This is a genomic window from Rhizobium sp. SL86 (genome assembly GCF_026672545.1).
In the GTDB taxonomy this organism is placed as follows: Bacteria; Pseudomonadota; Alphaproteobacteria; order Rhizobiales; family Rhizobiaceae; genus Neorhizobium.
Genome location: NZ_JAPPRJ010000001.1, coordinates 1,288,747 through 1,401,169, shown reverse-complemented (window position 1 = coordinate 1,401,169; position 112,423 = coordinate 1,288,747). Strand labels below are relative to the sequence as shown.

Here is a 112,423-nt window from a genome sequence, read left to right as displayed (position 1 = left end):
GCGGCACCTCGTCAAAGAACAGCCAGCCGAAGAACACCGCCCACAGAAGAAGCGTATATTGCAGGGGCGCGACGCTCGCGGCATCGGAGATCTTCAGCGCCCGGTTGACCAGCATGTGTGCGCCCATGGCGACGACGCCAAGCAGCCCGAGAAGCATCAGCTGCGGCGTCGACTGGATGGGCAACCAGTCGAAGGGCGCGATGAAGAGCCCGGCAACCGCCGCGCCTGTCAGCTGAAACAGCACGAGCGCCTTGTCCGGCGTCTGGCGAAGGCTGCGACCGGAGAGCAGCATGAAGGCAAAGGCGCCGGTGCCGAGAATCGAAATCAAAGCCGGCAGGGTGAACATGGCCTTCGACGGTTCGAGCGTGATGATGACACCGACGAAACCGATGCCGATCGCCGTCCAGCGCCGCCAGCCGACCTTTTCGCCGAGCAGCAGCGGCGAGGCTGCCGCGACATAGATGGGGGCAGCCAGCCAATAGGTCATCACATCGGCGAGCGGCATGTACATGACGGCATAATAAAAACAGAAGATTTCCGCCGTGGAGAACACGACGCGGGCAAACTGCAGGCGCGGCCGCTCCACCTGCAGGAGCGGCTTGATGCCGCCCGCCCAGAGAAACGGCGTCAGGATGAGCAGGGCCGCCACGCTGCGGATGAGAATGACCTGGCCGAGCCCGTAACTGGCCACCAGCCATTTGCCGATCGCATCGTTCATGGCAAACATCAGCATGCCGAGCAGCATCAGCGCGGGCCCGGGGGCAAGCCCGAGAACAGTGAGTTTCCGTCGCACCAGGTGCTCTCCTATGTCAGTGCTGTCGCGCGCCTTCGAGAACGGCCCTCATCGCCGATCCGCAAACCATCCCGGGCTTGAAGCCGAAGCGCCAAGGGAACCTATAAAATCTTTGGCCGTTGATCAGCAAGATGCGCATAAAGCGGAGTGCAATCATGCTCAAGGCGGCCCTGGTTTTCTTTATTATTTCTCTCGTTGCCGGTTTTCTCGGTTTTTCCGGCGTCTCCGCGGCAACCGCAGGCATTGCGCGGATCCTGTTTTTCCTGGCAATCGCGCTGTTCCTGATCTTCCTCATCCTCGCCTTCATGGCCGGAAGCGTTCTGCTCTGACAGCAGTCTGATACGGGAAGAAAAGAAAAAAAGCCCCGCCGAAGGACGGGGCAATCTGGGGGAAAAGCTCACGTACGGCTGCGCGTGAGCCTCTGTATTCAGCCAGATCGCAAAGTGGCCGGCGAGGGCAGTTTGCCTGAAAACGGTACGATCCGCATAAAAAAGGACAGCCAGTCTGCCCAATTCGCGAGCGTCAACGCTCCTTGACGGATTGCATTGCGACGGAGGTTGAGGTGCTTGCCACATGCGGCAGGCTCGAGATCTTTTCTCCCAGCACTTCACGGTAGCGGCGGATGTTCTGCGTCCGGACCTTCAGAAGATAATCGAAACGCCCGGCAATCATGTGGCATTCTTCGATTTCCCTGACCTTGCGGACAGCCTGGTTGAATTCGCTCAGAGCCTTTTCGCGCGTGTCCGACAGTTTGACCTCGGTGAAGGCGACATGATCGAGCCCGAGCTTTTGCGGGTTGATGACGGCGCGGAAGCCTTGAATATAACCCTCGTCGATCAGCCGTTTCAGCCGCGCATTGCACGGAGTTTTTGAAAGGCCGATCTTGGAAGCAAGTTCGGTGACGGAGATGCGTCCATTGTCGGCGATCTCGTCGAGGATCTTGAGGTCGAACAAGTCCAGATGTCCTGTTTTTGCAGCCTCCATGGCCAAATCCCCCAAGAAACAAGAAATATGTGGTCTTTTAGCGCATGGTGACCCACAAATAAAGTCTGATGAAAGACCCGGGATGCGGTAGAATTCGAGCAGCATACACACTCTCTCTTCGAGGCTTGTCTCATGACCCCGCAAGGCGCGCCGTCTCCCATTGAAACACAGAGCCCCATCTTGCCTTTCCGGGACTTCGCCGCAGCGGCGGGCGAGCCTTCCGCGCTGAGGCAGGCGATCACCGCGGCCTATCGGCGGCCCGAGCCGGAGTGTCTTTCTCCCCTCTTGGAAGCGGCGACGGTCACGGGCGCTGAGAAGGAGGCGATCCGCGAGACCGCCCGGCAGCTGGTTCTTGCCCTGCGCGCCAAACCGAAGGGGGCGGGCGTCGAGGGGCTGGTGCACGAATATTCGCTCTCCAGCCAGGAAGGCGTGGCGCTGATGTGTCTTGCCGAAGCGCTGCTGCGCATTCCGGATACCGCCACCCGCGATGCGCTCATTCGCGACAAGATCTCGACCGGAGACTGGAAATCGCATCTGGGCGGCGGGCGTTCCCTCTTCGTCAACGCAGCCACCTGGGGCCTTGTTGTCACCGGCAGACTGACGGCGACGGTCAACGACCGCAGCCTTGCCTCTGCGCTCACCCGCCTGATTGCCCGTTGCGGCGAACCCGTCGTGCGTCGCGGCGTGGACATGGCGATGCGCATGATGGGGGAGCAGTTCGTCACCGGTGAGACCATCGACGAGGCGCTCTCCCGTGCCCGCGAGATGGAAGAAAAGGGTTTTCGTTATTCCTACGACATGCTGGGCGAGGCGGCGACGACGGCAGCCGATGCCGAACGCTATTTTCGCGACTACGAGAATGCCATCCATGCAATCGGCCAAGCCGCCGCCGGACGGGGTGTTTATGCGGGGCCGGGCATTTCGATCAAGCTTTCGGCGCTGCATCCGCGTTATGCACGCGCGCAGCGCAAGCGTGTGATGGACGAGCTTCTGCCGCGCGTGACCGCGCTGGCGAAGCTTGCAAAGACCTATGACATCGGCCTCAACATCGATGCGGAAGAGGCTGACCGCCTCGAACTTTCCCTCGATCTCCTGGAGGCGCTCTGCCTCAATCCGGATCTAGCCGGCTGGAATGGCATGGGCTTCGTGGTGCAGGCCTATGGCAAGCGCTGCCCCTTCGCGCTCGATTACATCATCGATCTCGCGGAACGCTCCGGCCATCGCATCATGGTACGGCTGGTGAAGGGTGCCTATTGGGATGCCGAAATCAAGCGCGCCCAGCTCGATGGCCTGGAGGATTTTCCGGTCTTCACCCGCAAGGTCCACACCGACGTTTCCTACATCGCCTGTGCCCGAAAACTTCTGGCGCGGCGCGACGTCATTTTCCCGCAGTTCGCCACGCACAATGCTCAGACACTGGCAGCGATCTACCGCCTTGCGGGCCCGGCGTTCGAACTCGGCGCCTACGAATTCCAGTGCCTGCATGGCATGGGCGAGCCGCTGTACGAGGAGGTGGTGGGCGAAGCAAAGCTCGGGCGGCCGTGCCGCATTTATGCACCGGTCGGTACGCATGAGACGCTGCTCGCCTATCTCGTTCGCCGGCTTCTTGAAAACGGCGCCAACTCCTCCTTCGTCAACCGCATCGGCGATGCAACGGTGCCGGTCGACGATCTGACAGCCGATCCGGTCGATGTGGTGCGCGCCATGGCGCAGCCTGGATCGAAGCACGAGAGAATTGCGCGCCCGGGCGATCTGTTCGGACCGGCGCGTCGCAACTCCAGGGGGCTTGACCTGAGCAACGAGGCGGTGCTGGCGGATCTTTCCGTTCGCCTGCTTGAAAGTGCCGGGAAGGACTGGCGCGCCGAACCCCTGCTGGCCTTTGCCGCGCCGATGGCCGGTGGGCAGATGGTGACCAACCCCGCGGATCATCGCGACGTGGTGGGGCGGGTGGTCGATGCCACGGCAGAAGTTGCCGTACAGGCCGTGCATGTGGCGGCGCAGACCATGTCCGACTGGGCCGGCGTTTCGGCACCCGAGCGGGCCGCCTGCCTGGATCGGGCGGCAGACGGGATGGAGGCCCGCATCGGCATATTGATGGGCCTCATCATGCGCGAGGCCGGAAAATCCGCACAGAATGCGATTGCCGAAGTGCGCGAGGCGGTCGATTTCCTGCGGTATTATGCGGAGCAGGCGAGGCGCAGCCTTGGGCCTGCGCACAGGCCGCTTGGGCCGATCGTCTGCATCAGTCCGTGGAATTTCCCCCTCGCCATCTTCACCGGACAGGTGGCGGCGGCGCTCGTCGCGGGCAATCCGGTGCTGGCGAAACCCGCGGAAGAGACGCCGCTGATTGCAGCCGAGGCCGTGCGTATCCTGCACGAGGCCGGCGTGCCGCAGACGGCGCTGCAGCTTCTGCCAGGCGATGGTCGCATCGGTGCTGCCCTGGTGGGGGCGGGCGAGACCGCCGGGGTGATGTTCACCGGCTCGACGGAGGTGGCACGCCTGATCCAGAAGCAGCTTGCCGGCCGCCTGTCCGCTTCGGGCAAACCGCTTCCGCTGATTGCCGAAACCGGCGGCCAGAACGCGATGATCGTCGATTCCTCGGCGCTTGCAGAACAGGTTGTCGCCGATGTGATTGCCTCTGCCTTCGACAGTGCCGGCCAGCGGTGTTCGGCGCTGCGGGTCCTCTGCCTGCAGGAGGAGGTGGCCGATCGGGTTCTGACCATGCTGAAGGGTGCGCTGGCGGAACTCTCCGTCGGCCGAACCGACCGGCTGAGCACCGATATCGGGCCGGTGATCACCAGGGAGGCGCAAGGCACGATCGAGGCGCATATCGCGCGGATGCGGGATCTCGCACGACCGATCCACCAGGCGCCCCTGCCGGCGGATTGCGTGTTCGGCACCTTCGTCGCCCCCACCATCATCGAGCTGACATCGCTGAAGGATCTCGAGCGCGAAGTATTCGGGCCGGTGCTGCATGTCATCCGCTATCGGCGGAAGGACCTCGACCGGTTGATCGAGGACATCAATGCCACCGGTTATGGCCTGACCTTCGGCCTGCACACGCGGCTGGATGAAACGATCGCCCATGTTCTAAGCCGGATAAGGGTCGGCAATCGGTATGTGAACCGCAATGTCATCGGTGCCGTCGTCGGTGTGCAGCCGTTCGGCGGGCGCGGTCTCTCCGGAACCGGCCCGAAGGCCGGCGGCCCCTTGTATCTTGGTCGTCTGGTGGAGACACCGCCGGAGCCGCCGCAGCTGAGTTCCGTTCACCTCGATCCAGTCCTGGCCCGCTTTGCCCGTGTCCTTGACGACCGCCAGCAGGTTGAGATGGCGGAGTTTGCCCGCGTGATCGGCAGCCACTCCGCGCTTGGCCTGGAGCTGGAACTGCCGGGGCCGGTGGGCGAGAGAAATCTCTATGCCCTGCATCCGCGGGGCAAGATCCTGCTTGTGCCGCAGACCGAAAAAGGCCTGCTGACGCAGCTGGCCTGCGTGTTCGCCACCGGCAATACGGCCTTTGTTGACGCACCGCCCGCCCTTCGCCCGCTTCTCGACACTCTGCCGGCCGATCTTCTCGCCCGTATCCGGCTGATCCGCGACTGGGAAAACGACGCTCCGTTTGCCGGCGCGCTGATCGAAGGCGAGGGCGATGCGGTCACCCATGCCCTGCAGCGGCTTGCCGATCTGCCGGGGCCGCTTGTGCTTCCCCAGTCGGCGCCGTCCGATGCCATGGGGCGGGCGGATGCCTATGGCCTGCACTGGCTGCTGGAAGAGGTCTCGACCTCCATCAACACAGCGGCGGCCGGCGGAAATGCCAGCCTGATGACCATCGGCTGACCTCTTGCCAGCCGGCTTCGGCCCCCTATGATGCGCCGCCGGCAGTGGGCCGGCGGAATCGGACGGGAACAGGATGACGCAGGGCTTGGGCGGTAAAGTGGTGCGGTTCGCGATGAGAATGGCGCCGGTTCTGGCGTTTGCCGTGCCCGGCGTTGCGAACGCACGCGACTGGCAGCCGGTCGAGCAGATCAAGACCTATGCCATCACCGGCAACACCGGCGCGGAACTTTACGAGGCGATCGGCGCCCGCGCACCACAGGCCGGCGGCGGGCTGGCCATTGCCCATACCAGTTTCAAGCTCACCTGGACGCGCACCTATACGCCGCAGGGCAGTGCCTGTGCCATCACCGTGGCCAAACCGAAGGTCATCATCACCTACACCCTGCCGAAGCCGGCGAACAAGTTGAGCCCGGATGTCGCGGCAAGCTGGGGGCGCTTCATCGCTGGTGTCGAGAAACACGAGCGTGTGCACGGCCTGTTCATCCAGGAACTCGTGCAGCAGATCCAGGACTTCAGCCTTGGCCTTAAGGTGGAGAACGATCCTTCCTGCCAGAAGATCCGGCAGGTGTTGACGGCACGCCTCGGCGAACTGTCCAAGGCGGAGCGGGCGAAGAATGTCGAGTTCGACCGGGTGGAACTCAGCCCCGGCGGCAATGTCCACCAGCTCATCCTGGCTCTGGTGAACGGTCCCTGATCGAAGACCATCCTTTGGCTCGTCGTCCGGACCGGAAAGCCTAACGGAACCGCCGGCTGAGATAGGCAGAGCCCTTCAGGCCGAATCGCCAGGGCAGCTCGATCGCCTTGGTGATGCCGATGCGCGGGCCGCAGACGGTTTCCGGTACGCTGTGCCGCAGGGTCAGGGCAAACGGCGGCGCGGTCAGGCCAGCGCCGTCATGGGAGAGGGTGATGCCGAGTGCCTGTGCCACCCGGCCGGGACCTGCACACAGCAGCAGCGGGTTTTCCATGCGGCGGCGGGCCTGCATCGCCTCGATCCCCGTCACCGGCTCCAATGCGCGAATGAGAACCGCGCTTCCCGGGCGGCAAACGAAGTTCAGGCACCAGTGGATGCCATAGGAGCGGTAGACATAGGCATGCGCAGGGGGGCCGAACATCGCGCGGTTGCGCGGGCTTTCGCCACGAAAGCTGTGCGAGGCAGGGTCATCCGGCCGATAGGCCTCCGTCTCGACGATGAGGCCGCCGACGCCCTCCACCGTCAGGGTTGCGCCGATCAGCCCTTCTGCCACGGCAACGGCATCGCGATCGAAGAAACGCGACAGATCGGGGGACTGGTCGAACGCTGTGCTCATGGCCTTCTATCTCGACCGCGTCCGCACCCTTGGCAAGGGGTCGTCCACCATCAATGACAAGGTCAAGGCAGAGAGGACCTTGCCAGCCGGACGCCAAGTCTCTACCTCTCCCGCCATGGCAGCACGCGACCGATATTCCCGAAAACTCGAATGCCCCCAATGTGGACACTCCGGCTTTGCCGAGGTCTCCGAGGACGACGACCCGCGCCGCAAGGACCCGGGTTTCCAGATCGACGAGATGCCGAGGGGTTTTGCCACCGAATTCGCCGCCCGCGATCCGAAAAAATACATGCTGCGCTGCCAATGCGGCCACAAGTTCCGCTTCGAGAGCAAAAGCGTGTATGCGCCGGGCGGGGAGCCGAGGCGGTAAGGGCACGGTTGACGGGGGATCCCGCGTTTCCGGCATAGGCTGCTCAAGCTGCCTTGTGAGGCGCTATCTTGAGATCAAACCCCATGGCCTTGATGACCTTGATGACAGTGCCGAACTCCGGATTTCCGTCCCCGCTGAGGGCGCGATAAAGGTTCTCTCTGGATAATCCCGCATCCTTGGCGATCTGGCTCATGCCGCGGGCTCTGGCGACCTCGCCAATCGCTGCCGCGATGGTCGCCGGATCGCCCTCCTCGAAGACCGCTTCCAGAAACAGAGCCATCTTTTCGTCCGTATCGAGATGTTGTGTGACATCCCATCTGGTCGTTCTGATCGCCATGCTCGTTATCCTTTCACGTCTTTTGCCATCTGCTTCGCCGCTGCAATGTCGGCCACTTGCGTGTCCTTGTCGCCGCCACACAACAGTATGATCACCACTTTGCCCTGCTTGATAAAGTAGACCCGATAGCCCGGGCCGTCATCAATCCGGAGCTCGCTGATGCCTCCGCCAACCGGCTTGACGTCTCCAGGATTTCCCAGCGACAGGCGAAATATCCGGGCATTGATACGCGCCTTGGCACGTTCATCCCTCAGACGGGAAAACCACGCGGCATAGGTTTCGGTTTCCCGTATCTCGAACATGAAGAAAATGTAGCGCATAAGCTACAAATGAGCAAGTTAGTCCGGATCAAACCGCAATTCGCGCTGATGGGCGGCGGCAGGGTGAAATCCCAAATCGTCCAAAACCGAGATCATCAAGATTGCCCTAGCTGACGCGAAAGATATCGACATCAGCTCAATCTTTGATTTTTCTGCGTGTTATCAAAGGGAAGTTTGGTGGAGCTAAGCGGGATCGAACCGCTGACCTCTTGCATGCCATGCAAGCGCTCTCCCAGCTGAGCTATAGCCCCATCAGGGTACCGGGCATTTTCCGGTTCCGGGAACCCCGTCTGAAGCAGTGCTTCCGTCGGGGTGGCGGCTTAATACGTCCGGTCGTTTCGGAGTGCAAGCCTAAAAATGACAGGCCCGGCGATTTTTTCGTCCGGGCCCGAATTTGCGAGGAAAATCAAACCTCGTCTTCGTCGCCGCCGACGCCGATGATGCCGGTGACGTCGTCATCGTCATCGTCTTCGTCCGCTTCCAGGAAGGTGTCGTCGTCGTCGCCGTCGATTTCGACGTCGTCATCGCCGATATCCGGAATGTCGTCGCCGGCGGCCGCATCGTCACCCTCTTCGAGCGAGACGAGTTCGACATCCGGGTTTTCGGTGTCGACTTCCGCGACTTCCTCTTCCTCGGCCTGTTCCATCTTCATCTGTGCCGTGTTCTCCTCGAAGAAGGAGAGAGGCCAGGACTTGCCCGTGTAGGGCGACACAACCGGGTCACGGTTGAGGTCGTAGAATTTCTTGCCCGTATCCGGGTCGGTGCGCTTGGTACCAAGTTCCGCTTTTGCCACTGTCGATGCCCCGTGCAAATGGCCGATTCTCTCGGCGTTGCCGCGTGCGCGGCGCTCACAAAATTATTAGCCGGTCCCCTTAATCCTTGTGGATTGGCATGTCAAAGGCAAACTTGGGCGGGAAAGCCTTGCATTTCCAGAGTTTCCCGTCGATGACCGCGAAGGCGGTCCTGAAGCAGGGAGCCGCAAGCGCGGATCAGGTGGCGGTTAGAGTGTCGATGTCACAACAGGCAAAGCCGGGAAACGGAGCCGCAATGCGGGGCGGTGCATCGCGCGCGCCGGGCAACGGGACGGCGGATGATCTCCTGGCCGCTGCGGCTCTGTTCTTGATGACCGTTGCGGCCGGGAAAAGCCGGCTCTGCGGCGTCGCGCTGTCGCAGGAAATGACGGTCGCGATCGCCGCTGCAAGAGCGTTTGGTGCAACGATCGAAACCGCACCGGATGGATTTATTGTCTCCGGTCTCGGCACAGGCGTCCTTCTGGAACCGGCCCTGCCCATCAATGTGACGGGTGCGCCGTTGACGGCGGCGCTCTTGATCGGTCTTGTCTCATCCCATGATGTCCCCGTGACCCTCGTGGGGGAGGGGTTGGAGGTTTTGGCTACACCGTTCCTGCCGATCGGCCTGCAGATGAAGGACGAGGGCGACGGGCGCGTCTTGCTGTGCGGATCGAAAACGCCGCCGCCGGCACGATGGCGCGTCGGGGCAGGAGATTCCGTCGAGACGCTTGCCATTCTTCTCTCCGCGTTGAACACGCCCGGTCTGACCGTGATCGACCTGGAGGACGCTTCCTCCTTTCTCAGTCTCTTTCAAAGCTTCGGTGCCGGCTTCGAAATGAAAGGCGGCGAGCAGGGCAAATTCACGCTCGCCATGATCGGGCGGCGGCCTCTGGCGGCGGCCTCGTTCGATATCTCCGCATTGGCTGCCGACTGAGCGACGGCAAGCTTGCCTGGTCGCCCTCCCGGTAGCCAGGCTGTCGCTTTTCCGCTAAAGCGCCCACGAACCTTCAAGCGGGAGTGCTTCATGGGCTTTATCATCGCCATCGACGGACCGGCAGCTGCGGGCAAGGGCACCCTGTCGCGAAAGATCGCCGAGACCTACGGTTTCCAGCATCTCGATACGGGCCTGACCTACCGCGCGACCGCCAAGGCATTGCTTGACGCCGGTCTTCCGCTCGATGACGAAGCCGTGGCGGAAAAGACGGCGCTGGAGGTCAATCTCGCGGGGCTTGAACGTGCGGTTCTGGCAAAGCATGACATCGGCGAGGCCGCCTCGAAGATAGCCGTCATGCCGGCCGTCCGCCGGGCATTGGTCGAGGCGCAGCGCGCCTTCTCGCGCCGCGAACCCGGCGTGGTGATGGACGGCCGCGATATCGGCACCGTGGTCTGCCCCGACGCACCGGTCAAACTCTATGTCACGGCCTCGTCGGAGGTGCGGGCGAGACGGCGTTATGACGAGATCATCGGCGCTGGCGGTTCGGCTGATTTTGCGGCCATTTTCGAGGACGTGAAAAAGCGTGACGAGCGCGACATGGGCCGGGCCGACAGCCCCCTCAAACCGGCGGCCGATGCGCACTTGCTAGATACGTCGGAAATGAGTATAGAGGCCGCATTTCAAGCGGCGAAGACCATCATCGACGCGGCCTTGAACAGGAATTGACGATCCGCCGGCACGCCCGGCAGATCATCGTCAGACGAATAACTTGAAGACCTGGTCCCCGCGCCGGATTGCCCTCGAAGTGTGTAGGGCGGGCTTGATCTTTGGGTATGAGCAACACCAACCCCCCGGCGCGTTACGTGCCCTGACTGGGCACGATCAGGAGATTTCATGTCAGTAGCAAACCCCACGCGGGAAGATTTCGCGGCCCTCCTCGAAGAATCTTTTGCCTCTCACGATCTTGCCGAAGGCTATGTTGCCAAGGGCACGGTCACGGCGATCGAAAAGGACGTTGCCGTCATCGACGTAGGCCTCAAGGTTGAAGGTCGCGTTCCGCTGAAGGAATTCGGCGCCAAGGGCAAGGACGGCTCGCTGAAGGTCGGCGACGAAGTTGAAGTTTACGTCGAGCGCATCGAAAACGCGCTTGGCGAAGCTGTTCTGTCGCGCGAAAAGGCTCGCCGCGAAGAAAGCTGGATCAAGCTGGAAGCCAAGTTCGAAGCTGGCGAGCGCGTTGAAGGCGTCATCTTCAACCAGGTCAAGGGCGGCTTCACGGTTGACCTCGACGGCGCCGTTGCCTTCCTGCCGCGTTCGCAGGTCGACATCCGTCCGATCCGCGACGTGACCCCGCTGATGCACAACCCGCAGCCCTTCGAAATCCTCAAGATGGACAAGCGTCGCGGCAACATCGTTGTTTCGCGCCGTACGGTTCTCGAAGAGTCGCGTGCCGAGCAGCGTTCTGAAATCGTTCAGAACCTCGAAGAAGGCCAGGTTGTTGACGGCGTCGTCAAGAACATCACCGATTACGGTGCGTTCGTTGACCTCGGCGGCATCGACGGCCTGCTGCACGTCACCGACATGGCATGGCGCCGCGTGAACCATCCGTCGGAAATCCTGAACATCGGCCAGCAGGTCAAGGTTCAGATCATCCGCATCAACCAGGAAACCCACCGCATCTCGCTCGGCATGAAGCAGCTCGAGTCGGATCCGTGGGATGGCATCTCTGCCAAGTACCCGGTTGGCAAGAAGATCTCCGGTACCGTCACCAACATCACCGACTACGGTGCATTCGTTGAGCTGGAGCCGGGCATCGAAGGCCTCATCCACATCTCCGAAATGTCCTGGACGAAGAAGAACGTTCACCCCGGCAAGATCCTGTCCACGAGCCAGGAAGTTGACGTGGTCGTTCTCGAAGTCGATCCGTCCAAGCGCCGCATCTCGCTCGGCCTCAAGCAGACGCTTGAAAACCCGTGGCAGGCATTCGCTTACAGCCACCCGGCTGGCACGGAAGTCGAAGGCGAAGTCAAGAACAAGACTGAATTCGGTCTGTTCATCGGCCTCGAAGGCGATGTCGACGGCATGGTTCACCTGTCGGATCTCGACTGGAACCGTCCGGGCGAACAGGTCATCGAAGAATTCAACAAGGGCGACGTCGTTCGCGCTGTTGTTCTCGATGTGGACGTCGAGAAGGAGCGTATCTCGCTCGGCATCAAGCAGCTCGGCCGTGACACGGTCGGTGAAGCTGCAACCTCCGGCGACCTGCGCAAGAACGCTGTCGTGTCGTGCGAAGTCATCGCCGTCAACGACGGTGGCATCGAAGTCCGTCTCGTCAGCCACGAAGACATCACCTCGTTCATCCGCCGCGGCGATCTGTCCCGCGACCGCGACGAGCAGCGTCCGGAGCGTTTCTCGGTCGGTCAGACCGTCGACGCCCGCGTCGTCAACTTCTCCAAGAAGGACCGCAAGGTCATGCTGTCGATCAAGGCTCTCGAGATCGCAGAAGAGAAGGAAGCCGTGGCTCAGTTCGGTTCGTCCGACTCGGGTGCATCGCTCGGCGACATCCTGGGTGCCGCACTCAAGAACCGCAGCAACGACTAATCCTCGTCGCTTCGGCTGAAACAAAAGAAACCCGCCTGGCATCGCCCGGCGGGTTTTCTGTTTTGACTGTCTTGCTGAAAATCCTACCAGGCCGCTAAGCGCTGATAGAAATCCTGGGCTTCGCCGTGGCGATCGGCGGCCAGATGCGCCGTCGGCGCCGTTTTGCCGGTCTCCGTGTCCGCGCTCATTTCCGTTTCCGCTTCCGCTGCGTCGGATGCAGAGAACTCGTCATCGCTCTGCTTTTCGCTGCCCGCCTCGTCTTCTCCCCCCTGGCCGCGGCCATGCCGACGACGTCCGGAACGGTCATCCTCATCGACGGCCTCCACCGGGCGCACCAGATCGCCACTGCCCTGTGTGGCAAGGGCGCTGACCGGATAGGGTACGAAAGCCGGAACGAAGGCCGTGGTCGAGGCCGTGCGGGTTGGCGCAAAAGAAAGACCGTCCTGCCGGTGGGAAGCCGGATCGACCGGAATATCATCTGTCTGTGCTGCCACCTGCGACGACGGTTCGTTCATCATCGCGGCATCTGCGGCCTCTGCCTGTGCCGAGGCCGGCGTGGAGGCGGTTTGCATCTCATCAACGACCGCTCCAGCATTTGCTCCTTCGTTTTGCGCGGCCTGAACGGCGGCTTCGGCTGGTGAAACGGCATTCGCCGTCAGCGCTGCCGGCTGTGCTGTCCCGGCAGAGGCTATCGCTGGAAGCGGGCTGACGGATGCCGAGGAAACCTGCCCCTGAGCTTTCGGTCCGAAGGAGAACTCGTCGCCGAAACTGTCGCCGGCAAAGACCGCCGCATAACGGTCGGATGTCCCAGCTGAGGTTTCCACGACCGCAATGACCGGCCTGCCTGTTGGCGACACAAGAGCGGCATTCGCCGCCATGCGGGTCGCCCCGGCGCTCGCCAGTTCGACCGACACTTGTTGCAAGCGCAGTGCGGCGGCAGAGGTGAAGGATTGCGCTCGCTGCGAGCCCTGACGTGCAAGAGCCGGTCCGTCATAGGTCACCTCGTCGCGAACCGGCGGTGCCAGATCGGTGGCCGGTGTCTTCGCTGCGTCTGCCCGCCCGGAGGATGTCAATCCAGTCTCCGGCAGGTCAACGAACTCCAGGCTTTCCGGCCCCTTGTCGGTGAGCGCCTGAGCGATGCGTGCGCCGGTCGGGCCGCTCACGTCCTCCGCCTTGTCCTGTGCCGCCGGGAGCGCGCCGAGTGCCGCAGCCGCGTCCGGATGATAGGTCGTCTGGCCATTCTCCAGGACAACGGCAAGTGCGCCCGGCTGTCCGCCCTTCTGCGCGAATGTCTGCTGAGCTACGTCCGCATCGGGCGAGACCGTGGCGACGGTCGATTCGGACAAATCGGTCGGGACCAGGCCGCCTGCCTCCGATGCAGTCGCCAGAGCTGAGGCCTGGGGGAGCGCCTGGGCCTGAGCCTGGGCCGTGGGCTGGCCGGGCACCTTCTGCGCGGCGGCGGCGAGCAGTGCTGCGCCGTTCGTGGTAAAGACCGGCCGAGCCTGCGGCCCGATGGCTGCTCCGGATCCATCGTTCTGGCGATAGGAGGTGACGACGAGCTTGGTCACGGGATCACGCTCGGTCGCGGCCTCCGTCTCCAGCTGCAGGGACAGCCTCGTTGCCTCCGGTCCGAACGGGTTTTTCAGAATGTCGACGAGAAGCCGCAGTGTCACGCCCTTGATGAGCTGCATGAGGACGCGCTGCAGCGCCACCCGCTCGGCAGGCGGCAGGGCGGCGATCGTCTCGGCCAGGCGATCGGCATAATCGGTAAGCGTTTCCCCCTCATGGCGTGCCAGTTTCAGCACGCCACCAACAGCCTCGGCCACGGAGGAGAGACCCTGCGCCAGCTGCAGCTGGCCGGACAGGGAAAGAACGTCACGCCGATCGCTGGCAAAGGCTGCCGGAGAGGTCAGCGGACCGACAACGCTATCACCACGCGGATTACCGATCTGCACGCGACTGGAGGCCGGCAGATATTGCGACTGGTTGAACTGACTGAGCGCAGTGTCCGAAAGGGCAGCGACAGGCGGCAACATGGCTATGCTCCACACGGTGTCGGTTGAAAGGACAGGCCGGCTACGGGCAGAAAGCTTGTTGCGACCGTGTTATGGGCCGCTGCCGCGGCGCCTCATGGCGTCTTGAATGCCGTTTATTCAGCAACTATTGGCAACAACCGTAAATTTTTCTTTAACTTATTCTATAATCAGAAATGTACTATTTAGTACTCTATTAATTTTAATGGCGGGCCTTTGGAGGGGAGGGGCCGCCCTTGGGATTTTGGCATTCCGATCGGCGTCTCCATCCCGCAACGGCCTGGAACCTCTCACCCCGCACATGCCGCAATGCTGCCGAATCGCCTGCCCCACATGCCGCAGGACAGGCTCATCCGGTCGTCCGGCTTCGGCAGGTTTTCGCCAATCGAAACTGCCGATCCCGTCTCGGGGAGCCAGCATCAGCTATGGGCGAAGATGTCGGTCTCTTCCCAACCGAGAAGGTCGAGCTTTGCCCGGGTCGGCAGAAAGGCGAAGCAGGCCTGTGCCATTTCCAGACGGTTGTCGCGGACCAGTCGCTGCGTCAGCTTTTCCTTCAGGGCGTGCAGGTGCAGAACGTCCGAGGCGGCATATTCCAGCTGTGCGGGCGAGAGCTTTTCCGCTGCCCAGTCGGATTGTTGCTGCGCCTTCGACACGTCTATATCCAGCAGTTCCTTCAGATTGTCCTTCAAGCCGTGGCGGTCGGTATAGGTGCGGCAGAGGCGCGAGGCGATCTTGGTACAGAAGATCGAGGCCGTGGTGACACCGAAGGTATGATAGAGAACGGCAATGTCGAAACGGCCGTAATGGAAGATCTTTTCGCGGGTCTCGTCCGCCATCATCGCCACGAGGTTCGGCGCCGTCGTTTGGCCGGCGGAGATGCGAATCACGTCGGCGCTGCCATCTCCCGGCGAAAGCTGCACCACACAGAGCCGATCGCGGCGCGGCACAAGGCCGAGCGTTTCGGTATCGATGGCAATGGCGCCGGTGTAGCGGGCGGCGTCTTCCGCGGAGATATCCCCTTCGTGATAACGGATGGTGCTCATGTCTTCCCTTTCCTGTGCTGGAAACCGCTATAGCTTATGGTGCGCGGGCTGAATATGCCCAACTTGACGGCGCCCTTTTTCTCTCAGAACGCCGAGCCTTGCGCTGGGCGCATTGCTGCAATGCAGCAGTGGCGTTGTCTCGGCAATTCGTATTCGCTATATACAAATCATCGAAGCGACGCACTCCTCCTCCCAGCGTCGCGAGATAGAGATCGGCAACCTCCTCCTCCTCCCAATTGCCGATCGAGTTTAAAAGCCTGCCGCACCTCCTCCCGCGGCAGGCTTTTTCATTTCTGCGTTGCGTAATGCTATAACGTACCAAAAGTTGTTTTAGAAACTCCTGTTCACGTAAATGTCATGGCCCATGGTTATAGCGGGGCATCCGCCAACCATCCTCCCGAGGCCACCATGCGCACCATTATCGCCGCCCTCATTGCAACCACGGCACTCGTGTCCGGCGCCCATGCCGCGACCGTTTACCCGCTGGATCGTGCAACGATCCTGATGGGCTCGCCGTTCGACTTCAAGGTCGAGTTCAAGGCGGTCGTCAAGCCGGAAGACGTCAAGATCACCGTCAACGGCCAGGATTACAAAACTGTCCTCGGCGCTGAAGCACAGTTCGTTGCCGAAGAAAAAGGCAAGGAAGACAAGGTCTTGGGTTCTTCCATCCTGCTGCGTGGCGTCAAGCTCGCAAGCGCTGGCGATTACAAGGTTGAAGTTTCTGCCGGTGACGAGAAGAAGACCGTCACCTGGAATGTCTACGGCACGCAGGCCACCCCGAAGGCCAAGAACATCATCTTCTTCCTTGGGGACGGTCTCTCGGTTGCTCACCGCACCGGCGCCCGCATCATGTCCAAGGGCATGACCGAGGGCAAGGCGAACGGCCTGCTGAACATGGATGTGCTGGACCGGATGGCCTTTGTCGGCACCTCTTCCACCAATGCCATTGCAACCGACAGTGCTAACACCATGTCGGCCTACATGACCGGTCACAAGACGGCCGTGAACGCTCTCGGTGTTTATGCCGACCGCACACCGAGCACGCTCGATGACCCCAAGGTCGAGACCATTGCGGAAGCGCTGCGCCGGACGACGAAGAAGTCGGTTGGCGTGGTCTCCAACTCCGAAATCGAAGATGCAACGCCGGCTGCCGTTGTCGCCCACACCCGCGCGCGCGCCGACAAGGCCGACATCGTCGGCATGTTCTACGACGTTAAGCCGGAAGTCATGCTGGGTGGCGGTTCCGCCTATTTCCTGCCCAAGTCCGTTGCCGGTTCCAAGCGCAAGGACGACAAGGACTTCATCGCTCTCTTCAAGGAAGCCGGTTACACGCTGGCAACCACCAAGGACGAACTGGCCAAGGCTGACGGCGACAAGGTTCTCGGCCTTTTCCACACCGGTAACATGGACACTGTCCTTGATCGCCAGCAGCTGAAGAAGGGCACCGTCGAAAAGTTCCCGAACCAGCCGGGTCTCGTTGACATGACCAAGGCTGCCCTCGACAAGCTCTCGAAGAATCCGGAAGGGTTCTTCCTGATGGTGGAAGGCGCCTCGATCGACAAGATGTCCCACCCGATGGACTGGGATCGCGCCCTTTATGACACCATCGAATTCGACCAGGCCATCGGCCTTGGCCTCGAGTTCCTGAAAAAGAATCCGGATACGCTGATCGTCGTCACCGGCGACCACACCCACGGCGTTTCGATCATCGGCACGATCGATGACAACAAGCCGGGTACCGAGATGCGCGAAAAGGTCGGCACCTATGCCGATGCCGGCTTCCCGAACTACGAGGACAAGGACGGCGACGGTTATCCGGACAAGGTCGACGTATCGCGTCGCCTGGCCGTCTTCTCCTCGAACTACCCGGACTACTACGAAACCTGGCGTCCGAAGATGGACGGCCCGTTCGAGCCGTCCGTCCAGAACGAGAAGAAGCAGTACGTTGCCAACGAAGCCTACAAGAACGTTCCGGGCGCTGTCTTCCGCGAAGGCAACCTGCCGCGTTCCGCTGACACGGCAGTCCATGCCGTTGATGACGTCGTCCTGCAGGCGACGGGTCCGGGTTCCGAAGGCTTCAAGGGCTACATGGAAGAAAGCGACATCTACAAGGTGCTTGTGGATACCTTCGCGCTCGGCGCCAAATAAGCCGATCCAATGCCTGTGCCGGGTCTGGTGACCCGGCCTCCGGCCTGCCGATAGTCCACCCGCCGTTCGGACGGGTGGACCTGCTTTAGGAAGGATATGCCGTTCATGATGACGGTCGCAAAACGTCCCTTGTCGCGCCGCCTGTTTCTTTCCGGGATGGCGGCGGCTGCGCCGTCCCTGCTGACCTTCAAGGTGGCCGCGGCCGCGGCGAGCACGCTCAGCTTCGACGACCTTTATGGCAAGATCACACCGCTTGGCCTTGAGTTTTCCGACAAGACCAAGGCGCTGAACGGCAAGTCAGTGACCATGCGCGGTTTCATGGCCCCACCGCTGAAGGCCGAGGCGGCCTTTTTCGTGCTGACCGAGATTCCCATGTCATTGTGCCCCTTCTGCTCGTCCGATGCCGATTGGCCGGACAATATTGTTGTCGTTTATCTCTCTACCCGTCAGACCTTCACCCAGCCGAACCAGACGATCGAAGTGACCGGCCGGCTGGAGACTGGCTCGTGGACCGATCCGGAAACCGGCTTCGTGAGCCTCCTGCGTCTGCGCGACGCGCGTTATTCTGCGGTGTGACATGCTGACACTGTGTGTGGAAGATCTGGTCGTACGCGTCTCCGATCTGGAGCAGCCCGTGCTGTCGATTGAACGGCTCACGGTGCCTGCGGGCCAGCATCTCGCCGTCACCGGCGGCTCCGGTTCTGGCAAGAGCACACTTCTCCATGTCCTCAGCGGGCTTGAGCGCGCACGCCGCGGCCGCATTCTGTGGAATGCCTCGGATATCGCGCCGCTTCCCGAAGGCGAAAGGGACCGCTGGCGCGCCCGCAATGTCGGACTTGTCATGCAGGATTTTCATTTGTTCCCCGGCCTGACCGCGCTCGCCAACGTGCTGCTGCCGGCCCGACTGGCGGGCGCTGCCGATGCCGCGGTCGTGGCGCGTGGGCAGGAATTGCTGGCGCGGGTCGGGCTTGCCCGTCCCGGTCAGCGCATTGAAACCATGTCGCGCGGGGAAATGCAGCGCGTGGCCATCGCCCGGGCGCTTCTGCGCCGGCCGGGCGTGATCGTTGCCGACGAGCCGACGGCGAGCCTGGATGTGGAAAGCGGTGCGGCAGTCGGCGATCTCCTGCTGGAGGTAGCGGCCGAGACCGGCTGCACGCTGATCGTTGCCTCGCATGATGCGCGGCTCATCGAACGCCTCGACCGGCGCCTGACGCTGACGGCGGGACGCATCGTTGCAGACAATGCGCAAGCAGAGGTGGCGGCATGATTTCCTTCGTTCTTGCGGATCTGCGTCGTCTCTGGCTCGGCGCCTTCGTTCTTGTGCTGCTGGTTGCGTTGGCAACGGCGCTTGGCGTGGCGGTAACCCTGCAGGAGCGGGCACTGCGGCTCGGCAGCGCACGCGCGGCGGATCGGTTCGATTTGGTGGTGGGCGCTGCCGGCAGCGAGACCCAACTGGTGCTGTCCTCCGTCTTTCTGCAACCTTCGCCACTGCCTTTGATGCCGGGCACTGTTCTGGCTCGCCTGGCCGCCGATCCGCGGGTTGCCTGGGCAGCGCCGGTCGGCTTCGGTGACAGCTTCAAGGGTTATCCGATCATCGGTACAACGACGGCGCTGGTGAAGGGCACCACGGCGGGTTTTGCCGAAGGCGACATGTTTGCGCATGAGGGGGAGGCGATTGTCGGCGCAGCCGTCAATCTGTCGCTCGGCGCCGAGATCAAGCCCATGCACGGCACTGCGGAAACCGGCGGCGAGACCCATACGGAGATCGCCTATCGTGTGGTCGGCCGCATCAAGCCGACCGGAACGCCCTGGGACCGTGCAATCCTGGTGCCCGTCCAGGCCGTCTGGCACATTCATGGCCTCGGCCACGACGATCACGAAGAAGATCACCATGAGGACCATGATAGCGATCATGACGGCGATCATGAGGGTGATCATCACGCCGCAGAAGCCCATGGCCACGATCATCATGCTCATGGGGCTGGCTCTGTCGAGGCGGTTCAACACGTTACCGAAGTCCGGGCGCAGGGTGATGCCACGGCTCTGCCAACCGCTCCAGCGGACCACGATCATCATGCCGAGGTGGCGCATGCCGAGGACGGCGACGAGCATCACGCCCATGGCCATATCGATCCCGGTGCGCCCCTGAACGAAGCCTTTACCGAGGAGGCGCCGGGCCTACCCGCCATTCTCGTCAAGCCGAAGTCGATTGCCGATGCTTATCGTCTGCGCCAGGAATACCGCTCGGCCGGCACCTTGGCCGTGTTTCCGGGAGAGGTGCTGACGCGGCTCTACGGCACGCTTGGCGACGCAAAAATGGTACTGGCTTCGGTTGCCGCCGGGTCGCAGGCGCTCGTGGCAGCCGCCCTGTTGCTGGTCAGCGTCATCCACGTCACGCAAAGGCGCCGGCAGATCGGCGCGCTGCGCGCCTTTGGTGCGCCGCGTCTGGCGGTCTTCGGCATTGTCTGGAGCGAATTGTTCGTTCTGGTGCTGATCGGCATCGCGCTGGGTTTCGCCGGCGGCCTTCTTGCCGCGCGGCTGATTGGCGATGTCTTTACTCGCCAGACAGGCGTGATCCTGCCGGTGGAGTTTACCATCGACGATGCCGGCATGGCACTTATCTTGCTGGCAATCGGAACGGTCTTTGCCGCCATTCCGGCCGTCATGGCCTATCGTCAGTCGCCGGCAGAGGCTCTGCGCGGCTGATCGAAGGGTGGGGGCGGTCGCTCAAGGCGCGATGCCCCCTTTGCCGTCACAGCGCGGCGATGGCCTCCAGAACGCTGTCTTCGATCTCAATCCCCTCCCGTGCCGCCTCGGCGCGGAGTGACCGGCCGCGCCGTCCGGGGATGCGCACGCCGTCCTCGCGCGCCATCTCGTCGGCAAGTGCTGCAAGCCGCTCGCCAAAGCCGGCGCCGGCCGTGGCCTGCGGGTCGATGGCGATGATGAACTGGCCAAGTGCCGGCGGCGCTCCCTTGTCATCGAAGAGCGAGGTCGCCTCGTAGGAAAACAGCGCGCCAGTGATGCCGGCGGAAAGCGCTTCGACCATGAAGGCAAGCGCAGCGCCCTTGGCGCCACCGGTAGGCGCCATCGTCCCCTTGATCGCTTCGTCCGGATCGGTGGTCGGGTTGCCGTTTACATCAAGCGCCCAGTCATCGGGGATCGCGACACGCCTTTGCTGCGCTTCCATCACCTTGCCGCGGGCGACCTTCGACAAAGCGAGGTCGATGACGATGGGTTCCTGCCCGGCAACCGGAACGGCAAAGGCGATCGGGTTCGTTCCGTAGAGCGGTTTCTTGCCGCCCCAGGGCGCCATCGAGGCGGGCGCATTGGCAAACATCATCGCGACCAGCCCCTGATCAGCGAACCGCTCCACCGTCAGCGCCATCACGCCAGCGTGGTGAGAACGATGCAGGCTGGCGCAGGCGATGCCTTGCGCGCGGGCCATGGGAGCGAGCTCTTCAACGGCAATATCGAGCGCCGGGTAGGCGAAGCCGAACTGCACATCCACCGCGAGAACACCGGGGCGTGGTGTTTGCGTGCTGGCAATGGCCTTGCCGTCCACCTTGCCGGTCCGTACCTGCTTCACGTAGGCGGGAACACGGCGCAGCCCATGGCCGCTCTGGCCGGCCGCTTCGGCGGCAACCAGCGCCTTTGCGACGGAAAGGGACGAATGCGGCAGAACGCCGTTCGTTTCGAAAACGGAAGCGACCTGCCGTTCGAGGTCAGCGAGGGAATGACGCATGTGCAAGATCCTGGAACGCGCGGAAGATGGCGCAACGCGCCATCTTGGGGGGAGGCGGCAGGATTAGCAGTTTCGGTAGCCGAGAGGAACCGTGACCTTGCCCGGAATTCCCGGAGGCGGTGGCGGGACCGGCGATGCACGCCGCACAAGATCGACCATGTACTGGTCGAAATCGCCATAACCGGACGAGCGGGCCAGCGAGACGCCGCTCAGATTGCCACCCCCATCGATCCGGAAGGTCACATAGGCGGTGCTGCCGCGGCCTGCTGCCGGGCACTTGCCGCGCTGCCGGCCGAGATGGGCGGCAAGCTTGGACTGCCAGCGTGCCGGAGAGAGGGACGAACCTGCCGGGCTGTTGGAATTGGCTGCAGCCGCGGTTCTCTCGGCCTGGCGAACTTCGGCCTTGGCCTGTTCCGCGGCCTTGGCAGCCGGCGCCGGCGGTTTCGGCTTCGGGCGCTCGGCAACCTTCTTCTTGACCGGCTTCGGCTCTTCCTTCTCGACCTCCTTCGGTTCCTCGATCTCCTCGGGACGGATCACGGGAAGCGGCACTTCGACATTGTCGAGAAGCGCCAGTTGTTCCACTGGCTCTTCGACGGGTTCCGGCACCTCTTCAGGAATCGTCTGGGTCGTCTCCTGCACCGGCTCCTCCGGTTCAGCTTCCTCGATCACCGGCTCCTCGGGCGGGATCTCCGCGACTTCCTTGGGCGGATCAGGCACGGGTTCGACCACCGGTTCGGGTGTCGGCACGGGGTCAGGCGGCGGTTCCTCCACCGGTTCGACCGTTTCGCTCTTCACCTCCTGCGAATCCTGCATTTCGTCGCTGACCACCGTCTCTTCGGTGACAGCGGCCTCCGGTTCGGGCGCAAGTTCGATCATGATGGCGGCAGGCGGCGAGGCATCGGCGTCGTCGACGGGGTCCTGGCGCAGCATCACGGCGGCGGCCGCCAGATGCGCGGTCAGAACCACAAGGCAGGCGCTGGTCCAGAGAGCTGCTTCTCCCAGCCGCGCCCGGCGGCTCTTCTGCATCGGCATCATGGCGTCGCTCCGGCGGCTCCCGGAGCTGCGGCGCCGGCACCCGGAAGCGTTTCCAGGCCCACAAGGCCGATCTTCAGGTAGCCGGCATCGCGCAGCAGGTTCATCACCTGCATGAACTCGCCATAACCGACGGATTTGTCGGCCCGCAGGAAGATGCGCGCATCCTTGTTGCCTTCCGTCTTCTGGTCCAGCCGGGCCGAAAGCTCTTCACGCGGCAGCGTGTCATTGCCGAGACTGAGGCTCAGATCCTGCTTGATCGTCAGGTAGACCGGTTCGTCCGGCCGGGGCGAGGGTTTGGCGGTGGAGGCCGGCAGATCGACATTCACATCCACCGTGGCAAGCGGTGCCGCAACCATGAAGATGATCAGCAGCACCAGCATGACGTCGATGAAGGGCGTGACGTTGATCTCGTGGTTTTCCGGCAGGTCGTCGCCGTGGTTTTCGCGAATGCCTCCGGCCATCTTACTCTCCTGCGACGAGCGAGACGGGCGCCTTGCGCTGGCCGGGCGGCACCTTGCGGAAATCGAGGTCACGGCTGACCAGACGCTCCACACCGGCGGCTGCATCGGCCAGAAGCTGGCGGTAGCCGGTGATCGAGCGGGAGAACATGTTGTAGATCACCACGGCCGGAATGGCGGCGACGAGGCCGATCGCGGTCGCAAGCAGGGCCTCGGCGATGCCGGGAGCAACGACGGCAAGGTTCGTCGTCTGCGACTTCGAAATGCCGATGAATGAGTTCATGATGCCCCAGACCGTGCCGAACAGTCCGACGAAGGGACCGACGGAACCGATGGTGGCGAGCGCCCCGGTGCCGCGCATCATGCGACGTCCGGCATAAGCTTCGATGCGGCCGAGGATCGAGGAGACACGTTCCTTGACACCTGCATTTTCGGCGTGATCCAGCGCACCTTCGGACAGTTCAAGTTCGCGCGCGGCTTCGCGCAGCATCGAGGCCGCCGGGCCGCCGCGCCGTGCGGTCGCGGTAACGGCTTCCGTCAGGTTCTTCGAGCGCCGGATGACCTTGATCACGCTCTTGGCCCGGCGCCGGGCACCGGCAAGTTCCAGCGTCTTGGCGAGCCAGACCGTCCAGGTGATGAGCGAGGCGAGCGCAAGCCCGATCATGACGCTCTTCACGACCCAGTCTGCGGCCAAGAACATGCCGACCGGCGAAAGATCGTGGGGAATGTCGCTGCGCGGCTGCGGTGTCAGGAACTGCGTCAGAAGATCAGCCGGTTCGCCCGCGGCCGGCTGGGCTTCGTCCGGAACTGCCGTTTCCTGTGCTAAAGGCTGAACTGCGGCACCGCCGTCCCCGGTCGTCAACGGCTGGGCAGGTGTCGCGGGTTCGCCGGACGCGGTCGGCGCCGGCGGAGTTACGGCCGGTTGGGTTTCCACTTGTGCCGGTGCCGGTGCTTGGCCTTGGAGCTGACTCTGGGGTTGCGCCTGCGGTGCTGCGGCCGGCTCAGGGGCGTTTGGTGCCGGCGGCAGTACCCGCGGCTGCGTGGTCGTTACCGCACTCGGAGCCGGGGCTGTGGTGGTGTCCTGGGCAGATGCCGGCGGAGCCGACAGAACGGCGGCAGCAAAGGCGAACGCAATCCCTGCGGTGGTCGATCGGAGCATCGGCCTGTGTGTTGCGAGGGCGGACGGGGCTTTGATCGGCATGGGCGAACTCCAGAATATGACTCTGTGCAGGCGCTTGGCCGCAAGGCCCTTCTCCGGCAAGCGCAATATCCATCGCCCGGACAACTTGGTCCGGCCGCTGGCCTCGAATGGATACGGGATAATAAACTTGACTGCTGTTGGCAACTATATTGTGCCGCAAATCAGAAAGAAGTGCGTGAGGGTTGCGCGTATCGGCCAGCAGCCCGAAGGGGGAACCGCAAACAAAAACGCCGGACCCAGGGGCCCGGCGTTGATCGTATCTGAACTGACAGGCAGCCGTCAGAGCGTACGGGTGACGTGTTCCACGCGGAAGCACTCGATCGTATCGCCGGCGCGGATGTCTTCGTAGTTCTCGAAGGCCATGCCGCATTCCTGGCCGACCGGCACTTCGGAGACTTCGTCCTTGAAGCGCTTGAGGGTCTTGAGCTTGCCTTCGTGGATAACGACGTTGTCGCGCACCAGGCGAACGCCTGCGCCACGCTCGACCTTGCCTTCGACAACACGGCAACCGGCAACCTTGCCGACCTTGGTGATGTTGAAGACTTCGAGGATCTCGGCATTGCCGAGGAAGGTTTCGCGGCGCTCCGGCGAGAGCAGGCCCGACATCGCCGCCTTCACGTCATCCACCAGATCGTAGATGATGTTGTAGTAGCGGATTTCGGTGCCGGTGCGCTCGGCAGCAGCGCGAGCCTGGGTGTTGGCGCGGACGTTGAAGCCGATGATCGCGGCATTCGAGGCTTCGGCGAGAACGATATCGGATTCCGTTACGCCGCCAACGCCCGAGTGGACGATGCGGGCGCGGACTTCGTCCGTACCGAGCTTGTCGAGCGCGCCGATGATGGCTTCGATCGAACCCTGCACGTCGCCCTTGATGACGAGCGGGAACTCCTTGAGACCGGAGGTCTGCAGCTGGCTCATCATCTGTTCCAGCGAACCGCGCGAACCGGACTGGCGGGCAGCCGCCTTGTCACGGGCCAGACGCTGACGGTACTCGGAGATTTCGCGAGCACGCGCCTCGTTCTCGACGACGGCGAACTTGTCGCCGGCAGCGGGCGTTCCGGAGAGACCGAGAACCTCGACGGGGAGAGCCGGACCGGCTTCCTTGACGTGTTCGCCCTTGTCGTTGACGAGCGCACGCACGCGGCCCCACTGATCGCCGGCCACGATGATCTGGCCGGGCTTCAGCGTACCCTTCTGGATCAGCACGGTGGCAACCGCACCGCGACCACGGTCGAGCTGCGCTTCCACAACGGTGCCTTCGGCTGTCCGGTTCGGATTGGCCTTGAGGTCCAGAACTTCCGCCTGCAGCAGGATGGCTTCCAAAAGCTTGTCGAGGTTCGTGCCGTTCTTGGCCGAAACCTGCACTTCCAGAACGTCGCCGCCCATGGATTCCACGAAGACTTCGTGCTGCAAGAGGGCCGTGCGGACACGCTGCGGATCAGCCGAAGGCTTGTCGATCTTGTTGATCGCCACGATGATCGGAACACCGGCCGCCTTGGCGTGATTGATCGACTCAATCGTCTGCGGCATGACGCTGTCGTCAGCGGCAACCACCAGGATCGCGATGTCCGTCACCTGCGCACCACGGGCACGCATGGCGGTGAACGCGGCGTGGCCGGGGGTGTCGATGAAGGTGATCTTCTGGCCGTTCTGTTCGACCTGATAGGCACCGATATGCTGGGTGATGCCGCCGGCTTCGCCAGCCACGACGTTCGCCTTGCGGATCGCGTCGAGCAGCGAGGTCTTGCCGTGGTCGACGTGACCCATGATGGTGACGACCGGCGGACGCGGCAGGCGTTCACCTTCTTCATCCACCACGTTGAAGATGCCTTCTTCAACGTCGGATTCCGAAACGCGCTTGACGGTATGGCCGAATTCGGTCGCGATGAGTTCGGCAAGGTCGGCGTCGATGACGTCGCCCGGCTTCATCATCTGGCCTTCCTTCATCAGGTACTTGATGACGTCGACGGCGCGTTCGGACATACGCTGCGACAGTTCCTGAATGGTGATGGTTTCCGGCAGGATGACTTCGCGCATGACCTTTTCGCGCGTTTCCTGCATCTGGCTGCGGCGGAATTTCTCCTGGCGGCGGCGCATGGCGGCCATCGAGCGGCCGCGCGACGAACCATCGTCGTCCACATCGGCGGTCGTGACTGTCAGCTTGCCGCGGCGGCGATCGTCTTCCTTCGGACGGGCCGGAACCTTGGCCGGAGCCGGTGCGGCGACCTTGCCGCGACCCGGTGCACCGCGTGCGGGACCGCGATCATCATCATCCTCGTCGCTGGCCTTGCGGCCACGAACCGCGCCTGCCGGCAGCGGAAGTGTTGTTGCCGGAGCCGGACGGTTGACCGGCGGGCGGCCTTCCGGCGCACGGGCGGCGGGGGCCGGCGCGGCAGGACGAGCCTGGGCGGCCGGTGCCGTTTCCGTGCGTGCGGCCGGTGCTTCAACGGCCGGGGCCGCTTCCGCGGTGGTTTCCGCTGCTGTTTCGGTGGTCGTGGCTTCTGCGGCGCGGCGCTCGGCTTCGAGCTTGGCTTCGGCGGCGCGACGTTCGTCCTCGGCCCGGCGACGGGCCTCTTCCTCGGCCCGCTGCTTGGCTTCGATCACTTCGCGGGCCTGGGCCTCTGCGAGTGCGCGACGGCGTGCATCCATTTCGCTCGCGGACAGATCGTGCAGCACGGCACCGCGCGGACGATCATTGTTACGCTGCTGGGACTGCTGCGGCCGGTTGCCCTGCTGCTGCGGCGGGCGATTGACCTGCTGCTGCGGACGGTGCGACTGCTGGTTCGGCTGGTGAACGCGCTGCGGCGGCGTCTGCTGGACAGGACGCTGCGGTGCCGGCTGGGCTGCGGCTGCCGGTGCAGCGGCTTCGGGCGCGCGCTGCGGCTGAGGCGCCACCGGTGCTGCTGCTGCAGGTGTAATCGGCTTTTCGTCTTCCGGTCGCAGCGGGCGACGCTTGCGCGTCTCGACCACGACCGCCTTGGTGCGACCGCGACCCATATCCTGGCGCACGGTACCCTGAGACATCCCCGAAGGCTTCAGGGTGAGGGTCTTTTTTCCCGTAACGCTGAGTGTCTTGTCGTCTTTACTGTCGGTCATCCGTTCCTGTTCCTTCCGACAGGAACGGATGGCAACCATCACATCCTGTCGTTCAATACATGTCGTCCAATACGGCAGCCGGCATACGCCGGTGACCGCGTCATGTCCTTGACCGGCCAGCGCCGCCATTTGCTCCGGAGTGACCGCCCGTGCGGTACGTTTCGAGCTTGGTTGCGCGTTTCACTACACCTTCACCCGCCTGTCCGGCAAGCGCCGCGGCATGGATAAAAGCATTCTGGCCCATCAGTTCTTCCATTTCGGCCACGGTGAAGAGCTTGAAGGAGGGAATGTCCTCCTCGGCATCCGTACCGAGCCTCCAGGCCTTGCGGGCCTGGTCGATCTTTCTGACGCCATCCGCAGCGGCATCCACGGCGTGGAACACGCCAAGTGCCTCGCCGCTGCGAACGGCATTGTCCACCTTCGTTGCCCCGGAGATGAACTGGCTCGCCTTGCGCGCCAGGTTCATCATGCCGGCAAGATCCGCCGCCAGCAGCCGGTCAACGAGGTCGCCCAGATCCCCGGGCGCCGTGACATCCGTCTTCAGGGCACGGGCAAACAGCTTGCGCTGAATTGCCCGTTCCACCAGAGCCCGCTCGGCCCGGATCCAGCAGCCACGACCCGGAAGCTGACGCTTCAGGTCCGGAACCACCTGGCCATCCGGCCCGGCCACGAAACGGATCAAATCGGCCGGATCGGTCGCCTCGCGCGTGACGATGCAGGTGCGATCGTTCACCACCAGCTCCCCGTCATCGGCGTCACCATCACCGGTCTGCGCCGCCGCAATCATTCCTGAACTGCGGCGTCCGCCTCCTCATCCGCTTCGACAACCTCTTCTTCCTCGCGCGCCAGATCCGCTTCGGTGATCCAGCCGGCGAGCAGGCGTGCCTGCACGATCATGTTTTCCGCTTCGACGCGCGACACGTCGAACTTCGAGAAGATGCCTTCGAACTTCTTCGTTTCGCCGTCCTTGCGCTCCGACCAGCCAATCAGATCGTCGGCCGCACAGCCTGCGAAGTCTTCCACCGTCTTGATGCCGTCTTCGCCGAGCGCCACCAGCATCTTGCCGGTCAGGCCATCGATCTGGCGCAGTTCGTCGGTCACGCCGAGTTCGCGACGCTTGGCATCCATTTCCGCTTCCAGACGGTCGAGATATTCGCGGGCGCGGGTCTGGATCTCGTTGGCGGTGTCTTCATCGAAACCGTCGATGGAGGCAATTTCGTCGAGATCGACGTAAGCCAGCTCTTCCACCTGGGCAAAACCTTCGGAGGCGAGAACCTGGCCGACCATCTCGTCCACGTCGAGGGCATCCATGAACAGGTTGGTGCGCTCGTTGAATTCCTTCTGACGGCGTTCCGATTCCTCGGCCTCCGTCATGATGTCGATGTCCCAGCCCGTCAGCTGCGAGGCAAGACGGACGTTCTGGCCACGACGACCGATGGCGAGCGACAGCTGCTCGTCCGGAACCACCACTTCGATACGTTCTGCATCCTCATCGAGAACGACCTTGGCGACTTCCGCCGGCTGCAGGGCGTTGACGATGAAGGATGCCGGATCGGCCGACCACGGGATGATGTCGATCTTCTCGCCCTGCAACTCGCCGACAACCGCCTGGACGCGGGAACCGCGCATACCGACGCAGGCGCCGACCGGATCGATGGACGAGTCGTTCGAGATGACGGCGATCTTGGCGCGCGAACCCGGATCACGGGCCACCGACTTGATCTGGATGATGCCGTCGTAGATTTCCGGCACTTCCATGGTGAAGAGCTTCACCATGAACTGCGGATGGGTACGTGACAGGAAGATCTGCGGGCCACGCTGTTCGCGGCGCACGTCGTAGACATAGGCGCGGACGCGGTCGCCGTAACGCATGTTCTCGCGCGGGATCATTTCGTCGCGACGGATGATGCCTTCGCCACGGCCGAGGTCGACGATGACGTTGCCATATTCGACGCGCTTGACGGTGCCGTTGACGATTTCGCCAACGCGGTCCTTGAACTCGTCGTACTGGCGATCACGTTCGGCTTCGCGCACCTTCTGCACGATCACCTGCTTGGCCGACTGGGCGGCGATACGGCCGAAATCCATCGGCGGCAGCGGATCGGCAATATAGTCGCCGATCTTGGCATCGACGTTGCGATCACGGGCAAGCGCCAGCGGGATCTGCGTCGTATAGTCTTCGGCATGCTCCACCACTTCCAAGAGACGCTGCAGGCGGATTTCGCCGGTCTTGGAATTGATGTCGGCGCGGATGTTGCTCTCGGTGCCGTAACGCGAGCGGGCCGCCTTCTGGATCGCATCGGCCATGGCGGCCAGAACGATCTCGCGGTCGATGACCTTTTCGCGCGCCACTGCATCTGCGATCTGCAGAAGTTCAAGTCGGTTCGCACTCACTGCCATTGTCGTCGGTCTCCGTAGATCGAATGTGTGCTGCTGCCCACGTCGTCGGGCGGGCAAAATGGGGTTTAGTCTTCGTCGCTTTCGTCGTTCTGGTTCGCGGCCTCCGCCTTCGCCAGCTTGTCGGCGCGCAGGGCATCGCGGATCAGATCGTCCGTCAGGATCAGTTTCGCTTCCGCCAGCGCGGAATAGGGAATGGTCACACGCGGCTCTTCGCCATAGGCGACCTGATCGCGCTCCAGCGTGAAGCCGTTTTCGTCAGTCTCCGCGATCTTGCCGCGGAAGCGCTTGCGGTTGTCGAGAAGCACGGAGGTCTCGCACTTCACGATATGCCCGGTCCAGCGCACAAAATCGGACTTGCGCACCATCGGCCGGTCGATGCCGGGCGACGACACTTCCAGATGATACGCCTTATCGACCGGATCTTCCACATCGAGAACCGGAGAAATGGCCATCGACACCGCTTCGCAGTCCTCGACGGTCATCGTGCCGTCGTTGCGCTCGCACATGATCTGCAGCGTCAGGCCGTTCTGATTGAGGAGCCGTACCCGAACAAGGCGAAAATCCATCGCCTCCAGTGTCGGCTCGATGATTTCCGCGATCCTGAGGTCGAGACCCGTCTCAACGATGAGACGCGCTTCCTTCTGGCTGTCCTGCATATGGTCTTTCGGCGTATTCGCCGTCCCGGCGATAATGTTCCGTTTGCCTGACCGCCTAACAAAAAAGAGCGGGTCCTTCGCGGGCCCACTCTTCATCTGACGATCAAGAATTTAAGGTTCATATACGCTGCAAGCCCTCCGATTGCAAGGGCTTGCGCAAGCTTGCTCCTCCCGGCAGGCATTTCCGCTTGCCCCGGCAGGTGGTGCGACTAGTTTATGGCCCAGCATGAATCACGACGAGGTGCACCGTGCCCGACCGGGTTTCCCCCCTGGCGCCTTTCGGCCATCAGACCTTCCGAACCATCTGGATCGCCAGCATCGCCTCCAATTTCGGTGGGCTGATCCAGGCCGTCGGCGCCGCCTGGATGATGACGGCGATTTCGAACTCGGAGAACATGGTCGCACTCGTGCAGTCCTCGACCGCGCTGCCGATCATGCTGTTTTCGCTCGTCGCCGGCGCGCTTGCCGATAACTTCAATCGCCGCAGCATCATGCTGGCGGCGCAGGGGTTCATGCTGGCGGTCTCGCTGTTGCTCACGCTGTTTGCCTATTTCGGCTGGCTCAGTCCCTGGCTGCTGCTCACCTTCACCTTCCTGATCGGCTGCGGCACGGCACTCAACAATCCCTCCTGGCAGGCCTCGGTCGGCGATATGGTGCCGCGTGCCATTCTGCCGGCGGCGGTGACGCTGAACAGTGTCGGTTTCAACATCACCCGAAGCCTCGGGCCGGCGATCGGCGGGGCGATTGTCGCAGCCTTCGGTGCGGCGGCGGCCTTTGCCACCAATGCGCTGAGCTATCTGGCGCTCATCTTCGCCCTGCTTCGCTGGCGCCCGGAGCTGCCATCCAGCAAACTCCCGCGCGAAACGCTGGGGCGGGCGCTCTCGGCCGGCTTCGGTTATGTGGCCATGTCGCCGAAGCTGATCAACGTGCTGTTCCGTTCCGCGCTCTTCGGGCTCGCGGCCAGCGCCATCCTGGCGCTTCTGCCACTGGTGGCGCGGGATCTGGTGGCGGGCGGCCCGCTGACCTATGGTTTCATGCTGGGGGCCTTCGGCGTCGGGGCGGTCGGCGGCGCCATGCTGAACGCGCGGCTGCGCGAAATCTGGTCCAGCGAAATGATCGTGCGGCTGTCCTTCACCGGCTTTGCTGCCAGCGCCGTGGTGGCCGCACTCTCCACCTCCACCTGGCTCACCTGCCTGGTCCTTCTCGTGCCCGGTGCCTGCTGGGTTTTGGCGTTGTCGCTGTTCAACACGACCGTCCAGCTGTCGACGCCGCGCTGGGTGGTGGGCCGCGCGCTCTCTTTCTATCAGACCGCTGCCTTTGGTGGCATTGCCGTTGGCAGCTGGCTCTGGGGCACGATCGCGGAGGAGCATGGGGTTGCCACCTCGCTGATGATTGCGAGCCTCGTGATGGTGCTCGGCGCGGTGGTGGGCTGGAAATTTGCGCTTCCTTCGCTCGAGACGCTCAATCTCGACCCGGCCAACACCTTCCGTGAACCGTCGCTCCGCCTCGATCTGCAGCCGCGCAGTGGCCCGATCGTCCTGCTCGTCGATTACACGATCCACGAGGAAAACGTGCCGGAGTTTCTCGCCCTGATGTCGGAGCGCCGTCGCATCCGCATCCGGGATGGTGCCCGCCAGTGGGCGCTGATGCGCGACCTGGAAAACCCGGACATCTGGACCGAGACCTATCATACCGCCACCTGGGCCGATTACGTGCGCCACAACCAGCGCCGCACCCAGGCGGATTCGGAGGTCTGGACGCGCATCCGTGCCCTGCATGCCGGACCGGAAGGTCCGCGCGTCCACCGCATGATCGAACGCCAGGCCATCCCACCGGAGGATACCGGCGACGACATCTTCCAGAAAACCTCCATCGATCTTCACCATTGAGGGCAGACGCATGGTCCAAATTCGCAAGGCAGAGCGCAAGGATCTCGCCGCCATCGTCGCAATGCTCGCAGACGACCAGCTGGGTCTGTCGCGCGAAGTCGTCTCGGACCCGGTGGATGCGCGGTATGTCGAGGCCTTTTCCGCCATCGAAACGGACCCCAACCAGTTGCTGGCAGTGGTGCTGGGCGAGGCGGGCGAGGTTATCGGCTGTCTTCAGATCAGTTTCATTCCTGGCCTCTCGCGCCTCGGTCTCTGGCGCGGCCAGATCGAGAGCGTGCGCATTTCGAGCGACCAGCGCGGCAGTGGTCTCGGGCGCGAGATGATGCTCTGGGCAATCGAGGAATGCCGTCGGCGCGGCTGCGGCCTTGTCCAGCTGACCTCCGACAAACGCCGCGAGGATGCATTGCGCTTCTACGAGCAGCTGGGCTTCGAGGCGAGCCACGAAGGGTTCAAGCTCAGCCTTTAGCGCAGTTTCGCCTTCAGGCTTTCATCCGGAAAACAGGTGGGCGTCAGACCGTTCTTCGCCTGCCAGTCGCCAAGCGAGCGGCGGGTCTTGAAACCGGCCAGCCCATCCGCCTTGCCGACATCATAACCCTTGGCCTGCAGGCTCTTCTGCATGGCCAGCACATCCGAACGCAGCATCTTGCCGACGGCCCCCCATTGACCCTGGAACGCGCCGCTGCCAAAGGCGATGCGATCGGCCAGATTGCCGATGAAGAGCGCGTAGAGATCGGAATTGTTGTATTCCTTCAGCACGTAGAAGTTCGGCGTGACGATGAATTCCGGTCCATGCCGCCCGGCCGGCACCAGCATCATGCCGGAAAGCTTCGCCTCCTCGACGGGAAAGGCTTTTCCTGAGATGCGGGTAATGCCGCTCGCCTGCCAGGCGGAAATCGGTTTCGCCAGATCCGGCCCTTCCTGCGCGCAGGAGACGCCGTCAGGAATGCTCACCTCGAAGCCCCAGTCGCGACCGCGCTGCCAGCCTTTCAGCGCCAGATAATGCGCGATCGAGCCCAGCGTATCAGGCACCGAATCCCAGATATCGGCGCGGCCATCGCCATCAAAATCGACGGCGTATTTGACATAACTCGACGGCATGAACTGCGGTTGGCCAAGCGCGCCGGCCCACGAGCCCATCATCCGCCCCGGCGCGACATCGCCGTGTTCGAGAATGCGCAGCGCGTCGATCAGTTCGGTGCGGAACATCTCCTTGCGGGTCGACATGAAGGCCTTGGTCGCCAGCACTTCAATGGCAGAGTAGGGCAGTTTTGCCCGGCCATAACCGGATTCCCGGCCCCAGATGGCAATCACGATGGCACCCGGCACGCCATAGGTCTTTTCGATTTTGCGGAGCGTTGCCGCATGGTTCTCAGCCAGCGTCCGGCCGGTCGCGGCAAGCCCCTGCAGGCGCTGCTCGGAGAAATAGGCGCCGGGCGAGGAGAATTCTGCCTGGCTCTGGTCCTGCTCCTTCGGCGGTGTCGTGCCGGGCGGCACGAGATCCGGCAGCGACCAGTTGAGGGTGACCCCCTGGAACGCACGCTCGATCGTCTTCTCCGAAACGCCCGCTTTGCGCGCCTCCGCTGCCAGATCGCGGCTGATCCAGGCGCGGAACGCGGCTTCCACCTCGGATTTGGAAGGGGCCGCAAGGGCGGGGAGGGAGACCGTGTTCAGGCCAAGGAGCGTCAACGCCACGAGACAACGTTTGCCAACCCAGACAGCCCCCCTCTGACCTGCCGGCCATCTCCCCCACAAGGGGGGAGAAGACTTGCAGCTCCGCCCTGCCCGGATCAAGGCGACGAGGCTGCGGCAGGTTAAGCCCCTCCCCCTTGTGGGGAGGGGTTGGGGAGGGGTGTTTGTGACCGATCCAGTCATCGTTCCGCTTAAGGAGAGGGGGGATCCCGCGGATCTGTCCATATCCACCGAAGACCTGGAAATTTCGTGCCGTCCGGTGAGGATGTTCCGAAGAAGCCTGATCACTGTATCTCCTCCTCCCGTCATCTTCAAATCGCCGTGCGCGCTCGAAGTGCGGCCGTCAGTGTTCCCTCGTCCAGATAGTCCAGTTCGCCGCCCACCGGCACGCCATGCGCCAGCCTTGTGATCTTGACCGGCAGCTCGGCCAGCCGGTCGGTGATGTAATGCGCCGTTGCCTGGCCCTCCACCGTCGCGTTGACGGCGAGGATGATTTCCCGGATGCCGCCTTCGCTCGCCCGGTCGACAAGGCCCTTGATGTTGAGATCGTCCGGCCCGACGCCATCGAGCGGCGAGAGCGTTCCCCCCAGCACGTGGTAGGCGGCATTCATCGCGCCGGCGCGTTCGAGCGCCCAGAGATCGGAAACATCCTCCACAACGATGATCACGGACTGGTCGCGCCGGTCGTCGGTGCAGACCGTGCAGGGATCGCTGGTATCGACATTGCCGCAACGCGAACATACCTTGACCTTGTCATAGGCTTCGCCCAGCGCCAGCGACAGCGGGCCCATCAACTGTTCGCGTTTCTTGATGAGGTGCAGGGCGGCGCGCCGCGCGGAGCGGGGCCCGAGCCCCGGAACCTTTGCCAGCAGCTGGATGAGTTTTTCGATTTCGGGACCGGTAACGCGTTTTGCCATGCGCCGCTTTTAGACGATAAGCGTTGGAAACGGAATCGCACAGTGAGGCATCTCTCGTGAAAGTCAGCGCCATCTGCATCGGACGACCGGAGAAAGTGCCGGGCAGGACCTATAAGACCGGTCTCAATAAGGGTCCGGTCAGCGGTGCCGTCCTGATCGACGAGAGCGGGCTGCTCGGTGATTCGGTGCTGAACCGCAAACATCACGGCGGGCCGGACCAGGCGGTTTACGGGCTGGGCTCGGTGGATTTGGCGGCCTGGTCGGCCGAACTGGGAAAAACCGTCGAACCCGGCACGTTCGGCGAAAACCTGGTGATCGACGGGCTCGACAGCCGGATCGTGCGGGTCGGCGACCGGTTTCAGACGGAGGATATCCTGCTGGAGGTGACCTCGACGCGCACGCCGTGCGCGACGCTTTCGGCCCGCATGGGGGATCCGCGCTTTGCCCGTCGGTTCTACCAGATGGCGAGGCCGGGCTTTTATGCCCGGGTCCTGCGCAACGGGACGATGCGGGCCGGCGATCCAGTCACCCACATCCCCTTCGACGGGCAATCCGTCACAATGCCGTACCTGCTGGGACTGGTGACGAAGCAGGTGAGCGACGAAGAGCGCGCTCACCTCCTGGCTCTCCCGATCAGCGAAAGGCTGCGGGCAGCTTTATCGGGCTGACGTACTTAGAACGGCAGCTTCATGCCGGGCGGGATCGGCAGGCCGGCGGTCAGTTCGCGGGTCTTTTCGGCGGCGAGCGCCTCGGCCTTGTCCTTGGCATCCTTGTGCGCGGCAATAACGAGGTCTTCGAGGATCTCGACCTCGTCTTCCTTGAACAGCGAGGGGTCGATCTTCAGGCCCAGCATTTCGCCCTTGCCGGTCATGCGCACGGCCACCAGGCCACCGCCGGATTTGCCCTCGACTTCGAGCGCGGCGATATCCGCCTGCATCTGCTCCATCTTGGCCTGCATTTCCTTGACCTTGCCCATCATGCCCATGATGTCGCGCATCGGGTCGCTCCTTCTCGTTTCCTGTCAGAATTCCATGTCGTCGCCGGGCAGAATGTCGCCCTCGTCGGTTTCGATCGTCGCCGACGGTTTGACCTCTTCGGTCTCGTCGTCCTCGCTCACCCGGATGCGCACGTCGGTAATGCGGGCGCCGGGGAACTGGCTGAGGATGGCCGCGACATCCGGATCGGCCTTGGCATCGATCAGCCGTGCCTCACGCACTTCGCTGTCCACCTCGGCCAGCGTTTGTGAGCCCTTTTCGCGGCTGAGGATCACCATCCAGCGGGTTTCAGTCCACTCTTCCAGCCGTCGTTGCAGGTCGCCGACGATACTTTTCGGCGCATCCGGTGGCAGGTTGATTTCCAGCCGGCCGGGATCCAGCTTGACCAGCCGCACGAAGCTGCGCAGCAGCGCCTTCAGTTTCGGATCGCGGTTCTTGGTGCAGAGGTCGGCGATGTCCGACAGCGAGGTGATCGGCACCTTCGGTGCCGGCGCGGCGGCGGGCTGGCTTGCCGGCCGCTCTTCCGTGCGCCCAACGGCCATCGGCTGCGGCGTCGACGGGACAGCGGCGAGCATCGCCGTCGGTCCGCCCGAGCCACCGTTGGAGGCCATGCGCGGAGCGGGTGTCTGGTCTGCGCCGCGTGCCATCGTGGCCGGAGATCCGCCAAGGCTTGCCCGCGGACCGCCATTACCCGAACCTTGAGCCGAAGGGCCGGCATCACCGCCGCCGTTCAGCAGATCGGCCACCCGACGTGCGGCATCTTCTGGCGAGGGCAGATGTGCGGCATGCGCCAAGCGGATCAGCACCATTTCGGCGGCACCGGCCGGACGCGAGGAGTTTTCCGCCTCCGGAATACCCTTCAGCAGCATCTGCCACATCCGCGACAGCGTGGTGACGGCGACATTGCCGGCAAATTCTGCACCGCGCACCCGCTCCACTTCGCTGAGCGAGGGGTCGTTGCCGGCTTCCGGGATATATTTGATGCGGGTGACGAGATGGGTGAAATCGGCGAGATCCGTCAGCACGACGACCGGGTTGGCGCCCGCCTCGTATTGGGCGGAAAACTCGTGCAGCGCGGCCTGCACGTCGCCTTTGACCACATGTTCGAAGAGATCGACGATGCGCGCCCGGTCGGCAAGGCCCAGCATGCCGCGCACGGTCTCGACCTGCACCGATCCGCCGCCATGGGCAATCGCCTGATCGAGCAGGGAGAGGCCGTCACGGGCGGAACCTTCCGCTGCGCGTGCGATCATCGCCAGCGCCTCCGGTTCGAAGGCAATCGCCTCCTTGCCGAGGATCGCGGAAAACAGGCCGACGAGATCGGCCGCACTGATGCGGCGCAGGTCAAACCGCTGGCAGCGCGAGAGAACCGTGATCGGCACCTTGCGGATTTCGGTGGTGGCGAAGATGAACTTCACATGCTCCGGCGGCTCTTCCAGCGTCTTCAAGAGACCGTTGAAGGCCTGCGTCGAGAGCATGTGCACTTCGTCGATGATATAGACCTTGTAGCGCGCCGAGACCGGACGGTAGCGCACCTGCTCGATGATCTCGCGGATGTCGTCGATGCCGGTATGCGAGGCCGCGTCCATCTCGATCACATCGACATGACGGCCTTCCATGATCGCCTGGCAATGTTCGCCGGGAATGCGCAGGTCGATGGTCGGTTTGTCGATCTCGGGGGTCTTGTAGTTCAGTGCTCGGGCCAGAATGCGGGCGGTCGTCGTTTTGCCCACGCCGCGCACGCCGGTCAGCATGTAGGCCTGGGCGATGCGGCCCGTCTCGAAGGCGTTGGTGAGGGTGCGGACCATCGGCTCCTGGCCGACCATCAGGTCCGAAAAATCCTTGGGGCGATATTTGCGTGCCAGAACGCGGTAGCCGGCGTTCCCGGTTGCGGTCGTTCCCGAAACTGTCAGCCCGGTGTCGCTCATCAAGTCCCGCCAGCCCCGCTTGGCTATCCCAGCCTTTGACCAGCCAAACGGCCGGACCGGAAGCTGACCATGAAAGAGTTAGAAGGTGGGAGGCTGGCACGGCGACCCGTGCCGGGCTCGTTAGGGCTGCTTCCTTCCGGACCTGACCCGGTTGGCGAGTGGCTCGTCCACCACCAACCTCCCGAGGGGACATATCGTCGTTTCGCGCAGCAAATGCAAGCCAAGCCGTCAAAAAACTGCTAGCAGAGACAAAAACGCGGAGGACACCTTGAGCGCATTTGAATTGGATGCCCGGCTGGCGCGGGATTCGGAGCTGGTGACCGTTCTCGGCCTCTGCCAGCTGCGCCTGTTGAAGGACAGCCGCTGGCCCTGGCTGATGCTGGTGCCGCAGCGGGCCGACAAGACCGAGATCTTCGAATTGGCGCCGCTCGATCAGGCCATGCTCACCTTCGAGACAAACATGATCGGCGAAGCGCTGAAAAAGGTCACCGGCGCAAAGAAGATCAATATCGGTGCGCTTGGCAATGTCGTTTCCCAGCTGCATGTGCATGTGGTGGCGCGCAACGAGGGCGATGCCAACTGGCCCGGCCCGATCTGGGGTTTCGGCACGGCTGTTCCTTACGATGATCCGGCAAAACAGGCCTTTCTCAAGGCGCTCAACGAAGCGATGTCCCCATGAGCATTTCTCTTTTCGAAACGGATGCGCCGCATCCGGAAGCCAGCCGGCTGACCGCCTTTTCCGGCAATCGCCTGGATCGTGCTGCCGAACACCGCACGGAGGACTGCCTGGAACAGGCCGTTGCCCATGATGGCGCCCATATTCTGGTGCTTGCCGGCGGCAAACTGGTGCTCAAACATGACGACCAGGTGCTGGATGCGCTGTTTGCCAAACATGAACTGGCAGGCCTGCATCCGGACATGGAGACGTTGATCCTGCTCGGTTACCGCCAGAATGGCGAACCTCGGCTTGCGGTGAGCCTTACGATGCCGCTGGAGCAGCTGGAAAGCCAGTTCAAGATCACCGATGCCCGTTCGGCCTTTCGCGACAGCCTGCTGGACGAGGAAACGCTGGGTGAGGTGGCGCAGGCCCTCAGCCTCACTCACTGGAATGCCGCCAACCGTTTCTGCGGCAAATGCGGCACAAAGAGCGAGAGCCAGCTCGGCGGCTACAAGCGCAGCTGTCCCGCCTGCGGCCACATGATGTTTCCCCGCACCGATCCGGTTGTCATCATGCTGACGGTGGATGTGGCAAATGACCGCGTGCTGCTTGGGCGTGGCCATCAATTTGCACCCGGCATGTATTCGACGCTGGCGGGTTTCGTCGAACCGGGAGAAACGATCGAGGACGCCGTGCGCCGCGAGACGCTGGAGGAATCCGGCATCGAGACGGGGCGCGTGCGCTATCACGCCTCGCAGCCCTGGCCAATGCCGCACTCGCTGATGATCGGCTATTATGCCGAGGCACTGTCGCACGAGATCCGCCGCGACGAGCAGGAACTGGCCGACTGCCGCTGGTTCAGCCGTGCCGAGGTCGCCGCGATGCTGGAGGCCGATCCGGCTGGCGAGGGGCCCTTTGCACCGCCGCGCGGCGCGATTGCCCACCGCCTGATGCGCGACTGGGTGGAGTGGAGCCGGTAGTTATCCGGCTTTCGGCTTCCGGGTAAACGCATGGACGGCGAGAGAGACGCCGGCGATCTGCAGGGTCGCGCCGATCGCTTCGGAAGCGGTCGGCCACCGGTGGTCGAGCATCAGCCCGAAGATCAGCCCGAACACGGTTTCCGCCACGATCAGCTGGGCCGTCAGTGTCAGCGGCAGGCGGTTGGAGGCAAAACTCCAGCACCAGGTGGCCAGCCAGGAGGCGGCCATGCCCAGCACCACCGCCCAGGCGAGAAAATGCAGCAGTTGATCCGTCGAGGCGGTGGCATAGGTGTTGGAGGCCATCGGGATCAGGACGAGCGAACCGGCCAGCGCGCCGAGCCCGTGCAGGTTCGTCCAGTCCATGGCGGTGGGCGGGTTCGGCGAGCGCATGATCCTGGCATTGATGATGCCGTAGAGCACCCAGACCAGCAGGGCCGCAACCGCGCAGCCGGCACCCGCCAGCATCATCCGCTGCCCGTCGAGATCGAGTTTTGCCACCAGTTCCACGTTCACGACGGCAATGCCGGCGGCGATCATCAAAAGCGGCAGCGCGAGCCGCTGCCAGTCGACGGACCGGTCCATCAGATTGGCGATCGCCGGCAGGATGACCGGCATGATGCCGATGATCAGCGGCGGAACGACGGCGCCCGCGAGAAGTACCGCCTGCGACGCCAGCACGAAATAACCGACATAACCGATCACGCCGAGCATCATGCCGATGAAGATCCGCTGGCCACCGACACCCTGCAGGCGAAAACGCGGGTGCAACATGGTCAGCGCGCAGGTGAGGCCGAAGATCGCATAACGGCCGATGGTGATGTCGAACAGCGTGAACGGGTGAACCAGCCGCGCAGCGACAAAGGTAAGGCCCCACAGGGCGCATGTGGTGAGGCCTGCGAGAATCCCGAGCAGCATTGGAACTCCTTTGCCGGCTGCAGGATGACGCGGGAGGGCGCGCTGATCACCGCAGGCGAACACGATCGGAAAGGTGCCGGGGGAGGTCTCCCCCGGCGAAACGGAAGGTTTGGTCAGGCGTCGTGCAGCGAACGCCGCATCGGATGGCCGAGATAGGTGCCGAGAATGCGTACCTTTTCGGAGAAGAACCGCAGTTCCTCCAAGGCGCGGCGCACCGGTGCATCGTCCGGATGGCCTTCGATATCCGCATAGAACTGGGTGGCGACGAACTTGCCGCCGATCTGATAGCTTTCCAGCTTCGTCATGTTGATGCCGTTGGTGGCAAAACCGCCGAGCGCCTTGTAGAGCGCGGCGGGGATGTTGCGCACGTTGAAGACAAAGGTGGTGACGATCAGGTCCGCTTCGCTCTGGCGCTTCACCCAGTGCTCGTCGCGTGACAGCACGACGAAGCGGGTGACGTTGCTTTCCGAATCCTCGACATTCTCCTGCATGATTTCCAGCCCGTAGAGACCGGCGGCGAGGCGGGGCGCAAGGGCTGCCATCGAGCGGTCGCCACGCTCGGCGACCAGTTTGGCGGCACCGGCCGTATCGCCGGCGACGACACCCTTCCAGCCGTTCGAGCGGATGATCTTACGGCACTGGCCAAGCGCATGGATATGGCTGTGCACGGTGCGGATCTCGTCGCGCGCGACGCCCGGTAGAACCATCAGCTGGAAACGGATCGGCATGAAATATTCGCCGATGATATGCAGCCGTGATTCGGGCAAAAGGTGGTGGATATCCGCCACACGGCCGGCGAGCGTGTTCTCGATCGGGATCATCGCCAGGTCCGCTTCGCCGCTTTCAAGCGCGGTAAAGGCATCCTCGAAGGTCGGGCAGGGCAGCGGCTCCATGTCCGGGAACATGTCCCGGCAGGCCATGTCGGAGTTGGCGCCAAAATCGCCCTGGAAGGCGATGCGGTTGGTTTTCGAAACCATCAGAATGTCCATCAGAGGGAACGGCTGGCGAGGATCGCACGCGCCTTGTCGAGGTCGATCGGAGTATCGACGCCGAGCGGCACGGAGTCAACGATCTCCACATCAATGCGCATGCCGGCTTCCAGCGCCCGCAACTGTTCCAGCCTTTCGCGCAGTTCCAGCACGGAGGGGCCAAGCGTGACGAAGCGTTCGAGCGCCCGGCGGCGATAGGTGTAAAGGCCGATGTGATGGTAAAGCGGGCCCTCGCCATAAGGGGCGGTGGCGCGGGTGAAGTACAGCGCACGCAGTCGTTCCGCCGAAAGAGGCGAGCCTATCACCTTGACGATGTTCGGATTTACCTTGTCGTCCTCGTCGTGGATCTCGACCGCGAGCGTGGCGATATCCACCGAAGGCTCCTGCATCGGCCTGAACGATGCCAGGATTGTTTCCGGCTCGATCGTCGGAAGATCGCCCTGCACGTTAATGATGTATTCGAAGCGTCCGTCCGGATCGGCGGACTGCAGTGCCTCATGGATGCGATCGGAACCGGACTGGTGATCGACCCTCGTCATCACCACGTCGAAACCGGCAGAGCGCACTGCGTCGAAAACGCTCTGGTCGTCCACGGCAACCATGACGCGCCCGAGATCGGCCTCCCGGGCACGCCGGGCAACCTGTACGATCATGGGGGCGCCGCCGATATCGGCAAGCGGTTTGCCGGGCAGGCGTGTGGACGCCATGCGGGCGGGGATCAGAACGAGCGTTTTGTCGGATTCCGGATTGCGCATCAATGTCTTCCTGGCATCCCCCAGGATGGCAAAAGGTCTCAGGGGGCGTGCACTGATTCAGGTTGCACCAGTGTCGCAAAAGGCATAGCTTTCAAGGGATTTCAAGGTGGGACGCTCGCGATTCCAGCGGGTGGGAAGGAGCTTTTAGCGGATGAACGCCTATACGAACATGGCTGTGGGGGCCTTGCTCAGTACCGTCTTTGTCATGATGTCTGTCTCGATCGCCTCGGAAGGGCTGTTCCATTCCGAAGCGCCGGAGAAGCCAGGATTTGCGATCGTTGCTGAAGAGGCGCCGGCAAGCGGCACCGGTGAAGCGGCCGCTGCCGCCGCTGTTCCGATCGGAAAACTGATGGCAACCGCAGATGCAGCCGCCGGTGCGACCGTCTTCAAGAAGTGTCAAAGCTGTCATTCCGGGGAGAAGGGCGGACCCAACAAGGTCGGCCCGGATCTCTGGGATCTCGTCAACCGTCCGATGGCCACGCATGAAGGCTTCAGCTATTCGGCAGCCATGAAGGACTTTTCGAAGGGCGGCACCGTGGTTTGGGACTACGAGCACCTGAACCACTTCCTGGCGGCTCCGAAGGCCTATATCGCCGGCACGGCAATGGGCTTTGCCGGGGTGAAGAAGGATGACGAGCGGGCAAACCTGATCGCCTATCTGCGGTCTTTGTCGGACAACCCGGCTCCGCTGCCGGATCCGAATGCCGAAGCGGCGCCCGCGACGAACTGACACGTCACGGTGGAGAGATAACCAAAAGCCCGGTCCCGTGCCGGGCTTTTTTGCGTCGGGATTTCATGTGTGCCGGGCACCTGCTCAGGCGAGGACCCAGGCCCAGAAACTGACGGTGACGATGCCGAAGATCGTCGTGATGCTGATGACGGAGGCCGCCAGGCTGCCGCCGGACTGAAACCGGACCGCAAGGATCCAGGCATTGATGCCCGTCGGAACGGAGGCCGTCAGCACCATGGCGGCGGTCCAGGCTTTCGAGAGGCCGAGGATCTGGGCAAGGGCGAAGACGCTGGCCGGAAGCAGGGTCAGCTTCAGCAGCGCCATGACGGTCGCAAGGCCCAGATTTCCCTTCACCGGATATTTGCGCAACGTCATGCCGAGCGAGATCAGTGCCGCACCCGCGGTCACGCTGGCGATCTGGTCCACGACGCTTTTCACCACGGCCGGCAGGGCGCCAATCCCCGTCAGATTGTAGCCGATGCCGAGGGTGAGCGCGATGACGAGCGGATTGCGCACGAGGTTCGCCGCGACCTGGCGGATGACCGCCAGCAGACCTTGCCGCTCCCTACCGTCCTCCTTGGCGCTCGCATGCTCCATCAAAATCGTGCCGACCACCATCATGAAGGGCAGGTGCACGGCGAGCAGAATGGAAATCGCGACGATACCATCTTCGCCGACCGATCGCCCGACCAGCGGCAGACCGATAAAGACATTATTGGCAAAGGCCGACGACATGCCGGCGATCACGCCGATCTTGGCGTCGCGGGCAAAGAGGTGGCGGGCCATCAGATGGCCGACTGTCCAGGTGATCGCGACACCGCCGAAATAGGCGACCCACAGCCGGAAGGGAGAAGCGCCCTGGAAATGCGCTTCCGCAAGCGTTCGGAAGATCAGGGCGGGAAGTGCGACCTTGAAGACGAATTCCGCCAGACCATCCCCCGTCTGTTCCCGCAACAGTCCTGTGCGAGCCGCGATCCATCCGAGCAGGATGAGCAGGAATATGGGAGCGACGTTGAGGAAGACGGCAGACACGCGAGGAAGGCTTTCACGACACAGAAGCCTTCGATGTAGCGGATATGGGCAAACCGTACAAATCGAGATCGATGCCGCCGGCAAAAATCGACCTGGCATTGGTACCGGAACCGCCCATCGCCAGTTCATCCGTGGTCGATGGGCGATCCGATGTGGATCTTTTAGCCGGTTCCCATGACGGATGAATGACGAGCCGGGAAAGCAGTCGTTTTTCCTTTGCTTTGGGGACGAAATCCTTATTAGGAAAGGAGGCTTGAAACCGGAGATGAGTGGCTCGATGAGCAAGTTCGACGTTCTGACCATTGGAAATGCGATCGTGGATATTCTGTCCCGCTGCGAGGATGAATTCCTCAACCAGAACGGAATCATCAAGGGCGCGATGAACCTGATCGATGCGGAACGGGCCGAACTTCTCTATTCGTTGATGGGGCCGGCCCATGAAGCCTCCGGCGGCAGCGCCGGCAACACCGCAGCCGGTGTGGCGAATTTCGGCGGTCGCGCCGCCTATTTCGGTAAGGTTGCCGAGGACGAACTCGGCAAGATCTTCCAGCACGACATCCGCGCCCAGGGCGTGCATTACCAAACGAAGCCGGATGGCACGTTTCCGCCGACCGCCCGCTCGATGATTTTCATCACCCCGGATGGCGAGCGCTCGATGAACACCTATCTCGGCGCCTGCGTTGATCTGGGGCCCGAACATGTCGAGCCTGAAGTGGTCGCCGAATCGAAGGTGACCTATTTCGAAGGTTATCTGTGGGATCCGCCGCGTGCCAAGGAAGCGATCCGCGAATGCGCCCGCATTGCCCACGCAAATGGCCGGGAAACCTCGATGACCCTGTCGGATTCCTTCTGTGTCGGTCGTTATCGCGAGGAGTTCCTGGATCTGATGCGATCCGGCACCGTCGACATCGTGTTCGCCAACAAGCAGGAAGCGCTGTCGCTTTACGAGACCGAGGATTTCGATCTGGCTCTCGACAAGATCGCCGGTGATTGCAAACTCGCCGCGGTGACGCTCAGCGAAGACGGTGCCATCATCGTGCGCGGCAGCGAACGGGTGAAGGTCGACGCGATTGCCATCGATCGCCTGGTGGATACGACCGGTGCGGGCGATCTTTTCGCCTCCGGTTTCCTCTTCGGTTATACGAATGGCAAATCGCTGGAAGAATGCGGCAAGCTCGGCTGCCTGGCGGCCGGCATCGTCATCCAGCAGATCGGCCCGCGGCCGATGACCTCACTGAAGGACGCAGCCGCGGAGGCAGGCCTTATTTGAAGGCCTCGCCCGGATAGGCGCCCCAGATCTCGCCCTGGTTGACCCAGCCTTCCACGGAGCCGGCTTCCGCCCGGCACCAGGTGCCGTTGCATTCCTTGATGCGCATGATCACGCCAGGCTCCAGCCTGGCGAGGATCGGGGCACTGGGCTGTGCCTCGCGGCGCATGTTGACGAAGATGTCCTTGCCCTTGCCTTTCATCCACGGAGCGGCAACGGCTGTCCGCTCGCCGGAAAGAAGCGCCTGGTTGACCCAGCCTTCGGTTCCATCCGCATCGCGCACCCGCCGCCAGTTCTCGTATTCCTGGATGATCTCCATTGGGAGACCTTCCTTCGTGTACATCCAGGAGACCGCGTAATCGGTGCTGGGACCAATGCGAATGTTGACGCGACGGGACTTCAGACTGACGAAACGCGGCAGCGGCAGGCCGCTCGCCCCTTTGGAGGTTCCTTGGGCGTGTACAGGCGCATGTTCCGTCACAGCCCCCATGGAGGTTGCCGTAACGGCCAGAAAAAGGGCGACACAGGTAAGACGCAAGGAACGACGCATGTGGTTTCTCATCGAGATCTTCATATGCGGATGAGCGTCCAGCGCTCGTCCGACAGGGCGGCGCGAACCCGGCGCAACGAGGTTTTGTTTGTCTTCGCCGACGGGTCTGGTAGAAAACGCCTGATCCGCCGAATGTCGCCGATCTTGGTTAACGAGTTCTGAACGAGCTTTGAAGGACGCCCATGACCGCCAGGAAGAAGCCCAAGGTCTACATCACCCGAAAGCTGCCGGATGCGGTTGAAACCCGGATGCGCGAACTGTTCGACGCGACGTTGAACATCGATGACACACCGCGCTCGCCGGATGAGCTGAAGGAGGCGGCCAAACACGCCGATGTTCTCGTTCCGACCGTCACCGACCGCATCGATGCGGAACTGATCGATGCTGCCGGGCCGCAGCTGAAACTGATCGCCAGCTTTTCGAACGGTGTCGATCACATCGATGTGGACGCGGCGGCAAAAAAGGGCATCACCGTCACCAATACGCCGAATGTGCTGACCGAAGACACCGCCGACATGACCATGGTGCTGATCTTTGCCGTCATGCGTCGTCTGATTGAGGGATCGCGCGTCCTGACGGAAAACCCCGGCAACTGGGCCGGCTGGTCGCCGACCTGGATGCTGGGTCACCGGATCGGCGGCAAACGGATCGGCATTGTCGGCATGGGGCGGATCGGCACCGCGGTTGCCAGGCGCGCCAAGGCCTTTGGCCTGTCGATCCATTATCACAACCGCAAACGGGTCAATCCGGCAACCGAAGAGGAACTGGAGGCTACCTATTGGGACAGCCTCGACCAGATGCTGGCGCGTGTCGACATCGTCTCGGTCAATTGCCCTTCGACGCCGGCGACATTCCATCTCCTGTCGGCTCGCCGTCTGGCGCTGATGCAGCCGCACGGCATCATCGTCAACACCGCCCGTGGTGACATCATCGACGAGACAGCGCTCATCCAGTTGCTGAAGGACGGCAAGATTGCCGGCGCCGGCCTCGACGTCTTCAGCAACGAACCGCTGATCAACCCGAAGCTCCTGAAGCTCGCCAAGGAAGGCAAGGCTGTCCTCTTGCCCCATATGGGATCGGCGACCATCGAAGGCCGTATCGACATGGGCGACAAGGTGATCATCAACATCCGCACCTTTTTCGACGGCCATCGACCGCCGAACCGCGTCCTGCCGAGCCGCCTCTGACCCCTCCATCCTCATCGGCGTGATCGGCCGGTCGGAGCCGATCACGCCGGCTTGACCCTTCTTCGCCAATCCAGTCGCCCCCCTGCCGCGTAACTCCCACCATGAAGGAAGGAGGCCGGACATGAAGCAGGGTGTATTCTGGCTGACGATGGGGCTGACGATGGCGACGGTAACGCAGACCGCGGAAGCGGCTGATCTTGCACTTGAACAGTATTTTATGGGGAAAACCAAGGCGACGGGAGAGTTCAGCGCCATCAATGGCGTGAAACGATCCTTCACCGTGGACCTCACCGGGCGTTGGGACGGCAAGACGCTTGTCCTTCGCGAGGATTTCAAATTCTCCGACGGTGAAAAGGACACCAAGACCTGGCGCTTCACCAAGATCGGTCCCGGCCGTTATACGGGCACGCGGGAAGACGTCATCGGCACGACGGATGTGGTGATCGAAGGCAAGGTGGCGCGCTTCAATTACCTGGTCAATCTCGGCAGCGCCACGAAACCGAACGAGGTCCGGTTTTACGACAAGATGGTGCTGGAGCCGGATGGCCGGCTCGTCAACACCGCCTGGGTGACGAAGTATCTGCTGCCCGTGGCCAGGACGAAGGTGATCTTCAGCCGATGACGATCATCGACAAGGCGCACTGTCTTATCGTCATCGAGACAGAGGCTTCTGCATCTCGATGAAGGTGACCCGGTCATATCCCGGATGCGATTTTTCGGCCGTCCGGGCAAAACCCCAGGCCGCGAACCGCTGGTGATTGCCGATAAGTTCGATACGGGTCTCCAGCCGCAGCAACGGCAGGCGAAGCGCATCGGCCTCCTGCTCTGTCGTCTGCAGCAGGCGAAAGCCGATGCCTTTACCCTGCGCATCCGGCGACACGGCAAGTTTGCCGATATAGAGACTTTCCGGTTCCGGTCGGCAGAAGACGCAGCCCAGCAGGCGGCCGTCCTCGGTCGCGACATAACCGATCTCCTGGGTAGCCTTTTCCTTCAGCGAAATGGCGGTCAGCCGATGCGCGGAGGAGGGCGGATCGATCACGCCGTCCATGTAGGCGAAGGCAGACATGATCAGGGAGAGAAGACCATCCCAGTCGTCGAAATGGGTGTCGATGCGGGAAATCTCGACCATCGTCTCAGGCCTTTTGCCGGCGACGGTAACGGATCGTGTTGAAGCTTGCGCCGAGCGAATCATAACTCAGCAGGCGTCCGACCAGCGGCTCGCCAATGCCGGTGATCACCTTGATCGCCTCCATCGCCATCAGCGTGCCGATGACGCCGGTGAGCGCACCGATCACGCCGGTCTCGGCGCAGTTCGGCAACAGCCCCTGCGGTGGCTTGATGGGGAAGAGATCGCGGTAGGTCGGGTTCAGCCGGCCCTCCTCGTCCGTCTCGTAAGGGGCAAGCACCGTCACCGTTCCGTCGAACCGACCGACAGCACCCGTCACCAGCGGAATTTCCGCCGCTTCCGCCGCATCGGCCGCGGCGTAACGCGTGTCGAAATTGTCGGAACCGTCGATCAGGAGATCGAAGCGCTTCAGATGGCTCGAGGCAAAGGCGGCGTCGAAGCGTTCCTCGAAACGCACCACCCGCACATGCGGGTTGAGGCGGGCAATTGCCTCGGCTGCGCTCTGCGTCTTCAGGTCGTTCAGCGTGCCGCTGTCGTGAATCACCTGACGCTGCAGATTGGAGAGCGACACGCGGTCGTCATCGGCAATGCCGAGCGTGCCGACGCCGGCCGCCGCCAGATATTGCAGCACGGGTGCGCCCAGTCCGCCGGCCCCGATGACCAGCACGCGCGCGGCCTTCAGCCGCTGCTGCCCTTCGCCGCCCACTTCGGGCAGCAGGATGTGACGCTTGTAGCGCTCGATTTCGTCCGGGGTCAGCGTTTCCATGAGAGGTCCGGGTTGGTCGGTTATGTGTTGGGAATCAGGTCAGGACACGGCCCTGGCTGACGGTGAAGAATTGCGCCCGTTCGCCAAGGGCGTCAAACATGGCACGATCCGTGCCGGTCATGAAGGCCTGTCCGCCAAGGCCATCCACAAGATCGAACAGCGCGGCGCGGCGGCCTTCGTCGAGATGGGCGGCAATCTCGTCGAGCAGCAAAACAGGCGCATAACCGGTCATGTCTGCCGTCAGGCGCGCATGGGCGAGCACGAGGCCGACAAGCAGCGCCTTCTGTTCGCCGGTCGAGCAGCGCTCGGCCTCGATATCCTTGTCCCGGTGGCGCACCAGCAGATCGACGCGGTGCGGCCCCGTCAGCGTGCGTCCCGCAGCCGCATCGCGGTGCCGGGTTTCGCGCAATGTCTCCAGGAAGACATCCTCCAGTTCTGCGAAGGGACGGTCCGCCTCGTCATCCAGAAAACCGGAAAGCGACAGGTGCGGCGAGGGAAACGGCTGCTCGCTGCTGCGGGCAATCAGCGCCGTCAGGAGCCCGAGCATCTCGCGCCGTGCAGCAGCCATGGCAATACCAAGCTCAGCCATTTGCACCTCGATGCCAGAAAGCCAGGCCGGGTCAAACCGGCCTTCGGAAAGCAACCGGTTGCGGCCGCGCATGGCGCGTTCGTAATCGGCCGCACGGCGCCCATGCGCTGGGTCGAGCGAAAGGACCAGGCGATCGAGAAAGCGCCGCCGGTCGGAAGCCCCGCCGGTAAACAGGCCGTCCATTGCAGGGGTCAGCCAGAGCACGTTGAGATGATCGGAGAGTTCCTCGACGGATTTTGCCGGCGTGCCGTTCAGCCGCAGCCTGCGGCTGGTGTTCTCTTCGCCGGCCTCGATGCCGGTGCCGATCGAAACCTCTCCGTCGCGACCGACGACTTCGGCAAACACGGAGAAACCGCCGGTGGCACCGACGCGTGTGACATCGGTGAGAACGGCGCGGCGCAGACCGCGTCCTGGCGACAGGAATGACACGGCCTCCAGAAGATTGGTCTTGCCCGATCCGTTGTCGCCCGTCAGCACCACATGGCGTGCGTCGAAGCCAAGCGAAACCTCCGCATAATTGCGGAAGTCCGTGAGCTTCAGCCGTGTGAGGAAGGTCTTCTCAGCCATGGTACCTTGAGCGGTTCTGATCCCCTGCAGCTAGCCTCTTGCAGGAGGGATGGCAAGCCGGGACAGGCCAAGTTCACCACAAGCCGAGGCCTTGAGGTGGCCGAAAAAATCCATGGAACTCGGAACAGAATCTTATGTTAGACTTCGCGATAGTTCACCTGTTCCGGGAGGCGGAAATGAGCAGGCATGACGAACTGACACCGGAGGAAGCACGGGAAGACCACTGGTCGATGTTGCGCTTCCTGGCGATCAACGCCGTCTTCGGCTTTCTGCTGGGCCTGACCATCGCGCTGTCGATGATCTGGTTCGATTTCGCCGATCTCGGCACGCGCATTGCGCGGGCACGCAATCCATGGCTGGTGGTCTTCATTCTGGCGACACCGCTTTCCTTCACCTTTGCCGGTGCGGTGACAGCCTCTGCCGTCATGCTGATGCCCTACAAGCGGAAGAAGGACCTCCGCTGACCGCGCGAATCTCGGACCTTTTCAGCCCGTGGCCACTCAGATAGGAGAGAGACCATGACCGAAGAACCGACATCCGATCCCGACCGCATCACCAAGCTGGAAGAAATTGTGGCTTACCAGACGAAGACCATCGAGGAACTCTCCGAGCAATTGGCAGAGCAATGGACGGTGCTGGATCAGACCCGCCTGAAGCTCGACCGCCTGACGGAACGTTTCCTGTCGCTGGAGGAGGCCTCGCTGGAGGCACCTGCCATCACCAAGCCACCGCATTACTGAGCCGGCCATGACGCAATCGCTTGAGGCCGTCGTTGAAGTTCTGTCGTTCTGGAGAGAGGCGGGGCCGGACAAATGGTTCGACAAGGATGCGGAGTTCGACGCGTCCTTTCACGACCGCTTCCGCGATCTGCATTTTGCCGCGGCCCGGCAGGAACTGGTCTCCTGGCTTGATGCGTCGGAGAGCGCTCTGGCGCTGATCCTGCTTCTCGACCAGTTTCCTCGCAACTGTTTCCGCGGAACGGCGCATATGTTCGCGACGGACCCGCTTGCGCGGCATTATGCCCGTCAGGCATTGGACAAGGGGCTCGATGGCGGCGTCGAGGACGCGCTGAAGGTTTTCTTCTATCTGCCCTTCATGCATTCCGAAGCGCTGGACGATCAGGAGCTTTGCTGTCGTCTCTGTGAACCGCTGGATGAGAAGACGATGCGCTTCGCAATCGAGCACCGCGACATCATCCGCCGTTTTGGCCGTTTTCCGCACCGCAATACCATTCTCCTGCGCCAGACGACGCTGGAGGAGATGGACTATCTGCAGGCCGGCGGCTTTTCCGGGTAGCCCAAAAGACAAACGCCGGCTGAGCCGGCGTCTGACATGATCACTGGATGATCGTCGAAAAGGCTCAACCCTCGAAAAATTCCTTCATCCGGGCAAAGAAGCCTGTGGATTCCGGATTGTTCTCCTTGGACGAGATCTGCTCGAATTCCTGTAGCAGTTCGCGCTGGCGTTTGGTCAGCTTCTGCGGTGTCTCGATCTGGATCTGGATGTAAAGATCCCCCGTCTGCGACGAGCGCAGAACCGGCATGCCCTTGCCCTTCAGGCGGAACTGCTTGCCGGGCTGCGTGCCTTCCGGAACCGTCACGCGCGATTTGGTGCCATCGAGCGTCGCCACATCGAAGGTGCCACCGAGCGCTGCCGTCGTCATGGAGATCGGCACGGTGCAGTAGAGATCCGCCCCGTCGCGCTGGAAGAACTGGTGCGGTTTCACCGACAGGAAGATGTAGAGATCACCCGACGGGCCGCCGCGTGCGCCGGCTTCGCCTTCGCCCTGCAGGCGGATGCGCGTTCCGTCCTCGATGCCCGACGGGATGTTGACCGAGAGCGACCGCTCCTCGGTCACGCGGCCCTGACCGTGGCACTTCGTGCAAGGGTCAGGAATGATCTGGCCGCGGCCGTGGCACGTCGGACAGGTGCGCTCGACCGAAAAGAAACCCTGGCTGGCGCGAACCCGGCCGGAGCCCTGGCAGGTGCCGCAGGTCTTCGGCTGCGTGCCGGGTTTGGCACCCGACCCGGAGCAGACATCGCAGGTCACGGCCGTCGGCACGCGGATCTGCGCGGTCTTGCCGGCATAGGCTTCTTCCAGCGAGATTTCCATGTTGTAGCGAAGATCGGCGCCGCGTTCGCGACCACCGGAGGACCGGCGTGCACGGCCGCCACCCATCATCTCGCCAAAAATGTCTTCGAAGATGTCGGAGAAGCCACCGGCGCCGCCGAAGCCACCCTGGCCGCCGCCGAAACCGCCGCCGCCCATACCGCCCTGTTCAAAGGCAGCGTGGCCGAAGCGGTCATAGGCCGCCCGCTTCTGGGGATCCTTCAAGGTCTCGTAGGCCTCGTTGATCTCCTTGAACTTCTTCTCGGCTTCCGCATCGCCCGGATTCTTGTCCGGGTGGAACTTCATCGCGAGCTTGCGGAAGGCGCTTTTCAGCTCCTTCTCGTCAGCTGATCTGCCGACACCCAGCGTTTCGTAATAGTCAGCTTTTGCCATGGAGGTAACGGCTCCCGAAAGGGTTCCGGCTGCACAAGGGCAGCCGGATACTTCACGCGATTACATATTCGACCAGTCAGACATCAGGCCGACTTCTTGTCGTCCTTGATTTCCTCGTAGTCGGCATCGACCACGCCGTCTTCCGGCTTGCCGCCGTCGGCACCGGCTTCCGCCTGCTGGGCTTCATAGATCGCCTGGCCGAGCTTCATGGAGGTTTCCATCAGCGTCTGCGTCTTGGCCTGGATGTCGTCGGCGTTCGGCTCGGAAGCCTCAACCGCGGTCTTCAGGCTGGCAATGGCATCTTCGATCGCCTTGCGGTCGGTCTCGGAAACCTTGTCGCCATATTCCTTCAGCGACTTTTCCGTCGAGTGAATCAGGCTTTCGGCCTGGTTCTTGGCTTCAACGCCTGCACGACGCTTCTTGTCTTCCTCGGCATGTGCCTCGGCGTCCTTCACCATCTTTTCGATGTCGGCGTCGGAGAGGCCACCGGAGGCCTGGATGCGGATCTGCTGTTCCTTGCCGGTGCCCTTGTCCTTCGCCGAAACCTGCACGATGCCGTTGGCGTCGATGTCGAAGGTCACTTCGATCTGCGGCATGCCGCGCGGTGCCGGCGGCAGGCCGACGAGGTCGAACTGGCCGAGCAGCTTGTTGTCGGCTGCCATTTCGCGCTCGCCCTGGGAAACGCGGATCGTCACGGCCTGCTGGTTGTCTTCTGCGGTCGAGAAGACCTGGCTCTTCTTCGTCGGGATCGTCGTGTTGCGATCGATCAGACGGGTGAAGACGCCACCCAGCGTTTCGATGCCGAGCGACAGCGGGGTCACGTCGAGCAGCAGGACGTCCTTGACGTCACCCTGCAGAACGCCGCCCTGGATGGCTGCACCCATGGCAACCACTTCGTCCGGGTTCACACCCTTGTGCGGCTCCTTGCCGAACAGCTGCTTCACGGTCTCCTGGACCTTCGGCATACGGCTCATGCCGCCGACGAGAACGACTTCATCGATTTCGGCGGCCGTGATGCCGGCATCCTTGAGGGCTGCCTTGCAGGGGGCAACGGTGCGCTGAACCAGATCATCGACCAGGCTTTCGAACTTGGCGCGGGTCAGCTTCATCGTCAGGTGCTTCGGACCCGAAGCATCTGCCGTGATGAAGGGCAGGTTGATTTCGGTCTGCTGCGAGGACGACAGTTCGATCTTTGCCTTTTCGGCGGCTTCCTTCAGGCGCTGCAGGGCCAGCTTGTCGCCCTTCAGGTCGATGCCATTGTCCTTCTTGAACTCGGCTGCGAGATATTCGACGAGGCGCATGTCGAAGTCTTCACCGCCGAGGAACGTGTCGCCGTTCGTCGACTTCACTTCGAAGACGCCGTCGCCGATTTCCAGAACCGAGATATCGAAGGTACCGCCACCCAGATCGTAAACGGCGATCGTCTTGCCGTCCTTCTTGTCGAGACCATAGGCGAGAGCGGCAGCGGTCGGCTCGTTGATGATGCGCAGAACGTCAAGGCCCGCAATGCGGCCGGCATCCTTGGTGGCCTGGCGCTGGGCGTCGTTGAAGTAGGCCGGAACGGTGATGACGGCCTTTTCGACCTTCTCGCCGAGATAGGCTTCCGCGGTTTCCTTCATCTTCTGCAGGATCATCGCGGAGATCTGTGACGGGGAATAACCCTTGCCATTGGCCTTGACCCAGGCATCGCCATTGTCGCCGCGCGAGATTTCGAAGGGAACCAGGCCCTTGTCCTTCTCAACGGTCGGATCTTCGTAGCGGCGGCCGATCAGGCGCTTGACAGCGAAGAGCGTGTTGGTCGGGTTGGTGACCGCCTGGCGCTTGGCCGGCTGGCCGACGAGGCGTTCGCCGTCATCGGTGAAGGCCACCATGGAGGGCGTCGTGCGGGCGCCTTCGGCGTTTTCAATCACCTTGGCGTCCTTGCCATCCATGATGGCGACGCAGGAGTTGGTTGTGCCGAGGTCGATGCCAATTACTTTTGCCATTTTCTTCTCTCTCCTTAAAGCGAACCGTCGGAACCCCGCATGAAGGCATTCCTTTGACAGTTCCTCGACTTGGATTTTTCGCAGCATCGGCTGCTGTCATGCGGCGTATATAAGGACCGGTTTTCTGTACTGCAAGGCGGTTGAGGCCCTGCTGACCAGCAAAAATAAGCCCTTGCGGGACCATGGGGAATTTCTCTCACTGACCCATGATGATGTCGAGCAGGGTCGTGTGTCGTTGCTGGGGCGACCCGGATGGTCCTCCGACGTCCGCAGGCGGAACCGGTCCGCCGCCCACATCTGCGGGCGGCACGGATCCACTGTAACGATCGCCGCCGGGCGGGCGGTATTCGCGGTAGTCCCGATAGTCCCCGTTCTGTGGCAGTCCGGCGGGAGGGGCAACGGCTTGCCCTTGCGAAACCGTGGCGGAAGGCGCCGCCTGCGGTGGTTCCGGCGCGGCGGGATAGTCGTTGGTCGAATGACCGGAAAACACGCCCGAGATGATGTCGCCGATCGTCGGGCTCTGGGTTTCGCCGGGCGGTGGTGCCGGCTGCACGCCGACGCCCAGAAGCGGGGTCGGTCGATAGCCGTCCAGCGCGGCCGTCATGTATTCCTTCCAGGCCTTGGCCGGCAGATTGCCGCCGGTCACCTTCTTCATCGGCGTGCCGTCGTCATTGCCGAACCAGACGCCGGTCGTCAGTGTCGAGGTGTAACCGACGAAGATCGCGTCGCGGAAGGACTGCGTCGTGCCGGTCTTGCCGGCCGCCTGCCAGTGGGCAAGCCGCGCGGCTTTGCCTGTACCTTGGGTCAGGACGCCGTTCAGCATGCCGTTCATCGTGGCAACCACCTGTTCGCTCAGCACACGCGGCGGACTGGAGAAGTCGGCGTCGTAGAGAACCTTACCGTCTGCGTCGGTGATCCGCGTCACCAGATGCGGCGTCGCCTTCAACCCGCCATTCATAAAGGGCGCATAGGCGGAGGTGAGTTCCACGAGGGAAACCTCCGAGGTGCCGAGCGCGATCGAGGCATTGGCCTGCATGTCGGACTCGATGCCCAGACGATGCGCCATGCTGATCACCGTCTTTGGACCGACCTGCATCACGAGTTGTGCGGCCACCGTGTTCAGCGATTCGGCCAGCGCCTTCGCCAGCGGGACCGGACCCTGATATTTGTCCTCGTAGTTTTCCGGTGTCCAGGTGCCGATCTTTACCGGCCTGTCCATCATCACCGTATCCGGGCGATAACCCGCTTCGACGGCGGCGGCATAAACGAAGGGCTTGAAGGCGGAACCGGGCTGGCGTTTGGCCTTGAAGGCGCGGTTGAACTGGCTCTGTGCATAATCGCGCCCGCCGACAACTGCGCGGATCGCGCCGGTGGCATCGATCGAGACAAGCGCTGCCTGCGACGCGTTGAGCTTGCCGCCCTCTTTCGAAAGCACGTCAGTCAGCGCCTTTTCCGCATCCTTCTCGAGCCGCATGTCCAGCGTCGTCTGGACGGTGATGTCGGACTTCACCTCGCCGATCAGTGATTTCACCTCGTCCATCACCATGTCGGCGGCATAATGCTCGGCGCCCGACCAGTAGCTGCGCGCCTTGGTGGGCGGCTGCGACATCGCCGTCTTCACCTCTTCCTCGGTGATGTAGCCTTCCTCGCGCATGGCGCCGAGAACCACCTGGGCACGGGCTTCGGCGGCCTGCGGGTCGCGCGCGGGAGAAAGGCGTGTCGGTGCCTTGAGGAGGCCGGCGAGTGTCGCGGCTTCGGCAAGGTTCACATCACGCGCCGATTTCTTGAAATAACGCTGCGAGGCCGCCTCCACGCCATAGGCGTTCGAACCGAAGAACATCCGGTTCAAGTACATCGCCAGAATCTGGTCCTTGGTGAATTTGTGCTCCAGCCAGAAGGACAGAAGGACCTCCTGGATCTTTCGTTCGAAGGTTCGATCCGGTGACAGGAAAAGATTCTTGGCCAGCTGCTGGGTGATCGTCGAGCCGCCCTGGATGCTCTCGCCGAGAAGATTGTTGACGAAGGCACGCGCAAGGCCAAGCGGGTCGACACCGAAATGGGAATAGAAACGGCGGTCCTCGATCGCCATCACCGCCTGCGGCAGGAAGGGGGACATTTCTTCCAGCGCGATCGCCTCGCCGCCGGTCGTGCCGCGATTGGCGATCAGCGTTCCGTCCAGTGCGGCAATCTTCACGTTTGGCGGGCGGTTGGGGATCGTCCAGGTGCTGGCCGCCGGCATCTGGGCGCCATAATAGAGCACCAGTCCACCGATACCGATCCCGGCCCAGATGCCCAGCACGATGCACCAGTAGATCAGGCTTCTGATGGCACCAAAAAGCCCGCCGCCGCTGCGCCGTTTGCGTTTGCGTGTGTTCGACCGCAGTTCGCGTTCCGCTCCCGGCCGTTCGGCGGTCTGCTTGCGACCGTCCGGCCTTCGGCCGCCATTGCCAATGATACGGTCGCTGGCATCGATGACGAGATCGTCGTCCGACGGACGTTCGTCATCGAAGGAGGGGTCAACGCGCCGACGTGATCTGCTTCCCGATGCCATTGCTTCGGACTTACTCCCCGGTCTGTCTGCGGCCAATTCCCGCAAGCACCGGGAACAAGGGACGGAGGGTTCTTCGGATACGAAGATCGGACGAGAGGCGCAATTGCCGCTTGCCAAGCCCTACCCGTCTGATGAGACCTCGGTGCAAGGTAAATGCGGCGATTTAAGGGGGCGTTAACATCAATGCGTGTCGCCGTCGGCCAACCCTGCGCGGCAGGCCGGTCGCGATCATTGGCTGCGACAAGAACTTTTCAGCATTCCGTCCGTTGTTGTCGTCATAGACGCCAGCATTGAAAGAGCCGCGCATAGGTTCCCTGTGGCAGGAAGGGTGCTGTTCACAGTTTTTTAAGTCCACGCTAAATCATCTATGAAGATTAATAATTGCCATTCAATCGCCATCAAGGACAATATGCTGTTTGCGGGGTGAAAACTGCCTGGGGGCCATGCTCGACGCTGGCTAGGTTAGACATGACATCAATACGTCGTGGCTGGATTGTCAGGAACAATGTTCGTAGGCGACAGAAAAGCGGGGGCTGTCGCATTTGGAGGATGTCGTGCGTACACAGGTTATCCGAAGACCCGTCAATCCCGACCAGCTGTCCCTCTTGCAGCAGGTGTTCGATGCGGCGTGCGCCCAGCACCAGATCAGCAAGTCCAGTCCCGATGGGGAGGCCTTGGCCCTCATTCTCGTCAATTCGCTGCAGAAGGGGATGAGCGAAAAGGAAGCGCTGGCCTCTCTGGCGGAAACGCTCGCTCAGGCGCGCTAGGTCTCTGCATGTCGTGCGATCGGACGTTCCGGTTGGAGCGGCCGGTATTTCCCATGACATCCCGTCCCCTATGACATCCCGTCAAAGCGTCTGGAACCTTGCGTGGAACCTCCTGCGGCCTTGCCCGTTGTCGCGCCAGAAACAGCACAACAACAGCCAGCACAACGAAGGGAGACCCACATGGTGGAATCCGTAGGCGGCCGCGCCGGCGAGATGGGCGGCAACGCATCCAGTGATGTCAATGACGCGGTGACGTCCGAAATTTCCGCACTGCGTGCTGAAGTTGCCAGCATCCGCGCGATGCTGTCGGAAGTCAGCAGCGAGGCCTATGAGCGCATGTCGCGGAATGCCGAACAGGCGGCGCATTATGTCCAGGACGAAGCCGTATCGGTTGCCGGCGCCATCCGTGAGCATCCGGCAACGGCCACGACGCTCATGACGCTGATTGCCGGCATCGGTTTTGCGATCGGTTACCTTGTGGCGTCGACCAATCTGGAACAGAAACAGGCCTGGTATCGCCGCTACTACTGAGCGCCCTCGGCTTTCGGATCCTGACACACGTCGACCCAGGTTCCTGCGGTCAGCTCAGCCATCCGATCCGGAGACAGGTGCACGGCCGAATTGGTCGCGCCGGCAGCCGGAACCACGATTGGATATTTCCGCAGCGATTCGTCCAGATAGACCTTCAGCGGGTTGGCGAGGCCGAACGGGCAGACGCCACCCACGGGATGGCCCGTCTGTTCAACGACCTCGTCCGCTCCCAGCATGCGCGGTTTGGCACCGAAGCGGTCGCGGAATTTCCGGTTATCGAGCCGGCTATTGCCGGAGGCGACCAGCAGAACCACCTCGTCGCCTGCGCGCAGGCAGATCGTCTTGGCAATCTGGTCTGGTTCGACATTGTGTGCTGCTGCGGCCTGGATCACGGTCGCAGAGCTTAATTCGGTAACGATCACGGCCACTTCGGGCGCATGTGTGGCAAAAAAGGTCTTTACGGATTCGAGGCTCATGGGCCGAGCCTATTTCGGCGGCAGAATGAAGACAAGGCCTTCCAGGAGCTATGCACAAAGCGCATTGCTGCACTGCGAAATTCTGGCTGTTTTTTGGGCGGGAATCAGCTATCTTCCAATCATCGCCAGACGCACTCCTCCTCCCAGCGTCTCGCGACGGGACCGGCAACACCTCCTCCTCCCAGTTGCTGGTCAGTCTTAGAAGCTCGGCGCACCTCCTCCCGCGCCGAGCTTCTTTCGTTTTAAGCTTCCGTACGAATCAAGACCCTCGAATTGCGTCCGAACGCCGCTCCCGGGCCCACCTTGACACCTGCGGGACCCGACGCTACCTCCTTCAAATCGATATTTGTTTGACAAGCGGCACTACAGCGCTGACGGCGCTTACGACGATCTTTCTTCAAATACGAGCCTAACCGTTTCGGGTTTTCCCGGAACCAAAGTCAACGTTGCGAGCGAAAGGACATCGTAATGGCTACCGGTACTGTAAAGTGGTTCAACGCAACCAAGGGCTTCGGCTTCATTCAGCCGGATGACGGCGCACAGGACGTTTTCGTGCACATCTCCGCTGTTGAGCGCGCTGGCATGGCCGGCCTCAAGGACGGTCAGAAGATCGCCTACGAACTGGTGACCGACAAGCGTTCGGGCCGCGTTTCGGCTGATCGCCTCCAGGCTGCCTGATTCGTTTTTCAGTTTTTGCTGATCAATTTGGTGCGGCGCCCTTGCATTTGCGGGGCGCCGTTCCCATTTCAGGATCAAGCGGCAGGACGATCGATGTTTGCAACAAAGGTTGCGCCGTCTCCCAAGGTTGAGCGCCTTAACCGGATGTTAACCCTGGCAGGAGACGATGAGACATCAGCGGCGGCGACACAGTCCTTGCGACAGTCGCCGCGATCGAAATGCCTAGACCGTTTTAAGTTGACCACGGATGTACTGGCAACGATGAAACGGGACGGAAAAGGTCGGGTCACCCCCGGCCTTTTTGCTTTTTGAGGGCTCTCCGCCACCTGAAGCGGAGCGCCCTCGGCCTCTTCTTTACAGCGCCGCCAGAATGCGGACCCAGGAGCGGATGCCCTTGTGGAACGAGGTCAGATCGTATTTTTCGTTCGGCGAATGGATGCGGTCGTCGATCAGCCCGTAGCCGACCAAAAGCGAATCCATGCCGAGATAGGTCTGGAAATCGCCGACGATCGGGATCGAGCCACCCATGCCGACGACAACGGCGGGCTTCGGCCATTCTTCTGACAGCGCGGTCTTGGCCTTGGTCAGCACCGGCGAATCGTAGGACAGCTGGATCGCTGGAGAGCCGCCATGCTCGTGGAACTCGACGCTGCAGTCGGCAGGGATCTGCGAACGCACATAGGTGCGGAAGCTGTCGCGGATTTTTGCCGGATCCTGCGTACCGACCAGGCGGAAGGACACCTTCGCCGAGGCCTTCGCCGCAATCACCGTCTTGAAACCTTCACCCGTATAACCGCCCCAGATGCCGTTGACCTCGCAGGTCGGGCGCGCCCAGGTGAGCTCGAGCACCGAGCGACCCTTTTCGCCCGACGGTTCCGACAGGCCCACTTCTCCGAGGAAGCTTTTCGCATCGCGGCCGAGCGTCTGCCAGCTCGCCTTGATGTTCTCCGGTGTCTCCTCGACCCCATCATAAAAGCCGTCGAGCGTCACGCGGCCCGTTTCGTCGCGCAGACCGGCGAGAATCGTCGTCAGGATATGGATGGGATTGGCGGCTGCCCCGCCGAAAAGGCCGGAATGCAGGTCGCGGTCGGCTGCGGTGATCGTCAGCTCCTCGCCCACAAGGCCGCGCAGCGTGGCCGCAATTGCTGGCGTCTCGGCATCCCACATGCTGGTGTCGCAGACGAGCGCGTATTCCGCCTTCAGTTCGGCGGCATTGGCTTCCAGGAAGGGCTTTAGCGACGGCGAACCGGATTCCTCTTCTCCTTCGAACAGGATGGTGATCTTCACCGGCAGCGATCCGTGCACTTCCTTATAGGCCCGGCAGGCTTCCACGAAGGTCAACAGCTGACCCTTGTCGTCTGAAGTGCCGCGGCCGGTCAGGATCTTGCGGCCATTGCCGATCTCCTTCACCTGCGGGTCGAAGGGGTCATTCTCCCAAAGCTCCAGCGGATCGACCGGCTGCACGTCATAGTGACCGTAAAACAGCACATGCGGCGCCGTGTCGCTCGCCGCATCGTGGTGCGCCACCACCATTGGATGGCCGGGTGTGTCGCGCAGCGATGCCTGAAAACCGAGCGCCGTCAGGGTCGTTACCAGCCATTCGCCTGCCTTGCGGCACTCGGCCTTGTAGGCCGGATCTGTCGAAATGGAGGGAATGCGCACCAGCTCGAACAGCCGGTCGAGACTCGACGTCAGATTGCGGTCGGCCTGGTCGAGGACGGAAGAAATATCGGTCATGGGGGGATCTGCCTTGCGAATGATGTTCGACGGCGGGCAGGTTAAAGGCTTTTCCGCCGGGATGGAAGCGTTCAGCCCTTGTCCGTCGTGCGGCTGTTGGCAATCGCCATGCGCATATATTCCTTCAGCAGTTCGCGTTCGAAGCGGCGAAAGCCGTGGAACACCTCGTCATCGGCCCGGGCTGCGGCATCAAGGGCCAGCGCCTCCAGCTCGCGTCCACGCTCCGTGAGCGCAATGATCTGGGCGCGGCGGTCATTCGGGTGAGGGCTGCGTGCGATCAATCCGTCACGCTCCATGCGCGACAGCGTGTTGGCGAGCGTTGCCTGTTCCACTTCCAGCCTGTCCAGCAGCTGCCGCTGTGTCAGCCCGTCTTCTTCCCAGAGCGCCAAGAGAACCGGAAACTGTCCGGGCGAAAAACCCAGGGCGGAGGCACGTTTCTGCAGGGCGCGCGACAGGCCCTTGGCAAGCTGGTTGGCAAGGTACAAGGCAGATTCCGAACGCTCGAAGCCCATGGCAGGCTATCCTATGCCCGTGGCTGATCAGAAGGAGACGCAAGAAACAGGTCGCCATGAATGCGATCCGGGTCCGCAAACCCGCGATTCGATCCATGCCGGAATTATATAGCATCGTATTCTTTTCCCGCGCCACGGGAAATCACTTCGTTTGTCGGGGGGACATGAAATGAAAACCGCCACGGCCGGGGGAGGGGGATGGCCGTGGCGGTAATGGAGGGACAAAGGCCCGGAGAGGGGGTGAGGCCTTTGTCCGGTCTGACGCGGCGGGGGACAAGCCGGCTATCAGACTGCGGCGTGATCAATCGCCGGTACCGATGAGATGGCCAGCGTAATGCGGCATTTCAAGGGAAGCCTCGATTACAATAAGGTAACGTTCCGGTGAGCGGTCCGGACCGTCCGCATGAGGATAATTGTCGTCGCAAAAGGCGGCCTGTTCCACCTCTTGCCCTGACCCCGCGCGGATCCGGCGTGGACGCAACGACAGGGAAATTTTCGACCGGGGGATGCGAATGCGTAGACCTTTGAGCCTGGTCGCGCTATCCATCGCCCATGAAAAAAGGCGATCACCTCTTCCTCGTCGACGGCTCCGGTTTCATCTTCCGGGCCTTCCATGCTTTGCCCGCGCTGACGCGCAAATCCGATGGCCTGCCGGTCGGCGCGGTCTCGGGTTTCTGCAACATGTTGTGGAAGCTTTTGACCAATGCGCGCGACACGAATGTCGGCGTGACGCCGACGCATTTCGCGGTGATTTTCGACTATTCGTCGAAAACCTTCCGCAAGGATCTTTATGCGGATTACAAGGCGAACCGGTCCGCCCCGCCGGAAGAGCTGGTGCCGCAATTCGGTCTGATCCGCCAGGCGACACGCGCCTTCAACCTGCCCTGCATCGAAACGGACGGGTTCGAGGCCGACGATATCATTGCGACCTATGCCCGCGCCGCCGAAGCGATCGGCGCCGATGTCACGATCATCTCCTCCGACAAGGACCTGATGCAGCTGGTGACGCCGAACGTCCATATGTACGACAGCATGAAGGACAAGCAGATCGGCATTCCGGACGTCATCGAAAAATGGGGTGTGCCGCCGGAAAAGATGATCGATCTGCAGGCGATGGTGGGCGATTCGGTCGATAACGTGCCGGGCATTCCCGGCATCGGCCCGAAGACGGCGGCCCAGTTGCTGGAAGAGTTCGGCGATCTGGAAACGTTGCTGTCGCGCGCCTCCGAGATCAAGCAGGTCAAGCGCCGCGAAAACATCATCGAAAATGCCGAAAAGGCCCGCCTCTCCCGCAAGCTCGTGGAACTGCGCACCGATGTGCCGCTGGAGCTTGAGCTGGATTCACTCGTGCTCGAAAAGCAGGATGGGCCGAAGCTGATCGCCTTCCTGAAGGCGATGGAATTCGGCACGCTCACGCGGCGTGTGGCAGATGCTTGCGAATGCGATGCCGGCGTCATCGAACCGGCACAGATCCAGGTGGAATGGGGACCGGCTGCCCACGGCCCCGATCTCGATCCGGGCGCGGAGCATAATCAGGATCTTAGCGCACCCGCCGCCGCTTCGGGTGCTGCTCCGGCCAAGACCACCCCGGCGGAGGGCGCCCGCGCTGCCGAGGTCGCCGCCTCGCGCCACGAGGCCTTTTCCGGTCAGCCGATCGATCATTCTGCCTATGTCACCATCCGCGACGTGGAAACGCTGAAGAGCTGGATCGCGGTCGCCCGCGAGACCGGCCTCGTCGCCTTCGACACGGAAACCACCTCGCTCGATCCGATGCAGGCGGATCTGATGGGCATCTCGCTCGCCATTCAGGACAATACCGCGACACCTGCCTCGAAGGTGATCCGGGCGGCCTATCTGCCGCTCGCCCACAAATCCGGTGGGGACGACCTGTTCAGCGACGGCGTGAAGCTGGTGGAAGGCCAGGTGCCCATGGATGTGGCGCTCGGGCTTTTGAAGGATCTGCTCGAAGATCCGTCGGTCCTGAAGGTCGCGCAGAACCTGAAATACGATTACCTGGTCATGAAGCGCCACGGCATCACCATGGCCGGCTTTGACGATACGATGCTGATCTCCTACGTGCTGGAGGCCGGTGCCGGCAATCACGGCATGGATGCGCTGTCGGAGCGCTGGCTCGGCCACACGCCGATCGCTTACAAGGATGTCGCGGGCTCGGGCAAATCCGCGGTGACCTTCGACCGGGTCGATATCGACAAGGCGACCGCCTATGCGGCGGAAGATGCCGATGTGACGCTGCGGCTCTGGCTGGTGCTGAAGCCGCGGCTGGTCGCGGAAGGTCTGACACGCGTCTATGAGCGGCTGGAGCGGCCGCTGGTGCCGGTTCTGGCGCAGATGGAAGAGCGCGGCATCACCATCGACCGCCAGATCCTCTCCCGCCTCTCCGGCGAACTGGCACAGAAAGCCGCAAGCTTCGAGGACGAGATCTACCAGCTTGCCGGCGAGCGTTTTAATATCGGCTCGCCGAAACAGCTCGGCGACATCCTGTTTGGCAAGATGGGCCTGCCCGGCGGCTCCAAGACAAAGACTGGCCAGTGGTCCACCTCCGCGCAGGTGCTGGAGGATCTGGCGGCGCAAGGCATCGAACTGCCACGCAAGATCGTCGACTGGCGTCAGCTGACCAAGCTGAAGAGCACCTATACGGATGCCCTGCCGTCCTACGTTCATCCCGAGACAAAGCGGGTTCACACCAGTTATTCGCTGGCCTCAACGACCACCGGTCGCCTCTCGTCGTCCGAACCGAACCTGCAGAACATTCCGGTGCGCAATGCCGAAGGCCGCAAGATCCGCACGGCTTTTATTTCGACGCCCGGCCACAAGCTTCTGTCTGCCGATTACAGCCAGATCGAACTGCGCGTCCTCGCGCATGTCGCCGATATCCCGCAGCTTCGCCAGGCCTTTGCGGATGGCATCGACATCCATGCGATGACGGCGTCGGAAATGTTCGGCGTTCCCGTCGAAGGCATGCCGTCGGATGTACGCCGGCGGGCCAAGGCCATCAATTTCGGCATCATCTACGGCATTTCCGCCTTCGGCCTTGCCAACCAGCTGTCGATCGAACGGTCTGAGGCGGGCGAGTACATCAAGAAATATTTCGAGCGTTTCCCGGGCATCCGCGACTACATGGAAAACACCAAGGCGTTTGCCCGCGAGCATGGTTACGTGGAGACGATCTTCGGTCGCCGGTCGCATTACCCGGAGATCAAGTCGTCGAACCCGTCTGTCCGGGCTTTCAACGAGCGGGCAGCGATCAATGCGCCGATCCAAGGATCGGCCGCCGATGTCATTCGCCGCGCCATGGTGCAGGTGGAACCGGCACTCGCCAAGGCCGGGCTGGCCGACCGCGTTCGCATGCTGCTGCAGGTGCATGACGAACTGATCTTCGAGGTGGAGGATGAGGCCGTGGATCTCGCCATGCCCGTCATCGTGCAGACGATGGAGCATGCGGCAATGCCGGCTCTGTCCATGCGCGTCCCGCTGAAGGTGGATGCACGCGCGGCGTTGAACTGGGATGAGGCCCACTGAGTCCTGTGACTGCGTGACGTTCAGATCCTGCGCCAGCCCGATCTATTGCGTCGTCGGATAAAGAGAGGCGACAGCGGTGCCCATCAGCCGTTCCGCGTAGCCGGTGGCCGCCTTGCGGGCATGGTCGCCAAAGCCAAGCTCCTGACAGCGCTGTTCGACCGTCTCGATGATCAGGCCGGCAAGCGCGCGCGCCTGGCCTGGATCGGCGCCTTCGGACGTGTCCAGTGCCATGGCCAGAGCAGACATGGAGATAATCTCGAGCACGACCAGCCGTGACTCCAGTTCGTTGACCAATTGATGCGTCCTGTCGTCTTCGGCCTGAAGTTTACCCATGTCCTCGCTCAATTATGTTCGCATGTGGAAAAACAACCAGTGCGTTCATTCTAGTGGGGAGTGAAGCCTTAAGCTACTAGAGCATTCAGGGGGTTAGTTCTTGTTGTTAGCGCTAAGCGGTGCATCGGGCCCTGGCTTCACAACCCCAATCGCCTCGTCAATCAGAACGTGGAACGGCGCTCCCTGTTCCCGTTCTGCAAAAAGGGCAAGATGGCCAATGCTCAAGGGGCGGTGAAGGAAGGCGGCAAAGCGGTCCTGCAAGATGGCCGAAACGCCGTCTCGTTCAGCCTCGGCCACCGGGCCGGTCAGCGTCATGTGAAACCGGAACTCTTCATGCACGTAAGGGTAGCCGTAGCGGGCGAGAAGGTCTCTTTGCCTGTCCGTCAGGCGCTCCGGCTTGCGTCGGGCAATATCATCGGGTGAGAGCGGAGCCCGGAACGGCTCGAACGCTTCGACGACCGCCGCGCACAGACCATCGATCGCGGTGGAATCGTCCTGCGGCGTCAAGGCAAAGAAGGGGCCAAGTTGGGTGAGCGCCAGAGTGGGAATGATCACCTGCGGTCGGTCGGCGCAAAATCTCTGGAAAGCCTCGACCAATTCGGTTTCCGTCGTCTCTGCGGCAAGCCTGAACGGTGCCTTCAGCGTCGCATGAAAACCATAGCGTCTGGGTTCGGCCGTCAGGCTTCGCCAGGTCGCCGTGTCCAGGCCATCCGGTGCCGGCAGTTCCTGGTTCGTAAAGGCATCACGACCAAGCCAGGCGGCGGCGGTCCGTGTGAGGGCGTCGGTCGCTGGTGGGGTGAAATAGATGGCATACCGCATGGTGTGTCTCGTGAGGATCAGTGGCTTTTATCAGCCGCGTACCGGAAAAGCGTGACAGTCTCGTTTCAGGCCGTGACGGTTCGCGTTTCAATGGTCATGCAACGAAATCCGCTCTGTCTGCGTTGAGAGGCCAAACAGGAGACATCGTCATGGAAGCGACAGTCCTTTTCACCACCTTCATCGCCGTCTTTGCAGCAAGCGGCCTCGTGACCGCCTACTGGTACGCGAAATGAGAAAGGGCGCCGCCGGGTTCGGCAGCGCCTTTCGCAATCGGTTCGCCCGCCCGCCTCAATGGGCGCCGGACATGTCGCCCAGCACCTGCTTTGCGGCGACGGTGGAATCGGCGTTGAGTTTGTAGACCATCGGTACACCCGTCGCCAGATTGAGCTTCAGGATCTCTTCCTTCGACAGCCGATCGAGCACCATCACCAGCGAACGCAGCGAATTGCCGTGGGCGGCGACCAGAACCGTCTGGCCCTTCAGCACGCGCGGCAGGATTTCCGTCAGATAATAGGGCCAGACGCGCGCGCCCGTGTCGCGCAGGCTTTCGCCGCCCGGCGGCGGGATGTCGTAGGACCGGCGCCAGATATGCACCTGCTCCTCGCCCCACTTGGCGCGGGCATCGTCCTTGTTCAGGCCGGAGAGATCGCCGTAATCGCGCTCGTTCAGCGCAATGTCGCGGATCGTTTCGAGGTCCGGCTGGCCGACCTTTTCCAGCACGATGCGGCAGGTCTCCTGGGCGCGCTTCAGACCGGAGGTGAAGGCGATGTCGAACTTCAGGCCGGCGTCAGCAAGAGCCTGACCGCCGGTTTCGGCTTCGGTTACGCCGAGCTCGGTAAGTTCCGGATCCTTCCAACCCGTGAACAGGTTCTTCAGGTTCCAATCGCTCTGCCCGTGGCGAACGAGGACGAGGGTTCCGCTCATAAATTCCTCCAAATCAGATCAGTGGGAGAGCCCGAGCACATCGAGCATGGTGTAGAAGCCGGGCTTTTCATGCCTTGCCCAGAGCGCTGCGGCAACGGCGCCGCGTGCGAAGATCGAACGGTCGAGCGCCGAATGGGAGAGCGTGATCAGTTCCCCTTCGCCGGCAAAGATTGCCGAATGTTCGCCCACAACGGAGCCGCCGCGCAGTGTGGCAAAACCGATCGTGCCGGCGGTGCGCGGTCCGGTGTGGCCGTCGCGCACGCGCACCGACTGCGCGGCCAGATCGATGCCGCGGCCTTTGGCGGCAGCCTCGCCCAGAAGCAGCGCGGTGCCGGATGGCGCATCGACCTTGTGCTTGTGGTGCATTTCCAGGATCTCGATATCCCAGCCGGCCGCCGGAAGTGCCTTGGCCGCCTGTTCTGCCAGCACGCCGAGCAGGTTGACGCCAAGGCTCATATTGCCGGATTTGACGACACGGGCATGACGGGCGGCAGCCGAAATCTTCTCGTCATCAGCGGCCGAGCAGCCGGTCGTGCCGATCACATGCACGATGCGCGCCTGGGCGGCCAGGCCGGCGAATTCAACTGTTCCGGCCGGGGAGGTGAAGTCGATCACGCCCTCGGCATGCAGGAAGGCCTGCAGCGGGTCGTCCGTGACAGGCACGCCGAGGAAACCGGCGCCGGCAAGTTCGCCGGCGTCCTTGCCGATGAAACTCGAGCCGGACCGTTCCAACGCCGCGTGCAGTTTCACACCCGGCGTTTCCTGGATCACACGAATGATGGTCTGGCCCATACGTCCGGCGGCACCCACGACCACCAGCTTCATGTCCTGTTCGCTCATGCGGGAAATCGGCTCCTCAGTGAATGGCCATCCCTTGGGACGGTTGTTTCAGACAGGCGTCTGAAGATTGTTCAGTCGAGCGTAAAGCCCGTCCGGGCGGCGTGCAAGCGTCTCGTGATTGCCCTCTTCGACGACAAGCCCATCCGCCATCACGACGATCTTGTCGGCCTTGACGACGGTGGAGAGCCGGTGCGCGACGACGACGACGGTGCGACCCTTGATCGCCGTATCGAGCGCCTTCTGCACGGCGGCTTCCGATTCGTTGTCGAGTGCAGATGTCGCTTCGTCGAGCAGCAGGATCGGCGCATTGCGCACGAGCGCGCGGGCAATTGAGAGGCGCTGGCGCTGGCCGCCCGAAAGCGTCACGCCGTTTTCGCCGACAGGCGTTTCATAACCGCGCGGCTGCGCCAGGATGAAATCATGCGCATGCGCAAGCTTTGCGGCCTCTTCGACCTCGGTATCGGTCGCGTCGGGCCGGCCGTAGCGGATGTTGTCGCGGATCGTGCCTTCGAACAGATAGGGCTGCTGCGAGACATAGGCGAGCTGGCGGCGCAGCGATGCCTTCGTCACATGCGAAATGTCCTGTCCGTCGATCAGGATAGCGCCCTCCGCGGGGTCGTAGAAACGCGGGATAAGCGAGATGATCGTCGACTTGCCAGCGCCGGATGGCCCGACCAGCGCCGTTGTCTGCCCGCCCTCGGCCACGATATCGACGCCCTTGAGGATCGCATCACCCTCGCCGTAACGGAAGGTAACGCCCTTTAGCTCGATCCGGGCCTCGGTGACCACCAGATCCTTGGCGTCCGGGCGTTCCCGCTGCATCGGCTGCAGGTCGAGCAGTTCGTAGATCATCCGCGCGTTCACGACGGCGCGCTCCAACTGTACCTGCAGCTTGGCCAAGCGTCGGGCGGGATCGTAGGCCATCAGGAGCGCCGCCACGAAGGCAAAGAAGGCACCGGGCGGCACGCCGTCATAGATCGAACGGAAGGCGGCATAGGCGATGACGCTGGAAATCGACAGGCCGGCAAAGGTTTCGGTCAGCGGCGAGGTGCGCTCCGTCAGCCGCGCAATGCGGTTGGCGCGGTTTTCCGCCGCATCGATGATGGTGTTGACCTTGCGGCTAAGCTCACCTTCCATGGTGAAGGCCTTGACGATCGAAATGCCCTGCACGGTTTCCTGCATGGCGCCCACCACGTGGCTGTTGAGCTCCACGGATTCCTTCGTCGCGCTGCGCAGCCGCTTGGAAACGTAACGCAGCGCATAAAGCAGCGGCGGTGCAACGGCAAAGACGATCAGTGACAGCACCGGGTCCTTGCTGACCATCACGCCGATCAGCGCGATGAGCGTCAGGAAATCGCGGGCCGTCGACGTGACCGTCAGGTTCAAAACATCACGGATGCCGTTGACGTTCTGGCTGATCTGGGCTGCCAGATGCGCGGAACGTGACTCGTTGAAGAAGCCGACAGACAGCGTCATCAGATGCGTGTACAGCCGGCGCTGGTATTGCGCGACGATGTTGTTGCCGATCTTCGACAGCGTCACGGCCTGACCATAGGTCGCGAGACCGCGCATCAGGAAGGCAAGGAAGATCGTGCCGCAGATGATCCAGACGAGATCGGCGCGCTTGTTGGCAAACGCCTCATTGACGACGGATTCCATGATCCAGGCGGTGAAGGCGGTCGAGAGCGCAACGATCACCAGACAGAGGATGGCAAAGGCATAACCGCCGATATGCTCACGGCCGTTTTCGGCGATGATGCGTTTCAGCACCGCAGTGAGGGTGCTCGGATCGACCTGACGCTTGCGCTTGCTGACTGTCTCGATGGCTGCCAATAAAGGGGTTCCCCTAATTCGTGCGGCACTCTTGCCGCGCGAGGCGGTCTTAACCAGTCGCGCCATCTTTGGCTAGAAGGCTGAAAAGATTCAGCGTCGATGTTGCATTGAAGTCGGGTTGCGCGTCAACGGCGCCAGCGACGTCCGGCCGTGGCCAGCCCGAAACTTTGAGGTGCCCGGGCATAGGAGGCGAGGCCGGCGAGTGCCGCCTGCGGATGCGTGACGACGAAGGTCGGGATATGCCGCATCAGTGTGCTGTGCGGTGCCTTGTCTTCGAAGGCAGCCCGGAATTCCGGCCGCTTCAGCGCGGGAACGATCTTCTGCGAAATGCCGCCGGCCAGATAAACCCCGCCCTTGGCCATCATCACCAAAGCCATGTCCCCGGCCACCCGACCGAGATAGGTGACAAACAGAGTGAGCGTTTCGCTTGCCTGCTTATTGACGCCGCTGAGTGCCTGCGCGGTGATATCTGCCGGATCCGTGAAGGCCGGCTCCACGCCGTCGGCACGGCAGACCGCGCGGTAGAGGTTGACCAGTCCGCGACCACAAAGGATCTGCTCCGCCGAAATCCGCCCCTCGATCTGCTCGATGAACGGGAAGACCTGAAAATCGCGGTCGGAACGCGGCCCAAGATCGACATGTCCGCCTTCGCCGGGGATCGGAAACCAGGTGTCTCGCGCCCGCAAGAGCCCGGCCACGCCGAGCCCCGTGCCGGGACCGAGCACAACGCGGGAGGCAAGCGGTGCAGAGGACAGCGAGCCGACGGTCTCGCGCGCATCTTCGGGAAGCGTGGCAATCGCCAGCGCCTGTGCCTCGAAATCGTTGATCACGATCACGTCCTCGAAGCCCAGTTCGGCGATCAGGCTCTTCGGGCGGATCACCCAATCACAATTGGTCAGCGGAATGTCATCGCCTTCGATGGGACCTGCAATGGCCAGGATCGCCGAACGCGGCTTGATCGTCGTCTTGCTGAAGACATCGACGGCCAGCGCTGCTTCGATGCCGGAATGCTCGGCCGTGCGCACGTTCGGAAACTGCAAGGGGTCCGCTGCGGCATCCGTCAGGATCCAGAACCGCGCATTGGTGCCGCCGATATCGCCGATCAGGATCGGAAAGGCCGGGTGGCTCTCGACTGGATGGGACATCAAGGGACTCCGTGACTGACGCGGCTGGTTGACGTTTATTGGAAATCGATGAGCTTTTCGGCAGTGGCGCGATTGAGCGCCATTGGAATGTCGTAGACGGTCGCAAGCCGGGTCAAGGCCTTCACGTCGACATCGTGTGGAAGAGGCGTCAGCGGGTCCGTGAAAAAGATCAGCATCGACACTTCGCCGGTGGCGATCATCGCGCCGATCTGCTGGTCGCCGCCCAAAGGTCCGCTCTTCAGCCGCGTCACGTCCAGATCCGGCGCTGCCTCCAGCACGCGCCCGCCGGTCGTCCCTGTGGCCACGATGCGAAAACGCGAAAGCGCCTGCCGATGGTTCAGCGCGAACTCCGCCATTTCGGCCTTTTTCTGGTCATGCGCAATCAGCGCGATGCATGGCTTGTCCGACACGGGAACGTTCTCCGCAGCTGGGAAGATCGCCGTTTTCTATACTGAAGGCGGGTGCAAATGGAAGCGTTTAAATCGATTTACGGCGCATCAACCGCCTCATCCTCATCCACGCGGCCGGGGAACGGGTGCCGGTGCATTCGGTGGCAAAACCGGCATCTCTGACGGCGGTGGCGAATCGGTTTCCGGGGCGGGCGCAAAGGCGGCGGCGGTGGTTGCGCCCCTTGCCGCCGGTGCGGCCAGCATGGCGCTGCAGGCCTGCGGCAGGTCTGAGACCATCACCGGACGTGGCGGCGGCGGTGGCTTCTTGTTCGGATCCGGCTTCGGTTTGGCCCATGGCTCGTCGGTGAACCACCAGGCAAGCGACTTGTCGCAGCCGTCGCCGGGCGCCACGGCCGCCTGCGCCTTGCAGCTTGCTACCCCCGGGGGGCATTCGAGCCGAATGTGGAAGTGCTCGTCGTGGCCGTAGGCGGGGCGAACCTTGCCCAGCAGGCTGCGGTTGCCGGACCAGGTGTCACAGAGTTTCTTCTTGATGGCGGGATTGACGAAGATGCGTTCGACCTCCGGATAGCTGGCCGCCGTCATCACCAGTTGCGCGGCGGTGGTGGTGAACTTGCGGGGATCGACCGTCAGGAACTTGCTCTTGTCGAGCATGGAGGTGAAAGGCAGCTTTTCCCGCTCCTCCGGTGTCATCCGTCGGTCGGGCATCGGCGTGAACCACACATCGACGTCGAGACCGATCTGGTGCGAGGCATGCCCGAAGGCCATCGGCCCGCCGCGCGGCTGCGACATGTCGCCGACGAGAATGCCCTGGCCCCAGCCGAGGCGGGCGGCGTCCTGCGACAGCCGTTCCAGCAGCGCCACCGTTTGCGGCATGCCCCAGTGGCGGTTGCGCGACAGGCGCATGGATTGCCAGTTCGGCCCGTCATCGGGCAGTTGCACGGCGCCGGAGACGCAGCCCTTTGCATAGGAGCCGATCGGCATTGGTGCACCCGTGTTTGGCGCTTGCACCGCCCCGAAGGCCTTTTTTGCCTCCTGGTCGGCACGACCGTCGATCGGCACGGACAGGGGGACAAGAAGGGCAAAAGCTGCGGCAAGGATCTGGCGTCTGGACAAGAGCGATCTCGACATTTGTTTCGGACATGCCGGCTTACGGCACCCGATGGTTCTGCCAGTGATTCTAGACTGATTTGCGGCTGAGGTGAATCCACTGCCCGCTTGCGGGCTCCTGCTCATCGACCAAACACGGGCTGTAAAGAGCTTGTGAAAACGCTTGTGGGTCGGGGAGGCTGTATTCTGCTGCCTTTTGCCCCTATGCTCATCTGTTAATACATCAATAATCAAGGGGCTTGCGAATGATCTTGGCGCGCATCCGAACCGGTTGTCTTGTGCTTGCCTGTGCGGCCATCGGCCTGTCGCCCACGGCATCCAGTGGTCAGGAGCAGATCTGGCGCCATGCCATCAGTGTTCTGGAACCGGCAAAGCTGCCCGCGGATTTCAAACGCCTCCCTTACGTCAATCCCGATGCGCCGAAACAGGGCGAATTGAAACTGTCCGACGAGGGAACCTATGACAATTTCAACCCGCTGGTGGACAGGGGCAATCCAGCCTCGGGCCTGACGCTCACCTACGACACCCTGCTCGTGTCGTCGGAAGACGAGATCGGCGTGAGCTACGGTCTCCTGGCGGAAGCGCTCTCTTATCCGGAGGACCGCTCCTCCGTCACCTTCCGCCTGCGCCCGGAGGCCAAATGGGCCGACGGACAGCCGGTGACACCGGAAGACGTGGTCTTCAGCTTCGACAGCGCGAAGGCCAACAGCACCACACTCGCCAACTACTATCGTCATGTGACCTCGGCGGAAAAGACCGGCGAACGCGAAGTCACCTTCCGCTTCGACGAAAAGAACAACAAGGAACTGCCGCAGATCGTCGGCGATTTCCCGATTCTCCCGAAACACTGGTGGCAGGGCAAGGACGCCAGCGGCAAGGACCGCGACATTTCCAAGACGACGCTGGAACCGATCATGGGCTCCGGTCCCTACAAGCTCGCCTCTTTCCAGGCCGGTTCCACCATTCGCTACGAGCTGCGCGACGATTATTGGGGCAAGGACCTGCCGATCAATATCGGCCAGCACAATTTCAAGGTGATCAGCTACACCTATTTTGCCGATAGCGACGTGGAATTCGAGGCCTTCCGGGCCGGCAATATCGATTACCGGCAGGAGAACAGTTCGAGCCGCTGGGCAACGCGGTATGATTTCGATGCGGTGAAGGATGGTCGCATCAAGCGCGAGGCGCTGCGCAATGCCTTCCGGGCAACCGGTGTGATGCAGGCCTATGTGCCCAACTTGAGGCGCGACCAGTTCAAGGATGCCCGCGTGCGCGAGGCGCTGAACTATGCCTATGATTTCGAGGATCTGAACAAGAACCTTGCTTATGGCGGGCTGAACCGCGTCGACAGCTTCTTCTGGGGAACCGATCTTGCCGCCAAGGGGCTTCCGCAGGGCAAGGAACTGGAAATTCTCAATGGTTTGAAGGACAAGATCCCGCCGCGTGTCTTCACCGAACCCTATACGAACCCTGTGGGTGGCGACCCGCAGAAGGTGCGTGACAACCTGCGCAAGGCGATTGCGCTGTTCAAGGAGGCGGGCTGGGAACTCAAGGGCAATCGTATGGTCAACACGAAGACCGGCCAGCCGATGCGCTTCGAGATCCTGCTTAACAGCCCCTCCGCCGAGCGCACGGTCCTGCCTTACGTGGCGAGCCTGAAGAAGATCGGCGTGGATGCCAGCATCCGCACGGTCGATTCCTCGCAATATGTGAACCGCGTCCGCAGCTTCGATTTCGACATGATCTTCGGCGTTTGGGCGCAGACCATGAACCCGGGCAACGAACAGTCGAATTATTGGGGTTCACAATCGGCCAATCAGCCCGGTTCACGCAACCTTGCCGGCATTTCCGATCCGGCCGTGGATGAACTGATCAAGAAGGTGACATTTGCGCCGACGCGCGAGGATCAGATCGCTGCCGTGCATGCGCTCGATCGCGTTCTGCTCGCCAATCACTTCGTCATCCCAATGTTCTATTCCGGCGAAACCCGGATCGCCTACTGGGCGAAGCTTTCCCATCCCGAACCGCTGCCGGAATACGGGATCGGTTTCCCCAGTCTCTGGTGGGCGAAGTGAGCGCGGGCGAAAGCCCCGTTCAAGATCCTTGCGCCAATGCTGCCACACAGTCCACATAACAGACCATGCTGATTCTAAAAGGATGTCAGGAGAGAGTGCGATTTGACCAGGAATGAGATCTGCAGCCCCGGTGCGGGCTTGGGCGGAGCGGCCTGATGGGAGCCTATATCCTGCGGCGCCTGCTGTTGATGATCCCGACGATCGTCGGCATCATGGGCATCTCCTTCCTTGTCGTCCAGTTTGCGCCGGGCGGTCCCGTCGAACAGGTGATTGCCCAGATTCAAGGCTCAGACAGCGGCGACCGGCTCTCCGGTGGCGGTTCCGACGTGCAGCAGATGGGCGGCGATGACGCGCGGTATCGCGGCGCCCAGGGGCTCGATCCGGAACTCATCGAACGCCTCGAAAAGCAGTTCGGCTTCGACAAACCGCCGCTCACCCGCTTCCTTGAGATGATGGGCAACTACATCCGCTTCGATTTCGGCGAGAGTTTCTTCCGCAATACGCCAGTCATCGATCTCATCATCGACAAGCTGCCGGTGTCGATTTCGCTCGGTGTCTGGATCATGATCGCTTCTTACGCGATCTCCATTCCGCTCGGCATCCGCAAGGCCGTCAAGGATGGCTCCACCTTCGACGTCTGGACCTCCGGCGTCATCATCATCGGTTATGCCGTGCCGAGTTTCCTGTTCGGCATCCTGCTGATCGTGCTGTTTGCCGGCGGTTCCTTCTTCGACTGGTTTCCGCTGCGCGGCCTGGTGTCCGACAACTGGAGCGAATTGCCCTGGTGGCAGAAGATCACCGACTATTTCTGGCATCTGACGCTGCCCCTGATCGCGCTCTCGCTCTCGGCCTTTGCCACCACGACGCTGCTGACGAAGAATTCCTTCATCGACGAGATCAAGAAACAGTATGTGGTCACGGCCCGCGCCAAGGGTTTGCCCGAGCGGCGGGTGCTCTATGGCCACGTCTTCCGCAATGCCATGCTGATCGTGATTGCCGGTTTTCCGGCCTCCTTCATCTCGGCCTTTTTCACCGGTTCGTTGCTGATCGAGAACATCTTCTCGCTCGATGGGCTGGGACGTCTCGGGTATCTCGCGATCATCAACCGCGATTATCCGATCGTGTTTGGCACGCTCTACATCTTCTCGCTGCTTGGCCTCGTTGTTGGTCTCGTCTCGGACCTGATCTACACCTGGATCGATCCGCGCATCGACTTTGAAAAGAGGGAGGTGTGATGAGCGCTCCCGCCACCATCTCGGCCCGCGACACCGTTGCGCAGACCGTCCCGCGTCCGCGGCGCATCTCGCCCACCAATCTGCGTCGCTGGCAGAATTTCAAGGCTAATCGGCGCGGCTACTGGTCGTTCTGGATCTTCCTCATCCTGTTCGGGCTGTCGCTCTGCGCCGAACTGATAGCCAACGACCGACCGATCCTCGTCTCCTACAAGGGCGAACTTCTGGCGCCGGTCCTCGTCAACTATCCGGAAGAAAAGTTCGGCGGCTTTCTGGCGACCACCGATTACCGCTCGGACTTCATTCAGGAGGAGATCAACGCCAATGGCTGGATGATCTGGCCACCGGTGCGTTACTCCTATCAGACCGTTAATTCGGAAATCCCGCATTCGGCGCCAACTCAGCCTTTCTGGCTGATGGGTGCGGAGGAACGCTGCAGCGCCTATCCACAAGGTGTTGCCGATCCAAAGTGCAATCTCGGTAATCTCAACTGGCTGGGCACGGATGACCAGGCGCGCGATGTGCTGGCGCGCCTCATCTATGGTTTCCGGATTTCTGTCCTCTTCGGCCTGGCGCTGACGGTACTCTCAGCCCTGATCGGTGTGACGGCCGGCGCCATCCAGGGCTTTTTCGGCGGCTGGACGGATCTTCTGATGCAGCGCTTCATCGAGATCTGGTCGTCGATGCCCTCGCTCTACATCCTGCTGATCATCGCCGCCATCCTGCCGCCCGGTTTCTTCGTGCTGCTTGGCGTCATGCTACTGTTCCAGTGGGTGGGTTTCGTCGGCGTCGTGCGCGCCGAATTCCTGCGGGCGCGCAATTTCGAATATGTGCGCGCCGCCCGGGCGCTCGGCGTCGGCGACTGGACGATCATGTTCCGCCACCTGCTGCCGAATGCCATGGTCGCGACGCTGACCTTCCTGCCCTTCATCCTCTCCGGCTCGATTGCCACCCTGACGTCGCTCGATTTCCTCGGTTTCGGCATGCCGCCCGGCTCGCCGTCGCTCGGCGAAATGATCGCACAGGGCAAGAACAACCTGCAGGCGCCCTGGTTGGGGCTGACGGCCTTTTTTGCCATGTCGATCATGCTGTCGCTCCTGATCTTCATCGGCGAAGCGGTGCGTGATGCGTTTGATCCGAGGAAGACGTTCCGGTGAGCGGCATCGTGTTGCGGCCCGTTTTGTGGCAGAGTGGCGCCCGGAGAACACCGAGAGGCGCGCCATGAGCAAGATTGTGCGTGAGCATTATCCCGTCGACCGTCTGCCGGAAGATTTGCGCGAGGGGCTGGAGCCGGGTGCCACCGTGCGCGTCGTGCTGGAGGTGGAAAATGTCAGCGTCGAACGACAGCCCATGGGTTTCGCGGAATCGATGCGCCTGATCAACGAGTACAGGCGCGACAATGCGGAGCGTGTCTCGATTGAGGATGCCGTGCGCCGCATCCGCGAGCTGCGTGACGAATGGGACGAGCGATGACGGTGGATCACCGTCTCTATCTCGATACCAATGCGCTGATCCTTCTGAACGAAGGCGAAGGCGCCGCGCGACGTTTGCTGGAACAGATTATCACCGTGGCGGCGTCAAAGCCCGCGCCGCTTTTGATGACAAGCGCATTGACCCTCTCGGAGCTTCTGGTCAAGCCGTACCGGGACGGAGAGATGCAGCTGATCAACGCCTATCGATCCTGGCTTGGCGGTTTGTCGTGGCTGGATATACGTCCAGTATCGCATGACGTACTTGATCTCGCAGCTTTGCTGAGAGCCACCCGGCAGGGCCTGAAGCTGCCAGATGGCATTCAGCTGGCCACTGCTCTGATCGCAGGAGCGAACGGTTTCATCAGTGCCGATAAAGGCATCCACGCCCTTGACCAGATTATTCACCCCGTGCTGGGGCGTCTGCCCTACTCGCCACTCACTATCATTCGTCCCGACGAACCCACTCTCACGGCCCTGCTGGAAAGTATGACCGCATGACCAATCCGCTCCTCTCCGTCCGCGATCTGTCCGTCGCCTTCCACCAGGGAGGCAACGAAACATTCGCCGTCGATCGGGTGTCCTTCGAGATTGCCCCGGGCGAAGTGATGGCTCTCGTCGGCGAATCAGGCTCGGGAAAATCGGTTACCGCCAATTCCGTGTTGCAGCTTCTGCCCTATCCGGCTGCGAGCCATCCCTCGGGTGAAATCTTCTTTGAAGGCCGCGACCTGTTGAAGGTGACGGAACGGGAGCTGCGCGCGGTGCGCGGCAATGACATCACCATGATCTTCCAGGAGCCGATGACCTCGCTCAATCCTCTGCACACGATCGAGCAGCAGGTGGGCGAGATCCTCGAACTGCACCAGGCGATGACGCCGCAGGCTGCCCGTACGCGCACGCTGGAACTGCTGCAGCAAGTCGGCATTCGCGAGGCGGAAAAGCGGCTGAAGGCCTATCCGCACGAGCTTTCCGGCGGCCAGCGCCAGCGTGTGATGATTGCCATGGCGCTCGCCAACCGGCCGAAATTGCTGATCGCCGATGAACCGACGACCGCGCTGGACGTGACGGTGCAGGCGCAGATCCTGGAGCTCCTGAAAAACCTCCAGCGCGAATACGGCATGTCGATCCTGTTCATCACCCATGATCTCGGCATCGTCCGGCGGTTCGCCGATCGTGTCTGCGTCATGACCAAGGGAAAGATCGTCGAAACCGGCGCGGTCGAAGTTGTGTTCGAGAACCCGCAGCATGAGTACACCCGGCACCTTCTGTCCTCCGAGCCGCGCGGCGAGCCGCCGCTCGCCGATCCGTCACGCCCGGTCGTGATGGAGGGGCAGGACATCAAGGTCTGGTTCCCCATCAAGGCCGGTTTCTTCCGGCGGGTGGTGGATCATGTGAAGGCGGTCGATGGCATCGACATTGTTCTGCGTGCCGGCGAGACGGTCGGCGTGGTCGGCGAGTCCGGATCGGGCAAGACGACGCTGGGGCTTGCGCTGGCGCGGCTGATTTCGTCGCAAGGCCGCATCAGTTTTGTCGGCAGCGACATCGGCAGTTACTCCTTCAAGCAGATGCGCCCCTTGCGCGACCGGCTGCAGGTGGTCTTCCAGGATCCTTACGGCTCGCTCAGCCCGCGGATGTCGGTCGGCGAAATCATTGCCGAAGGGCTGAAAGTGCATGAACCGCAGCTGTCGGCGGAAGAGCGCGACCAGGCGGTGGCGGCAGCACTTGATGAGGTTGGGCTCGACCCGGCCACCCGCTGGCGGTACCCGCACGAATTTTCCGGTGGTCAGCGCCAGCGTATTGCGATTGCGCGTGCCATGGTGCTGAAGCCGCGTTTCGTGATGCTGGACGAGCCGACCTCCGCGCTCGATATGACCGTGCAGGCGCAGGTGGTTGACCTGCTGCGCGACCTGCAGAAGAAGCATGATCTGGCCTATCTTTTCATCAGCCACGACCTGAAGGTGGTACGGGCGCTCGCCAACCACGTCATCGTCATGCGCGGCGGCAAGGTGATGGAGGAAGGCCCCTCGGCAGACATTTTCGCCAGCCCGAAGAGCGACTACACCAAAGCGCTGATGGCGGCCGCCTTCAATCTGAAGGCGATCGACGCGTCCAGCATCAGCCAGTAGCCCGTTCGGGAACAAAGTGCGGTTGCGCACCGTTGCCATCCGATAAAGCCGCCTGGCTTGAGCCAGGCTCAGCGGAGGAGCACGGCATGGACGAGCGCAAACCCAATCCCGACACCACGAGAACCCCGGGCGGCCGGCACCCATCGCAGGCGGGCGAAACACCGCTCAGCGCGACGGAAGCGCGCCAGGGCCGGCGCGGCACGCCGGTCTTTATGGTGCTTGCCATCGGCCTGGTGCTGGCCATGGTTGCCTGGGGCGCTGCCGAGTGGTGGGGGCAGGCAACGGAGCCACCGGCGGAACAGACCGCCACACCGCCAGCCGGCGAGACAACCCCGGTCAATCCGAACGCGCAGCCATCGTCCAATCCGTAACCGGTACCGACACGCCCGGCGAATCGCGAGCAGACAACATCAATCGATTTGATGGTTGGATCTCTGGACTTTGCTTCGGCTTTTTTCGATAACGGGCGCGGAGGTTGTCGTGCTGAAACCTCTTGGTCGAGGGAAGGATGCTCCAGGGGCCCGCGAGGGTCGGAGCAGAGGCAGACATGGCAGCAAAGACCGATATCGCCCGGCGTGTGTATAACCACACGTGGAAACTCGATCCGATCATCCGCAGTCTCATCGATACGGACTTCTACAAGCTGCTGATGCTGCAGATGATCTGGAAGCTCTATCCTGAGACGGATGTCACCTTTTCGCTGATCAACCGCACGAAGAGTGTCAGATTGGCGGACGAGATCGACGAGCAGGAACTGCGCAACCAGCTGGACCACGCCCGGTCGCTCAGGCTGTCCAAGAAGGAACTGATCTGGCTCGCCGGCAACACCTTCTATGGACGTTCGCAGATCTTTGAGCCGGAGTTCCTGGCCTGGCTTGCCCATTATCAGCTGCCGGAATACGAACTTTCCAAGCGCGACGGCCAATATGAACTGACCTTCCATGGCCGCTGGACGGATACCACCATGTGGGAAATTCCGGCGCTCGCCATCATCAACGAATTGCGCTCCCGCGCCGCGATGAAATCGCTCGGCCCCTTCACGCTGGATGTGCTCTACGCGCGTGCCAAGGCAAAGATGTGGGAAAAGGTGGAGCGGCTGAGAACGCTTCCCGGCCTGCGCATCTCCGATTTCGGCACCCGCCGTCGTCACAGCTTTTTGTGGCAGCGCTGGTGCGTCGAGGCCTTGAAGGAAGGCATCGGGCCGGCCTTTACCGGCACCAGCAATGTGCTGCTGGCCATGGATTCGGACCTGGAAGCCGTCGGCACAAACGCGCATGAACTGCCGATGGTGGTCGCAGCGCTGGCCAATAGCGAAGCGGAACTCAGGGCCGCACCCTACAAGGTCTTGAAGGACTGGAACCGGCTCTACGGCGGTAATCTGCTGATCGTGCTTCCGGATGCCTTCGGCACCGCATCCTTCCTGCGTGACGCGCCGGAATGGGTGGCCGACTGGACGGGTTTCCGGCCGGACAGCGCTCCGCCAATCGAAGGCGGTGAAAAGATCATTGCCTGGTGGAAGAAGATGGGCCGTGATCCGAAGCAGAAGCTTCTGATCTTTTCCGACGGTCTGGACGTCGATGCCATCATCGACACCTATCGCCATTTCGAAGGCCAGGTGCGGATGGGTTTCGGCTGGGGCACCAACCTCACCAATGATTTTGCCGGCTGCGCGCCGAGCCAGATCGACGGGCTGAAGCCGATTTCCATCGTCTGCAAGGTCAGCGAGGCGAATGGCCGCCCGGCGGTGAAGCTGTCCGACAATCCGCGCAAGGCGACGGGCGATCCGGATGAGGTGCAGCGTTACCTGCGTTTCTTCGGCCAGGAAGACCGCGTCGAACAGGCCGTCCTCGTCTGAAGCGAAGGGCCGGCGCCACCCTGACGCCAGCCCTCCGCCAGTCCTCGTGTCTGGATCAATCGATGATCTGGACGACCTTGTAGGACTTGGGATCAACGATTACGCGCTGTTCGTTGACAACGGCATAGGCATAGTCCCGGTGCTGCGGAACCGGCGTCAGAACGACGGTTTCCGGGATCGCTTCACCGACAACCACCTGGCGCTCGAGAACGACCGGCTGCGGCGCGGGCTGCTGGCGCACATAGGTCACGACCTCCTGTGGTGGCGGATCGATCGCGGTGCCGATTGCTGCACCGGCAATACCACCGACTGCGGCACCGATCGGACCGCCGACAATGGCGCCGGTAATCGCGCCACCGGCCGCACCATTCACGGTGCCGTCCTGGGCTGCAGCTTCCGTTGCGAAAAGCGCTGCTATAACAGCAGCCGAAGTCAGCATGAACTTACGCATTGGGTTGTCTCCTCTGTGATCATCCAATGGCCCAACAACATCGATCAGCAGATTTTCGTTCCGCGCTGCCGCTCACCTTTCATGATCTTCTGCAACAGGAGGTCCTCTGAAATTGCCGCAGTAACATATGTTGACAACATAAACAGAAGTTTTATAGCTGAACTGAGAGACGATTGAGGCGACGATGAGCGAACTGGGCACGCAGGAACAGGCAATCCTGAAGATCATTCAGGACAATCCCTTTGCAGGACAGCAGGAGATTGCCGACCAGTTGGGCCTGGCGCGCTCGACGGTCGCAGCGCACATCGTCCAGCTGGTTGCCAAGGGCCACATCCTCGGGCGGGGTTATGTGCTGCCGGAACCGTCACGGGCCACCTGCATTGGTGGCGCTGTTTTCGATCGAAAATATCGTGCCCGCCGACCGGTCATCCCGGCCACCTCCAATCCGGTGGATGGTTCGAGAAGCTTTGGCGGCGTGGCGCGCAACGTGGCCGAAAATCTGGCTCTCCTCGGCACACCGGTCAGTTTCATCTCGATCGTCGGGGAAGACGAGACGGGGCAGGCGCTTCTGGCGCACCTGAAGGGACGTGGTGCGGATGTAAGCCAGGTGGTCACCGTCAGCGAGCGGCCGACGGCAGAATATGCTGCGGTACTCGATCCGTCCGGCGAAATGGTGATCGGGCTTGCCGACATGGGCATATTCGATCTGTTCCAGCCGGCCCATATCGATCGGGCCTGGCCGCATCTGGCGGCATCGAGCCTCGTTTTTGCCGACTGCAATCTTCCGGCCGAAGTGCTGCATCACCTGATCGCGCGGCGCAAGGGTGCGCGCTTCCGCCTGGCCATCGATGCCGTCTCGACGCCGAAGGTCGTGCGACTCCCTTCGGATCTTTCGGGAATCGATCTTCTGTTCATGAACCTCGACGAGGCGAATGCCCTCCTGGAACGTGACGGTTTGGCACCGGCAAAGGATGCTTTCGAGGCTGCCCGGGCCTTGACGCATCGGGGAGTGTCGGAAGCCGTTGTGACCATGGGAAGCCGGGGGATGGCGGTGACTTCCGGCAGGGACGCCGTCCATGTGCCGTCGGTCGAGGCGGCTCCGGTCGATATGACCGGGGCGGGCGACGCCATGATTGCCGGAACCCTGCATCGCCTGCTGGCGGGGGACAGCACGATCGAGGCTGCCAGCACTGGAGCCCTTCTCGGTGCGCTGACCACGGAAACGGCCGCCAGCGTTCACGCGGAGCTTTCGCCGCATTTTCTTCAAGCCAACCTCCATCGGCTCGCCGACAGGAAAGGATGACCATGACCCTTCTGAAACCGAAACTGAGCCGCGAAGTGGCTGAAGCCCTGGCCGCTGGCGGTCCCGTTGTCGCCCTCGAATCCACCATCATCACCCACGGCATGCCCTATCCGGCCAATCTGGAAACGGCGCTCGCCGTCGAAGCCGTGGTGCGGGAAAACGGCGCCGTGCCGGCCACGATCGCCGTGATCGATGGTGAACTGCGTGCAGGTCTCGAACATGACGAACTGCAGGCGCTCGCCCAGGCGAAAGGCGTCGTCAAGGCGTCCGGTCGGGATCTTGCGGTGGCCATGGTGCGCAAGGCCTCTGCCGGCACCACCGTCTCTGCCACCATGCTGCTCGCCGATCTTGCCGGCATCGATATCTTCGCGACGGGCGGCGTCGGCGGCGTGCATCGCGGCGCCGAACAGACCTTTGACATTTCCGCTGACCTCACCGAACTCGGTCGGACGAAAACCGCCGTCGTCTGCGCCGGTGTCAAATCCATCCTCGATATCGCCAAGACGCTCGAATATCTGGAAACCCAGCGCGTGCCGGTCATCGCCTATGGCACGGAAGATTTCCCGGCCTTTTTCACCCGGAAGAGCGGCTACAAGGCGGACCATCGCCTCGATACACCGGAACAGATTGCCGGGGCCATGCACCTGCATCACAGGCTCGGCACCGGCACCGGCCTGATGATCGCCAATCCGATCCCGGAAGAGTTCGCGCTGACGCCGGATTTCATCGACGGCACGATCGCCGATGCGGTCCGCGAGGCAGAGGAAAAGGGCATCGGCCGCAAGGACCTCACGCCCTTCCTGCTCGCCCGCATCAACGAATTGTCGAAGGGCGAAAGCCTGAAGGCCAATATCGCGCTGGTGAAGAACAATGCTGCACTTGCCGCCCGTATGGCGGTTGCCTATGCGGCGCTGAAGACAAGCGCTTGACGTTTGCAAGAGGGCTTCGGCGTCCAGCCGGTGCCCTCTTTCGCCGACGCGATGATCAGACCGGAAGCCTTGCCAGCCGTTCGGTCAAAAGCGCATAAAACCCGTCGGCATCGACGTTTCGTATGAAGGTGGCGTTCTTCGGCCGGTCGGTCACGCCCCACCAGTCGGCAACCGTCATGCCCTTGGTGAGCGCTGAGTCCGTTTCGATCTCCACATTACAGAGACGCCCCTCGTAAAGCTCCGGCTTCAACAGATAGGCGATCACGTTCGGGTCGTGCAGCGGGCCGCCATCGGTGCCGTATTTCTGCTCGTCGAAACGTTCGAAGAACTCCAGCCAGCCGACAACAGCCTCTGAAAGTGGCGTGCCGAGCGCCTTGATTGCGGCGACGCGCTTCGCTGTCGTCAGCGTCTGGTGCGTCACGTCGAGTGGCATCATCACGATCGGCGCGCCGCAGCCGAGAACAATCTTCGCGGCCTTCGGATCGACGAAGATGTTGAACTCGGCAGCCGGCGTTACATTGCCGCCTTCGAACAGGCCGCCGCCCATCAACACGATCTGCTGGATGCGGGCGGCAATCGCCGGTTCGCGTGCGAGCGCGGTGCCGAGATTGGTCATCGGGCCGAGGGTGCAGATCGTCACGGTGCCGGGCTCATGCGCCATCAGCGTCTCGATGATGAAATCGACGCCGTGCTGAGTCTCAAGCGGCATGGTGGGCTCCGGCAGGTCGGCGCCGTCCATGCCCGTTGCGCCATGCACGTATTCGGCGGTGAACAGACTGCCTTCCATCGGGCCTTCGCAGCCGGCAAACACCTTCACATCCGTGCGGCCCGCCAGTTCGCAGACCTTGCGGATGTTCTTCGAGGTCAGCGCCACCGGCACATTGCCGGCCGCAGCCGTAATCCCCAGAACCTCGATCTCCGGGCTTGCCAGAGCAAGCAGGATGGCCAGCGCATCGTCCTGGCCGGGATCGGTATCGATAATGATCTTCTGGGGCATTTTTGTCTCTTTGGTCGTCGAAAGGGATGCGGGAAACCCGCAGGAGGGAGGGGCTTTCGCATGTCTCGAACAGCGGAGCAAGAGAGGCCACCGAGCGCCGGAGCCTCGTGAAATCTTGAGACTATGTCAGAGGGAGGCTGCGGCGCGGGCGGCCTGGTCATAGTGGCCGGAGAGCGCACGCAGACGGGCGGCAATTTCGGACAGAGTTTCGGCGGAAACCTCGGTCGATAGAACGGATCTGACCAGCAGTGTTTCGCGCATCGTCTTGTAGCGGCGACAGACATCGGCACCGGCCTCCGTCACCATCACCAGCTTTTCCTTGCCGCGTTTGCCGGATTTGATCAGCTTCAGCCGCTCGAGCTTTTTCAGCGAATAGGTGACGACATGGGTGTCCTCGATATTGAGGACGAGGGCGATATCGGCGAGCGTCTTCGGTTTGCCGCGGCTGTTGATGTTGTGCAGCACCAGCGTGTCGACGGGGGAGAGATCCGGAACGCCGGATGCCGCCATGCAGCGCACCATCCAGCGGCTGAAGGCGTGGTTCAGCATTACCAGGCCGAATTCGATCTCGGACAGCGCGGGAAGGCCGCCGCTCGCCAGATGCTCCGAGGAAACGATGGGGCCAGTCTGGTCCTCGAGGTTCGGCATGCTGTGTCTCCCGCAAAAAAGAACGCCGCCGGACAGGTCCGGCGGCGTCCCATAAATCACATCTTCTTATAGGCGTCCACGATCGCGGCGCCATCGGCACCGGCCTTTGCCAGCCAATCCTGCGTCAGCTTGTCGCCAACCTCGGAAAGACCCTTCTTGAGATCGGCACTCGGTGCTGCAACCGTCATGCCGTGCTCCTTCAGCGTCGCCATGTAGGCCGCGGTCTTGTCCTCGGCGAGCTTCCAGCCGCGGGTTTCGGCGGCGGCGGCGGCCTCTTCGACAGCCTTTTGTGTGGCGGGATCGAGGTCGGCAAACGCCTTCTTGCTGACAAAGGTCACGTTCTTCGGCAACCAGGCCTGGGTGTCGTAATAGTGGGTCAGCGATTCCCAGATCTTTGAATCGACGCCGGTGGCGCTGGAGGTCATCAGTCCGTCGACGGCACCGGTTGCCAGCGCCTGCGGCAGTTCAGCCGCCTGGATGGTGACAGGCTGCGCGCCGACGAGCTCGGCAATCCGCGAGGTGCCGACGTTATAGGCGCGCCACTTCAGGCCCTTCATGTCGGCGACCGTATTGAGGTCCTTCTTGGTGTAAATGCCCTGCGGCGGCCACGGGGTGGCGTAAAGCAGTTTCAGGCCCTGCCCGTCGAGTGCCTTGGCAATTGCCGGCTTGGAGGCCGCCCACAGCTTTTTCGACTGTTCGAAGCTCGTCGCCAGGAAGGGCACGACATCGAGGCCAAAGACCGGGTTTTCGTTTTCGTGCAGCGACAGCAGGACCTCGCCCACCTGGGCCTGGCCCGTCTGCACGGCGCGCTTGATGTCGGGCGCCTTGAACAGCGAAGCGCTCGGATAGACGGTGATCTTCAACGCGCCCTTGGTGGCGGTATCGACATCCTTGGCAAAGGCGTTGAGGTTTTCGACGTGATAATTCGCCGGCGGATAGGCAGAGGGCAGAACCCACTGCGTTTCGGCAAGCGATGGGCCGCTGAGGGCAAACAGGCTTGCGGCGGCAAGCGTCAGACGGCGAAGGATTGGCATCGGCTGTGTCATTGTCTCAAGTTCCCCTTGGTTGATGTTATCCCGGAAAAGCCATTTTGGGCAGGATCAGCACGATATCCGGGAAGACCGTGATGATAACGACGGTGACGACGAGAAGCAGGAAGAAAGGCAGGGCGGCGCGCGCCACGGCCAGACTGTCCCGGCCGCTCATCGTCTGCAGCACGAAGAGGTTGAAGCCGACCGGCGGTGTGATCTGCGCCATCTCCACCATCAGCACCAGGAAGATGCCGAACCAGATGAGGTCGAAGCCGGCCTGCTGGATCATTGGCAGGACCACCACCGTAGTCAGCACGATCATCGACAGGCCGTCGATGGCGCAACCGAGCAGAATATACATCACTGTCAGCACCGCGATCAGCGCATAGGGGCTGAGCTGGAAGCCATCGACCCAGGCGGCGAGCGCGTTCGGAATGCCGGTATAACCCATGGCGATCGACATGTAGCCGGCACCCGTCAGGATCAGCATGATCATGCCGGTCATGCGGGTGGCGCCCATCACGCTGTCGCGGAAGGATTTCCAGGTCAGCGCCCGCTGAGAGGCGGCCAGAACCAGGGAGCCGAGAACGCCCCAGGCGGCACATTCCGTTGCGGTTGCCCAGCCCATCAGCAGCGCGGCAAAGACCGTGAAGATAAGGAGCGCCAGCGGAATGAGGTTCAGCGTTTCGGTCAGCTTCTGCCGGAAGGGAATGGCCGCCGGCTTCGGTGGCATCTTGCCGGGGTTCATGAAGGCCCAGATGCCGATCGCGCCCATATAGAGCGCCATCACGATGATTGCCGGCAGCAAGCCCGCCATGAACATCTGGATGATGGAGACATTGGCGGCCACCGCATAAACGATCATCGGGATCGATGGCGGCACCAGAAGGCCGAGCGTGCCGGCACCGGCAATCGAGCCGAGGCTGATCGTTTCGTCATAACCGCGCGCCTTCAGTTCCGGCAGCGTGATTTTTGCCACCATGGCGGTTGTCGCGGCCGACGAGCCGGAGACGGCACCAAACAGGCCGCAACCCAGAACGTTGACGTGGATCAGGCGGCCCGGCAGCCAGTTGAGCCAGGGAGACAGGCCACGGAACATCTCGTCCGAAAGCTTTGTCCGAAAAAGGATCTCGCCCATCCAGACGAACAGGGGAAGGGCGGTCAGGCTCCAGGAGGCACTGCCGCTCCAGGCATTTGTGGCAAGGGCCGCGCCGATGGAAATGCCGGGCGGGGCAAACTGCATGGCAATGAAACCGCACAGCAGAAGCGTCATGCCAATCCAGAGTCCGCCGGCCAGCAGGAAAACGAGGGCGCCGAGAATGAGGCCGGAGACCTCGACCAGGTGGATGGTCTCCATCGTCACACCCCGCTTTCCATCACGCGCTCGACGAACTCGTCCGTCGTCACCGGTTTCGGTTTTTCGTAGCGCGGAGCACCGCCAGCCAGAAGGTTGAGAAGTTCATCAATAAAGGCCAGTGCCAGGATGCCGAGGCCCGTGGCCATGCCAAGCTGCGGGATCCACAGCGGAACCGCGATCACGCCCTGCGACATGTCGCTGAATTCGAAGGAAACGAGCACCATGTCGATGGCGTACCAGGCGAAGTAACCGCTCGCCGCCGTGCCAAGCGCCGTGCAGATGATCTCCACCAGGCGTCGCGGTAGCCCGCTAAGCTTGTCGATCAGCAGTTCCATGCGGATCAGTTCGCCGGAACGGAAGGTGTGGGCGAGCGCCAGGAAGGCGCAGGCCGCCATGCACCAGGAGGCAAAATCATCACCGGCCGGCACGTCGATGCCGAGCGGGCGTCCCGCCGAAAGAGAAATCATGATCAGGAAGATCGCGACCAGGAAGGCACCTGCCAGCCATCCGGCCGTGAGGTACAGCCCGTCCAGCAGCGCTGTGAGCCAGTCGGGAAAAAGGGCATGGTGGCGGTTCTGTTTAGCGGAAGACATGGCAAGGCCTCCCGCTTGGCGCAGCATATGCAGTCATTGGCTTCCCCTCGGTTGCCGGTTTCGGCCGGGCTTTTTCGCCTCTGTTGCCGTTGATTGAGGCATGATGACGGAAGAGGCATTTTTCGTCAACTAAACATTGACGATTTGTCGATGAAATGTTTTTGTGGCGTCAAATCAGAAACTGGAGACGGGAACATGACGCAGAAAAAATGGGATTTCTGGATCGATCGCGGCGGCACATTTACCGATATCGTCGGTCGCGCGCCGAATGGTCGGCTGATCCCGCACAAGCTTCTTTCGGAAAATCCGGAAGCCTATCGTGATGCTGCCGTCCAGGGCATTCGCGAGCTCCTCGGGCTGAAGGCCGGTGAGGCCATTCCGCCGGGGCTGATCGGTGCCGTCAAGATGGGCACGACGGTCGCCACCAATGCGCTGCTCGAGCGCAAGGGCGAAAAGACGTTGCTCGTGACCACGCGCGGTTTCCGTGATGCGCTGGCGATCGGTTACCAGGCGCGCGCCGATATTTTTGCCAAGGAAATCCTGAAGCCTGAGCTGCTCTACAGCGCGGTCGTGGAAATCGACGAACGCGTGCGTGCCGATGGCACGGTCGAGGCCGAGCCGCAGGCGGATGTGGTCCGAAGCGAACTGCAGGCGCAGTTTGACGCCGGCTTCCGTGCCGTTGCCATCGTCTTCATGCATGCCTACCGCTTCCCCGCCCATGAGCAGCTGGTGGCGAAGATTGCCCGCGAGATCGGTTTTACCCAGGTCTCCGTCAGCCACGAGGTGTCGCCGCTCATCAAGCTGGTCGGCCGGGGTGATACCACCGTGGTCGATGCCTATCTTTCGCCGATCCTGCGCCGTTACGTGGAGCAGGTGGCGAGCGAACTCGGCGCTGGCGGCGAAGACGGCGCGCAGCTGATGTTCATGCAGTCCTCCGGGGGTCTGACGGCCGCCAGCCTGTTCCAGGGCAAGGATGCGATCGTCTCCGGTCCGGCCGGCGGCGTGGTCGGTGCGGTCGAGACGTCCAAACTCGCCGGCTTCGACCGGATGATCGGCTTTGACATGGGCGGCACCTCCACGGACGTCTCCCATTATGACGGCGAGCTGGAGCGATCCTTCGAGACGGAGGTCGCGGGCGTGCGCATGCGTGCGCCGATGATGTCGATCCACACGGTGGCCGCAGGCGGCGGCTCCATCCTGCATTTCGAAAACGGCCGTTTCCGCGTCGGACCGGATTCCGCCGGCGCCAATCCGGGGCCGAAGGCCTATCGCCGCGGCGGACCGCTGACGGTAACGGATGCGAATGTCATGCTGGGCAAGCTCTCGCCCGACCTGTTCCCGGCCATCTTCGGCGCCGGCCGCAACGAAAAGCTCGATGCCGATGCCGTGCGCACGGCCTTCGAGGCGCTTGCCGCCGAGATCGGCGACGGGCGCACGCCCGAAGCGGTGGCCGATGGTTTCCTGGCGATCGCGGTCGAGAACATGGCGAATGCCGTCAAGAAGATCAGCGTGCAGCGCGGTTATGATGTCACGAACTATGTGCTGACCTGTTTTGGTGGTGCCGGCGGCCAGCATGCTTGCCTCACCGCCGATGCGCTCGGCATCTCGACGGTGCTGATCCATCCCTTCTCCGGTATTCTCTCGGCCTATGGCATGGGTCTTGCGGATATCCGCGCCACCCGCCAGCGCACGGTCTCGGCGCCGCTCGTTGAGGCGCTGCAAAGCCTGCCGTCGCTGCAGGCAGAGCTGAGCGGTGCAGTGATTTCCGAACTGCGGACGCAGGGTGTGCCGGCTGTGGATGTCGAAGTGCTGCATCGCGCCCATCTGCGCTACCAGGGCACCGATACGACGCTCTCCGTCACGCTCGACACGGCAGATGCCATGGTGGAAGCCTTCGAGGCGGCTCACCGCAAGCAGTTCGGTTTCACCTTCGAGGGGCGCGAGATCGTCTTTGAATCCTACGAGGTGGAAGCCATCGGCGGCGGGGCGGATTCGCATGAACCGCGCCACGAACTCGATCAGGCCGAACCGCTGGCAGCCCTTCAGACCCGCTTCTTCTCCGGCGGCGCTTGGCGTGAGGCTCCGGTCTTCCTGCGCAAGGATATCCGTCCGGGCGCGAAGGCTTACGGTCCGGCCTTGCTGGTTGAGCCGCACCAGACAATCGTGATCGAGGAAGGCTGGGCCTTCGAGGTGACGGCACTGGATCACGTGGTGCTGAAACGGGTGAAAACGCTGTCGCGCGCCGGTGCCGTCGGCACGGCCGCCGATCCGGTGCTGCTCGAAGTTTTCAACAATCTCTTCATGTCGATCGCCGAACAGATGGGCGTGACGCTGCAGAACACCGCCTCCTCCGTCAACATCAAGGAACGGCTCGATTTCTCCTGCGCCGTCTTTGATGCCGATGGTGCGCTGGTTGCCAATGCGCCGCATATGCCCGTGCATCTCGGCTCGATGGACCGTTCCGTCGAAACGGTGATTGCCGCCAACAGGGGCAAAATCCGTCCCGGTGACGTGTTTGCCCTCAACGCGCCCTATAATGGCGGCACGCATCTGCCGGATATTACCGTCGTGACACCGGTCTTCGATGAGGCGGGCAAGGATATCCTCTTCTACGTCGCTTCGCGTGGCCACCATGCCGATGTCGGCGGCACCGCGCCGGGTTCGATGACCCCGCTCGCCACCACCGTCGATGAAGAAGGTGTGCTGTTCGACAACGTGCTTCTGGTGGATCAGGGCCGGTTCGACGAAGAAGGCATCATCCGCCTGATGTCGGATCATCCTTATCCGGCCCGCAACGTTGCCCAGAACGTTGCGGATCTCAGAGCCCAGATCGCGGCCAACGAAAAGGGCGTGCACGAAATGCGCAAGATGATCGCGCAGTTCGGGCTGGATGTGGTCAAGGCCTATATGGGCCATGTGCAGGACAATGCCGAGGAAAGCGTTCGCCGCGTTCTCGAGAAGCTCTCGGACTCCGAATTCTCCTATGAGACGGACCAGGGCAGCACCATCAAGGTGAAGATCACGGTCGACAAGCAGGCCCGCGAGGCGACCGTCGATTTCACCGGCACCAGCGCGCAGAAGAAGAATAACTTCAATGCGCCGGAACCCGTCACCCGGGCGGCGGTGCTTTATGTCTTCCGCGTCATGGTGGAAAGCGTGATCCCGATGAATGCCGGCTGCCTGAAGCCGATCCGCATCATCGTTCCGGAAGGCTCGATGCTGAAACCGCATTACCCGGCCGCCGTCGTCGCCGGCAATGTGGAAACCAGCCAGCACGTCACGAATGCGCTGTTCGGCGCGCTCGGCGCCATGGCCGCCAGCCAGGGTTCAATGAACAACCTGACCTTTGGCAACGAGACCTACCAGTATTACGAGACGCTGTGCTCCGGTTCGCCGGCCGGCCGGTTCCGCGATGGCCGTGGTTTCAACGGCACCGATGCGGTGCATGTGCACATGACCAACTCGCGCCTGACGGACCCGGAAATCCTGGAAACCCGCTATCCGGTGCTGCTGGAGGACTTTCACATCCGACAGGGCTCCGGCGGCAAAGGTCGCTTCCATGCCGGCGACGGCACGGACCGCACCATCCGTTTCCTGGAGCCGATGGACTGCGCGATCCTCTCCTCGCACCGCACCATCCGTCCGCACGGGCTGGACGGTGGCGAGCCCGGCGAACTCGGGCTGACCTTCGTTCGCCGTCTCGACGGCACCATCGAGGAACTGGCCGGCTGCGCCCAGACGCACCTTGCGAGCGGCGAGGCGATCACCGTCCGCACGCCGACAGCCGGCGGATTTGGCAAGGCTTGACGCCTTCCACTTTTGCTTGAACCTTTGGCAAAGCCCCCTCTCTCCCCCACAAGGGGGGAGACACTTTGCAGCACCCACCCGAGCTTCGATCGGCTTCGGCGGGTCGGCTGGGTTAAAGCCCTCCCCCTTGTGGGGAGGGTTGGGAGGGGCCTTTTTCGACTGCTATAGCCCCTTGCCAGTGTGGGGGAGATGGCGGCAGCCAGAGGGGGCGTATCGTCCCGGCTAGAAGTTTCCTTCTGACAGGCAGCTGCCGAATCGCGCATACACCCAAAAAGAACCAAACAGCCTCCGCCACGTAGTACTGAGCAAACACGGAGGCTTTCATGAACGACACCAGCCCATCACAGACCGGCAGGCTCGCCTGGATCACCGGCGCCAGTTCCGGCATTGGCAAGGCGGTCGCCGAACGGCTTGTGCGGGAAGGGTGGCGGGTCGCCGTCAGCGCCCGCAGCGCCGAAAAACTGCAGGCATTGGCCGAGCAGCATGCCGGCCGCGTCTTTGCCTTCCCGCTGGACATCACGGATCGCGACGCGGCACTGGCGACGGCAGACGCCATTCGCGCCGCCCACGGCCCGATCGATCTCGCCATCTTTTCCGCCGGAACCTACAAGCGCGACAGCGTGCGCCGCTTCGACGCCCGCGATCTCGCCACCACGATGAACCTCAACGTGGTCGGCACGGCGAATACCATGGAGGCCGTGATTCCGGATATGATCGCCAGAAGGCAGGGCGAGATTGCCGTGATCGCCTCGGTAGCCGGTCTCGTCGGCTTGCCTGGTGGTGGGTTTTACGGCGCGAGCAAGGCCGCGCTCAACAATCTCTGCCAGGCGCTTTACCCGGAACTGGAGCGGGAAGGGGTGCGCCTGCGCATCATCAATCCGGGTTTCGTCGACACCCCGCTCACAAAGAAGAATGATTTCCCCATGCCCTTCCTCGTCTCGTCGGACGAAGCCGCCGATGCGATCGTTTCCGGTCTGAAGACCAGCCGCTACGAGATCATCTTTCCCTGGAAAATGGCCGTCGGAATCAAGTTCCTGGCCGCGCTGCCGAAGAACCTGCTCTTCCGTTTCACGCGGCGGATGCTGCGCAAGCCGGGCTGACCGGCAAAGGCCGCAGTTTTCAAAAGACGAAGGGCCCGGATTTGCTTCCGGGCCCTTTGTCGTATTTGTGCGGCTCAGGTGGCGGATGCCGCAGCCTTTTGTAGCCGGAACTGGGCGACATCGATGCGGCCGGTTCGAAAACCTGCGGCGCAATAATGCAGGTAATAGTGCCAGGTGCGGAAGAATCGCTCATCGAAACCGAGCGGCGCAATCTTTGGCCAGGTGGCGCGGAAGGCCTTGTCCCAGACAAGAAGCGTGCGCTCGTAATCGCGGCCAAAACGGAAACAGTCCTCAACCTTCAGCCGCGCTGAGCGGGCAATTTCGGCAAAGCCCGTGAGTGTCGGCAGCATGCCGCCCGGAAAGATATAGGTCTGAATGAAGTCCGCATGGCGCCGATAATGCTCGAAGCGGCTTTCGTCGATGGTGATGACCTGGATCATCGCCTGTCCGCCGGGCACCAGAAGCTCGCGCACCTGCTCGAAATAGATCGGCCAGTGTTCCTCACCGACCGCCTCGAACATCTCGATCGAGACGATCTTCGTGAACTGGCCGCGGCAATCGCGGTAATCCTGCAGCCGGATTTCGCCCTTTTCCGCAAGTCCGGCCTCGGAAAGCCGGTGGCGGGCGAAGGCGGCCTGTTCCTTCGAGAGCGTCAGACCGGTAACACGGCAGCCGGTCTCGCGGATCGCCTGTTCCATGAAGCCGCCCCAGCCGCAGCCGATTTCCAGCACATGATCGTCCGGGCCAATGTTGAGCTCGCGGATGATGCGGCCGTATTTTTCCCGCTGCGCCTCTTCCAGACTTGCGTCGGGATGGGTGTAGATCGCCGAGGAATAGGTCATCGTCCGGTCGAGCCAATGGCGATAGAAGGCATTGCCGAGGTCATAATGGAAGGCGATGTTGCGGCGGCTGCCGGATTTCGAATTGTTGCGCAGGCGGTGGCGCCAGTGGGCCAGGCGCGCCATCAGCGCCATCGGTCGGGCAAGCCTTGCCCAGTCCTTCTCATTGGCAATGGCGAGATCCAGAACCTGACCGAGATCGGGCGTTGACCAGTCGCCATCCATGTAGGAGCGGGCAAAACCCAGGCTGCCGCGGGTCACGATACGGCGCAGCACGCGCGAGCGGTTGAAGCGGATCGTGGCATTCGGCCCCTGCCGGCCTTCGCCGAAATGGTGTTCGCGGCCGCTGGGAAAGACCACCGTCAGGCGGCCATGGCGCGTGCGGGCCAGCATGCGGCACAACATGCGTTCCCAAAACGGCGTGCGTTCGGCAAACAGGATCGGGTCTCCATGTCCGGCATGCGTCATGTCTGCGTTCCTCCACTCAAAACCGGATGTTCCACCGAACTTGCAATGCGGTTCTCTGCCGGGCGATGCCGATGGATCGGCACGCCTTTCAGCCAGAGGCGCAAGGCTTCCCAGTGGATGCCCGCCATCACCTTCATCGTCATCAGCGGATAGGCAAAAAGCGCGCGCGACAGCGTGGCGTCGGTCAAGGGCGAGCGCTCTCCGCTGAAACTGGCATACAAAAGCTTGCCCTCCTGATCGCGCTCGCTGATCGAAATCTTCACACGCTCGGTCGGCGGGGCAATATCGAAATCATAGGTGCAATCCATCGGTACGAAGGGAGAGACATACATCGCCTTCGAACAGGAATGCCGCACCGAACCCTCCGTGATGCCTGCTGCCGGAATGACGTAGGTATGCCGTTCCATGAAAGTATTGCAGACCTCGTACAGCAGGGCCAGCAGTCGCCCTTGGTCATCCTCGCAGAAATAGACGGTCAGCGGATTGAAAACGTAACCGAAAATGCGCGGATAGCAGAGCACACGCACCCGCAAGCCCTCATTTGCGATGCCCGCTGAAGCCAGATGCTGCCGCACCCAGGCGCGCAGGCCGCCCTTTTCACCGCATCCATGGTCCTTGTCCCAGAAGCTGAAGACCGCGCGCCGATTGTAGCCGAACAGCTTGAGGCTGCCGTCGAGGCTCTCCAGCTCATCCAGATCGAGCAGAACGGAAAAGACCCGGTAATTCAGGTGGTGCTTTTTCGGCCGGTGTCTCTGGTGCACGACGCCGCCGAAATAGAGGGCAGAGCCGCCTGTCATTCGGCCGCTGCCAGGAACGGGGTGGTGAAGATGCGGCCGGATTCGTTCGGCACGGCCCAGGGGCGGCGTATGCCCGCGACCGCCTCGGCGACCGCAAGACCGGACTGCAGGCCGTCCTCGTGAAAGCCGCTGCCGAAATGCGCGCCGCAGAACCAGGTGTTCCGGCGTCCCTGCAGCTCCCAGAGCTGGCGTTGTGCGGTCATCGCCAGCATGTCGTAGAGCGGATGGGTGTAATGATAGGTCGCAATCACCTTCTCCTCCCGAATGTCGCGGCAGGCATTCAACGTTACGAACAGCGGGTGCCGCTCATCGATGTTCTGCAGCCGGTTCATCCAATAGGTGACGCAGAGCGGCGCAGCATCGTTGTGGCGTTTTTCGCCAATATAGTTCCAACTGGACCAGACCGCCTTGCGTTTTGGCATGAGCCGTTCGTCGGAATGCAAAACGGCGACATTGTCGGTGTATCGGAAAGAGCCGAGAATGCCCCTCTCGACCGCGTCCGCATCACAGAGCAGCGCAAGCGCCTGGTCGGCATGGGTTGCGATGATCACATCGTCGAACCGGTCCTCGCCGCCTTTGGTGTCTTTTACCACGACACCAGCGCCCGGCCTGCGTTCGATGCGGGCCGCACCGCAGCCAAGCCGGATTTCGCCCGTGAAGGCATCGGCGAGGCGGGACACATAGGCGCGGCTGCCGCCGGTTACCGTGCGCCACTGCGGACGTCCGGAGAGCAGGATGAGCCCGTGATGAACGAAAAAGCGCAGGAAGGCATGCAGCGGATAAGAGCGCATGTCGGTCGTTGTCATTGACCAGATCGCGGCCCCCATCGGCAGCAGGTGGTCGTCGATGAAGCTCTTCGAATAACGCTCCCGGTCGAGATGGTCGCCGAGCGTCACCCGCTCCAGGTCGCTGCGGGCAAGGGTCGCTTCGGCCTCGCGATAAAAGCGCAGAACGTCGGAAAGCATGCGCCAGAAGCGCGGCCGGGCGGCGTTGCTGCGCTGGCCGAGGATGCCCTTTAAGCCTGTTCCGGAATATTCGAAACCGCCACCATCGATCGAGGCCGCAAACGACATGTCGGAAGCTTCGGTTTTCACGCTGAGATGGTCGAACAGGGCGACGAGATTCGGATAGTTCTTGTCGTTGAAGACGATGAAGCCGGTATCGACCGGAATTTCGCCATCCGCGGTTGAAACGATTGCGGTGTTGGAATGGCCCCCCAGCCGGTCGTCATGTTCATAAAGCACCACATCGTGGGCCTTGGATGTCAGCCAGGCAGCGGACAGACCGCTGATCCCGGAGCCGATAACGGCGATACGACGACGACCGGAATTTTGTGAAACCATTTGCAATGTCCGTTGTTAGCTTCTGTTTGGCCTCTACGGCACCTGCTCGCAAACGGATTTGCCGTTTTTTTCTTTTCTTCGTCTGATCCAGCACTGAGGAGGGGGCGTAAAGGAGGCCATGAGCTTAACTGTTTCCATCCTGGCCCCGACATGCCACAACGATCAGAAGGCGAGCGCTCGCTCGCGTTCGACTGTCAAGCATGGCGCCAGGATGAAACGGACTGACAAGACACAATCGGAAACGGAACTTTCGCCGGCGCAATTCGCAGTCCTTTTGGCAAAGGTCGGCCAGGAACGCGATGTCGATGCCTTTGAAACGATCTTTCGGCATTACGGCCCGCGTGTCCGCTCCTTCATGGCGATGAAGACACGCGACACGCAGATGGCCGAAGAGCTGATGCAGGAAACGATGATGGCCGTCTGGAACAAGGCGACCCAGTTCGATCCGGCGAGAGGCAATGCCTCGGCCTGGATCTTCACCATCGCCCGGAACCTGCGGATCGACGCCTTCCGGCGCAAGCGCCCCGTCTTCGATGAAAACGACCCGGCCTTCGTCAGGGATGACGTCGCACCGGCCGATCTTGAACTCGAGGGCAGGCAGGATGCGGAATTGTTGCGCAAGGCCATGGAAACACTACCGGCGGAGCAACTGGACGTCTTGAAACGCGCCTTCTTTGATGAGGCCTCGCACTCGGCGATTGCCGAGGACCTGGGCCTGCCTTTGGGAACCGTCAAATCTCGGATCCGGCTCGCATTCGACAAGTTGCGGACGACGCTGGAGGGTAAACGATGAGTATTCAGCACCATATCAGCGACACGCTTCTTCTCGATTACGCCTCCGGCAACCTGTCGGAAGGCTGGAGCCTGGCGGTCGCCACGCATCTGGCTTTGTGCCCCACCTGTCGGCGCAGGCTGGATGCCATGGAAGGCGCCGCAGGTGCCCTTCTCGACAAGATCGTTGCCGATCATCCGGTTTCCGGTTCGGACTGGGAGAAGATGCGGGCACGCATCGCTTGCGAACCGGCCTCCGGTGTGACGCAACGCAAGCCGGAGGTCGCACGGGCTCAGAAAGCCGCGGTACCGACCGGCGTCATTCCGGAACCGCTCCGGTCTTACCTGGGCGGTGATGTGGCCAGCCTGAAATGGCGTGCGCTTGGTCGTGGCGCCTTCCAGATCCGCATCGATACGGGCGATCCGGCGACCCAGGTTCGCCTGTTGAAAATCCCGGCCGGAAAGCCGGTCCCGGAACACACACATGAGGGCCGGGAGCTGACGCTGGTGCTGGCCGGCAGCTTCACCGATGGCGATGACCTGTTCGCCCGTGGCGATCTCGAAGAAGCCGACGGCGATCTTCTGCATACGCCGACGGCGACAGAAGGCGAGGACTGCATCTGCCTTGCCGTCACCGAAGCGCCTTTGAAATTCACGAGCTGGATCGTCCGTCTCATTCAGCCGATCCTCAAGATCTGACCTTGGAGACCGCCATGTTCGTCTATGCAGTGGCCTATCTGTCGACGGCGGCGGTCTTTTTCGGTCTCGATCTTCTCTGGCTCGGCAAGGTGGCGACGTCGTTTTACCGCGATCAACTGGGCGAGCTGATGCTGGAACGGCCCAATCTTGCAGTCGCCGGCGTGTTTTACCTGCTTTATGTCGGCGGCATCGTCTACTTCGCAATCCAGCCGCACCTCGCATCCGGAACCGTGCTGAATGCGTTCGTCTCCGGTGCCATTCTTGGTCTCATTGCTTACGGCACCTATGACATCACCAACATGGCGACGCTCAAGAACTGGCCGGTGATGATGAGTCTCGTCGATATGGCCTGGGGCACGGTGCTCACCGGCACTGCCGCCGCCGCCGGGCTTTGGATGACACAGAAGATGATGGGCTGAGCGGCCCGATCGTCGCGTCACCTGCCTTACCGTCCGCCTCGCTGGAACAATAAGCCCCTCCACCTGTTCGGTTTGCGATCGTTGCGAGCTCTTCGCAACGCCCATCACCTGAACACGCAAGGGAGAGTTCCATGACGGACAACGAGTTCAAGGGTGACGGTCCAAAGACCTCCCCCTCCTATGCCGGTTATCAGCAGAAACCGGACGTCACCCGCGCCGCAGGGACAACCGAAACCGGTGGCGCTTCCACCGCAAATTCCGCCGGGCGCGATGCTCAAAAGCCCGAAACCGATCTGCGCCAGAAGGCGAAGGAGGATATGGCGTCCGTGCGTTCGATGGCGAAGGAGGAAATCTCCGGCGTCTATCACAGCGCGGAAGAGGCTGCTGAGCGCCAGAAGGGTTATGCGGCCGACCGCGTGTCCGGAATTGCAAGCGCCATGCAGAAGGCCGGTTCCGAGCTGGAAAACCAGGAGCAGCCGGAGATCGGCCGCATGACCCGCCAGATGGGTGAAAATGTCGGCCGTTTTGCGGATGACCTGCAGGGCAAGAGCCTCAGCGAGATTGCCGCGATGGCGGAGGATTTCGGCCGTCGACAGCCGCTCGCCTTCCTTGGCATTGCCGCGATCGCTGGCCTCGCCGCCAGTCGTTTCGTTGGAGCCTCTGCCAGCCGCCAGTCGCCGATGACGTCGCGCCAGTCTGCCTCCCGCCAGGCTGGAGCGCACGGCCCGGCCTCGCCCATGTCTGGCGGCGGACGCGATCCGGCCACTCCGGGGACCCGACCCATCACCCCCGCACCGGCAACCGCGCCTTCAACGTCTCCCAAAACTGCTGCTCCAACGGCCGGAGGTTCCCATGGCTGATACACATGATTCCCGCTCCCTTTCCGAACTCGTGACCGGCCTGGTCGGTGATATGTCCGGGCTGTTCCGCAAGGAGATCAGCCTGGCGCGCGCCGAGGTGTCCGAAAAGATGTCAAAGGCCATGACCGGGGTCGAGACGTTGATCGCCGGCATGATTTTCGCAATCGGCGCCGTCGGTGTCCTGCTCGCCGGTCTGGTCGCGGGCCTGGCCGCCTTCCTCGCGGCGCGCGGTTTTTCCGAACATGCGGCGGAATCGCTGTCGGCGGTCGTTGTCGGGGTCGTCATTGCGCTGATCGCCTGGGGCATGATCTCCAAGGGTCTGAAGGCGCTGAAGGGCGAAAACCTCAACCTTGACCGCACCACCACCTCGCTCCGCCGCGATGCGCAGGTCCTGAAGGAGAGAACGTGATGGCTTATCATTCCGAAACGGCACGCCCGGAAGACATCGAGCGCGAAATCGAACAGGATCGCCAGCGGATCGGCGCGAAGCTCGACGAGATCCAGAACCGCATGTCGCCCGGCCAACTGGTCGATGAGGCGATCGCTTATGCCAAGGGCAGCGGCGGTGCTGAATTCCTGTCCAACCTGACGGGATCGATGAAGACGAACCCGATGCCGGTGGCCCTGATGGGGATCAGTCTGGCCTGGCTGATGGCAAGCGGAAACCGCAGCCATGCGGCGGATGCCCAGCCGCACGCGGTCTCTGATGAGGTCGATTATCCGCTCGCAACCGTCACGACGCCGGTTCAGCGGGTGGGCCCCGCGGAGCAGGACGGCTCTGGTCGGATCAGCCACTTCAAGGACGCGACCGGCACGCGTTTCCGCGCCATCACCGACGAGACCGGTCGGCGCGCCGGCCACTTCATGGATGAAAGCGGCAAGACCTATCGCGGTTTCGTCGATTCGACCGGCCGGCGGGTACAGGACATCCGGGACGAAACCGGCAAGCTGTTCGACGAGGCGTCGGGCTGGCTCTCAGATACGGTGGCAAGTCTTGGCCATTCGGCAAGCCGCATGGGCCGCAACATCCGCGAGGCGGGCCGCAGCGCCGGTCGTGGTTCCATGGCCATGGGCGCCTCCATGCGGGACCAGACGTCGCGTATGAACGATGGGCTGATGCGCCAGTTCCAGGATCAGCCGCTGGTCGGCGGAGCACTGGCCTTCGCCATCGGCGCCGCCATCGGTGCCGCGCTTCCCCGCACCGAACGGGAAGACGAAATGATGGGCGACATGTCGGATGAGGTGAAGGGCGGCGTTGCCGCCCGTGCCTCAAACGCATTGGACGAGGCCGAACACATCGCCTCCGATGTCTCCCATAAAGCCGCCTCGGTCGTCGCAGACGTACACGACGTCGCCCGCGACCGCATCGCCGAGGAGACAAAGCCGTACCGCAGCGGCAACGGCGGCCCGACCGTCCGCCCGCATTGAGGGCTTCGAATGTGCGGGTCCGCCCCGGCGGACCCGCAGATCTTACCGGTTGCGGCTACTGTCGTAACCGCAAGAGGCGGGGTTCAGGACTTGTCTCGACCGAATTCGTCTGAAACGCGGACGATATCGTCCTCGCCGAGATACGAGCCGGTCTGCACCTCGATCATTTCAAGCATGATCTTGCCTGGGTTGTAGAGGCGGTGCAGTTCTCCCTGTGGGATGTACACCGACTCGTTTTCCCGAACGAAGGTGACGCTGTCACCGATCGTCACCTCGGCAGTTCCCTTGACGCAGACCCAATGTTCCGAGCGGTGAAAGTGCTTTTGCAGCGACAGTTTCTTGCCCGGCAGCACGAACAGCCGCTTCACCTGGAACCGGTCGCCGTTCAGCAGTGACGTGTAACCGCCCCAGGGGCGATAGGAGGTGGGATGCGTTTCGGTGAGGTTCGAAGTGGCCTTCATCGAAGCGAGGTGCTTCACAAGCTTGCCGACCTGCTGGGCCTCGTCGAGGCGACCGACATAAACCGCATCTTCGGCGGCGATGATGGCCACATCCTTGAGGCCCTGGACGGCAAGGTGGCTGTGTCGCGACAGAACCAGCGAGTTTTCCGTGTTCATGACGGTTGCGTTCCCGATCACGACATTGCCGTCCGCATCCTTTTCACCGAGCTTCCAGACCGCATCCCAGCTGCCGAGATCGGACCAGGAGAAGGAGGAGGGCACGACGGCGGCGTTGTCGGTCTTCTCCATTACGGCATAATCGATGGAAATGTCCGGGCTGCGTCCGAAGCTTGCAAGATCCAGGCGCACGAAGTCCAGATCGACCTCGGCCTTTTCCACGGCCTCGCGGGCCGCCTGCAGCACCTCCGGCGCAAAGTTCTGCAACTCGTTCAACAGAAGATCGACACGGCACATGAAAATGCCGGAATTCCAGAAGAAACCGCCGGCTGCGAGCATGTCTTCCGCGACGGACGCCTGCGGCTTTTCCACGAACCGCTTGACCGTTCTTGCGCCGGTCGAAAGGGCATCTCCCTGTTCGATATAACCGTAGCCGGTGGCCGGTTCCGTCGGGGTAATGCCGAAGGTCACGATCTTGCCGGCAAGCGCCGTCTCACGAGCCATCTCCATGGCGCTGCGGTAATCGGCGCCTGCATCGATCTCGTGATCGGACGCCAGAAGCTGCAGGATCGCATCTTCGCCAAACCGGCCCTGCAGGTAGATGGCCGCCGCCGCAATGGCTGCGGCGGTGTTGCGGGCAACGGGTTCAAGCAGAATGCCGGACAGGTTGACATCGACTTCGCGGGCCTGTTCGGCCACGACAAACCGGAAATCCTGGTTGGTGATCACCACCGGGGCTTCATAGAGGCTCGCATCCGCGACGCGCTCCAGTGTTTCCTGGAACAGCGTCCGTTCATCGACCACCTGGATGAACTGCTTCGGTGCCGTGGCACGCGACAATGGCCACAGTCTGGTTCCCTTGCCACCGGCCATGATGACGGGGATGATCTTCTGGCTCATCAAGCCCTCCCACATTATAGAGTCAAGAGTATTTTGCTGAAGTGAAGTGCGGCGGGCGCGAAGAAACCGCACCCCGCCCGATTAAGTGTCACGGCTGCTGTGCCCAGGTGCGGATCAGGTTGAGACCGTCCGAAAGAAGGCTCCCTGCGGCACCCTGATCAGCGGCTTCGACGTAGCAGCGCATTTCCGGCGCATTTCCGGAGGGACGCAGGTGAATGATCCGGCCGTCCTTGAAGGTCACGCGCATGCCATCGGTCCTGTCGACGCCGGCAATTTCGCCGAGCGGCTTCAGCCATCCGGCCAAATTGTCCTCGGAGACCTGAAGGTAAGCCATCAGCTTTGCGCTGGTCTCTGTCGGGAAATTCTCCAGCCGGTCGGCGGCGGTCACCGGCAGGCCGAGGTCACTGGCCAGCGCGGAGAGCGGCTTCTGTGTCTGCTTCGCCTGATAGAGCGCAGCCAGAATGGGGAGAACACTGTCGCGCGTCGGAAGTGCTGTCAGCGTTTCGCCGGCGGGAGCGAAATCCGAACCGGTCAGAACGCCGCCGTTCGCCTCGAAACCGAGAACCGCCGTTTTGCCCGCGGCAAGACCTGAATTCATGCCTTCGATGACGAACGGAGAGCCGACGCGTGTGCGGGTGACAGTGAAGTCACCGGCACGTTCGATCCCTGAATTGGACGTGACTGGCGTCACCACCATGTCCGGCTTCAGGAGTTTTGCCACCAGAAGGCCCAGCAGGTCTCCCTTCAGGGGATTTCCGAACTCGTCGGCCACCAGCGGGCGGTCGCCATCGCCGTCAGCGGACACGACGGCATCGAGCGCGTGTTCCTTCGTCCAGCCCTGCATCAGTTCGACAGTCGCTGGCGAAACTGCTTCCGTATCGACGGGAATGAAGATGTCCGAGGGACCGAGCGCCATCACATCCGCACCATAGGCGCACAGGACATCCACCAGCTCGTCGCGCGCGACAGTGCTGTGCTGGTAGACGCCGATCTTGAGGCCCGCCAAGGCCGCTTGCGGCAGAATGGTCCTGTTGCGCGCTGCATAGAGCTGCATGGCGGCGATGTTTGCCTGTTCGCCGCTGCCGGGCGTCAGGTCGACGATCTCGCGATCGAGCTCCTGAGCAAGCGCGTTGATCGCCTGTTCGTCCGCCTTGTCGATTTCCCCATCCGGCCGGTAAAATTTGATGCCGTTGCGATCAGCCGGAATATGCGAGCCGGTGATCATCAGACAGGCACTACCTTTGGCCATGGCATAAAGCGCAAGCGCCGGCGTCGGAAGTGCCCCGCAGTCGACCGGGGTCAGGCCGGAGCGGCCAAGTGCACCCATGCAGGTGGCTGCAATATCCGGACTGGAGGGGCGATAATCGCCACCGACAAAAACAGGATCGCCCGGCTTCGCAAAACCCTTGTTCAGAAGATATCGGGCAAAGGCGGTCGCATAAAGGGCAGAGGCATGACCTTGAAGATCCACGACGAGGCCACGCAGGCCGCTTGTACCAAACTTCATGTTGGATTCCAGCTAATCGTTACGGTCTGCGATACGCACACGGATCGCGGCAGTTCTGCGTAAAGATTTCGCGCCGTCTGTCAAGAAAGGAAGGCAAACTCCTCGGAGATGACCGGCAGCGTTTGCCAAAAAGTATCGCTGCGCCACCTCATCCGGAGGGGTGGAAGTGCCATGCACTTGAACTTCTGCTTCGATGTAAGAGATTTGGCTTGAAGATGGCGGACAGAGAGGGATTCGAACCCTCGATACGCTTTCACGTATACACGCGTTCCAGGCGTGCGCCTTCAACCACTCGGCCACCTGTCCTTGATCCAAGGGCTGCTGGGCTCAGGAGGCCGAAGCAGCGGTCGGGGCGGATATATACCGATGATTTTCCAGCAATCAACCCGTATCTGAAACTTTTGTGACCTATTCGCCGGGGCTCTCCCCTTCTTATGGGATTGCCTTCCGGAACCAGCTGATCATAACTGTGTTTCCAGCTGAGACAGCCGCCGGTGGGGACAAGGGTATGGCATTTCTGTTTCGCTTTTTCAGTCTTCTCGCCCTGATGGCGGCCATTGCCGCCGGCACGGTGGATGCAATCCTGTCGGTCTCGTCATCCTCGGTGGTGCTGACATCCTTCGCCGACAACTGGAATGCCTTGAATCCGCAAAGCCTTCCTCTGGTGAAAGCCTGGGCGGAACACTATATTCACGCAGAAGCCTGGCGCGGTGGCATCGAGCGCGTGATTGGGCTGCCGGCTTTTGTCGTCCTCTTGGGGTTTTCGCTCATCTTCTGGATGATCGGTTATCGAAAGCCGCGCCGGATCAGCGTCTTGGCCTGAGAGTGAGGGGCCTTGAAACTTGAGGATCTGAGTGACGGCCGCCACCGGAGCGCCTGCGGAACAAGGAGGCAAGAATGTTCCTGATCGACATGTTCAACAAGAAGACCGTCATGCCAACCCCCGACGCGGCTCTGCCGGGTCGTGCGGAGCCTCTGCCGACATCCGAGGTCCATTTCGTCAATGGTCAACCGCTGAAGGGGCCGTATCCCGATCATCTGCACATCGCCTATTTCGGCATGGGATGTTTCTGGGGCGCCGAGCGCCTGTTCTGGACCATCCCGGGCGTCTGGGTCACGGCGGTGGGGTATCAGGGCGGACTGACGCCCAACCCGACCTATCACGAGACCACGACAGGCCTCACCGGTCATGCCGAAGTCGTCAAGGTGGTCTACGACCCGTCGGTGGTGTCTTACGAGACCCTGCTGAAGATCTTCTTCGAGCAGCATGATCCAACACAGGGCATGCGCCAGGGCAATGATGTCGGCACCACCTATCGTTCCGCGCTCTACACGACGCGGCCCGAGCAGCTGGAAAAGGCGAAGGCTGCGCGCGAAGCCTTCCAGAAGGCGCTGGATGCTGCCGGCCGCAAGGCGCAGATCACGACGGAAATCGCCTCCGCCGAAGAGTTCTATTACGCCGAGGATTACCATCAGCAGTATCTCGCCAAGAATCCGGGCGGCTATTGCGGCCTGAAGGGAACCGGCGTCAGCTGCCCTGTCGGCGGCTGATCTGAAGCTTTTCCGGGCATGGCGCTGCAGGTTTGGGCAGCCTTCGGCGTCCTTTGCCCGTTGATCAGGCAAGTCTCATGGAATTTGACCAGATGAAAAATTTCTGGTGAATTTCCCGTGCAGCCATGCAAGGATAGGCCCTAGCCAGGCATAATGGGAACAGCTGGCACCGCAGACATGCCTGAAACGGGCGTGCGGGGGGACCCAGGATGAAAAGCAAAAACAGGGCTGCACGATGAAGAAATCGTTTCTGACACTCCTTGCCACTCTTGCGCTGTCGACCACGGCTCTTGCCGCAGACATCAAGCCGGCACTGGTCTATGGCACCGGTGGCAAGTTCGACAAATCCTTCAACGAAGCGGCCTTCCAGGGCGCGGAGAAGTACAAGAAGGAAACCGGCACGGATTTCCGTGATTTCGAGCCGACCAGCGACACGCAGGGCGAGCAGGCGATCCGCAACTTCGCCTCCAAGGGCTTCAATCCGGTCGTGGCGGTATCTTTCGCCTGGACCTCGGCCATGGAAAAGGTCGCGGCTGAATTCCCGGACACCAAGTTCGTGATCGTGGATTCCGTCGTCAACCTGCCGAACGTCCGTTCGGTCGTCTTCAAGGAAGAGGAAGGCTCCTACCTCGTTGGCGTTCTGGCCGGCATGGCCTCCAAGTCCGGCAAGGTCGGCTTCATCGGCGGCATGGACATCCCGCTGATCCGCAAGTTCGCCTGTGGTTACGCCCAGGGTGCCAAGGCTGCCAATGCCAAGATCGAGGTTCTGCAGAACATGACCGGCACGACCGGCGCTGCATGGAACGATCCGGTGCGCGGCGGCGAGCTGACCAAGAACCAGATCGACCAGGGTGCGGACGTGATCTACGCGGCAGCTGGCGCGACGGGTCTCGGTGTCCTGCAGACGGCGGCTGACAACAAGAAGCTGTCGATCGGCGTCGATTCCAACCAGAACCACCTGCATCCGGGTTCGGTGCTGACCTCGATGGTCAAGCGCGTCGATCTCGCCGTCTACAACGCTTACAAGGATGCCGCGGCCGGCAAGTTCACCGGTGGCATCCAGGCCAATGGTGTCAAGGAAGACGGCGTGGGTTACGCGCTCGACGACAACAACGCCAAGCTGGTCACCCCGGAAATGAAGGCTGCCGTCGAAAAGGCCAAGGCCGACATCATCTCGGGCACCGTGAAGGTGCATGATTACATGTCGAACAACAGCTGCCCGATGTAATGAACCAGTGAGGGCGTATGGCGATTTCCGTCATACGCCCTCATCATGTCCGGCTTCCGGCAAGGAAAGGCAAGGCGTGTGAGCCAGAATCCCGCGATCGAACTGGTGGGCATCGACAAGAGTTTCGGTGCCGTTCATGCCAATAAGAACATCAATCTGAAGGTGGAAAAGGGAACGATCCACGGCATCATCGGGGAGAATGGTGCCGGCAAGTCGACCCTCATGTCCATCATCTATGGCTTCTATCAGGCCGATCGCGGTGAGATCCGCATCGACGGGAAGCAATTGACCATCCGTGACAGCCAGGCGGCGATTTCCGCCGGCATCGGCATGGTGCACCAGCATTTCATGCTGGTTGAAAATTTCACGGTGCTGGAAAACATCATGCTCGGCGCCGAAGGCGGACAATTGCTCGCGAAGGGCGTTTCCGAAGCCCGCGCCGAGTTGAAGCGGCTGGAGACGGAATACGGCCTCGACGTCGATCCGGATGCCGTGATCGAGGAACTGCCGGTCGGACGCCAGCAGCGGGTCGAGATCCTGAAGGCGCTCTACCGCAAGGCCGATATTCTGATCCTCGATGAACCGACGGGTGTCTTGACGCCGGCGGAAGCCGACCACCTGTTCAAGGTGCTCAAGGTCCTGCGCGACCAGGGCAAGACGGTCATCCTCATCACCCACAAGCTGCGTGAGATCATGGCGATCACCGACGAGGTCTCCGTCATGCGTCGCGGCGAAATGGTTGCCACCCGCAAGACGGCGGAAACGAGCGTCGAGGAACTGGCCGAACTGATGGTTGGCCGCCGCGTCCTGTTGCGCGTCGAAAAGGGCGAGGCAAAGCCCGGCAAGGTGTTGCTGTCGGTGAAGAACCTCACGGTCAAGGATGGCCGCGGCGTGACCATGGTCGACAACGTCTCCTTCGAGGTCCGCGAAGGCGAGATCGTTGGTCTTGCCGGTGTTGCCGGAAACGGTCAATCGGAACTGCTGGAAGCGATTGCCGGCATCCGCAAGCCGGCCTCGGGCGAGATCCTGATCGACGGACAGCCGATTGCCGGGGCCGATCCGGCGCGGCTGCGGGCGCTCGGCCTTGCGCATATTCCCGAAGACCGCCACCACATGGGCCTGGTCCTGAAATTCTCCGAATATGAGAATGCCGTCCTGGGCTACCATCGGGATTCCCGTTACGGCCGCGCCGGGCTTCTCGACCTGAAGGCCATGCAGGCCGAGGCCGTCGAGAAGATCGCGAAATACGATATCCGCCCGCCGAACCCGCTCCTGAAGACCGCCAATTTCTCCGGCGGCAACCAGCAGAAGATCGTCGTGGCCCGCGAGATCGAGCGTGATCCCAAGGTGCTGATCATCGGCCAGCCGACCCGCGGCGTCGATATCGGCGCCATCGAATTCATTCACCGCCGCATCGTTGACATGCGTGATGCCGGCAAGGCGGTTCTGCTCGTTTCCGTCGAACTGGATGAGATCCGTTCGCTGTCGGATCGTATCCTCGTCATGTTTGCCGGCCGGGTGGTGGGCGAAAAGACCGCAGATGCCGGCGAGCAGACGCTGGGCCTGATGATGGCGGGCATCGCCGCATGAGAAAGACCCTTCCATGAGTACCGCTTCCGTACCCTTGCCCAACTGGATCACCTACGGGTTGATGCCGCTTCTGAATCTGCTGGTGGCCTTTTTCATCTCGGGCCTCGTGGTCTGGTGGATCGGCGAAAACCCTTTGGAAGCCCTGCGTCTCCTCATCGAAGGGTCGCTCGGTCGTGGTGATGCGATCGGCTTCACGCTGTTTTATACGACAAGTTTCATCTTCACCGGCCTTTCGGTCGCGGTTGCCTTCCATGCGGGCCTGTTCAACATCGGCTCCGAAGGCCAGGCCTATCTCGGCGGCTTGGGTGCAGCTCTCGTGGCGCTGGCACTCGACCAGTATGTGCCCTGGTATGTGACGATGCCGTTTGCCGTGATGGGTGCCGCACTTTTTGGCGCCGGCTGGGCCTTGATCCCCGCCTGGCTGCAGGCAAAGCGCGGCAGCCATATCGTCATCACCACCATCATGTTCAATTTCATCGGCGCGGCCCTGATGGTCTACCTGCTGGTGAACGTGCTGATCGTGCCGGGCAAGATGGCGCCGGAAACCCGCACCTTCCTGCCCGGCGGCCAATTGCCGAAGCTCGACTGGCTGATGGCCTGGTTCGGCCTGAAGCTCGGCCCGGCGCCGTTCAACGTCTCCTTCCTGATCGCGCTGGTGATGGCCTTCCTCGTCTGGGTGCTGATCTGGCGCACCAAGCTTGGTTATGAGATGCGCACGCTCGGCATCAGCCCATCGGCGGCCGTTTATGCCGGCATTCCTTATGCCCGCACCGTCATCATCGCCATGCTGATCTCCGGCGGTCTTGCCGGCATGATGGCGCTGAACCCCGTGATGGGTGCGTCGGCCCGCCTGCAGGTGGAATTTGTCGGCGGCGCAGGGTTTGTCGGTATTGCCGTGTCGCTGATGGGGCGCAGCCACCCGCTCGGCATCGTCTTGGCCGCACTTCTGTTCGGTATCCTCTACCAGGGTGGCGCGGACCTCTCCTTCGAGATGCCCAACATCACCCGTGAGATGATCGTCGTCATCCAGGGTCTGGTGATCCTGTTTGCCGGTGCGCTCGAATACATGTTCCGGCCGACCATGGTTCACATCTACCAGCGTTTCAAACGGGCCTGAGGGAGGACGTCATGGATTTCTTCGATATCGTCGTCAGCATCCTCGGCTCCACGATCCGCCTGTCCATCCCGCTCTTGTTCACGGCGCTGGCCGGCCTCTTTACCGAACGGGCCGGCGTCTTCGACATCGGTCTGGAAGGCAAGATGCTGGCCGCCGCCTTCGCCTCTGCTTGCGTTGCCTATCTCACCGGCAATGCCTGGCTTGGTCTTTGCGGCGGCATTGCCGTGTCGATCATCTTCTCGCTGATCCACGGTTTTGCCTCGATCACCAATCGCGGCAACCAGATCGTCTCGGGCGTGGCGCTGAACTTCGTTGCTGCCGGCCTCACCGTCGTGCTCGGCCAGGCCTGGTTCGGCCAGGGCGGGCGTACGCCGCAGGTCTCCGGCGATGGCCGTTTCACGCCGATCATCCTGCCCTTTGCCGATGCCATGCGCGAGGTTCCGGTCATCGGTCCGCTTTATGCCAATGTCATTTCCGGCAACAATATCCTGACCTATCTCGCATTCCTCGCCGTGCCGATCACCTGGTGGGTGCTGTTCCGCACCCGTTTCGGCCTTCGCCTGCGTGCCGTCGGCGAAAATCCGGGCGCGGTGGATACGGCCGGCATCTCGGTCACCTGGCTGCGGTACCGCGCAGTCATCGCCGCAGGTTTCCTCTGCGGGTTTGCCGGGGCTTACCTGTCGATTGCCCAGTCGGCGGCCTTCATCAAGGATATGTCGGCCGGCAAGGGTTATATCGCGCTCGCTGCCCTCATTTTCGCAAAGTGGAAGCCGGTGCCGGTCATGTTCGCCTGCCTGCTGTTCGGTTTCCTGGATGCCTTTGCCAATTTCATGCAGGGCAAGGCCGTGCCCGGCATTGGCGAGGTTCCGGTGCAGATCTTCCAGGCGCTGCCCTATATCCTGACCTGCATCCTGCTGGCAGGTTTCATCGGGGTGGCCCGGCCGCCGAAGGCCGGTGGCGTCGCCTATACCAAGGAGCGTTGAGTTTTCATGTCGCACGACCTGTTCGAAGCCGCCCGCGAGGCAATGGGCAAGGCTTATGCGCCCTATTCCAAGTTCCCGGTCGGCGCTGCCATCCGGGCCGATGACGGCAAGATCTATCTCGGCGCGAATGTCGAGAACCTGTCGTTTCCGCAAGGCTGGTGTGCCGAACCCACCGCCATCGGCAATATGGTGATGGGTGGCGGTCGCAAGATCGTCGAGATCGCCGTGATTGCGGAAAAGCTCGCCTGCTGCCCGCCCTGCGGCGGATGCCGGCAGAAGATCGCCGAGTTTGCCGGTCCCGAGACACGCGTCTACCTCTGCGACGACATGGGCGTCCAGAAGACGCTCACCATGGACGAACTGCTGCCCTTCTCCTTCCAGACGGACGTGATCGGATGAAGTCCGTCATCGATCTTCTGGTCGACCGGCTCGACGGGTTGATGCCGCGTCATGCGATCGTGCTCGGCTCGGGCCTCGGTTCGCTGGTTGCGGCAATCGAGGACCCGGTGCGGGTGTCCTACAGCGAGTTGCCGGGTTTCCCGGCGAGCGGCGTCACCGGCCATGCCGGCGAACTCGTGGCCGGACGTCTCGGTCGTTATCCGGTGATCATGCTGTCCGGTCGGGCGCATTATTACGAGCACGGCGATGCCTCTGCCATGCGCTACCCGATCGAGGTGCTGCACGGCATCGGCGTACAGTCGTTGATCCTCACCAATTCGGCCGGTTCGCTTCGGGAAGACATGCCGCCCGGTTCGGTGATGCAGATCGCCGACCACATCAACTATTCCGGCATGAACCCGCTGATCGGCGAAAGTGGCGACCGGCGTTTCGTCGGCCTGACCACGGCCTATGATGCGGATCTGGCGCTGGCTATCCGCAATGCGGCGATCCGCACCACGACGCCGCTTTATTCCGGCGTCTACATGTGGTTTTCGGGGCCAAGCTTCGAGACGCCGGCGGAAATCCGCATGGCGCGCATTCTCGGCGCCGATGCGGTCGGCATGTCGACCGTGCCGGAAGTCATCCTTGCTCGTTATGTGGGTTTGAAGGTTGCCGCCTGTTCGGTCATCACCAATTTTGGTGCGGGCATGACGGGTGCGGAACAGTCGCATGAGGAAACCAAGGAAATGGCTCCGAAAGGCGGCGAGCGTCTGGCGGCCATCCTGCGCGACATGTTCAACCACGAAAACCTTGCCTGAACTCACGGCGAGCGGGAAGCGGCGGGGCGTGTCGATCTGTCACTGCCCTGTCTTGGGTTGCCTCTAATCGATTGAAGGTTAAATATGGACACTCCGACCAAACCGGGAGGTCATGTCATGGAATTGTTGAGCCCGCGGGAAGTGGCGACCTTCGCCCTTACGCTCTTGGATCTGACGAACCTGCGCGAGGATTGCGACGCAGCCGCCATCGAGACGCTGTGCCGCCGTGCGCAGAGCCCGCATGGTGTGACCGCCGCCATCTGCATCTGGCCGCGCTTTGTGGCGCAGGCGCGCGGCATCCTGGGAGACGGCCATCCAGTGAAGATTGCGACCGTCGTCAATTTTCCGTCTGGCGAGCTGCCGGTGGCGTCCGTCGTGGAGGAGACGCGCCAGGCGATTGTCGACGGAGCCGACGAGATCGATCTGGTGATCCCGTACAGGGCTTTCCTGGGCGGCAACGAAACGGCCGTGACGGAGATGGTGAGCGCGGTCAGGGCTGCCTGCCCGTCCGCCTGCCTGAAGGTCATCCTCGAAACCGGGGAAATCAAGGACAGCGGCAAGATCCGCCGAGCTTCGGAACTTGCCATCGAGGCAGGTGCCGATTTCATCAAGACCTCGACGGGCAAGGTCAGCGTCAACGCGACGCTCGAGGCAGCCGATATCATGCTGCAGGCGATCCGCGACAGCCGCAAGAAGGTCGGCTTCAAGCCGGCCGGTGGCATTGCCACTGTCGCCGATGCCGATCTGTATCTGCGGCTCGCCGAAACCATCATGGGCGCTAATTGGCTGATGCCCTCCACCTTCCGGTTCGGCGCCTCCGGCCTGCTGGATGAT

At 62.2% G+C, this 112,423-nt stretch carries 108 protein-coding genes, 2 tRNA genes and 1 other RNA gene (2 of these 111 running past the window's edge); 55 read left to right on the top strand and 56 right to left on the bottom strand.

All coding sequences use genetic code 11. The features are described from left to right. A protein-coding gene (locus OU993_RS07085; RefSeq protein WP_268157555.1) for a DMT family transporter crosses the window boundary here: on the bottom strand, nt 1-745 show its 5' portion. 113 nt of this gene lie to the left of the window's left edge; the window shows 745 of its 858 coding nt (coding positions 1-745); its start codon is at nt 743-745; its stop codon lies off the left edge, out of view. Between the two features lie 203 nt (nt 746-948). Between OU993_RS07085 and OU993_RS07080 the strand changes: the two genes are divergently transcribed. Then, on the top strand, nt 949-1,122 hold the full coding sequence (locus OU993_RS07080; protein ID WP_268155715.1) for a DUF1328 domain-containing protein: 174 nt from the start codon (nt 949-951) through the stop codon (nt 1,120-1,122). A gap of 193 nt (nt 1,123-1,315) precedes the next feature. Here OU993_RS07080 and OU993_RS07075 read toward each other — a convergent pair whose 3' ends face one another. Further along, nucleotides 1,316-1,777, bottom strand: a complete 462-nt coding sequence (locus OU993_RS07075; RefSeq protein WP_268157553.1) for an Lrp/AsnC family transcriptional regulator — start codon at nt 1,775-1,777, stop codon at nt 1,316-1,318. A 132-nt stretch (nt 1,778-1,909) separates the two neighbouring features. On the opposite strand from OU993_RS07075, the gene putA reads away from it, so the two are divergent. Further along, nucleotides 1,910-5,611, top strand: a complete 3,702-nt coding sequence (gene putA, locus OU993_RS07070) for a trifunctional transcriptional regulator/proline dehydrogenase/L-glutamate gamma-semialdehyde dehydrogenase (RefSeq protein ID WP_268155713.1) — start codon at nt 1,910-1,912, stop codon at nt 5,609-5,611. Nucleotides 5,612-5,729: 118 nt separating this feature from the next. Continuing rightward, nucleotides 5,730-6,305 (top strand): DUF922 domain-containing Zn-dependent protease, encoded by a 576-nt coding sequence (locus tag OU993_RS07065; RefSeq protein WP_442792937.1) that lies wholly within the window; start codon nt 5,730-5,732, stop codon nt 6,303-6,305. Between the two features lie 40 nt (nt 6,306-6,345). Here OU993_RS07065 and OU993_RS07060 read toward each other — a convergent pair whose 3' ends face one another. Beyond that, entirely contained in the window at nt 6,346-6,918 is a 573-nt protein-coding gene (locus OU993_RS07060; protein WP_268155709.1) for a DNA-3-methyladenine glycosylase, read from the bottom strand. A gap of 115 nt (nt 6,919-7,033) precedes the next feature. Between OU993_RS07060 and OU993_RS07055 the strand changes: the two genes are divergently transcribed. Further along, complete coding sequence (locus tag OU993_RS07055) at nt 7,034-7,288, top strand: hypothetical protein (protein ID WP_268157552.1); 255 nt, start codon at nt 7,034-7,036, stop codon at nt 7,286-7,288. 43 nt (nt 7,289-7,331) lie between these two features. Here the strand turns inward: OU993_RS07055 and OU993_RS07050 are convergent, their stop codons facing one another. The 4 genes from OU993_RS07050 to OU993_RS07035 form a co-directional block, all read right to left on the bottom strand. After that, nucleotides 7,332-7,625 carry an addiction module antidote protein gene (locus OU993_RS07050; RefSeq protein WP_268155707.1) on the bottom strand — a complete coding sequence of 98 codons (294 nt, stop codon included), beginning with the start codon at nt 7,623-7,625 and terminating at the stop codon, nt 7,332-7,334. Nucleotides 7,626-7,630: 5 nt separating this feature from the next. After that, a complete protein-coding gene (locus OU993_RS07045; protein WP_268157549.1) occupies nt 7,631-7,927 on the bottom strand; it encodes a type II toxin-antitoxin system RelE/ParE family toxin in 297 nt (98 codons plus the stop codon). A 193-nt stretch (nt 7,928-8,120) separates the two neighbouring features. Then, nucleotides 8,121-8,196 (bottom strand) — tRNA-Ala (locus OU993_RS07040). A gap of 155 nt (nt 8,197-8,351) precedes the next feature. Then, nucleotides 8,352-8,738 carry a TIGR02300 family protein gene (locus OU993_RS07035; protein WP_268155705.1) on the bottom strand — a complete coding sequence of 129 codons (387 nt, stop codon included), beginning with the start codon at nt 8,736-8,738 and terminating at the stop codon, nt 8,352-8,354. Nucleotides 8,739-8,836: 98 nt separating this feature from the next. On the opposite strand from OU993_RS07035, the gene OU993_RS07030 reads away from it, so the two are divergent. The 3 genes from OU993_RS07030 to rpsA all read left to right on the top strand — a co-directional run bounded on the left by OU993_RS07030 (nt 8,837) and on the right by rpsA (nt 12,268). Further along, nucleotides 8,837-9,670, top strand: a complete 834-nt coding sequence (locus OU993_RS07030; protein WP_268155703.1) for a hypothetical protein — start codon at nt 8,837-8,839, stop codon at nt 9,668-9,670. Nucleotides 9,671-9,760: 90 nt separating this feature from the next. Beyond that, on the top strand, nt 9,761-10,396 hold the full coding sequence (gene cmk, locus OU993_RS07025) for a (d)CMP kinase (protein WP_268155701.1): 636 nt from the start codon (nt 9,761-9,763) through the stop codon (nt 10,394-10,396). A gap of 168 nt (nt 10,397-10,564) precedes the next feature. Beyond that, complete coding sequence (gene rpsA / locus OU993_RS07020) at nt 10,565-12,268, top strand: 30S ribosomal protein S1 (protein WP_268155699.1); 1,704 nt, start codon at nt 10,565-10,567, stop codon at nt 12,266-12,268. Between the two features lie 83 nt (nt 12,269-12,351). Here rpsA and OU993_RS07015 read toward each other — a convergent pair whose 3' ends face one another. Continuing rightward, the gene (locus OU993_RS07015; RefSeq protein WP_268155697.1) at nt 12,352-14,304 is read right to left on the bottom strand and encodes a hypothetical protein; all 1,953 of its coding nucleotides are present in this window, start codon (nt 14,302-14,304) and stop codon (nt 12,352-12,354) included. A 416-nt stretch (nt 14,305-14,720) separates the two neighbouring features. Then, on the bottom strand, nt 14,721-15,344 hold the full coding sequence (locus OU993_RS07010; RefSeq protein ID WP_268155695.1) for a ribonuclease D: 624 nt from the start codon (nt 15,342-15,344) through the stop codon (nt 14,721-14,723). A 408-nt stretch (nt 15,345-15,752) separates the two neighbouring features. Between OU993_RS07010 and OU993_RS07005 the strand changes: the two genes are divergently transcribed. The 4 genes from OU993_RS07005 to OU993_RS06990 all read left to right on the top strand — a co-directional run bounded on the left by OU993_RS07005 (nt 15,753) and on the right by OU993_RS06990 (nt 20,198). Continuing rightward, nucleotides 15,753-17,492 carry an alkaline phosphatase gene (locus OU993_RS07005; RefSeq protein ID WP_268155693.1) on the top strand — a complete coding sequence of 580 codons (1,740 nt, stop codon included), beginning with the start codon at nt 15,753-15,755 and terminating at the stop codon, nt 17,490-17,492. 105 nt (nt 17,493-17,597) lie between these two features. Beyond that, nucleotides 17,598-18,068, top strand: coding sequence for a hypothetical protein (locus tag OU993_RS07000; RefSeq protein ID WP_442792881.1), 471 nt, complete (start codon nt 17,598-17,600; stop codon nt 18,066-18,068). Nucleotide 18,069: 1 nt separating this feature from the next. After that, a complete protein-coding gene (locus OU993_RS06995; RefSeq protein WP_268155691.1) occupies nt 18,070-18,759 on the top strand; it encodes an ABC transporter ATP-binding protein in 690 nt (229 codons plus the stop codon). Then, complete coding sequence (locus OU993_RS06990; RefSeq protein ID WP_268155689.1) at nt 18,756-20,198, top strand: ABC transporter permease; 1,443 nt, start codon at nt 18,756-18,758, stop codon at nt 20,196-20,198. Before OU993_RS06995 ends, OU993_RS06990 begins: the two co-directional genes overlap by 4 nt. A gap of 46 nt (nt 20,199-20,244) precedes the next feature. Here OU993_RS06990 and OU993_RS06985 read toward each other — a convergent pair whose 3' ends face one another. From OU993_RS06985 to rimP, 8 genes are all read right to left on the bottom strand, one after another. Next, nucleotides 20,245-21,234, bottom strand: a complete 990-nt coding sequence (locus tag OU993_RS06985; RefSeq protein WP_268155687.1) for an Ldh family oxidoreductase — start codon at nt 21,232-21,234, stop codon at nt 20,245-20,247. Nucleotides 21,235-21,297: 63 nt separating this feature from the next. After that, nucleotides 21,298-22,269 (bottom strand): energy transducer TonB family protein, encoded by a 972-nt coding sequence (locus tag OU993_RS06980; RefSeq protein WP_268155683.1) that lies wholly within the window; start codon nt 22,267-22,269, stop codon nt 21,298-21,300. After that, complete coding sequence (gene exbD / locus OU993_RS06975) at nt 22,266-22,730, bottom strand: TonB system transport protein ExbD (protein WP_268155680.1); 465 nt, start codon at nt 22,728-22,730, stop codon at nt 22,266-22,268. Before exbD ends, OU993_RS06980 begins: the two co-directional genes overlap by 4 nt. A 1-nt stretch (nt 22,731) precedes the next feature. Further along, entirely contained in the window at nt 22,732-23,928 is a 1,197-nt protein-coding gene (exbB, locus tag OU993_RS06970) for a tonB-system energizer ExbB (RefSeq protein WP_268155678.1), read from the bottom strand. Nucleotides 23,929-24,207: 279 nt separating this feature from the next. Continuing rightward, entirely contained in the window at nt 24,208-27,024 is a 2,817-nt protein-coding gene (gene infB / locus OU993_RS06965) for a translation initiation factor IF-2 (protein ID WP_268155676.1), read from the bottom strand. Nucleotides 27,025-27,124: 100 nt separating this feature from the next. Continuing rightward, complete coding sequence (locus OU993_RS06960) at nt 27,125-27,811, bottom strand: RNA-binding protein (RefSeq protein ID WP_268155674.1); 687 nt, start codon at nt 27,809-27,811, stop codon at nt 27,125-27,127. Beyond that, on the bottom strand, nt 27,808-29,424 hold the full coding sequence (gene nusA, locus OU993_RS06955; protein WP_268155672.1) for a transcription termination factor NusA: 1,617 nt from the start codon (nt 29,422-29,424) through the stop codon (nt 27,808-27,810). The genes OU993_RS06960 and nusA overlap by 4 nt, the downstream gene beginning before the upstream one ends. Before the next feature lie 65 nt (nt 29,425-29,489). Beyond that, nucleotides 29,490-30,080: a ribosome maturation factor RimP gene (gene rimP, locus OU993_RS06950; protein WP_268155670.1), complete on the bottom strand. Its 591-nt coding sequence runs from the start codon at nt 30,078-30,080 to the stop codon at nt 29,490-29,492. 248 nt (nt 30,081-30,328) lie between these two features. Between rimP and OU993_RS06945 the strand changes: the two genes are divergently transcribed. Continuing rightward, entirely contained in the window at nt 30,329-31,969 is a 1,641-nt protein-coding gene (locus OU993_RS06945; RefSeq protein WP_268155669.1) for an MFS transporter, read from the top strand. Nucleotides 31,970-31,979: 10 nt separating this feature from the next. Then, nucleotides 31,980-32,435: a GNAT family N-acetyltransferase gene (locus OU993_RS06940; RefSeq protein WP_268155668.1), complete on the top strand. Its 456-nt coding sequence runs from the start codon at nt 31,980-31,982 to the stop codon at nt 32,433-32,435. Here OU993_RS06940 and OU993_RS06935 read toward each other — a convergent pair. Next, the gene (locus OU993_RS06935) at nt 32,432-33,661 is read right to left on the bottom strand and encodes a lytic murein transglycosylase (protein ID WP_268155667.1); all 1,230 of its coding nucleotides are present in this window, start codon (nt 33,659-33,661) and stop codon (nt 32,432-32,434) included. The two genes, OU993_RS06940 and OU993_RS06935, sit on opposite strands and share 4 nt — an antisense overlap. Nucleotides 33,662-33,969: 308 nt before the next feature. Beyond that, on the bottom strand, nt 33,970-34,575 hold the full coding sequence (gene recR, locus OU993_RS06930; protein WP_268155665.1) for a recombination mediator RecR: 606 nt from the start codon (nt 34,573-34,575) through the stop codon (nt 33,970-33,972). 56 nt (nt 34,576-34,631) lie between these two features. Here recR and OU993_RS06925 point away from each other — a divergent pair, with 56 nt between their 5' ends. Beyond that, the gene (locus OU993_RS06925) at nt 34,632-35,243 is read left to right on the top strand and encodes an MOSC domain-containing protein (RefSeq protein ID WP_268155663.1); all 612 of its coding nucleotides are present in this window, start codon (nt 34,632-34,634) and stop codon (nt 35,241-35,243) included. A 5-nt stretch (nt 35,244-35,248) separates the two neighbouring features. Here OU993_RS06925 and OU993_RS06920 read toward each other — a convergent pair whose 3' ends face one another. The 3 genes from OU993_RS06920 to ffs form a co-directional block, all read right to left on the bottom strand. Continuing rightward, a complete protein-coding gene (locus tag OU993_RS06920; protein ID WP_268155661.1) occupies nt 35,249-35,572 on the bottom strand; it encodes a YbaB/EbfC family nucleoid-associated protein in 324 nt (107 codons plus the stop codon). 24 nt (nt 35,573-35,596) lie between these two features. Further along, the gene (locus OU993_RS06915; RefSeq protein WP_268155659.1) at nt 35,597-37,498 is read right to left on the bottom strand and encodes a DNA polymerase III subunit gamma/tau; all 1,902 of its coding nucleotides are present in this window, start codon (nt 37,496-37,498) and stop codon (nt 35,597-35,599) included. An 85-nt stretch (nt 37,499-37,583) separates the two neighbouring features. Further along, nucleotides 37,584-37,680: signal recognition particle sRNA small type (ffs, locus tag OU993_RS06910), an RNA gene on the bottom strand. Between the two features lie 86 nt (nt 37,681-37,766). Between ffs and OU993_RS06905 the strand changes: the two genes are divergently transcribed. Beyond that, entirely contained in the window at nt 37,767-38,177 is a 411-nt protein-coding gene (locus OU993_RS06905; protein ID WP_268155657.1) for an HIT family protein, read from the top strand. After that, nucleotides 38,174-39,136, top strand: a complete 963-nt coding sequence (gene nudC / locus OU993_RS06900) for an NAD(+) diphosphatase (protein ID WP_268155655.1) — start codon at nt 38,174-38,176, stop codon at nt 39,134-39,136. The genes OU993_RS06905 and nudC overlap by 4 nt, the downstream gene beginning before the upstream one ends. Here the strand turns inward: nudC and OU993_RS06895 are convergent, their stop codons facing one another. The 3 genes from OU993_RS06895 to OU993_RS06885 all read right to left on the bottom strand — a co-directional run bounded on the left by OU993_RS06895 (nt 39,137) and on the right by OU993_RS06885 (nt 41,795). Further along, nucleotides 39,137-40,051 carry a DMT family transporter gene (locus OU993_RS06895; protein WP_268155653.1) on the bottom strand — a complete coding sequence of 305 codons (915 nt, stop codon included), beginning with the start codon at nt 40,049-40,051 and terminating at the stop codon, nt 39,137-39,139. Between the two features lie 113 nt (nt 40,052-40,164). After that, on the bottom strand, nt 40,165-41,028 hold the full coding sequence (locus OU993_RS06890) for a prephenate dehydratase (protein WP_268155651.1): 864 nt from the start codon (nt 41,026-41,028) through the stop codon (nt 40,165-40,167). Between the two features lie 11 nt (nt 41,029-41,039). Further along, a complete protein-coding gene (locus OU993_RS06885) occupies nt 41,040-41,795 on the bottom strand; it encodes a 3-deoxy-manno-octulosonate cytidylyltransferase (protein WP_268155649.1) in 756 nt (251 codons plus the stop codon). A gap of 151 nt (nt 41,796-41,946) precedes the next feature. Between OU993_RS06885 and OU993_RS06880 the strand changes: the two genes are divergently transcribed. Beyond that, the gene (locus tag OU993_RS06880; RefSeq protein WP_268155647.1) at nt 41,947-42,525 is read left to right on the top strand and encodes a c-type cytochrome; all 579 of its coding nucleotides are present in this window, start codon (nt 41,947-41,949) and stop codon (nt 42,523-42,525) included. 84 nt (nt 42,526-42,609) lie between these two features. On the opposite strand, the gene OU993_RS06875 is transcribed toward OU993_RS06880, so the two are convergent. Further along, the gene (locus OU993_RS06875) at nt 42,610-43,557 is read right to left on the bottom strand and encodes an AEC family transporter (protein WP_268155645.1); all 948 of its coding nucleotides are present in this window, start codon (nt 43,555-43,557) and stop codon (nt 42,610-42,612) included. A gap of 277 nt (nt 43,558-43,834) precedes the next feature. Between OU993_RS06875 and OU993_RS06870 the strand changes: the two genes are divergently transcribed. Further along, nucleotides 43,835-44,827: an adenosine kinase gene (locus tag OU993_RS06870; RefSeq protein WP_268155642.1), complete on the top strand. Its 993-nt coding sequence runs from the start codon at nt 43,835-43,837 to the stop codon at nt 44,825-44,827. Here OU993_RS06870 and OU993_RS06865 read toward each other — a convergent pair. Next, nucleotides 44,820-45,398, bottom strand: coding sequence for an SH3 domain-containing protein (locus tag OU993_RS06865; RefSeq protein WP_442792880.1), 579 nt, complete (start codon nt 45,396-45,398; stop codon nt 44,820-44,822). The genes OU993_RS06870 and OU993_RS06865 overlap by 8 nt on opposite strands. Nucleotides 45,399-45,556: 158 nt before the next feature. Here OU993_RS06865 and OU993_RS06860 point away from each other — a divergent pair, with 158 nt between their 5' ends. Together OU993_RS06860 and OU993_RS06855 are read left to right on the top strand one after the other, a co-directional pair. Continuing rightward, nucleotides 45,557-46,561: a 2-hydroxyacid dehydrogenase gene (locus OU993_RS06860; protein WP_268155640.1), complete on the top strand. Its 1,005-nt coding sequence runs from the start codon at nt 45,557-45,559 to the stop codon at nt 46,559-46,561. A gap of 121 nt (nt 46,562-46,682) precedes the next feature. Further along, nucleotides 46,683-47,183: a DUF3833 family protein gene (locus tag OU993_RS06855; protein ID WP_268155638.1), complete on the top strand. Its 501-nt coding sequence runs from the start codon at nt 46,683-46,685 to the stop codon at nt 47,181-47,183. A 30-nt stretch (nt 47,184-47,213) separates the two neighbouring features. Here the strand turns inward: OU993_RS06855 and OU993_RS06850 are convergent, their stop codons facing one another. From OU993_RS06850 to recF, 3 genes are read right to left on the bottom strand one after another with little or no spacing between them, the layout of a single operon-like run. Then, on the bottom strand, nt 47,214-47,690 hold the full coding sequence (locus tag OU993_RS06850) for a GNAT family N-acetyltransferase (protein WP_268155636.1): 477 nt from the start codon (nt 47,688-47,690) through the stop codon (nt 47,214-47,216). 4 nt (nt 47,691-47,694) lie between these two features. After that, on the bottom strand, nt 47,695-48,453 hold the full coding sequence (locus OU993_RS06845; protein ID WP_268155634.1) for a molybdopterin-synthase adenylyltransferase MoeB: 759 nt from the start codon (nt 48,451-48,453) through the stop codon (nt 47,695-47,697). Between the two features lie 34 nt (nt 48,454-48,487). Further along, a complete protein-coding gene (gene recF / locus OU993_RS06840) occupies nt 48,488-49,609 on the bottom strand; it encodes a DNA replication/repair protein RecF (protein ID WP_268155631.1) in 1,122 nt (373 codons plus the stop codon). 176 nt (nt 49,610-49,785) lie between these two features. Here recF and OU993_RS06835 point away from each other — a divergent pair, with 176 nt between their 5' ends. Genes OU993_RS06835 through OU993_RS06825 form a run of 3 tightly spaced genes read left to right on the top strand, consistent with a single transcriptional unit; the run spans nt 49,786 to nt 50,905 of the window. Next, the gene (locus OU993_RS06835) at nt 49,786-50,073 is read left to right on the top strand and encodes a hypothetical protein (protein WP_268155628.1); all 288 of its coding nucleotides are present in this window, start codon (nt 49,786-49,788) and stop codon (nt 50,071-50,073) included. Nucleotides 50,074-50,127: 54 nt separating this feature from the next. Further along, nucleotides 50,128-50,349 carry a SlyX family protein gene (locus OU993_RS06830; RefSeq protein WP_268155626.1) on the top strand — a complete coding sequence of 74 codons (222 nt, stop codon included), beginning with the start codon at nt 50,128-50,130 and terminating at the stop codon, nt 50,347-50,349. Nucleotides 50,350-50,356: 7 nt separating this feature from the next. Beyond that, nucleotides 50,357-50,905, top strand: coding sequence for a DUF924 family protein (locus OU993_RS06825; protein ID WP_268155624.1), 549 nt, complete (start codon nt 50,357-50,359; stop codon nt 50,903-50,905). A 64-nt stretch (nt 50,906-50,969) separates the two neighbouring features. On the opposite strand, the gene dnaJ is transcribed toward OU993_RS06825, so the two are convergent. The 3 genes from dnaJ to OU993_RS06810 all read right to left on the bottom strand — a co-directional run bounded on the left by dnaJ (nt 50,970) and on the right by OU993_RS06810 (nt 56,648). Next, on the bottom strand, nt 50,970-52,112 hold the full coding sequence (gene dnaJ, locus OU993_RS06820; RefSeq protein WP_268155622.1) for a molecular chaperone DnaJ: 1,143 nt from the start codon (nt 52,110-52,112) through the stop codon (nt 50,970-50,972). Between the two features lie 83 nt (nt 52,113-52,195). Next, on the bottom strand, nt 52,196-54,097 hold the full coding sequence (dnaK, locus tag OU993_RS06815; RefSeq protein ID WP_268155620.1) for a molecular chaperone DnaK: 1,902 nt from the start codon (nt 54,095-54,097) through the stop codon (nt 52,196-52,198). Between the two features lie 196 nt (nt 54,098-54,293). Then, nucleotides 54,294-56,648: a transglycosylase domain-containing protein gene (locus tag OU993_RS06810; protein ID WP_268155618.1), complete on the bottom strand. Its 2,355-nt coding sequence runs from the start codon at nt 56,646-56,648 to the stop codon at nt 54,294-54,296. A 554-nt stretch (nt 56,649-57,202) separates the two neighbouring features. On the opposite strand from OU993_RS06810, the gene OU993_RS06805 reads away from it, so the two are divergent. Together OU993_RS06805 and OU993_RS06800 are read left to right on the top strand one after the other, a co-directional pair. Next, nucleotides 57,203-57,415, top strand: coding sequence for a hypothetical protein (locus OU993_RS06805; RefSeq protein WP_165216202.1), 213 nt, complete (start codon nt 57,203-57,205; stop codon nt 57,413-57,415). Between the two features lie 180 nt (nt 57,416-57,595). Next, nucleotides 57,596-57,946 (top strand): hypothetical protein, encoded by a 351-nt coding sequence (locus tag OU993_RS06800; RefSeq protein ID WP_268155616.1) that lies wholly within the window; start codon nt 57,596-57,598, stop codon nt 57,944-57,946. On the opposite strand, the gene OU993_RS06795 is transcribed toward OU993_RS06800, so the two are convergent. Continuing rightward, nucleotides 57,940-58,422, bottom strand: coding sequence for a YbaK/EbsC family protein (locus tag OU993_RS06795; RefSeq protein WP_268155614.1), 483 nt, complete (start codon nt 58,420-58,422; stop codon nt 57,940-57,942). The genes OU993_RS06800 and OU993_RS06795 overlap by 7 nt on opposite strands. A gap of 468 nt (nt 58,423-58,890) precedes the next feature. Here OU993_RS06795 and OU993_RS06790 point away from each other — a divergent pair, with 468 nt between their 5' ends. Continuing rightward, entirely contained in the window at nt 58,891-59,100 is a 210-nt protein-coding gene (locus tag OU993_RS06790) for a cold-shock protein (protein ID WP_165216198.1), read from the top strand. Between the two features lie 354 nt (nt 59,101-59,454). Here OU993_RS06790 and OU993_RS06785 read toward each other — a convergent pair whose 3' ends face one another. Together OU993_RS06785 and OU993_RS06780 are read right to left on the bottom strand one after the other, a co-directional pair. Next, complete coding sequence (locus OU993_RS06785; protein ID WP_268155612.1) at nt 59,455-60,837, bottom strand: dipeptidase; 1,383 nt, start codon at nt 60,835-60,837, stop codon at nt 59,455-59,457. A 71-nt stretch (nt 60,838-60,908) separates the two neighbouring features. Continuing rightward, nucleotides 60,909-61,349, bottom strand: coding sequence for a MarR family winged helix-turn-helix transcriptional regulator (locus tag OU993_RS06780; protein ID WP_268155610.1), 441 nt, complete (start codon nt 61,347-61,349; stop codon nt 60,909-60,911). Nucleotides 61,350-61,901: 552 nt separating this feature from the next. Between OU993_RS06780 and polA the strand changes: the two genes are divergently transcribed. Beyond that, the gene (polA, locus tag OU993_RS06775) at nt 61,902-64,889 is read left to right on the top strand and encodes a DNA polymerase I (protein ID WP_268155608.1); all 2,988 of its coding nucleotides are present in this window, start codon (nt 61,902-61,904) and stop codon (nt 64,887-64,889) included. 42 nt (nt 64,890-64,931) lie between these two features. Here the strand turns inward: polA and OU993_RS06770 are convergent, their stop codons facing one another. Next, the gene (locus tag OU993_RS06770; protein ID WP_268155606.1) at nt 64,932-65,222 is read right to left on the bottom strand and encodes a hypothetical protein; all 291 of its coding nucleotides are present in this window, start codon (nt 65,220-65,222) and stop codon (nt 64,932-64,934) included. Nucleotides 65,223-65,315: 93 nt separating this feature from the next. Continuing rightward, the gene (locus tag OU993_RS06765; protein ID WP_268155604.1) at nt 65,316-66,041 is read right to left on the bottom strand and encodes a DUF1045 domain-containing protein; all 726 of its coding nucleotides are present in this window, start codon (nt 66,039-66,041) and stop codon (nt 65,316-65,318) included. A gap of 20 nt (nt 66,042-66,061) precedes the next feature. Here OU993_RS06765 and OU993_RS06760 point away from each other — a divergent pair, with 20 nt between their 5' ends. Beyond that, nucleotides 66,062-66,274: a hypothetical protein gene (locus OU993_RS06760; protein WP_268155603.1), complete on the top strand. Its 213-nt coding sequence runs from the start codon at nt 66,062-66,064 to the stop codon at nt 66,272-66,274. A gap of 55 nt (nt 66,275-66,329) precedes the next feature. On the opposite strand, the gene OU993_RS06755 is transcribed toward OU993_RS06760, so the two are convergent. The 6 genes from OU993_RS06755 to mepA form a co-directional block, all read right to left on the bottom strand. After that, nucleotides 66,330-66,965, bottom strand: coding sequence for a 2,3-bisphosphoglycerate-dependent phosphoglycerate mutase (locus OU993_RS06755; protein WP_268155602.1), 636 nt, complete (start codon nt 66,963-66,965; stop codon nt 66,330-66,332). Nucleotides 66,966-66,983: 18 nt separating this feature from the next. Beyond that, nucleotides 66,984-67,805 (bottom strand): 4-hydroxy-tetrahydrodipicolinate reductase, encoded by an 822-nt coding sequence (dapB, locus tag OU993_RS06750; RefSeq protein WP_268155599.1) that lies wholly within the window; start codon nt 67,803-67,805, stop codon nt 66,984-66,986. A 48-nt stretch (nt 67,806-67,853) separates the two neighbouring features. Continuing rightward, nucleotides 67,854-69,629, bottom strand: coding sequence for an ABC transporter ATP-binding protein (locus OU993_RS06745; protein ID WP_268157546.1), 1,776 nt, complete (start codon nt 69,627-69,629; stop codon nt 67,854-67,856). A gap of 134 nt (nt 69,630-69,763) precedes the next feature. Next, nucleotides 69,764-70,783: a glucokinase gene (locus OU993_RS06740; protein ID WP_268155596.1), complete on the bottom strand. Its 1,020-nt coding sequence runs from the start codon at nt 70,781-70,783 to the stop codon at nt 69,764-69,766. A 35-nt stretch (nt 70,784-70,818) separates the two neighbouring features. Beyond that, a complete protein-coding gene (locus OU993_RS06735; protein WP_268155594.1) occupies nt 70,819-71,193 on the bottom strand; it encodes a methylglyoxal synthase in 375 nt (124 codons plus the stop codon). A gap of 102 nt (nt 71,194-71,295) precedes the next feature. After that, nucleotides 71,296-72,321, bottom strand: a complete 1,026-nt coding sequence (gene mepA / locus OU993_RS06730) for a penicillin-insensitive murein endopeptidase (protein WP_442792879.1) — start codon at nt 72,319-72,321, stop codon at nt 71,296-71,298. 224 nt (nt 72,322-72,545) lie between these two features. Between mepA and OU993_RS06725 the strand changes: the two genes are divergently transcribed. From OU993_RS06725 to pncB, 8 genes are all read left to right on the top strand, one after another. Beyond that, on the top strand, nt 72,546-74,375 hold the full coding sequence (locus tag OU993_RS06725) for an extracellular solute-binding protein (RefSeq protein WP_268155592.1): 1,830 nt from the start codon (nt 72,546-72,548) through the stop codon (nt 74,373-74,375). A 155-nt stretch (nt 74,376-74,530) separates the two neighbouring features. After that, nucleotides 74,531-75,610: a microcin C ABC transporter permease YejB gene (locus OU993_RS06720; protein ID WP_268155590.1), complete on the top strand. Its 1,080-nt coding sequence runs from the start codon at nt 74,531-74,533 to the stop codon at nt 75,608-75,610. Beyond that, a complete protein-coding gene (locus OU993_RS06715; protein WP_268155587.1) occupies nt 75,610-76,764 on the top strand; it encodes an ABC transporter permease in 1,155 nt (384 codons plus the stop codon). The genes OU993_RS06720 and OU993_RS06715 overlap by 1 nt, the downstream gene beginning before the upstream one ends. 64 nt (nt 76,765-76,828) lie before the next feature. Next, complete coding sequence (locus OU993_RS06710; RefSeq protein ID WP_268155585.1) at nt 76,829-77,080, top strand: hypothetical protein; 252 nt, start codon at nt 76,829-76,831, stop codon at nt 77,078-77,080. Then, nucleotides 77,077-77,577 carry a type II toxin-antitoxin system VapC family toxin gene (locus OU993_RS06705; protein WP_268155583.1) on the top strand — a complete coding sequence of 167 codons (501 nt, stop codon included), beginning with the start codon at nt 77,077-77,079 and terminating at the stop codon, nt 77,575-77,577. The genes OU993_RS06710 and OU993_RS06705 overlap by 4 nt, the downstream gene beginning before the upstream one ends. Next, on the top strand, nt 77,574-79,202 hold the full coding sequence (locus OU993_RS06700; protein ID WP_268155581.1) for an ABC transporter ATP-binding protein: 1,629 nt from the start codon (nt 77,574-77,576) through the stop codon (nt 79,200-79,202). The genes OU993_RS06705 and OU993_RS06700 overlap by 4 nt, the downstream gene beginning before the upstream one ends. Nucleotides 79,203-79,288: 86 nt before the next feature. After that, complete coding sequence (locus OU993_RS06695; RefSeq protein ID WP_268155579.1) at nt 79,289-79,573, top strand: hypothetical protein; 285 nt, start codon at nt 79,289-79,291, stop codon at nt 79,571-79,573. A gap of 176 nt (nt 79,574-79,749) precedes the next feature. Next, nucleotides 79,750-81,057 carry a nicotinate phosphoribosyltransferase gene (gene pncB, locus OU993_RS06690; protein WP_268155578.1) on the top strand — a complete coding sequence of 436 codons (1,308 nt, stop codon included), beginning with the start codon at nt 79,750-79,752 and terminating at the stop codon, nt 81,055-81,057. A gap of 55 nt (nt 81,058-81,112) precedes the next feature. On the opposite strand, the gene OU993_RS06685 is transcribed toward pncB, so the two are convergent. Beyond that, on the bottom strand, nt 81,113-81,508 hold the full coding sequence (locus OU993_RS06685; protein WP_268155576.1) for a DUF1236 domain-containing protein: 396 nt from the start codon (nt 81,506-81,508) through the stop codon (nt 81,113-81,115). Nucleotides 81,509-81,692: 184 nt separating this feature from the next. On the opposite strand from OU993_RS06685, the gene OU993_RS06680 reads away from it, so the two are divergent. Together OU993_RS06680 and OU993_RS06675 are read left to right on the top strand one after the other, a co-directional pair. Further along, complete coding sequence (locus OU993_RS06680; RefSeq protein ID WP_268155574.1) at nt 81,693-82,811, top strand: carbohydrate kinase; 1,119 nt, start codon at nt 81,693-81,695, stop codon at nt 82,809-82,811. Nucleotides 82,812-82,813: 2 nt separating this feature from the next. Beyond that, on the top strand, nt 82,814-83,740 hold the full coding sequence (locus OU993_RS06675) for a pseudouridine-5'-phosphate glycosidase (protein ID WP_326493826.1): 927 nt from the start codon (nt 82,814-82,816) through the stop codon (nt 83,738-83,740). 55 nt (nt 83,741-83,795) lie between these two features. Here OU993_RS06675 and OU993_RS06670 read toward each other — a convergent pair whose 3' ends face one another. The 5 genes from OU993_RS06670 to OU993_RS06650 all read right to left on the bottom strand — a co-directional run bounded on the left by OU993_RS06670 (nt 83,796) and on the right by OU993_RS06650 (nt 88,366). Next, nucleotides 83,796-84,737 (bottom strand): nucleoside hydrolase, encoded by a 942-nt coding sequence (locus OU993_RS06670; RefSeq protein WP_268155570.1) that lies wholly within the window; start codon nt 84,735-84,737, stop codon nt 83,796-83,798. A gap of 126 nt (nt 84,738-84,863) precedes the next feature. Next, a complete protein-coding gene (locus OU993_RS06665; RefSeq protein WP_268155569.1) occupies nt 84,864-85,385 on the bottom strand; it encodes a winged helix DNA-binding protein in 522 nt (173 codons plus the stop codon). Between the two features lie 56 nt (nt 85,386-85,441). Further along, nucleotides 85,442-86,431, bottom strand: coding sequence for a TRAP transporter substrate-binding protein (locus OU993_RS06660; RefSeq protein WP_268155567.1), 990 nt, complete (start codon nt 86,429-86,431; stop codon nt 85,442-85,444). 25 nt (nt 86,432-86,456) lie between these two features. After that, the gene (locus OU993_RS06655; protein WP_268157543.1) at nt 86,457-87,773 is read right to left on the bottom strand and encodes a TRAP transporter large permease; all 1,317 of its coding nucleotides are present in this window, start codon (nt 87,771-87,773) and stop codon (nt 86,457-86,459) included. A gap of 2 nt (nt 87,774-87,775) precedes the next feature. Next, nucleotides 87,776-88,366 (bottom strand): TRAP transporter small permease, encoded by a 591-nt coding sequence (locus OU993_RS06650; protein WP_268155565.1) that lies wholly within the window; start codon nt 88,364-88,366, stop codon nt 87,776-87,778. Nucleotides 88,367-88,561: 195 nt separating this feature from the next. Between OU993_RS06650 and OU993_RS06645 the strand changes: the two genes are divergently transcribed. Further along, nucleotides 88,562-92,173, top strand: coding sequence for a hydantoinase B/oxoprolinase family protein (locus tag OU993_RS06645; protein WP_268155564.1), 3,612 nt, complete (start codon nt 88,562-88,564; stop codon nt 92,171-92,173). A 323-nt stretch (nt 92,174-92,496) separates the two neighbouring features. Further along, on the top strand, nt 92,497-93,273 hold the full coding sequence (locus OU993_RS06640; RefSeq protein ID WP_268155563.1) for an SDR family NAD(P)-dependent oxidoreductase: 777 nt from the start codon (nt 92,497-92,499) through the stop codon (nt 93,271-93,273). Nucleotides 93,274-93,347: 74 nt separating this feature from the next. Here the strand turns inward: OU993_RS06640 and OU993_RS06635 are convergent, their stop codons facing one another. From OU993_RS06635 to OU993_RS06625, 3 genes are read right to left on the bottom strand one after another with little or no spacing between them, the layout of a single operon-like run. Further along, a complete protein-coding gene (locus OU993_RS06635; RefSeq protein WP_268155562.1) occupies nt 93,348-94,580 on the bottom strand; it encodes an SAM-dependent methyltransferase in 1,233 nt (410 codons plus the stop codon). Further along, nucleotides 94,577-95,377 (bottom strand): DUF1365 domain-containing protein, encoded by an 801-nt coding sequence (locus tag OU993_RS06630; RefSeq protein ID WP_268155561.1) that lies wholly within the window; start codon nt 95,375-95,377, stop codon nt 94,577-94,579. Before OU993_RS06630 ends, OU993_RS06635 begins: the two co-directional genes overlap by 4 nt. After that, nucleotides 95,374-96,720, bottom strand: coding sequence for an NAD(P)/FAD-dependent oxidoreductase (locus tag OU993_RS06625; RefSeq protein ID WP_268155559.1), 1,347 nt, complete (start codon nt 96,718-96,720; stop codon nt 95,374-95,376). Before OU993_RS06625 ends, OU993_RS06630 begins: the two co-directional genes overlap by 4 nt. Before the next feature lie 211 nt (nt 96,721-96,931). On the opposite strand from OU993_RS06625, the gene OU993_RS06620 reads away from it, so the two are divergent. The 6 genes from OU993_RS06620 (at nt 96,932) to OU993_RS06595 (ending at nt 100,897) form a co-directional block, all read left to right on the top strand. After that, a complete protein-coding gene (locus OU993_RS06620) occupies nt 96,932-97,513 on the top strand; it encodes a sigma-70 family RNA polymerase sigma factor (RefSeq protein ID WP_268155558.1) in 582 nt (193 codons plus the stop codon). Then, complete coding sequence (locus OU993_RS06615) at nt 97,510-98,190, top strand: ChrR family anti-sigma-E factor (protein WP_268155557.1); 681 nt, start codon at nt 97,510-97,512, stop codon at nt 98,188-98,190. Before OU993_RS06620 ends, OU993_RS06615 begins: the two co-directional genes overlap by 4 nt. Before the next feature lie 14 nt (nt 98,191-98,204). Then, a complete protein-coding gene (locus OU993_RS06610) occupies nt 98,205-98,609 on the top strand; it encodes a DUF2177 family protein (protein ID WP_268155556.1) in 405 nt (134 codons plus the stop codon). A 131-nt stretch (nt 98,610-98,740) separates the two neighbouring features. Continuing rightward, nucleotides 98,741-99,469, top strand: coding sequence for a nutrient deprivation-induced protein (locus OU993_RS06605; RefSeq protein ID WP_268155554.1), 729 nt, complete (start codon nt 98,741-98,743; stop codon nt 99,467-99,469). Continuing rightward, the gene (locus OU993_RS06600) at nt 99,462-99,878 is read left to right on the top strand and encodes a phage holin family protein (protein ID WP_268155552.1); all 417 of its coding nucleotides are present in this window, start codon (nt 99,462-99,464) and stop codon (nt 99,876-99,878) included. Before OU993_RS06605 ends, OU993_RS06600 begins: the two co-directional genes overlap by 8 nt. After that, the gene (locus OU993_RS06595; protein WP_268155550.1) at nt 99,878-100,897 is read left to right on the top strand and encodes a DUF3618 domain-containing protein; all 1,020 of its coding nucleotides are present in this window, start codon (nt 99,878-99,880) and stop codon (nt 100,895-100,897) included. Before OU993_RS06600 ends, OU993_RS06595 begins: the two co-directional genes overlap by 1 nt. 83 nt (nt 100,898-100,980) lie before the next feature. Here the strand turns inward: OU993_RS06595 and OU993_RS06590 are convergent, their stop codons facing one another. The 3 genes from OU993_RS06590 to OU993_RS06580 form a co-directional block, all read right to left on the bottom strand. Then, a complete protein-coding gene (locus tag OU993_RS06590) occupies nt 100,981-102,414 on the bottom strand; it encodes a mannose-1-phosphate guanylyltransferase/mannose-6-phosphate isomerase (protein ID WP_268155548.1) in 1,434 nt (477 codons plus the stop codon). Nucleotides 102,415-102,502: 88 nt separating this feature from the next. After that, nucleotides 102,503-103,921 (bottom strand): phosphomannomutase, encoded by a 1,419-nt coding sequence (locus OU993_RS06585; RefSeq protein ID WP_268155546.1) that lies wholly within the window; start codon nt 103,919-103,921, stop codon nt 102,503-102,505. A 216-nt stretch (nt 103,922-104,137) separates the two neighbouring features. Continuing rightward, nucleotides 104,138-104,227: transfer RNA gene (locus OU993_RS06580), tRNA-Ser, on the bottom strand. 202 nt (nt 104,228-104,429) lie between these two features. Here OU993_RS06580 and OU993_RS06575 point away from each other — a divergent pair. From OU993_RS06575 to deoC, 9 genes are all read left to right on the top strand, one after another. Next, entirely contained in the window at nt 104,430-104,744 is a 315-nt protein-coding gene (locus OU993_RS06575; RefSeq protein ID WP_268155544.1) for a hypothetical protein, read from the top strand. 74 nt (nt 104,745-104,818) lie between these two features. After that, the gene (gene msrA, locus OU993_RS06570) at nt 104,819-105,472 is read left to right on the top strand and encodes a peptide-methionine (S)-S-oxide reductase MsrA (protein WP_268155542.1); all 654 of its coding nucleotides are present in this window, start codon (nt 104,819-104,821) and stop codon (nt 105,470-105,472) included. 235 nt (nt 105,473-105,707) lie between these two features. After that, nucleotides 105,708-106,700 (top strand): BMP family lipoprotein, encoded by a 993-nt coding sequence (locus tag OU993_RS06565; RefSeq protein ID WP_268155540.1) that lies wholly within the window; start codon nt 105,708-105,710, stop codon nt 106,698-106,700. A 78-nt stretch (nt 106,701-106,778) separates the two neighbouring features. Continuing rightward, nucleotides 106,779-108,290 carry an ABC transporter ATP-binding protein gene (locus OU993_RS06560; RefSeq protein ID WP_268155538.1) on the top strand — a complete coding sequence of 504 codons (1,512 nt, stop codon included), beginning with the start codon at nt 106,779-106,781 and terminating at the stop codon, nt 108,288-108,290. A gap of 13 nt (nt 108,291-108,303) precedes the next feature. Next, complete coding sequence (locus tag OU993_RS06555; RefSeq protein WP_268155537.1) at nt 108,304-109,407, top strand: ABC transporter permease; 1,104 nt, start codon at nt 108,304-108,306, stop codon at nt 109,405-109,407. Between the two features lie 11 nt (nt 109,408-109,418). Beyond that, nucleotides 109,419-110,390 carry an ABC transporter permease gene (locus OU993_RS06550; protein WP_268155535.1) on the top strand — a complete coding sequence of 324 codons (972 nt, stop codon included), beginning with the start codon at nt 109,419-109,421 and terminating at the stop codon, nt 110,388-110,390. A 6-nt stretch (nt 110,391-110,396) separates the two neighbouring features. Then, nucleotides 110,397-110,789, top strand: a complete 393-nt coding sequence (locus OU993_RS06545; RefSeq protein WP_268155533.1) for a cytidine deaminase — start codon at nt 110,397-110,399, stop codon at nt 110,787-110,789. Further along, complete coding sequence (locus tag OU993_RS06540; protein ID WP_268155531.1) at nt 110,786-111,589, top strand: purine-nucleoside phosphorylase; 804 nt, start codon at nt 110,786-110,788, stop codon at nt 111,587-111,589. Before OU993_RS06545 ends, OU993_RS06540 begins: the two co-directional genes overlap by 4 nt. Nucleotides 111,590-111,706: 117 nt before the next feature. Then, a protein-coding gene (deoC, locus tag OU993_RS06535; RefSeq protein WP_268155528.1) for a deoxyribose-phosphate aldolase crosses the window boundary here: on the top strand, nt 111,707-112,423 show its 5' portion. The gene runs 54 nt beyond the window's last position; the window shows 717 of its 771 coding nt (coding positions 1-717); it begins with the start codon at nt 111,707-111,709; its stop codon lies beyond the right edge, outside the window.

What these genes read in the sequence shown, in the direction of transcription:
- OU993_RS06795 (WP_268155614.1), bottom strand. Translation starts at nt 58,422, where the DNA reads ATGAGCCTCGAATCCGTAAAGACCTTTTTTGCCACACATGCGCCCGAA.
- nusA (WP_268155672.1), bottom strand. Translation starts at nt 29,424, where the DNA reads ATGGCAGTGAGTGCGAACCGACTTGAACTTCTGCAGATCGCAGATGCA.
- OU993_RS07030 (WP_268155703.1), top strand. Translation starts at nt 8,837, where the DNA reads ATGTCAAAGGCAAACTTGGGCGGGAAAGCCTTGCATTTCCAGAGTTTC.
- mepA (WP_442792879.1), bottom strand. Translation starts at nt 72,321, where the DNA reads ATGTCGAGATCGCTCTTGTCCAGACGCCAGATCCTTGCCGCAGCTTTT.
- putA (WP_268155713.1), top strand. Translation starts at nt 1,910, where the DNA reads ATGACCCCGCAAGGCGCGCCGTCTCCCATTGAAACACAGAGCCCCATC.
- exbB (WP_268155678.1), bottom strand. Translation starts at nt 23,928, where the DNA reads ATGCCGATCAAAGCCCCGTCCGCCCTCGCAACACACAGGCCGATGCTC.
- OU993_RS06685 (WP_268155576.1), bottom strand. Translation starts at nt 81,508, where the DNA reads ATGCGTAAGTTCATGCTGACTTCGGCTGCTGTTATAGCAGCGCTTTTC.
- OU993_RS06635 (WP_268155562.1), bottom strand. Translation starts at nt 94,580, where the DNA reads ATGACGCATGCCGGACATGGAGACCCGATCCTGTTTGCCGAACGCACG.
- OU993_RS07065 (WP_442792937.1), top strand. Translation starts at nt 5,730, where the DNA reads ATGGCGCCGGTTCTGGCGTTTGCCGTGCCCGGCGTTGCGAACGCACGC.
- OU993_RS06940 (WP_268155668.1), top strand. Translation starts at nt 31,980, where the DNA reads ATGGTCCAAATTCGCAAGGCAGAGCGCAAGGATCTCGCCGCCATCGTC.
- OU993_RS06765 (WP_268155604.1), bottom strand. Translation starts at nt 66,041, where the DNA reads ATGCGGTATGCCATCTATTTCACCCCACCAGCGACCGACGCCCTCACA.
- OU993_RS06675 (WP_326493826.1), top strand. Translation starts at nt 82,814, where the DNA reads ATGACCCTTCTGAAACCGAAACTGAGCCGCGAAGTGGCTGAAGCCCTG.
- OU993_RS07080 (WP_268155715.1), top strand. Translation starts at nt 949, where the DNA reads ATGCTCAAGGCGGCCCTGGTTTTCTTTATTATTTCTCTCGTTGCCGGT.
- OU993_RS07055 (WP_268157552.1), top strand. Translation starts at nt 7,034, where the DNA reads ATGGCAGCACGCGACCGATATTCCCGAAAACTCGAATGCCCCCAATGT.
- pncB (WP_268155578.1), top strand. Translation starts at nt 79,750, where the DNA reads ATGGCAGCAAAGACCGATATCGCCCGGCGTGTGTATAACCACACGTGG.
- dapB (WP_268155599.1), bottom strand. Translation starts at nt 67,805, where the DNA reads ATGAGCGAACAGGACATGAAGCTGGTGGTCGTGGGTGCCGCCGGACGT.
- rpsA (WP_268155699.1), top strand. Translation starts at nt 10,565, where the DNA reads ATGTCAGTAGCAAACCCCACGCGGGAAGATTTCGCGGCCCTCCTCGAA.
- OU993_RS06605 (WP_268155554.1), top strand. Translation starts at nt 98,741, where the DNA reads ATGACGGACAACGAGTTCAAGGGTGACGGTCCAAAGACCTCCCCCTCC.
- OU993_RS06830 (WP_268155626.1), top strand. Translation starts at nt 50,128, where the DNA reads ATGACCGAAGAACCGACATCCGATCCCGACCGCATCACCAAGCTGGAA.
- OU993_RS06800 (WP_268155616.1), top strand. Translation starts at nt 57,596, where the DNA reads ATGGTGGAATCCGTAGGCGGCCGCGCCGGCGAGATGGGCGGCAACGCA.
- msrA (WP_268155542.1), top strand. Translation starts at nt 104,819, where the DNA reads ATGTTCCTGATCGACATGTTCAACAAGAAGACCGTCATGCCAACCCCC.
- OU993_RS06585 (WP_268155546.1), bottom strand. Translation starts at nt 103,921, where the DNA reads ATGAAGTTTGGTACAAGCGGCCTGCGTGGCCTCGTCGTGGATCTTCAA.
- OU993_RS06550 (WP_268155535.1), top strand. Translation starts at nt 109,419, where the DNA reads ATGGATTTCTTCGATATCGTCGTCAGCATCCTCGGCTCCACGATCCGC.
- OU993_RS07050 (WP_268155707.1), bottom strand. Translation starts at nt 7,625, where the DNA reads ATGGCGATCAGAACGACCAGATGGGATGTCACACAACATCTCGATACG.
- OU993_RS06865 (WP_442792880.1), bottom strand. Translation starts at nt 45,398, where the DNA reads ATGAAGATCTCGATGAGAAACCACATGCGTCGTTCCTTGCGTCTTACC.
- OU993_RS06680 (WP_268155574.1), top strand. Translation starts at nt 81,693, where the DNA reads ATGAGCGAACTGGGCACGCAGGAACAGGCAATCCTGAAGATCATTCAG.
- OU993_RS07005 (WP_268155693.1), top strand. Translation starts at nt 15,753, where the DNA reads ATGCGCACCATTATCGCCGCCCTCATTGCAACCACGGCACTCGTGTCC.
- OU993_RS06715 (WP_268155587.1), top strand. Translation starts at nt 75,610, where the DNA reads ATGAGCGCTCCCGCCACCATCTCGGCCCGCGACACCGTTGCGCAGACC.
- OU993_RS06600 (WP_268155552.1), top strand. Translation starts at nt 99,462, where the DNA reads ATGGCTGATACACATGATTCCCGCTCCCTTTCCGAACTCGTGACCGGC.
- OU993_RS06825 (WP_268155624.1), top strand. Translation starts at nt 50,357, where the DNA reads ATGACGCAATCGCTTGAGGCCGTCGTTGAAGTTCTGTCGTTCTGGAGA.
- OU993_RS06705 (WP_268155583.1), top strand. Translation starts at nt 77,077, where the DNA reads ATGACGGTGGATCACCGTCTCTATCTCGATACCAATGCGCTGATCCTT.
- OU993_RS06995 (WP_268155691.1), top strand. Translation starts at nt 18,070, where the DNA reads ATGCTGACACTGTGTGTGGAAGATCTGGTCGTACGCGTCTCCGATCTG.
- OU993_RS06640 (WP_268155563.1), top strand. Translation starts at nt 92,497, where the DNA reads ATGAACGACACCAGCCCATCACAGACCGGCAGGCTCGCCTGGATCACC.
- OU993_RS06920 (WP_268155661.1), bottom strand. Translation starts at nt 35,572, where the DNA reads ATGCGCGACATCATGGGCATGATGGGCAAGGTCAAGGAAATGCAGGCC.
- OU993_RS06980 (WP_268155683.1), bottom strand. Translation starts at nt 22,269, where the DNA reads ATGATGCCGATGCAGAAGAGCCGCCGGGCGCGGCTGGGAGAAGCAGCT.
- rimP (WP_268155670.1), bottom strand. Translation starts at nt 30,080, where the DNA reads ATGCAGGACAGCCAGAAGGAAGCGCGTCTCATCGTTGAGACGGGTCTC.
- OU993_RS06565 (WP_268155540.1), top strand. Translation starts at nt 105,708, where the DNA reads ATGAAGAAATCGTTTCTGACACTCCTTGCCACTCTTGCGCTGTCGACC.
- OU993_RS06780 (WP_268155610.1), bottom strand. Translation starts at nt 61,349, where the DNA reads ATGGGCTTCGAGCGTTCGGAATCTGCCTTGTACCTTGCCAACCAGCTT.
- exbD (WP_268155680.1), bottom strand. Translation starts at nt 22,730, where the DNA reads ATGGCCGGAGGCATTCGCGAAAACCACGGCGACGACCTGCCGGAAAAC.
- nudC (WP_268155655.1), top strand. Translation starts at nt 38,174, where the DNA reads ATGAGCATTTCTCTTTTCGAAACGGATGCGCCGCATCCGGAAGCCAGC.
- polA (WP_268155608.1), top strand. Translation starts at nt 61,902, where the DNA reads ATGAAAAAAGGCGATCACCTCTTCCTCGTCGACGGCTCCGGTTTCATC.
- OU993_RS06895 (WP_268155653.1), bottom strand. Translation starts at nt 40,051, where the DNA reads ATGCTGCTCGGGATTCTCGCAGGCCTCACCACATGCGCCCTGTGGGGC.
- OU993_RS06700 (WP_268155581.1), top strand. Translation starts at nt 77,574, where the DNA reads ATGACCAATCCGCTCCTCTCCGTCCGCGATCTGTCCGTCGCCTTCCAC.
- infB (WP_268155676.1), bottom strand. Translation starts at nt 27,024, where the DNA reads ATGACCGACAGTAAAGACGACAAGACACTCAGCGTTACGGGAAAAAAG.
- OU993_RS06615 (WP_268155557.1), top strand. Translation starts at nt 97,510, where the DNA reads ATGAGTATTCAGCACCATATCAGCGACACGCTTCTTCTCGATTACGCC.
- OU993_RS06695 (WP_268155579.1), top strand. Translation starts at nt 79,289, where the DNA reads ATGGACGAGCGCAAACCCAATCCCGACACCACGAGAACCCCGGGCGGC.
- OU993_RS07015 (WP_268155697.1), bottom strand. Translation starts at nt 14,304, where the DNA reads ATGTTGCCGCCTGTCGCTGCCCTTTCGGACACTGCGCTCAGTCAGTTC.
- OU993_RS06790 (WP_165216198.1), top strand. Translation starts at nt 58,891, where the DNA reads ATGGCTACCGGTACTGTAAAGTGGTTCAACGCAACCAAGGGCTTCGGC.
- OU993_RS06710 (WP_268155585.1), top strand. Translation starts at nt 76,829, where the DNA reads ATGAGCAAGATTGTGCGTGAGCATTATCCCGTCGACCGTCTGCCGGAA.
- OU993_RS06740 (WP_268155596.1), bottom strand. Translation starts at nt 70,783, where the DNA reads ATGTCCCATCCAGTCGAGAGCCACCCGGCCTTTCCGATCCTGATCGGC.
- OU993_RS06645 (WP_268155564.1), top strand. Translation starts at nt 88,562, where the DNA reads ATGACGCAGAAAAAATGGGATTTCTGGATCGATCGCGGCGGCACATTT.
- OU993_RS06620 (WP_268155558.1), top strand. Translation starts at nt 96,932, where the DNA reads ATGAAACGGACTGACAAGACACAATCGGAAACGGAACTTTCGCCGGCG.
- OU993_RS07060 (WP_268155709.1), bottom strand. Translation starts at nt 6,918, where the DNA reads ATGAGCACAGCGTTCGACCAGTCCCCCGATCTGTCGCGTTTCTTCGAT.
- OU993_RS06985 (WP_268155687.1), bottom strand. Translation starts at nt 21,234, where the DNA reads ATGCGTCATTCCCTCGCTGACCTCGAACGGCAGGTCGCTTCCGTTTTC.
- dnaK (WP_268155620.1), bottom strand. Translation starts at nt 54,097, where the DNA reads ATGGCAAAAGTAATTGGCATCGACCTCGGCACAACCAACTCCTGCGTC.
- OU993_RS06855 (WP_268155638.1), top strand. Translation starts at nt 46,683, where the DNA reads ATGAAGCAGGGTGTATTCTGGCTGACGATGGGGCTGACGATGGCGACG.
- OU993_RS06835 (WP_268155628.1), top strand. Translation starts at nt 49,786, where the DNA reads ATGAGCAGGCATGACGAACTGACACCGGAGGAAGCACGGGAAGACCAC.
- OU993_RS06850 (WP_268155636.1), bottom strand. Translation starts at nt 47,690, where the DNA reads ATGGTCGAGATTTCCCGCATCGACACCCATTTCGACGACTGGGATGGT.
- OU993_RS06885 (WP_268155649.1), bottom strand. Translation starts at nt 41,795, where the DNA reads ATGCGCAATCCGGAATCCGACAAAACGCTCGTTCTGATCCCCGCCCGC.
- OU993_RS07010 (WP_268155695.1), bottom strand. Translation starts at nt 15,344, where the DNA reads ATGAGCACCATCCGTTATCACGAAGGGGATATCTCCGCGGAAGACGCC.
- OU993_RS06860 (WP_268155640.1), top strand. Translation starts at nt 45,557, where the DNA reads ATGACCGCCAGGAAGAAGCCCAAGGTCTACATCACCCGAAAGCTGCCG.
- OU993_RS06660 (WP_268155567.1), bottom strand. Translation starts at nt 86,431, where the DNA reads ATGACACAGCCGATGCCAATCCTTCGCCGTCTGACGCTTGCCGCCGCA.
- OU993_RS06540 (WP_268155531.1), top strand. Translation starts at nt 110,786, where the DNA reads ATGAAGTCCGTCATCGATCTTCTGGTCGACCGGCTCGACGGGTTGATG.
- OU993_RS06590 (WP_268155548.1), bottom strand. Translation starts at nt 102,414, where the DNA reads ATGAGCCAGAAGATCATCCCCGTCATCATGGCCGGTGGCAAGGGAACC.
- OU993_RS06845 (WP_268155634.1), bottom strand. Translation starts at nt 48,453, where the DNA reads ATGGAAACGCTGACCCCGGACGAAATCGAGCGCTACAAGCGTCACATC.
- OU993_RS06960 (WP_268155674.1), bottom strand. Translation starts at nt 27,811, where the DNA reads ATGATTGCGGCGGCGCAGACCGGTGATGGTGACGCCGATGACGGGGAG.
- OU993_RS07000 (WP_442792881.1), top strand. Translation starts at nt 17,598, where the DNA reads ATGATGACGGTCGCAAAACGTCCCTTGTCGCGCCGCCTGTTTCTTTCC.
- OU993_RS06655 (WP_268157543.1), bottom strand. Translation starts at nt 87,773, where the DNA reads ATGGAGACCATCCACCTGGTCGAGGTCTCCGGCCTCATTCTCGGCGCC.
- OU993_RS06625 (WP_268155559.1), bottom strand. Translation starts at nt 96,720, where the DNA reads ATGGTTTCACAAAATTCCGGTCGTCGTCGTATCGCCGTTATCGGCTCC.
- OU993_RS06870 (WP_268155642.1), top strand. Translation starts at nt 43,835, where the DNA reads ATGAGCAAGTTCGACGTTCTGACCATTGGAAATGCGATCGTGGATATT.
- recR (WP_268155665.1), bottom strand. Translation starts at nt 34,575, where the DNA reads ATGGCAAAACGCGTTACCGGTCCCGAAATCGAAAAACTCATCCAGCTG.
- OU993_RS06665 (WP_268155569.1), bottom strand. Translation starts at nt 85,385, where the DNA reads ATGCCGAACCTCGAGGACCAGACTGGCCCCATCGTTTCCTCGGAGCAT.
- OU993_RS06545 (WP_268155533.1), top strand. Translation starts at nt 110,397, where the DNA reads ATGTCGCACGACCTGTTCGAAGCCGCCCGCGAGGCAATGGGCAAGGCT.
- OU993_RS06755 (WP_268155602.1), bottom strand. Translation starts at nt 66,965, where the DNA reads ATGAGCGGAACCCTCGTCCTCGTTCGCCACGGGCAGAGCGATTGGAAC.
- OU993_RS06650 (WP_268155565.1), bottom strand. Translation starts at nt 88,366, where the DNA reads ATGTCTTCCGCTAAACAGAACCGCCACCATGCCCTTTTTCCCGACTGG.
- OU993_RS06720 (WP_268155590.1), top strand. Translation starts at nt 74,531, where the DNA reads ATGGGAGCCTATATCCTGCGGCGCCTGCTGTTGATGATCCCGACGATC.
- OU993_RS06810 (WP_268155618.1), bottom strand. Translation starts at nt 56,648, where the DNA reads ATGGCATCGGGAAGCAGATCACGTCGGCGCGTTGACCCCTCCTTCGAT.
- OU993_RS06595 (WP_268155550.1), top strand. Translation starts at nt 99,878, where the DNA reads ATGGCTTATCATTCCGAAACGGCACGCCCGGAAGACATCGAGCGCGAA.
- OU993_RS06670 (WP_268155570.1), bottom strand. Translation starts at nt 84,737, where the DNA reads ATGCCCCAGAAGATCATTATCGATACCGATCCCGGCCAGGACGATGCG.
- OU993_RS06770 (WP_268155606.1), bottom strand. Translation starts at nt 65,222, where the DNA reads ATGGGTAAACTTCAGGCCGAAGACGACAGGACGCATCAATTGGTCAAC.
- OU993_RS06725 (WP_268155592.1), top strand. Translation starts at nt 72,546, where the DNA reads ATGATCTTGGCGCGCATCCGAACCGGTTGTCTTGTGCTTGCCTGTGCG.
- OU993_RS06890 (WP_268155651.1), bottom strand. Translation starts at nt 41,028, where the DNA reads ATGGTTTCGAAAACCAACCGCATCGCCTTCCAGGGCGATTTTGGCGCC.
- OU993_RS06785 (WP_268155612.1), bottom strand. Translation starts at nt 60,837, where the DNA reads ATGACCGATATTTCTTCCGTCCTCGACCAGGCCGACCGCAATCTGACG.
- OU993_RS07045 (WP_268157549.1), bottom strand. Translation starts at nt 7,927, where the DNA reads ATGTTCGAGATACGGGAAACCGAAACCTATGCCGCGTGGTTTTCCCGT.
- recF (WP_268155631.1), bottom strand. Translation starts at nt 49,609, where the DNA reads ATGGCTGAGAAGACCTTCCTCACACGGCTGAAGCTCACGGACTTCCGC.
- OU993_RS06990 (WP_268155689.1), top strand. Translation starts at nt 18,756, where the DNA reads ATGATTTCCTTCGTTCTTGCGGATCTGCGTCGTCTCTGGCTCGGCGCC.
- dnaJ (WP_268155622.1), bottom strand. Translation starts at nt 52,112, where the DNA reads ATGGCAAAAGCTGACTATTACGAAACGCTGGGTGTCGGCAGATCAGCT.
- OU993_RS06880 (WP_268155647.1), top strand. Translation starts at nt 41,947, where the DNA reads ATGAACGCCTATACGAACATGGCTGTGGGGGCCTTGCTCAGTACCGTC.
- OU993_RS06915 (WP_268155659.1), bottom strand. Translation starts at nt 37,498, where the DNA reads ATGAGCGACACCGGGCTGACAGTTTCGGGAACGACCGCAACCGGGAAC.
- OU993_RS07075 (WP_268157553.1), bottom strand. Translation starts at nt 1,777, where the DNA reads ATGGAGGCTGCAAAAACAGGACATCTGGACTTGTTCGACCTCAAGATC.
- OU993_RS06610 (WP_268155556.1), top strand. Translation starts at nt 98,205, where the DNA reads ATGTTCGTCTATGCAGTGGCCTATCTGTCGACGGCGGCGGTCTTTTTC.
- OU993_RS06575 (WP_268155544.1), top strand. Translation starts at nt 104,430, where the DNA reads ATGGCATTTCTGTTTCGCTTTTTCAGTCTTCTCGCCCTGATGGCGGCC.
- cmk (WP_268155701.1), top strand. Translation starts at nt 9,761, where the DNA reads ATGGGCTTTATCATCGCCATCGACGGACCGGCAGCTGCGGGCAAGGGC.
- OU993_RS06630 (WP_268155561.1), bottom strand. Translation starts at nt 95,377, where the DNA reads ATGACAGGCGGCTCTGCCCTCTATTTCGGCGGCGTCGTGCACCAGAGA.
- OU993_RS06555 (WP_268155537.1), top strand. Translation starts at nt 108,304, where the DNA reads ATGAGTACCGCTTCCGTACCCTTGCCCAACTGGATCACCTACGGGTTG.